Genomic DNA, 115,343 nt, shown 5'->3' with positions numbered 1-115,343 from the left:
TGTTCCCAGTCGCGGCATATGTTTTCAGCTTCTGGTAGCCATCTTGAACAGCCTCATCCAGTACAATCTCCACCTCCGGCATTTCCTTTTTCAATTCTTCTACGGCATAATCAAATGGCTTTGAAGTATCTTCGTCAAAATGCTGTGCATAAATTTTTATTTGAATTTTCTTATCGGTGTTCCCAGCGGTCGTATTGGAATCTTCAGAGGTTGAACCACCGTTTCCGGCATTGTTACCACCACAGGCTGTAAGTGAGAAAGCTAAGGATAAAACGGTTGCAACCCCCAGTGTTCTGAATAGCTTGTTGCTCATAATGAATCCCCTTTCTGATGCTCTATTTAGTGGAGCTAGTTGAAACCGCTATTTGTTAGCGTTTTCATCGTCCTGTTTCTATTATATTTGAGCCTTGAAGACCCAAAAAGAGCCATATCGGGCACAATCGGTAATAAACAGGACAAAATGAAAGCGGCCTCACCAGAGAGCCGCCACCAAATTTGTTTATTAAATTTCATTATTAACGCCAATATGGCGGGAACGGGCAGCCAGCTGCTCAAATTCAGACGGCGGCATGCCATAGTGTTTTTTAAAGCATTTACTGAAATAATTCGGATCATTATAGCCCACTTTACCGGCGATTTCAGACAGTCTCACATTTCCTCCAGCAAGCAGTTCCTTGGCCTGCTTCATACGAGTATAGGTAATGAAATCAAGTACAGAGATTCCACCTTCTTTTCGAAAAACCTTCCGTAAATAGCTGGTATCTACATACACGCCATTCGCCACCTGGTCAACTGTCAGCTCACAATCGGAATAATGCTCCCGGATGTACTCTTTGGCGGCAATGAATAAATTGTACGACTTAGAGGGACGGTGCTCACGACCTTGATCAATGACTTTACTGTACAAGTCTTTTATCCAGCTTTCAGTCTCATCCCAGTTATCCATCTCCCGTAGCCGCTGCTCTGATGAACCTGCTGGTTTCCAGAAACTTTCCGGATTGATCCCTCTTTCTCCAGCATAGGCAAGGCAAAGGGATACTATACTCATTAAAAGAGTAAAGGAATAGCTGCCTCCCCCTCTCTGGCGTCGTAGAATCTCAATTAATTTGCTTATGTCCTTCGCCGCTGCATCGAAATCCCCCATCTTTAACGCCATCAGCATGGCATCCTGAATTCCAAGATGAGTGATTTCTTTGGATGGAAAGGAGAACTCCTCTATCCCTTCAGAGGAATTCTGCTCGTCCATTTGGAGTGGAAAGAGCTTACTAGAAGCCGTCCCTTCTGCAATTATTTCCGGCTTACCAGCTTTGCGTGCACCTATTTTATGTGACTGAAGGCGCTGCTTCACCTTGATCATCATCTCGTTAAACTCTTGCTGGTTAAACGGTTTCAATAAATAATCTTGTACACCTAAGCGAATCGCTTTTTGCGCATAATCAAATTCATTGTGCCCTGTTACAAAAACAATCAGCATATCAGGAGCATTGGCCTGTAACCGGGTAACCAGCTCCATACCGTCCATATAGGGCATGCTAATGTCCACTAAAGCCAAATCAGGTTTCGTCCGTTCCGCTTCTTCCAGCGCTTCTCTGCCATTTGACGCTTCACCACAGACACTGAAATCATATTTACTCCAATCCAGCTTGGTCCGCATATAATAACGAAACAGCGGCTCGTCATCTACAACCATCACTTTATACATCTATGCTGCCCCCCTGCACTTCCGTTCCGGGAATCGCCATTTTCATAACAGTACCCTTTCCCAGTCTACTTTCCACCGATAGGCCATATGGTTCTCCAAAATACAGCTTAATCCGTTCATGAACGCTGTAAATGCCAATGGATGCCGGTTTTCCTTCTCGTGAGCGGTATTCTACAATCCGGGACACCTGCTCCTCGGACATGCCAACACCGTTATCCTCCACGGTAATGATAACTTCTCTTCCGTGTGTATAAGCCTCTATTGAGATAAGCCCCTGACTACCCTTTGTTTTTAATCCATGGTAGATTGCATTCTCTATGAGTGGCTGTAGGGACAATTTGGGTACCTTAACTTCTTCGAGAGATTTCGGGATATTAATCTCGTAACGTAATACGTCGGGGTTGCGAACCTGCATAATAGCCAAATAATCAGCTGCATTTGATACTTCCTCGGACAGTGGAATAACCTCGTTTCCTTTGCTAAGAACAACCCGATAGAAGTCTGCCAGTGCCTTGGTCGTATCCCGAGCTGCTTCATTAAGCTCCAAATCGTTGAGTACATAAATCGTATCCAGTGTGTTGTACAGAAAATGTGGTTTAATCTGGGCATGAATCAGAGCTAGTTCATATTCACGTTTCCGGACTTGTTCGTTCGTAATCGTCCGCATCAGCTCCTGGATACGACCAACCATGGAATTGAATACGGTGGAGATCAACCCCGTCTCATCCTCTGTAGTCACTGGTGAGGTGACATTCAGATCGCCTTCCCTTACTTTACGCATCGCCTTCGTCACCTGAAGAAGCGGATTTACGATAATCTGTGACAGCTTTCCTGCAAGCAGCAGAGACAGTAACAGGCATCCAATTCCCACGAATATAGTTAACGTTATATTACGGTGAATATCAGCGGTTAACTTTTGCAGCGAAATGGTATTCACAAGCTTCCAATTCAGCTTATCATAATACGTCACAGTGACCAGCTCTCGCCCGCTCCCCCTGCCGATAATTTCCGAGACAGAGCTTCCCGTCTTCCTAAGACTATCGTTCAGTCTGTCCTCAGGCTTCAGTAAGAGCTTTGATTTATCAGGTGTAGACACGGTCCTTTGCGTTCCGTCTACTACAAAATATTTCTTGTCCGAAGAGGTTTCTCTAGCGGTTTCCAGAAAAGCAGAGAGAGCATCTTCTTTTACGTTCACAAATAATGTACCTATTAGGTTGCCCGTTTTAAGATTGTACACGACTTTACTTAGTGTGAGCACCGGAACTGCCGGATCACTAACCAGATAATCTCTCTGTTCCATGGGAAGCCAACGGTTAACCCCGTAGCTGCCTTTTTCTTTAGCCTTCTCCAGCATATCGCTGGTGAATACCTTCTGTTCGTTAGGATTACCGTAGGCGTAAGAGGAATATATCTGCCCTTCCGTATCCACAAATACAGCAGAGTCGACATCCGGAAAAATAATCAGATCGATAGAAAGCTGGCTCTGCATTAAATTGCGAAACCGCGTCTGCTCCACTGTCGAGGATAACAACGGACGTTCAGCATACATCCGATGGATGTCGGTAGTTATAATGTTAGCACTACTCTCCGTATTTTTTACAATCGTATCTATTTGCTGCATGATGAGCTTGGATTCATCTTTAAAATTGTACTTAGCCTTTTCGATCATCGAACGGCTGAACATCTGTCCTGAGAGCAAGCCTAAAGCAAGCAATGGAAAAATGATCAACGGTATAAAAATAAGGATAATTTTATTACGAATCTGCAATCTTCCAAACCACTTCACTAAGGAATCCCCCCGCATAACAGCCGCCTCCTGTGTGTTCTAGCGGTAATTCATTATGTGCTTCATATCCGTAAATCTCAAGGAGAAAGTATAAATACATATACAACTAGGGCTAGTGTCAGCAGGATAAAAACATTCTCTACAGCTCCACCTTTTTTCGTGCCTGTACTCATTAGCTTTAGACGCAGCTTAAATGGAATGGGCGGCAGGGGCGTAATTCCCCTTTGGGTGAGAGAGTCGGCCAATAGATGAAGCGCATAAGACATGCCGCCTGCTATCCATAGACTGCCACCATCCTGTATACCCGATGAAGCAAAATACAATAAAGTGCTCCAGCCTGCAACAGCATATAAGGTATGAGTCAATCCACGATGCGGGACAAGTGATGTAACTACGAGTATACAAGCTACTATGTAGTTCCAAGGATCATATGCCCCTCCGTATGCAAATACCGCAGTAGCGATTAGTACCATCACCAGATGCCGCAGCTTTCTTCCCGGCAGGAAAGTCACACTCCCCACAAGTAGGGCCAGTACAATATTCCAAGGGCTTTCAACGATTCCTGCAAAATAAAGATAAATCGCTGCTCCTATCAAAGCAACCTGTAGTACCCTGAGCAGAAAGTCAGGAATCGCCTTGCGTACCAGTAACGAATTCGGTTCATCAATGTCTGGCAGGAGCGAGCTTAATGCGGCGACGGCAATAACCGGGATTGTAATCTCATGGGCCATCAAACTCATAACAGATAGGGTAACCCCGGTGCTGATAATTAAATGGGATCTGCCCATCATAGTGAAACCGCTCCTTTCTAAGATGCAAAAACAAGAACAAATGTGCGGTTATCGAAGTATATCAAGACCCGGTTTTTTTGTCTACATAAAACGCTGAAATCGCTTAGTATATAAGCCTTTGCGCGATTTCTATCTTGTCCTCCCCATGAATATACGATACAATTTGGACAACTTGTCCTTGTCGTCTACATAGAGACGGCAGCTGCTGAAGAAAGGATGACCTAAGTAGTGAAGCGTTCCCGTATAGCCGATTCCAGCCTGCTATTGGTGGCGATGATGTGGGGATGTACCTTTCTGATTGTACAAAATGCTGTCAAGGTGCTGCCACCGCTCGCGTTTAATAGTATCCGCTTTATGGGCGCTGCCCTGTTGCTGGCTCTAATCACAGTTATTTTTTACCGCAAGGATTGGAAACAGCTAAGTTTCCGCATGGTACGCGATTCTCTGCTGCTTGGCCTTTTTTTGTTTATGGGCTATGGCTTTCAGACGATGGGACTTCTATATACAACAACCTCTAATACCGGCTTTATTACCGGGCTATCGGTTGTCCTAGTTCCCTTTCTGTCTCTTGCCCTATTGAAGCATGCGATTTCACGATACACTTGGTTCAGTGCGGCACTCGCCGCAATCGGGCTTTATCTGTTGACCTTCACGGGCTCTGCATTATCCTTGAATAAAGGCGATGCCTTGATTCTTCTGTGTGCCATAGCTTTTGCGTTACAGGTAGCCTATACTGGCGTTTATGCACCTCATTATCCGGCGTTGCCGCTAGCTACTCTGCAGCTTGCTTTTGTTGGGCTGTTCAGTATTGCTGCCTCGCTTATTTTTGAAGGGGCAACACCGCTCGCCCACAGCGGGGAGCTGATTAAGGACCCAGATGTGCTTTGGGCTCTGCTGATCTCCATCGGGCCAACCAGCGCTTTTGCCTTCTGGATTCAAACCGCCTGTCAGAAATATACTACCCCATCACGGGTAGCCATTATTTATGCCACAGAACCGGTATTTGCCGTTCTGACGGGTTTAGCCTTTGGCGGGGAAACACTCGGGTTGTCCGCTCTGCTCGGTTGTGGTTGTATTCTGGGGGCTATGCTTATGGCAGAGCTGAGCCCGGAACCGGGTCAGAATCAACATAAGAAGAGTTATTTTTCCAAATTACATCTATTTAGAAAGAGATAAGGAGAGAGACAAATGTACAAATTGATCGCGATTGATATTGATGACACTCTGATTAATGATGACAAGGAAGTAACACCTGCTACCCAAACTGCGCTTGAAGAGGCTGTTGCCGCAGGTGTTGTTGTAACCCTTGCTACAGGCCGTGCTTACGCTTCCGCTCAAGCCATTGCCCGTCAAACTGGACTAAACGTACCTATCATTACTTACCAGGGTGCACTCGTTAAGAACTTGCTCGATGAAAAAGTACTGTATGAGCGTTACGTCCCGCAAGATGCAGTCCGCAAGCTGTTCACTTACTGCGTGGAGCATAATCTGCATCTGCAAACTTACATTGACGACAAGCTATATGCCCGTGAAGACAACCAAAAGATCAAAGACTATACGGACTTGAATAAAACGCAATATTTTATTGAGCCTGACTGGGAAAAGCTTGTCCCGCAAAAAACACCAAAAATGCTAATTATCGATGATCCTGATTTCTTGGATGAACTGGCTCCAATCCTGCATGAATTGCTTGGTGATTCCGTGCATATTACCAAATCCAAACCACACTTCCTGGAAATCATGCATCATGAAGGAACCAAGGGCATTGCACTTGAATTCCTAGCCAAACATTACGGCTGTGAGCTTTCCGAGACTATCGCTGTAGGTGATTCTTGGAACGACCATGAGATGCTGGAAGCTGCCGGACTTGGCGTCGCTATGGAGAATGCTATTCCTGCTCTGAAAGAAATTGCTGATTTTGTGACCTTAAGCAACAATGACGATGGCGTGAAATATGCGATTGATAAATTCATTCTTAATAAAGTGAACTAAACTTCCTTAAGCAAAAGGGTGCAGCAACGCCATATTTCATGACGTTGCTGCACCCTTTTTTATTCCAACACTCAAACACCTGTAGAAGCTAATTCCACTTTCTCGGGTCCCATTCCACTCTCTTCTTCCTGCTCTAGCTGAGAATAGTACAGATCATTATATCTTCCTTCAGCAGCAAGCAGTACATCATGCGTTCCACTCTCCACAATTTCACCATTCTCCATCACGAGAATGATATCAGCGTTCTGAATCGTAGATAAACGGTGCGCGATAACGAGTGTAGTTTTGTCTCCCATTAGTTTACGAATGGCCTGCTGCACCAGTTTTTCTGATTCATTGTCAAGTGCAGCAGTAGCTTCATCCAACAGCAGAATAGGAGCGTTTCTCAGAATTGCTCTTGCAATGGAAAGCCGCTGACGTTGTCCCCCGGACAGTCGTGAGCCTTCCTCACCAATATCAGTATCCAGTCCCTCAGGCAATTCCATTACAAAATCATAGGCATTCGCTTTTCGCAAAGCTTCCAGAATTTCTTGCTCATCCGCCTCTGGATTTCCATTCCGGATATTATCACGAATGCTTCCCGTATAAAGACCTGCCTCTTGCGGCACATAGGAAAAATAACTTCTAAGCTTAGCCAGACTCATCTCGTTGATCCGATGCCCATTGATTATTACTTCGCCTTCATCGGGTTCATACAATCCCAGCAATAGTTTGAAAAGCGTAGATTTACCTCCACCACTCGGTCCCACAACCGCCATCTGTGTTCCTTTTTGAAGCTCTAAGCTGATCTTGTTTATACTTTGTCTCTCTGCTCCCGGATACGAGAAAGAGATCGACGACATTACCATACTCTCAAATTCTGGTTGCTTTGTCTCCACTTCTGGAAGGGTCTCAACCTCCACCGGGCTATCCAACACCTCAAAGATCCGTCCCGCCGCCCCAAGTGATTGCTGCATCGAATTGATCAGTCCCGGCAATGACGAGAACGGCATCACTAAATAATTCATGAGCTGGATGAAAGCAATCATCGCACCGACCTCAAGTGATCCTTTTGCCACAAAATAACCAGCCACGACCAGCGCCAGAAGAAACGTAAAGTTTCCCAGAAAAGAAGAGAATGAGCCAGTAGCTCCCTCAATTCTTCCCCGCTTTAATTCTTCAGAAGTAATATTCTCACTATGCTCCTGATACTGCTTCATTAGTCTGCGTTCAATGCTAAAGGATTTAAACACCATACTACTGCCTAGAATGTCATGTAAAAAGGAAGTAATCTTACTCATATTAGTCTGAATCTTCACACTGTTCTCACGCATCGCTGAACCGAAGATTTTTCCCGTAAGGAACATCAAAGGCCCCATTGCAAAACAGATCAATGCCAGTAACCAGTTAATATAGAGCAAATAACCAAAAGCCGCGAGGGCTAGTAAAGGGTTACGGATTAGATCAATCATTACCTCGCCTGCAGCATTACCAACAGATTGATTATCATTAGTAAAGCGGGACAATAAATCCCCGGAATGATTACGGTCAAAATAAGACTGAGGAAGAGCTAAGGCATGCCGCATCATATCCAACCGCAGCTCATTTCTGATCTTGACAGAGATTTTATTTTTGAAATATCGATCGATGAAACCGTTAATTGCACTCACTAATAAGTAGATTAATCCAAAAATAACCAGCCCTTTAAAAGCTTTCACATCGAGTCTAACCGCAGCATCCGTAATTACTGAGAGCAGCCAAGCAATCGTTAAATCCAGAACAATCCCAAATAAAGTCGTAAATAATAAAATCGTATATAAGAGCTTGTGCCTTAACATATATGTACTTAATCTTGAAAATACGCCTTTCTGCTTCAAAGAACCAGCCCTCTCACTTAAAATTCTATACCTCTAACCTTAGCGAACACCTTACTGTCATGCCGTTCCCCGTCATACCCAAGACTCGCACTGCGCAGGATCCCTTCCAGTGTAAAACCCGCACGTTCGGCTACCGCGGCACTTTTGGTATTTCGTGCACTACAAAAGATTTCGAGACGATTCGCCTCTAGTTCCCGTATGGCAAAATTGGTGATTCCATTTACGGCTTCTGTCATATATCCTTTGCCTGCACAGGCGCTCCGGATCCAATAACCAATCTCAAAATTGCGGAGTTCCCAGTTTAGATGATGCAGGCTAATGCAGCCGATAAAACCCTCCGTATCCCTTCTAAAAATACGCATATGTAGCTTATCCCTTTTTAGAAACTCCAGTCTGCCTTCTCTAGTAACTTTCTCTGATTCTTCTAATGTGGGTATTACTTGAGCAAAAGCGATCCAAGGTCTCAATTCATCTATACTTTCACGGATAGCCTCATTCATGCTAACTCCATCTCCCCATAAAGGGGCACGAATGAGCAGCCTCTCTGTTTCAAAACTCTCGGGAAAATCAAGCAGGATTGGATCCTTGGAGTCAGCCACTTCGTACTCCTCCTTTGGAGATGATAATTATTCTAAATATGTAAAAATAATACGATATGCTTTTTGATTATATAGTATATATCGGGATCTGAATACTGAATGCAATAGAAATCACAAAAGGAACATCAACAGGCTGAAGTTGCCCGAATGATGTCCCTTTTTGATTTAGTGAATATCTCAACTAAAGCGGACCACTCCATTTATTGGCTTGAAGAGTTCATTAAACGGATTCAACAAGGCGGAATATAACAGGTTAAATAGGATCAAGAAAACTCCCTTCCAGCAAAAGGGAGTTTTCTTTTTATCTAAATTTCAGCTGATCTCCGAAGATCCTAAGGGTATTCTCATCCCCGTCTCGGCCAGCGTAACATTTTCCGGTAAAATATATGATTTTCTCATATCCACATCATGCGACATATGGGTATAGATTGCCTTTTGAGGCTTCACAGTTTGCAGCAGCTCCGCTGCTTCCGTCATATCGTATACAGAACGACTCGATAACTCCGCTGCTTCGTAATAGAAGCTTGTACCTAATACCAGCAAGTCAGCTCCATGCATCAGGCGTGTCTCTTCAGCTCCAAGAGAAATGGAATCTGGACAATACACCCATACATAGCCCTCCTTCTCCAGACGAAAAGCATACGAGTATCCATTCTTGCCATGGTTCACTTTCCAGGTATCAATTGTCCAGCCGTCTAGCTCTATGCCTTCATCACAAGGAATCATCTCGATCTGATTGCGCAGCCATGGATATTGCCGCTCTATTATCGGGATCACTTCTGCTGGGGCATAGAGCTGGCCCTTATATCCCATCCAGCGGCAAGAATCCGCCCATTCCGGCAGCCCACCAATATGATCAAAATGAGCGTGTGTCACCAGCAGTCTGCGCATATTCCGTACTCCCTGCGCCTCCATCTGACGCCGCCAGTCAGGCCCACAATCGATCACTAAAAAGTCACTGCCATTATCTATAAGTACAGAAGAGCGCAGGCGAATATTTTCACCCTGTTCCCTTGCCTCTGTACAGGTCTCACAACTGCAATATACCCGAGGAACCCCCATGGCATCCCCTGTACCCAAAAACACCAACGTATCCATCTGCTATCTCTCCTTCAGGTTCTCTTCAACGAAGTAATAAATCTAAATTACCCTCTCTCTATCTTAAAGAGACCCACCAAAAAAAGCCATCCCCACCACAGATGAACTGCTGGGATGACTCTTTTGTTATACCTCTACCTTATATTCCGGCAAGTACCTGATACCAAATTCCACGCTTGGAATAAAGTGAGCTTCGCACCTCATCCCAGCCTCCTAAATAGTTAATATCAAAGAGGCCCGCCGGATCAGGGTAATCGCTTTTGTGCTCAGCATAGACTTGTTTATCCACGGGACGAAAGCCATATTTTGCAAAGATCTCTTGTGCCTGTGGAGTTATCAAAAAATCAACCAGTGCTTCTGATGCTATGCGTGTCCCATGCTCATCCGCATATTTCTCTACAACAGCCGCCGGATTCTCAATCAGAATTGTATTTTTAGGAATAATGACTTCGTATTTGACTCCCTGAGCAATCCGAGCCAGCAGTTCATTCTCATAGGTGACAATTACATCCCCCACTCCATACTCGAAGGCTGCCATAGAAGCGCGGCCACTCTTATCCAGAGACTCTACATTGGCATGGATGCTTTCTAAAAAAGCTTTGGCTGCTGCTGGATCCTTTGCCCCCTCCTGCTCCTCTGACAGCTTCAGACCAGCCCCATAGATCGCGTTGATATCCCATTGCGCACCACCAGAGGTCTTCGGGTTTGGATATAACACTTTAATCCCTGGCTTGGCTAAGTCCGCAAAATCGCGAATGCCTTTGGGATTTCCTTCGCGGGTACCAAGAGCTACTACTGAACGTGTTACCATGCCTTGTTCACCCTGCTCTTTCCATGTTGGCGCTACGAGTCCAGCCTTAACTAGCTTCTCGACATCACCTTCCATGGCTAGCAGCGTCACATCCGCTTCAAATCCACCTACAATCGCTCTCGCCTGTGTCCCTGAAGCCTCATAAGACTCCTGAAAATTAATATCCTGACCCGTATCTGCCTTCCACTTGGCAGCAAATAACGGCAAAATATCCTGCATCGCATCCTTAGCCACACTGTATGCGCCAATTACCAGCGTAACATCCCCTTGCTTCGAAGGCTCTGCCATCGTCGTAGCTGCCTTCTCATTCCCGCAACCGACTGCTGTCAGCGTGAGAATGGCCAGCATTAGGGCAGCAAAACATCCGTGCAGTTGTCTGCTCCTTTTGACATTCATTGCGGCCCACATCCTTCGAGGTAATGATTTTTAATATTTCCTTGAAAGTAGCTCTATGGCTGAAACTTAAAATTCAAGTATCCAACGTTCGGTATTTGCCGTAATTACGCGGAATGTTTGGACTTTCGGCCGCTGTTGTTCCCAGATTTATTAATTTTATATCCTCAGCGGATTAAATCCGGAAACAAAGGCGGTCGCTCCGCTCCTACAGTTCCAAACTTCCACTTCATTACTTCTGGCCTTCACATCAGTTCCTCTAATCCTAGCGAATCACATTCGCTACTATCAAAAGAAATTGAAAATAATTTTATTTATTTTTAAATAAAAATCGGCATTGGATCTTCTTTCAGGTTGTTCTCCTGGATCCAGCTGCGCTCATCATTAAACAGATAAGCCCGATGTACCAGTACTGAGATTTCCTGACCCGGCTGCAAGGTTTCTTTCTCCAACGAACGGTAGGTGACCAGCTTGTGGCCATTTACTTCAACCTCAACGAGCCATTCGCTGCCGCGGAAATGCAGATGTTTCACAACACCTTTTTCCGTGGCAGAAGCCATCTTGAACTCATGCAGGTTACCCACTTCAATATATTCAGGACGAATCAGCGCTTTGGTAGGCTTGCCGTCCCCCGCACCTGTAAAGCCCTTAACCTCAGAAGCGTTCTCAATCAGCGTAGATTCGCCGATAAATGTTGCCACGAACGGTGTTTTGGGTTCCTTGTAAATATCCCACGGGGTACCCTTTTGTTCCAAACGTCCTTGATTAATGATCATAATTTCATCCGCTACTTCAATCGCTTCATCTTGATCATGGGTTACGAAAATAGAGGTGATACCTACACGCTCAATCAGTTCACGCAGCCAAGCGCGCAGCTCCTGGCGGATCTTCGCATCAATAGCGGCAAAAGGTTCATCTAAAAGCAGCAGCTGTGGTTCAGGCGCAAGCGCACGTGCAAAAGCCACACGCTGACGTTGTCCCCCTGATAGCTGATGCGGATAACGTTTCTCGAACCCTTTTAACCCTGTAAGCTCTACAAGTTCCATAACACGATCGCGGATAGCTGTTTTGTTAGCCTTTTTAACCTTTAAGCCAAAAGCGATATTATCAAATACAGTCATATGTTTGAAGAGTGCATAGTTCTGGAAAACGAAGCCGATCCCACGTTCTTGAGGAGGAAGATTGTTCACCGTCTGACCATGAAAAATAATCTCTCCGGTATCCGGTGACTCCAGTCCCGCCAGCATACGTAGAATTGAGGTTTTCCCGCCTCCACTTGGGCCGAGCAATCCAATCAGGTGACCTTTTGTAATGGTGAAATTGACGTCCTTGACCGCATGAAAATCTCCAAAATGCTTGTTTAACCCCCGCACTTCTACATGCATATTACTGCACTTCCTTTCTTCTCTTGGTCCATTCCATCAACAGCAGCAGACCTGCGGAAAATGCAGCCAGAACTAGCGCTATTCCTCCAGCAGCCGTCACATTAAAATTCTCAACATCCTGATAGACTAAAGTTGTCGCCGTCTGGGTTTTGTTCATAATATTCCCCGAAACCACGAGCACCGCGCCGAACTCTCCAAGTGAACGTGCCACCGTAAGAATGACACCATACACAACCGCCCAACGAATCGAAGGCCAGGTTACCTTCCAAAAAATAGTCCAGCTACGAGCGCCCAATGTCGAAGCCGCTTCCTCCTGCTGTGAACCAATCTCCTGAAGCACCGGCATAACCTCACGCACCATTAAAGGAAAGGTAACAAATAAAGTGGCAATGATCATCCCGGGAATCGCATAAACGATCTTTAGTCCAATCCCCTCAAAAATCGCTCCCAAGGTACTATCGGGACCCAGCAACAGGACAATCATCAATCCTCCGATTACAGGGGATACCGCGTAAGGCAAATCCACAATACTGTTCAATAATCCTTTTAGACGCTTGCCGATCCAGTTCGCCCGAACAAGATACAGAGCCATCATAATACCGAACAATGTATTTAATAACGTAACTACTATCACAACAAGCCCAGTCATCATGAGCGCATGCAGCGCTTCGGGCCTAGTCAGAGCATTCCAGAAACCACCAAATCCTTCACTAAAAGCACCGATAGCCATTTTTCCTAATGGAGCAGCAATGAGCAGAAAAAACACTAAATAAGTAAGAGCAATCCATAATTTCCTCATGAGCGTCTCCCCCGCATCTGCAGCATATTAATCAGCCAAAGAATGAGAAAGGATAAGGTCAAGAGAATAACAGAAACCGCAGCGGCGGAGACCGGATTATCACTTTCAACTTCACCAAAAATAAAAACAGAAGATACAAGCGTACGGCCCGGAATATTACCTGCGACGAGTACCACTGCACCAAATTCCGCAAGTGCTCTTGAAAATGCGAGCATCCCACCACTGATCATCCCAGGCGCCATTGATGGAAGAATAACTTGCCAGAATACCCTTGCCCCCTTGGCACCCATTGTATATGCTGCTTCCTCTTCGGATGGATCCAACTCCTCCAGCAAGGGCTGAACCGCTCGAATCACGAATGGAAACGTCACGAACACCATAGCAATTACGATAGCCGGTTGATGAAAAACAATTTCAAATCCAAGTGCCTCAGCTGCTTTGCCGATAAGGCTCCCTGGTCCAAGCAGCAGTAGAATCATCAAACCTCCGACAGCTGTTGGCAGTGCAAAAGGTAAATCGACCAGACTGTTTAGCAGCGCTTTACCAGCAAATTGATAACGAATAAGGACCCAAGCAATCATAGTTCCTAACAAGACATTAATTAAAGTAGCGATAATCGCCAGCTTTAAGGTTAACAGCACCGACTTCCAAGCAATTGGATCGCTGACGCTTTCCACAAAATTGCCAAAACCAAGAGAAAAAGAGTTGTAATAGACCCCGAGTATGGGCAACACGATCAATACTACAAAATAGAGCAAAATTGTAGTTCGGAAACCCCAAGTCCAGCCTTTGTGTTTAAGCAGCGAATTCAATGATTTTTGCCCTCCCACCTCCGGATAACCGGTCGGTATACTAACCAAAATCCTCATTAATTATTCCTATTTATATACTTGGTTTTATATTATTACTACTTTACCAAATCCTTCTCACCGCCGTCAATTACTTTCAAGTGAATTTGGGTTAAAATATATGTATCAAAGGTACACTAAAAAATGGCACCTCACAGGAAGGGGATTGATTATGTTGCATACTCTGGAGATCACTACTACAAAGCGGGATGAATTACGTGATATTACTCGGGAAGTCATTTCTTATGTGAAAAAAAGTGGAGTTCAAGACGGATTGATTGTAGTTTATTGTCCTCATACCACTGCTGGTATTGCTATTAATGAAAATGCGGATCCTGATGTGAAGCATGATGTTCTGATGCGTTTGGATGAGGTCTACCCTTGGGAGCATCCGAAGTATCGGCATGAGGAAGGCAATACTGCCTCTCATCTTAAATCTATTACTACCGGGCCTTCCCAGACCCTGATCATCCACGAAGGTGAATTAATTCTCGGTCGTTGGCAAGGTATTTATTTCTGTGAGTTCGATGGACCTAGACGCCGTCAATGTTTCTTAAAAATAGTAGAGGGATAATAAACATACAAATGGCCGCTTCCATTATCGCTGCGGAGCGGCCATTTAGACAATAACTAGAGTCTAGTAATACTTTCATCAAGCAGAGAAGCAGTGTTATACCAATGCACAGCTTTAAAGTGAAGATCTATAAAAAAAACAGCATGTTAAAGGCTGCGACATAAAACCTTTATATGAGCTAACGCTGCCTCTTTCACATCGTCAAATGATACTTTATCCTGGATATAATAAGAAATAAATCCGTGTGCAGACAAGAACATTGTTAACGGCACATTCTGCCAGTCCTCAGACACATATCCCTCTTCCTTCATATGACGGCGCACAATACTTGAGAATAAATCAAAACATCGTCCCTGTTCTGCTCTACAATAAGCTAGCAATTCCTCATCGCGAATCATGAACATAATTTCATATTGATAGGGATGATCTATTCCAAATCTAATAAATTCCATAATCAGCTGTTCTACCCTTGTCATTCCTTCTTCAGGCGGTTTATTCATCACTTGACTGAGTAAAGCAGCCACATGATTAAAATCCTCTACAACAATAGCGTAGAACAACTCCGCCTTTTCCTTGAAATGATAATAGAGAGAGCCGTGGCTATATCCCAAATGCTGACCAATACTTCGCATTGAAATTGCTCGATACCCTTTGGTTATAAACAGATGCCTAGCGGCCTCTAAAATCCTTTCCCTCGACAACTCCTGCTCCACTGCTCTCCTTGCCATATACTAATCCCCTTCGCTGTAGTAAATCCGCCGCCCTTCTGTTATCAGGGCTTGCCCTTGGGTTAGATCTGTTATCCATGCCATAAAAGTGTCACCCTCATCATTTCGCGGCAAACATAACAACGTTACTTTGTCGGTGAACAAAGTCTCGCCAGTCTGAATCCCTCTTCCTCGAAGTTCGTTCTCAACCTTGCCCAGCCAAGTGTACTCGATCTCTACGAATACCTCTCGTCTCAGTACACGGGTGATTACTTCTCCTGCTTCAAGCGCAAGCACTGCTCCATCCGTATAAGCTCTAATCAGCCCACCGGCACCCAGCATAATGCCTCCGAAATAACGGGTCACTACGATTGCGACATTTTTAACTCCCTGATTGCGGATTACTTCCAAAATCGGTTTGCCGGCTGTACCACTCGGCTCCCCGTCGTCCGATTGCCTCTGGATTTCGTCTCTCTCCCCAATCACATAAGCAGAACAGTTATGCGTTGCGTTCCAATGTTTCTTCTTGATGTCCTCGATAAACAACAAAGCTTCTTCTTCATTCTCCACTGGCATAACATGACCAATGAAACGGGATTTACGGATCACAACTTCCTTTGAGCCGGAAGAGCGGACCGTTTGATATTGTTCTAACATAATTATTCCAGTCCTTATTTACATATGATGTCTTCATATAATGTCAGGAGCAGTCCCGGTATTGGATTACCTATGGACTGCTCCTGGTGACTTACATTAGTATGAATGTTCTGTGATTAATAGCTATTGTAAAACCTACTGCAATACTATTCAGTAAGTCTTGCTTCCAGCTCTGCTTTTTCTTTTTCGTAACCTGGTTTGCCAAGTAATGCGAACATGTTTTTCTTGTATGCTTCTACGCCTGGTTGGTCAAATGGGTTAACACCGAGCAAGTATCCGCTGATACCGCAGGCTTTTTCAAAGAAGTACACCAAATATCCAAAGGTGTATGGTGTTTGATCAGGAATAGTAACGATAAGGTTAGGTACTTGACCATCTGTATGTGCAAGCATTGTACCTTGGAAAGCTTTCTTATTCACGAAATCCATAGTCTTTCCTGTTAAGAAGTTCAAGCCGTCCAGATCATCCGGATCATTCTCAATCGTAACATGATGAGCTACTTGATCTACTTGGATAACCGTTTCAAAAATGTTGCGGTTACCTTCTTGGATAAATTGACCCATGGAGTGTAGATCTGTGGAGAAATCAACGGAAGAAGGATAAATTCCTTTGAAGTCCTTACCTTCACTTTCGCCAAACAATTGTTTCCACCACTCAGATACAAAGTGTAAGGAAGGCTCATAGTTGACGAGGATTTCAGTTGTTTTACCTTTACGGTATAGAGCGTTACGAACTGCAGCATATTGATAAGCTTGGTTAGTAGCTACATCTGGATTGTTGAACTCATCCGCAGCGGCAGCAGCACCTTGCATCATTTCTTCAATGTTAATGCCAGCTACAGCAATTGGCAGCAAGCCTACAGGTGTCAATACGGAGTAACGTCCGCCAACATCGTCTGGAATGATGAAGGATTCATAACCTTCTTCAGTTGCCAATTTCTTAAGGGCACCTTTTTCCTTGTCTGTAGTAGCGTAAATGCGTTTACGAGCTTCTTCCTTGCCGTATTTCTTCTCCAGAGCAGCGCGGAAAATGCGGAAAGCAATCGCTGGCTCAGTAGTAGTTCCAGATTTGGAGATTACGTTCACGGAGAAGTCTTTACCTTCTACTAGATCAAGCAGATGCGTGATGTATGTAGAGCTAATGTTATTACCAGCGAAATAAACTTCTGGAGTTTTGCGTTTATCTTTAGAAAGGTTATTGTAGAAAGAATGCGATAGCGCCTCAATAGCTGCGCGTGCTCCCAGATAAGAACCTCCGATACCAATTACAATCAGTACCTCGGAATCGCTTTGGATCTTCTTAGCAGCTTGTTGAATGCGAGCAAATTCTTCCTTATCATAAGCTGTCGGCAGATCGATCCATCCAAGGTAGTCAGAGCCTACACCAGTTTTGTTATGCAACTGTTCGTGTGCTAGCTTAACTGGGGCGGCAAGGTTGTCGATTTCTTGTTGGTTAAAAAACGAAAGAGCTTTTGTGTAGTCAAAATTAATCTTCTTAGACATCGGTAATGGTAACCTCCTGTTTTATCTCTTTAAATTTAAAACCGTTTGTTACAACTTTATAATTAGGATACTTTAATTTGCCTTGACTGGCAAGGTCTTAGGGCACATAGAGGGCATTAGAACCAAGTTTTCCAAAGTTCCTTGGAAGCGTTTCCTGTATCAAAAGACATAGGTGTGCTGTGGTGCTGGACTAAGTGCCGTGATAGAATAAAGAAAACGGAAGGTGGCTATATAAATGAAACAAATCGGTTTTATCGGACTCGGAACAATGGGTGCGCCTATGGTCTCCAATTTACTACGTGGCGGCTTTCAGGTTACGGTATACAACCGTACGGCAGCCAAGTGTAAACCTCTTGAAGCAGAAGGTGCCCAGACTGCTCTCACGCCCCGCGAAGCGGCTGAGGGTAAGGATGTTATTATTACCATGATCAGCAATGATGATTCGGTTCGTGAAGTGTTTTATGGTCAAGATGGTATACTTGATGCTGTGAAGCCTGGTGGACTAATTATTGATTCCAGCACAATTTCACCAGGACTAGTTCGTGAGATTGCCGCTGCTGTAGAAGCGCGCGGTGGACATTTCCTAGACGCGCCAGTAACTGGAAGCAAACCGGCAGCGATTGAAGGAACCTTAGTGTTCATGGTCGGCGGTAGTGCTGAGGTCATAGAACAACATCGTGATATCTTTGATACTTTGGGTAAGAAGCTGCTACATATGGGTGAGAACGGCAGCGGCGCTGTGGCCAAGCTGGCTCACAATGCTATGGTTGGTATTCATAATGTTGCCCTAGCCGAAGGATTCGCCATTGCTGTTAAATCAGGCGTACCAGCAGACAAGTTCCTGGAACTGGTACAACTTGGTTCTGCGGGCAGCAAACAAGCTGAGCTTAAAGGCCGTAAAATCATAGAAGATGATTTCAGCAATCAATTCTCCCTCGCTCTAATGCTTAAGGATTTGAAGCTTGCCTCTGCCCATAGCGATTCCACAGGCGTTCCTTCTCCTATGCTGGGCTTGGCTAAAAGCATGTTCCAAGCTGGATTCACCCAAGGTTATGGTGAAGAAGATCTCTCTGCCGTAGTGAAATGTTACGAAGAGTGGATCGGCCAAAAGATGGGTGCAAATGTATCCAATAAATAAATCCAAGAGCTCAAAACCTACTTCATAAGAACATTTACGACCGCCTCGCACATGATATTGCGATGCGGTCTTTTCTTTATGGACAATCCCATTGTCAAACCAATTATACGAACGTTTGTTTGTGTATTTATAATACCAAATTAACAGTTGTAGTGCAAGAAAATATTGGTTGCTATGGAGTTACTCAGAACGTTGTGGTGGTGTTGGTGGGATAGTTACTAAGAAGGTCGCGAAGTACTGGTTTGTCGCAAAAGTTACTGTATTATTGATGAAACGGTGGATTGGTGCTGGTGGAGTTACTGATGAGTTGCTAAATAGTCGCTTAAAAGTTACTGAGGGAGTGCTGAATTGTTGGGTAAGTGCTGGAGAAGTTACTGGATGAGTTGTTAGATAATTTCAGAAAAGTTACTGAAGGAGCGCTGAATTGTTGGATAGATACTGGAGAAATTGTTGGATAGTCACTGGGTGAGCTGCTGTTTAGTTGCTGTTTAGTTACTGGAGGAGTCACTGGGTGAGCTGCTGTTTAGTAGCAAATTGGTACCAAGTTGATTGCTTGATGACTACGGTATATCCCGTATTTTCTGGAACCTCTCCCTCGCTCCAAACCTCAAGCTCCTTTAACTAAGTAACCTCTGCGGTACACAGCTATCTCTATCGGACTCAGCTGACCTTATTCGCAGTATAATCTCACATTTGGCATGCTATCGGACTCCATAGTCACTATTGGCATGAAAAACGCCAATTATGAGGCTATTTCCATGGAATAGTTGCACTGGTGTCCGAAAACTTGCTCAAAAGACTATAAATTTGCTAATAGCGTCATCTGGCTCCTTAGCGGTAGGATTGGTGGTGACCGGGTACTACATTGGTGTTGATCTAGTGTTAACGCCATCTGGGTCCGTACGCAGTGGGTTGGCGCTAACCGTGTGCCAAAGTTGGTGATGACACAGCGCCATCGGACTCAGCTGACCTTATTTGCAGCATAATCTCATATTTCGCATGCTATCGGACTCCATAGTCGCTATTGGCATAAAAAGCGCCAATTATGAGGCTATTTCCATGGAATAGTTGCACTGGTGTCCGAAAACCTGCTCAAAAGACTATAAATTTGCTAATAGCGTCATCTGGGTCCTTAAGCGGTAGGATTGGTGTTGACCGGGTCCTTAGCGGTAGGATTGGTGTTGACCCGGTACTACATTGGTGTTGATCTAGTGTTAACGCCATCTGGGTCCGTACGCAGTGGGTTGGCGCTAACCAGGTGCCCAAGTTGGTGATGACACAGCGCCATCGGACTCAGCTGACCTTATTTGCAGCATAATCTCATATTTCGCATGCTATCGGACTCCATAGTCGCTATTGGCATAAAAAGCGCCAATTATGAGGCTATTTCTATGGAATAGCTGCACTGGTGTCCGAAAACCTGCTCAAAAGGCTATAAATTTGCTAATAGCGTCATCTGGGTCCTTTATGACTCAGTGCTAATTTGGTGATGATCCGATTCAGCCCTAACGTCATTTGAGTCCTTAAGCCTCAAAATAGAATGATGAATACATAATTGAACATCAAGCAATATCACCAACCAACAACACAAAAAGCAGCGATCCTCCAATAACAGGAGAACCGCTGCCATGCTGACTTTTACGATTTTTAAATTGAATCCGGGTCGTCTCACTCATAGAAAAAAGCTACTTATAGGACAGCCCTTAGAAAAGTCTGTTTTCTATAGAACCGGGTAAGAACAGCAATAATCAGTTACTTCAAATACTTCCAACGCAAATTTAGAGTTGCCAGGAACTTTGAACGTTGATGCTCCCTTAATCTCCTGCCATACCTCAGTGCCGGGAAGCAGCACTTTAAGATCGCCGGACAGAATCTCCATAATTTCAGGACCATCTGTACCAAATTCATACACACCCGGCAACATGATGCCCAGTGTCACCTTAGATCCATCTTGCAAAATTACCGTACGGCTGGTTACTTGTCCGCCATAATATACATTGGCTGCTTTTTCGATCGTTGCGTTGTTAAACTGACTCATTACTTGTTCTCCCCCTAATGATTATTCAGTTAATTACAGAAGTGCTTTCACACGGCTAACTACATTCTCTACAGTAAAGCCGTATTCTTTCATAACTCTATCGCCAGGCGCGGAAGCTCCGAAAGTAGTGATGCCTAGGATATCGCCTTGGTCACCAGTGTAACGTTCCCATCCGAAGGTTTGTGCCATTTCGATAGCAAGACGGGCTTTGACTCCTGGAAGAATTACGGAATCACGATATTCTTTGTCTTGTTTTTCGAACAGATCCCAGCTTGGCAAGCTGATTACACGAACATCGATGCCTTCTTCTGCCAAAGCAGCTTGCGCTTTAACTGCCAACTGTACTTCAGAACCAGTTGCGATAAGTTGTGCTTGTGGAGTGCCATTTTTGGAATCAGAGACAACATAACCACCACGTTTGATGTTTTCACGAACGCCATCTACGGTTCCAGCAAGAATTGGCAAGTTTTGACGAGTCAGAACCAAAGCAACCGGATTCTCTTTGTTTTCCATAGCATAAGCCCATGCTGCAGAAGTTTCGTTAGCATCAGCCGGACGAATAACAGTCAGACCTGGGATGATACGCAGGGAAGCCAATTGTTCGATTGGTTCATGCGTAGGACCATCTTCACCAACTGCAATACTGTCATGTGTCAATACATAGGTTACTGGCAATTTCATGATCGAAGCCAAACGAATTGCTGGACGCAGGTAGTCTGTGAATACGAAGAATGTTCCTCCGAATACTTTAAGACCAGTGTGTAGAGCAATACCGTTCATTGCAGCAGCCATACCAAACTCACGTACGCCGAAATAAATGTTGCGGCCATCATAAGATTCTGGTGTGAAAGATGTCAAACCATTCAAATGTGTCATAGTAGAGCTTTCCAAGTCAGCGGAACCACCCACTAGCTGAGGAACGCCAGCAGTCAGACCGTTAAGCGCACTACCGGAAGCGACACGAGTCGATACTGCTTTATCTTCAGTAGTGTAAGTTGGAAGGTTAGCATCCCAGCCTTCTGGAAGATCGCCATTGATTACAGTTTCGAATTGTGCAGCCAGCTCTGGATATGCTTTTTTGTAAGCCGCAAATTTGTCGTCCCAAGCTTTGTTAGCTGCGATTCCGTTTTTCTTCACTTCTGCAAAATGTGCACGAACTTCATCAGGTACATAGAAATCTTCTTCGTATACCCATTTGTAGAAATCTTTGGTCAGCTTAGCTTCTTCTGCTCCAAGTGGGGAGCCGTGAGTACCGCCATGGCCGCCTTTACCTTGTTTGTTAGGGCTACCATAACCAATAACTGTTTTTACTTCGATCAAAGTCGGTTTGCTAGTCTCAGCTTGCGCCTCAGCAATAGCTTTTTCAATAGCCGGAAGGTCATTTCCGTCTTCTACGCGCAGAACTTGCCAACCATAAGCATCAAAACGTTGAGCTACATTTTCGGAGAAAGAAAGATTCAATTTACCATCAAGGGAAATATCATTTGAATCATACAATACAACCAATTTTCCGAGTTTCAAATGACCAGCAAGAGAAGCGGACTCAGAAGAGATCCCTTCCATAAGGTCACCATCACCACAAATAGCATAAGTATAGTGGTCAACTATGTTATGTCCTTCTTTGTTGTAGGTTGCGCCCAATTGAGCTTCGGCCATAGCCATACCAACGGCCATACCAATACCTTGTCCAAGCGGACCTGTAGTTGCATCAACACCAGCTGTGTGACCAACTTCCGGGTGACCAGGAGTCAAGCTACCCCATTGACGGAATTGTTTCAATTCTTCCATAGGAAGATCATAGCCGCTAAGGTGCAGCAAGCTGTACAGAAGCATGGAACCATGTCCAGCGGACAATACAAAACGATCGCGGTTTACCCATGTTGGATGATCAGGGTTATGATTCATTGTTTTTGCAAACAGTTGGTAGCCCATTGGTGCAGAACCCATTGGCATACCTGGATGGCCGGAATTCGCTTTTTCGATAGCATCAATAGCCAAAGTACGAATTGTTGTGATCGACAGGTTATCTACTGTTGAGTTTTCTTCCTTCTGGATCGCTTGTTCTTGTTCACTCATTTAATAGTTCCTCCTCTGAAATCTCAAGAATGTCATTTTGACTCTTATTGTATCACTAGTGTGGAAGCAATTCCAATTGTTTTTAAAAACTCTTTGTTTGACAGCTTATGTTTTGCAATATCTACGCATTTATATACGCAAAAGTAACTATGTCATGAGACGGGTTTTTACTTAGCCTATGGTCTAGTTTTCTATTGCGACTAAAGTTTGTTTTACAATGCTCGAATATAAAGTAAGATGGAGTTACACAAGTAAAATTTTCATTCATTATCCAATATCTCCAAGTGGAAAGGAATTCTGAACATGACTTCGAAAAAGGATGTTTATATTGTGCTTACCGGTACAGGTACAGCCTTCAGTGGTTTCATTAAGTGGTTTACAAAAGCTGATCTGAACCATGCTTCGATCGCCTTTGATAGTGAACTACGTGAGGTGTACAGCTTCGGAAGAAAAAAAATGCACAATCCATTCGTCGCGGGTCTGATTCAAGAAAATTTCATTCACCCTTTCTATAGCAGCGCAAATTGCTCTATTTATCAGTTACGTGTCAGTGCCACGGAATACGATGCCATGTACAATCATGTCCAAGGGATGATGAAAAATCAGGAACGTTATAAATACCATCTTTTAGGCCTGATCGGCGTACTTCTAAATGTTAAAATAGATCGAGAGAACGCTTATTTCTGCTCTCATTTTGTTGCTTCCTTATTTGAAAATACCGCAGTTCAGCCTGTGAATAAGCCTTCATGCTTTGTTACCCCGGAGGATTTCGCTCTTTCACTCTGTTCCCATAAAATATTCAGCGGCAAGTTATCCTATTATGTGCGTAGAGCTCAAAGAGCCTCTGCACGTTCGACGAATATACCTTTACATACCCCTTCCGTTGCGACAAGAATGATGAGAATGAATGAAGAACGGACTGAAGGAGTTATATAAGTTGTTGCTCGTAAAAAAGGGCTATGCGGGTCGTATTTCCGCGTAGCCCTTTTTAGATGGAAAAAGGATAAAGTCGTAGATGTATCATTACTTCACACGATGGTTCCGAAAATATTCGGACCAATCGCCAGCGATCACAACAGTAACTGTATCTATTTTGGTATTGTACTCATTCTTAGCTGTGAAGGTAAATTTCACTGGACCATCGGGAAGTTTCACAAATGCTGGATCATATAATTCGCCTGTCCACAAGGTTTTGTCACTGTTCGTTGGATTTAGTTGCGTAGAATAACCTCCCGTCATCGTTACCTCAACAGTATCAGGTAGACCGGTTGCTATCCCTTGCAAAATAAATCGCTCACCTGCCCAAAACACATTATAGCCTCTTGGACTCTCCTCATTACCGCTCTTGTTCAAATTGTAGCCTTTACGGTTGTTATTCCATTCCTCTGTGTGCTGGACCCCACCTTTAATACTCAGTAGATTAACCATGAAATATTTACGCGCTGAGATATTACTCCAGTTATAACCATCAAAAGCTTCCACTTCCACGGCATATTTTTCGTTCTCAACCAATATTCCCGCGGGCACTTGCCACTGTTTGGCACTTGAATTTTGTTCGCCAGATTGAACCTTAACCATCCCTGTCGCCAAGTTGATAATTTGTACCTTATACCGCTGTTGTTCATCTCCATCCTCATCTTGATAATCCCACTTGATGATTGGTGTAAGCGTACTTGCGATCATAGGCTTACTTGAGTCAGTACTTGTTGGGTACGTTATCGTTACGGTAGGTTTACGGTTGGCTACGGTGATACTCAGAGATAGCTCTCGATACAGTCCTAGAGAATCCATAACGGTTTGTTTCAAGGTAAAGACGCCATTTGAGGTGAATTTCTTCGTAAATTCAGCTTGAGTACTAGCCAATCCTTCCGTCCCGTTAGATGATTTCAAATCATACTTATGGCTGATTGTATCTCCTTTTGGAAGGTCTGGATCCGTCGCTTTGCTCTTGATATTTAGAAGATCCGTGCGATAAATCGGCTCTTTGGCAGCATCTCTGCCTGTATCCGTGATAAGTGTGAATCCGGGCTGCGGCGGATTGTCGATGATAAACGTTTTTTCGTTAGATATTTCTGACCAGCTTAATTTGGAATAAGCCCGCCCATATACGGTGAAGTATTCAAATCGATTAAATGTATGGTTAGGGAGTTGATACTGCCGCAGCTGTCCTGTGGTGTCAAGGTTTTCAACTGTCTTAACTAAGAGTCCGTCTTTTGAAAAAAATTCTAAACGGTACTTCTCCTGCGGATCACTCTCTGGGTCTGTATAATTCCATTTAATTAATGGATCTCCTTGTATTTCGGCATCTATAACGGATGGATTGGTTACGGTTCCCGCCGGGGTTATCAACGTCATTGAGGGCGCTAGATTTTTAGTAACACTCACCTTCAACGTAGCTATATTAGACTTATCACCGATCTGATCGATAACCCAGTGTTCCAATGTATAGATACCGGACTCAGGAAAATTAACATCAATACTAGGAGTTCGAAACCATTGCGTAAGGCCATCACTATCTGTTACTTTCCAGAAGTATTGCAGACTAGCGACGTCGGAGGGATCTCCATCCTCATCAAAAGATGTATATTGTCGGGTATCATATTGGAATACTGCCGATGGACCATTAATAGCAGCTGTTGGAACATGATTTTTAACAGTAAATACACGTGTTGCATTGGAACTTAAAGCTCCAATACTTGAGGGATTAGGTACATCTGTTGCCTTAAGGCGCATTTCCCATCCTTCTGATATAGCCTGCTGCGGTGAAATTCCGTTTCCAGCAATAAGATCTCGTATCGTCAAAGATTGGTTGCGGTTACTGCCAGCATAATAATAAGGACTATTGTTGAGTTTGGCGTACCATAAATAAGCAAGCGAATCTCCATCTTCATCAGGATCTGGTGTTAGATTATCCATTGTAATTACAGTGTCTCGATATACTTCAGCTGGCATGTTAAATGCTGCTGCGGGTGGGTGATTAATCACCTGAACATTTTGACGATACCAATCTGACCATAATCCTCGGTTGTCATGTACTTGTAAACTAATTTGATAATTACCAATTCCAAAAGCTGCGATATTAGGTGGCGTTGTAGCTCCACCCCAATGCTCCCAAACTTTGTTCCAACCGTCTTTGATAACCGTCCAGTAATACACATCTAATGGATCATTATCCGGATCAAACGATTTGTCTGTTATGGTAGTAGCTTTACGATAGGAAACAATATTAGGATCAACACTAAATAACGCTACCGGAGGTAGATTACCTGCAGTCCCCACCGTCCTTACACACCAGTCGCTCCAGACCCCCAACCCATTTTCGCCATCGACATCACGTACTCTAAGGCGTATGTCATATTGTCCAGAACTAGGCAATTGAGCTGGCGGTTGACCATCTGTCCATATTTCAGAATCAGTTTTTTTATACTGCCATTGCCAAGCTATAAGTCCCTTATTAACAGCCGTGATGTGGTCCAAATCGTAGGAACAATCTGTTAGCAGAAGAGATCCCCACGCCAGTTTGGCAGCAAACAATGCAATTGGCTTCCGATGAACATGATAGGTCATTGAAGATAAATTATCTCGGCTCCATAAACGATAGACATCGAATCTGTCATCGTTTTTAGGATTATCTCGTGCTTGAAAGGTTGCGTTATAGAGTCCGCTATATGGAAAGGAGGTATACCTTTCTGAACGCCATAACCCACTATCCGAAATGATACCCATCGAATTATCGAAGAAATACGGGTTATGATCGTATCTATAGCGTTCTTGATATTTAGAATCTCCTTCATAGTCCTTGTATGTGGTTGATACGTCTATAGGAGTGTTAATCAATATAAAGGATTTATTCCTAAGCCTATAGGATACATTAACGACCAACGATTTCTCATCCTTATAATTATAGGGATCCACAACCTTGATAATGATATTGTGTCGTCCGGGAGGAATTCCGTCTGCCAAAACATCTATTGGGATGGAAAACCATTTATTATTTAGTGCCTGTTGGACATTGACTTGTTTATAGAACACATTAGGAATTTCAGCACTAACGACTAGATCATTATTGTCCACATCTCGAACATATCCTTCGATATTCATACCACTGAATCCTGGCTCATTCAGTAGCTGCTGCTCGCTTGGTGTAGTCACTGTGAGCGTAGGTGCTGAATTTATTACTAGAGGTATGTTAACCCAATCATAATATACGTTGTTATGCCAACCATTCATCCATTCGTTAGGTTGGTGTTGCGCATCACTTGCTCTTAGTGCGACTTTAAGGGCTTTTGGAATGCCATACTTCGCTGGATAGGCATAACTTTCATAAAAAGCGGTTGTATTTCTGTCAAGGTTAAACTGAAGACTATCCGAACTTTTCACAGGTGGCATTTCTTCAATTCTCCATGAGGCATCAGTAGCATAATCAGTATTACCACTTCCATCTGTCCTGTACATATAACTGTAAATATTAAGAAATCTAGTACGCTGCGTATCATAGTACCAATTAATGTCCCCTGATGTTAAAACTACAGGCGCATCAGGTACATAATCGTAGCGTAATATTCTTGTTGTTAGATTAAAAGTAATATTGGTTAGGGTCATAGCAGGCATATTCAAATTCAAAGATCCTATATTCCCCATAGTTGGGTCCCAAGAAGATGTTTTGTTAAACCCTTCAAGACGAACATCCATAAAATTGACGATATTTGGGTCACCTGCTGCCTCTACCTTGACACTCCCCGAATAAAATTCAGGGAATGAAAGAAGTAGTAATACAAGGGCCATAAACGTTGAAATTGTTTTTTTTAATTTCTGCATCTCTATTCCTCTCTACCATGACCAGTCGACATCAGGTGCCTGATTTTTAACCGTGAAGATCCGTTCGATCACATTTTGTGTAGCTTCTGAATCTATGGATTGCCGATCAGCCTGCGTCACAAACTCCTCGATGGTCGGCTGGCCAAACTCTTCGAATACAGTCAGTCGCACTTCGTATTTTCCAACTTCCCTTACCTTAAGATTCAAACGATCTAAATTCTCATTGCTAAAAATAACCCATTGCTCACCTGCAAAACTACCGTTGTTATCTGAATCGTAACGGTATTCCCAAAGCCTACGAGCCACCATATCTTGATCTGGAGAGTAAGACATATCATCTATTGATAGGATCGCTTGTTTACCATCTGAAGGATTGCGATACACTGTTCCAGCCATCGTAAAGTATGCAAAAGGCTTCTGGTCTGGTGCTATATCAAAAGTTGTTTCGTTTCTGGCAGTTAGCCCTAATGTATTCTCCACATAAATGGTTGCTTTATATTTCCCTGGCTTCTTGAATAGCACATCTTTGCTATATACTCCGTTCAGCGATCCGCTATATTTAATATCAGAATTCGTTCCACCTGATACGGCTGTGATCGTGAATTTAGTCTTAGCATCTACTAATGGGTAGTGGGTCGGGCTACTAACGTAACTTTGTATGATAACCTTTCGATTTTGCTTTAATGTACCATCTACCCTGATAGATGCATCTGGTTTTGGCTCAATGACATTAACCTCAGTACTAGTACTTCCAGTCATTTTGTCGTCGTCCATTACAGTCAAAGCAAGTGTTTGTTCCCCCAAATGGTCTTTATCATACCAAAGCGTTCCCCTTGGCAAAGTGCTCAATTCTCCCTTAGCATTAGGCGTATCCCAAAAGTAATCCGTAATATAACCATCGGGGTCATACGACCCTGCTGCACTGGCTACAAACTCTTGTCCTGCTTTTACAGTTTTCGGTGCATTTATAAGAGCTACTGGAGGTTTTAACTCTCTCGGTAGTTCTGACGGTGATGTAGGACCTGGAAACCCTCCTCCCGGAGGATCTGAGGTTGTATACACTCCTGCTTTGACTGTAAAAGATTCTTTTAACGAGTCGAACTTACTTCTTTTGGTCACGACTTCATTCTTAAATCTCACTACTATACTTAGTTCGTACTCTTGACTGTAGTTACTTTTACCTGCCACTTTCTCCTTCGGAATTTCAAACTTGAAAGTTTCGTTTGCCGTTAGAGTTTTGGTATACACTTTTTTTGTCTGGAGTGAGCCTTCATTACCTTTCTCTTTGGCATAAAAAATCCATTCTGAAATATTCGAAATATCTTTATAGGATAGCAGTTCACCCTTCAAAGCGATTTTAACTGGCACATTCTTATTATCAAACTTAATTGGGTTTGGATTAGGTTGTTCTAGAATTGCAGAACCTGTGAGTGTAGCTTCATCTGGGAGACCATATTCAAAGCTGACTGTTCCCCCGTAGCTGTAGGTGGTGACTTTAGCGTCTGCAGTGTAATAATAGGATGCGAATGCTTTATACTTTCGTCCTTCCGCTTTACCAGATAATCCGTCATTACTTTCTTTATCCCAAGGAACACCGTCAGGGATCATATAATTCAATATAATTCTCCCATTTTTAAATTTAGGATCGTCTGCATATGATGATTTTTCAAAAGGCACAACTTTTATAGTAGATTGAATGATATCTTGATCATTAATAACATCATTTACCGATCCGTTATACCATTTTAGATATTCTTTATCTTGATAAGGTCCTGCCGTTACCTTTGTTCTAGGTGGATTTTTTGAGGGATACCCATCAGTGGCAATTTTATCATCTGTCACCATCCGATCATTTCTTTCATCGTATTGATTTATTTGCCATCTTCTTCCGTCTGAATACAACCAAATCGAGTTGTATATGTCTGTTCTATACATTGCTTTCCAAGAAGCTTTATATCCTACTACATTACTAATATATTTTTGATTAGGCACTCCTTTAAGTGCAACTTTGATTTTCCCATTTTCCAACGAGATGCTTATTTTTCCATTAGATCCAGTATATTTTAAAGTGTCTGTTTTGATAGAAGAGCCAGTTATACCATTAGGTAGCTCCAAATAAAAATCTTTAGCTGAATTGTTAGATCCAAGCAAACCAGTCGTAATAGGAACAGAAATTGAAGTTAATTTTGTTTCAGCAGCTTGCACAGATGTGGAGAATGCAAAAGGAACAAGTAACAAAAAGCACAGACATATTAAAATATCTTTTTTCATATTGATTGTCCTTTTAATAGTTGACTATTAATTTTTCATCAAATCCACCAGCATGATACATACGAATTGCAAAATAGTCAAAATCTTTTTCATATAAAAATGCTTGATAAGTGGATAGTTGTTCCCCTGGCTTGAGCGTGTAGTAATAGAATGCACTTTTATTGTTGATTTTCTCTTCATTTACCTTCGGCCAAATTGGGTCTAATTCCCCCCCATATTTTAGTGATAAAACCCATTTTTCTTTTTGATCATTTAAGGATCTTTTAACAATTTTATTGCTGTTATTCTTAATCGTAATCTTAGTCCATATGAAATGTTTAGGTTTGCTAACCATTACTCCAAATGAGTCATATTTAAATTGTCTCACTAAATTTTGTGCATCTTTTGACTTGAAATCATAAATCATAAACTTCTCCAGCGTATAACTAAGCCCACCCGCCGTAACCGTAACCGGCAACTCTAAATCCTTTTTCAAACCATATTTACTTAAGTTATCCCTCATAATGGGTGCTGGTGTAGCAGCAGGTTTTGCTGTAACTGATGGTGTAGCTGCGGCTATTGGTGTAACCGCTGCTGCGTTAGTAATCACGTTTTGCCCCGATACCATGCTAAGTAACATTGTTGTAGTCAAAGCTGCTCTTAAAATGTTCTTCTTCATCACTGAATCTCTCCCTTTTCTTTAATTGGCTTTTCTTACTTATTGAACTTATACTCCTGAACTGCTGGCACCCTGATGGGCTGTTGTGTTTTGGATCTGAAGATCAGAACCGGGTGTTCCGTCTCTATGACGGCAATAACCGAAGGACCTGCGATGTATTTGGTTATGCCATATTCGCTATCCTCGTATAAAAGTGGAAAATTCACGCCATCGGAATCGTCAATAATATCGAACTTCACAATCTTTACTTGTGTCTTAAAACGACTGCCCCCTTGGGGGGAAAGGCCGCTATCAAGGCCTAGATTGTTCTGTAGGGTTTGCTGAAAAGTATCGTACGCATCTTCGGGATCTATAATCAGACGACCACGAGTCAATTCGGTCTCATCTAATTCCTGTGCGGCATCGTGAACAGCGATATTATTTGCGTCTTTTAACATGCTGCGCAGCTGGTCCCACTCCTGATTCTGGATCTGAAAGAACCAGGAGTAGATAAAGATCAGTAGGACAAATGCCAGCTTAATAATGTAATCCATAAATTACGCTCATCCCTTAGTCAATCGAGATACTCACTCATAATTGATCCATGCCCATAATATCGAGTCGGCTGCGAAACCGTAGAAAAATTATAAGGAAACAGATTTATCCGCGGCGCGGTTACATACACATCAATTCGTTGCTTTCGCTCTTGAACGGTGTCTGTACTGCTAGTAATTTCTATCGAAGCTTCAGAAAATCCAATCGCTTTCAGATTTGAAATTACTTCATTCCGCATAGAAGCTGTAACCATCCCCTCTGTTGCTGCTTTTTGTGTGATATAGGACGTATTAGCTTTGACCTGTAAATCTAGCAGATAATCTATGTAGGTAAAGATAGGCTGCAGGATAATAAACAGGACTAGCCACATGAACAATGCCCGGAGGACGGTCTCCTTCATTAGACACGCCTCCTTCTAATACTGTTCCACTTGCTTAGTATGTGAGATGATATCGTCCTGACTGCTGCCGATCATATGCGTAGCTACCGTGACAAACATCCCCGCAATTACAAAGCCAATGGCCAAAAACATAGCGACGGAAATAGAGTCTTTTTTCATCTGACTTATACCAAAACGTGAGTCATGGACATAGTTAGTGCAGTCTGGCTGGAATCCAGCGGTTGAGTTAGAGATACCCCCGGGATCGTCGGTCTATTATCATCGGCAGCATTAATCACGTCACGCACCAGAGGAATCAAAATGGCAATTACGATGGCCACACACAAAAAACCGATAGCGATAAACAAACCTGTAGAAATAGCGTCTTTTTTCATTGTTAATTTCTCCCTTTTTATTTTAGGTTTTAAAAATAAGGTTGAATATACAATTTTTCACTGGAACATGCCGACTCCATTAAAATTTCCTTTGATTAGCAAAATGTACTGCATCGCCATGGCAACGATCATCAAAAAAGTAGCAATCGATGGAATAACATTAATAATCGTCGATAGATCACCGATGAAAGACCATTTTTTCAAATACTGATCGCTGGAGATTTTGGAGATAATCTTGCCTTGTTCACGCAAATAGTTTGCAGCTTCCGTGTCATCATCCATGCCTTCTGTCGCCAGTAAAATGGACCGGATGTCATTAATAAAGTGATGGTTATCCGGAAATTTGGCACAAAACCATTCAATCGCCCCCTCCACACCCTCATCTACTGCCCGTTCTGACAGCTCATACAAATCCTGACGTATATATTGAAAATGTCCCGCTGTACTCCCACAAAAAGCACCAAACTGCACATATCCGCGCTTACGTAGGCGATTATTCTCATAGAGACGAATGAAGGAGATCAACTCGCCATCTTTTTGAATATTCGTCTTTTGGTGAAGCCACGCCAACACCCAACCAAGCGGAAGATAACGCATCGGACTGCTGATTACGAGAATAAGTAGAGCAATTAGAGGGTCATAGAATGAAAAAGGAACAGATCGGATGAAATCGCTGACGACTTGGCTAAATAAATAGATGATTGCCGCTGAATAACGAAATAGCGTAACTTTTCGAGCCGAAATTGATAAATTGCATTCATTCAACAATTGCTGAAATCTATCACTCTGCACGTGTTCACCCAGCGAATTCCACCGGATGCCCAGTCGGACAAGATATCGTTCCTGCTTACTGCTGCTGCTCACAAACACAAGTAATGCGACATACACGATTCCGATCACTGTAATTAGTAGCAATAATCTATCCATAGTTCATCACCTTAGTGGTAGTCCAGTTTGGGCCTGGCAAGAATAGTACTGATCACAAAAGAGATAAAAAGACCGGAGACGATCACCATCAAAAAGGAAAGGCCTACCGTAGTTTCGAACTGCAGTTGAAAATAGACATCGGGCTTCAGCATATACATAAAGGTTCCAACCGTAGATACCAGCACCAGAAGATTCCCATATAAGCCAAGGCTGATCGCATCTCTGCTTCCTGCTTTTACAGTTAAAATCGTCTCTCTCTGCTGCTCCATAGAACGATTCAACAGCATTAGCGAGCTTTTTAAATAACGGGTTCCCTCCTTCTCGGCATAGAGCAGATCTGATATAAACTCTAAAGCGAAGGTGGTGCCAATCGCGCTGGAGAATCTCCCTGCCTCCTCAACAAGCTCCTTCTCATTACTGTAATTAGAAAATGCGGCACCTAGCAGCTTCAGAGGGCTTTTTAGTACATTTTTATCTGTAAGAAAATCCGCTGTCCGATCAAGGATCGAATCTACCGACAAATGTGTGAATTTAGTGGATATTTTGACTACATCGAGGAGATCGTAGCTTCCATGTACCTTCCGCTGTGCATAGATGTATCTCATACGAAAATAAGGAATCGTCGCAGATATTACAGCTATAAAAAGCGGAAATCTCCACGCCCCCTGAATCGGCTGTCCTTCATTAAAAGTAATCCCCTCCAAAAAAGGATTGTTAAAACTCAACCTTCCAGGGAGCTCACTAAGTGTCAGTAGTCCTGATAAGAAAACCGCAATAAACAAAATGGCTGTACGCATAACAAAACGCATAACGCTAATACCCGGTTCATACTTCCGGTGTACGAAATACAGAAGCTTGTCCAGATGGCGGTAGAGCCACAGCCTTTTTTTAACCGAGCTAACTCTTTTGCCAAAAATACTCATCTTATGTTTAATTCGAAAATCGAATTTCTGGACTACCTGCCGTAAATGCCTTTCGATGAGCAGTTTGGTGAGTAACCACAGTCCCCACACAATCCATAAATGAAGGACAAAACGAAAAATATAAAATAGTAAATCCATAGCTGTACCTCCTTCACTCATTAAGTACTATCTTAGATTTCAAGCTTTCTTTAAGCGGCTGATCCATCGGCTTTGTTGATGCAAGTCGCCCCAGCTCTTTCTGGACAATCTGTGTAGCCTCCGCATTTTTCTTAGTCATTTTCAGCATCAGATTTTTCGTCAGCTTGTCATTATAAGACCAACACATTTCCTCCGGCTCCCAGCGCATAAGATCATTAGCAAACACTGAATTTCTATCCTCTTCGTAAAAGATTTCTGATATTCGCGCCAGCCGCTTCTTCCCGTTCGGGACACTCTCCAAAATAAACACCAGCTCGCATGATTTCAGCGCAGAAATCAAATGCCCCTTTAGACTCCCGCCAATTCTTGTCGACACAGCAAACGCACCTTGATAAGGAATGTCCTCCGAATCCACGGTGTGGAAGGTTCCGGTGATCCCGTCGTATCCTTTTTCCCCACTCCACAAATAAAATTCCCACTCGTTATAACGCATCTCCGTCATATACAAAATATTTGGGTCATGCCGCAGCGACTCTACTCCCACCTCCATCAGTTCCTCATTCGCAGCTTGAATTGGAATAATCCGATGCCCTTTAATTTGATACGGTAAAATGGATTCCGGATGTTTCTCTATCATCACTACTCCCATGCAGGAGGAAGAGCCAAGCAGTTGCTCACCAACGATCGTATTGGCAAAGGTTGTTTTTCCTGACCCTACAGCACCCGCAATAATGGTATTGCGAAACGTGGACGATAACGCCCGAATGAACTCAACCGCCTCGGCAGGAATACATTCCGTACCCGCTTGATCCTCCAAATCCAGAAATTCCACAACCTGTCGCCGCAGTGATATCGTAGTAAAACCCTCCCAGACCCTAGGTGATACCCAAATCGCAAGCCGAATAAATCTACCTGGCCAAAGCGGATCATCCATTTTGAACTCCACCGAAGGATTATCCTTGTTCAGCTTTTTATTGGGATCACTTTTTAGCAAGGAACGCTTCAGCTGCTCCACCCGATCCAGTGAAGGCATCTCATACGGGTAAGCTATAAACTCACCTTTATGGTTATAAAAAATTTGCTTCCCAATCATTTGTAATCCGGTTGACTCGCTGTATGCACGATCAGTAAACCAACGATACGCTGGTCCAAAACCCTTCCACTCGTGATACAGGGCCTCTGCCGCCGTTCGGTACGCTTCTGGAACCTTTCCAGTAAAAGGTGTTTTTCGTAAGTACTTCTCAATCTCATTCATAAAAAAGCTAACTGCCTGCGGATCGCCAATTAATGCCTTTGCATTTAGCTCGAAGTAAGCGTCATCCTCACGTTCTAGCCCTTCGTTCATCTCGGTTTTCATTTTTTGTAAAAAAGCATAAAAATCTTCCTTGCCCGGTTTGCTAGTGCGCAACACGCTTTGTTTTAGAGAAAAGAGTGGACGACTCGCGAGAGTTTCAATCATAGAAATATCCCTTTCTTTTTGGCCTCTGGCGCTAATCCCATCGACACCAATAGAGAATGTACCTTATCATCCACATGCTGTAGCTCTTTTTTGCCTAGAGGCAAGCTTTCCTGCAAGGGCTGGTAATACGGTAGCTCCAGCAAGATTTCAGTGCCAAATCTAAGGGCCATATTTTTGGACGAAGATATTTCCTCCACATTACTGCGGTTAATGATCAGCTGGAAATCATGCGGACGCAGATCTATATGCCCCGCAAGCTCGAATAGAGGTTCTAATCTATGTTCATGTTTAGGATGAGTGACAATCATGCGTAACGACGACTTTTGCATACCGACATACCACGCAGCACTCTCGGGAATTGAACCGAAATCAGCAATAACCACATCCGCATTTGCTCCAGCTCTAGCCAAGAAATATTCGATCTCTTCCTCCAGATAATCCTGGACACTCAAGTAGTCGTAATTCCCCGGTAGATACAAATAGCCATCCTGCCTAATCAATTGCTCGAAATCTTCATCATGAATCATCTTCCCTGTAAGCTTGGGGTGCAATTTGTCTAGACTTATCGTCGCTTTGCGGTCATACCCGGGGTCATATAAATCCAAACCAAGTACAAGAACACGTAGACCTGCCGCAGCAATTCGTCTTGCGAACAGCTTCGCCACACTCGTGCAGCCAATGCCTGGACCTGAGCCAAAAAAGCCAACCAAATTGCTCCGTTCCTCGCCATCCTCTTCCAGGATAAAACGAATCTTCTCTATCACTGCTGACGAGGTAGAACGAGGAGGAATAAAATATAGACCTAAGCTTTCACATAACATATGCACAGCTTGATAGCCGCGAATTCCCTTTTGCAGATATAAATACAGGATCATAGAGCTTGGATATTTGTATCGCAGCTCGCTAAGCGCTTGAACAGATACCTGGTCACTAGTAACCATTAACATATGACCTTCGGTATGCGCCGGATCGGGATACACGTTTTGTGTAACTACATTAAATCCCGCGTTTTTGATATCATTAATCGTTAACTGATCTATGCCCAGACTAAATATTTTCAAGGCAATCTCCCCCTACTCTACCCGTACGATCCACAGTTTTTTGCCCTGCTCCAAAAATTGCCCTAGCCGTTGACCCTCACTTTTCTTCAGCTTCAATTCTGGTGTCGCCACCTTGCCAGTAGAAGTGAATCGGTTATTGTTGTTGCCTTTCTCAGAATCCTGCACATCATTATTGTCTTCTGTTCGCACATAGTTCACGGTAACTCCAGATAAAAAGATCTCTTTAGCAGGATCGCTAAGCAAGCTTTGTTTTTTCACCTGTTCCTCGTTTTCTTTTTTAACTGTATTTGAACCAAGCGCCTCTCGCTGCTTCTCTCGCTCACCTTCTACAAGATAAATGTCTACCTTATCCCGGCTTCGCAACGAACCATTGATGGCATAAATAGCCTCCTTCGGAATAGGAAATATACCTTCATCCTGCAAAGGCTCTAAATCACTAACATCCACCAGTGATGCTGTCAAAATACTACCGTTAGTCAGATTCACATTCGTAATTTTGTACTCCACTTGTGCGATTTCCGTAATTACACCAGAAGGTATATCCTTGGTCTGAACAGAATCCAGATACAAATCACTTGCTTTCAGCTCATAATTTTTAGGTAGAGATTCCCCAGCTCCCACCTTAACTTTGACCACGGTTTGGGAAAGCACGTAGGGCTTGAAATAGAGATCATAACCTAGCAAACCCCCGAATCCAGTAATCAAAATGAGACTTGCGAAAAAATAATTACGTTTTAACAAACGTCCCCGCTGTAACGCCAAACCTTCCACCTCCTTAACTACATGATTTTTGAGAACGACAAAAAGCACCTTGGCATAAATAGCCAAGCTGCTGGTAAAATGCTTTTTTACCTGATAGAGATTTAGTGAACTATTAAATTAAAGGGTTCCGGTGAAAGCCCTCGGGCATAACCGTTGCTTTCACCGGAGAATACCTTTATTTAAATACTACAGTTTTGTTCTGATGGACGAGAATCCGGTCCTCGATATGCCATTTCACCGCACGAGCCAGAACAACACGTTCAATGGTACGCCCAATCCGTTTCAGCTCAATAACATCATCACTGTGGCTTACCCGCTGCACATCCTGTTCAATAATCGGTCCACCATCTAGTTCTTCAGTAACATAGTGAGCGGTTGCCCCGATAATTTTCACCCCACGTTGGTACGCTTGGGCGTATGGATTGCCGCCAATAAAGGCAGGCAGGAAAGAGTGGTGAATATTAATAATCTGATGGCGATAATGCTCAATAAAGGACGGCGAGATAATCTGCATATACCGTGCCAATATAATCACATCGATATCGTCTCCGATGACCTCTAACTGGCGTTTTTCTGCTTCAGCCTTAGTATCCGCTGTGACTGGAATATAATGAAATGGAATGCCAAACGACTCGACATAAGATTTCATATCCAAATGGTTACTAACGACGAGGGCAATATCGGCATCGAGATCGCCCGCTTGCCACTGCCAGAGCAGTTCAACAAGACAATGGTCTTCTTTAGAGACGAATATGGCAAGTTTCTTCTTATGACGAACATTAAAGATCTTCCAGTCCATCTTAAAACGCTCCGCCACTCCGCCAAATTGAGAGCGAATCTCTTCCAGACGATCGCCTAATTCAGGTAGGTCAAACTCGACTCTCATAAAGAACATTCCACCATCTGGATCCATCGTATACTGATCCGACTGCACAATATTTGCGCCATGCTGATACAGAAAGTGTGATACAGCCGCCACAATTCCCGGTCCGTCAGGGCAGGAAATAAGCATACGTGCCCGGTTGGAATAATGCTCGACACCCGACGAATTGTTTCTTTTTACGTGTAATTCCATGACCCTCTTCCCATCCTCTCATCTACATACGCAATCTGAAGTATAGCTTAAGCGTTCACGAGCACTTAATTGCCTGCTAACCAAGCAATTAAACGATGATTAATAGCTTCCTCGCTTAGTTGCGGGAACAGCTGGGCAGCGACAACTTCATCGTATAAACGCTCCAGTGGTTCACGTGGATCAGCTTTTTTAGCTTTGGCATCGTTCTTCAGCAGCTCCCAGACATTAAGTACATATTGACGGGAATCAATCTCCTGCTTGGCAAAAAATTCACGTAATGTTTCAACATCCTGCACGAATTCCGGTCCAAAGCGTTCAGCTACGTTACCACGCAGCAAAGCGATCTCCACCTCATACATCGGACGTTGTGTCTTAGCATCTTTACCAATCCATGGGGTCTCCAGAATGAAAGGCAGACCTTCCAGCTTTTCATGGTGTACGATTTTGTTAATCGTATCAAACCCAATCCAACCCGAGCCAATTGGCGTGTGACGGTCTTTGCGAGCGCCACATGGATTTTTACTGTCATTAATGTGGATTACACCAAGACGATTCAACCCGATAGTCTCATCAAATTTGTTGAGAACACCGTCCAAATCATTAACGATATCATAACCAGCATCATGAATGTGGCAAGTATCAAGACAGACCGATAGACGTTCGTTATGTTCGACCTTAGCAATGATAGAAGCGATTTCTTCAAAACTGCGGCCGATCTCTGTTCCTTTGCCAGCCATAGTTTCTAGAGCGATATGCACTTCCGTTTCATTCGTGCCTCCAAGCACCTCATTCAGGCCATCTGCAATCCGCTGAATACCATATTCAGCATCTTTATCAGTGAACGCACCAGGATGTAATACAATATGCTTGACCTCAAGTGCATGGGTACGGCGTATTTCCTCTTGCAGGAAATCAACAGCCAGTTGGTACGTATTCTCTTTATAGGAAGCGAGATTAATAATGTAAGGTGCATGGACAACAATCTCCTCTACACCATTCTCTTTCATAACTTGCTTCCCTTCGTTGGGATACATGGCATCAATCGGCTTGCGGCGCGTATTCTGCGGCGCTCCTGTATATATCATAAACGAGCTGGAACCATACTCATTTGCTTCATTTGCTGCGGTCAAAAGACCCTTGTCCGAGCAAGACACATGTGAACCTATTTTCAGCATACTTCTTCCCTCTTTCCTTCACGAATTAACCCCTATTCTACCGTGATCGGAAAAATAAATCTAGACGAGGCCAATATGCCGGGTTCTGCTTCGCAAAACTTTGGAAATAAGCTATACTTTAATATGAGAATAATTCGTGTGAGAATCCTCATTGCCAAAAGGTGGTGTATGCATGTTTATCCAATCAGGACTTGGTTTATTATCCACACCGAGCAATTGGTTTATGAACTCTATCGCTTTCTGGACATTTATGCTGCTTGGTTCCATGTGTATCGGCGGTTTTTTTATGTTCCGCAAATTCCTAAAGGTCCTGCCCAAAGCTGATGGAAAGTCAAAGCTAGACTGGCAAAATTACTGGGTGGAACGTAGCCGCCCGCTCTGGAGTGACGAAACAAAAGCCTTTTTGGACCAGCTTGTTCAACCTGTACCTGGGCCATTTCGTGATATTGCGAAGCATTCTATTGCTGCCGAGATCGGAAAGATCGCCGTCGAGAGCAATGCAAAAGAAGTTACTCGCGATCACTGCATTAAAGGTTACATAGTTGCCACACCGCGGCGCGATAACCGTTTTCTTATCAATTTTCTCGAGAAGAATAAAATCGATTACTCTGCTTACCAGCATTTGTTTAAGTAATTTTTAATGAATTGTACGATTTAGAACGGAGGCCCTCCTTTGAAATATGTGATATGTGGCGGCACCGGTTTTATAGGTAGCGAACTAGCAAAATACTGGCTGCAAGCAGGTAATGAAGTTGCTATTGTAGGTCGGAATTTACCAAAAGACGCAACAACAATTCATCCTAAACTGAGTTACCACACCTGGGACAGTCTAAGTTCTAATCCCGATCCAGTGGAAAATGCAGCTGCCCTAATTAATCTCGCCGGAGCTTCCCTTAGCCAGCGCTGGAGTCCAAGTGGCAAAAAAGCGATTATGCAGTCCCGACTTGCAACCGTTTCCGCAGCAGCTAAGTTAGTAGATCAAATGAAGCAAAAGCCTTCCGTAATCATTCAGGCTTCCGCCGTAGCGATTTACGGTACCTCTTTAGAGGATACTTTTAGTGAATCCTCACCAGCCCAGGTCATGGATTTCCCTTCAGAAGTAGTTAAGACATGGGAAGAGGCTTCAGATGAAACCTACCATGATATCCGCGTGGTCAAGCTGCGTACCGGAGTTGTGCTCGGCAATGAGAGCGGAGCATTCCCCAAAATGAAGCTGCCTTATTTATTAGGTTTTGGCGGCAACATTGGCTCTGGAAAGCAGTGGCTCTCTTGGATCCATCTGACGGATATTGTGCGTCTAATTGATTTCTGTACGCAAAATCCAACGATTAACGGACCTGTTAATGCGACTGCTCCACATCCGGTAACGAACGAAGAGTTCGGCAGAACGATTGGCAAAGTCTACAAACGGCCGCACTGGTTCCCTTTGCCAGCCTTCCTGTTAAAAACAGCAGTCGGGGAATTATCCGAAATCTTACTCAAAGGTCAGCGCGTCCTGCCCGCAGCGGCATTAAATCATGGCTTTGACTTTACCTTCCCTACACTTCAAGTCTCTTTAGAAAATTTGAAAAAACAAAAATTGTAGAGCCACATTCATCGTTGGAACTCACCTTCATGCTGTATGAAATGTGTAGCTTCCTTTTATAATTTTAAATGTGGTTCCCTCTGTAAGTGGATACTCTTTATACGGAACCATGGCTTCACCTTGAAAAAGCGTTCCATTTCTGGAGTCAAGATCCTTCAGAATATATCCGCTGGTGCTTCTAGATATTTCAGCGTGTACTCTAGAGGCTCCTTCTGATCTTTCCACATATTGAGCCACCTCTGCCGATCGGCCGATAATGAAGCTAGTTCGATTTAACTCGATCATTTCCACCTCTTCACCCTCCTCACCGCTTCTTTGGAGATAAGGAATACTCCGATCCAGCTTTTCGATTTGTCGTCCTTGCTTAGGCGGTTTCTCCTGTGATAATAAAGTTGTTGGTGCTATGGCTTCTGGTGCTTTAATAGAACAATGTTCCTCTGTTAGTGATTCATGACGGGTTACCGGAACGTTAGCTGCTGAATCTGAGAATTGCGGAGTTACCTTTGGGATTGTTGCTGGAGGACGTGTAGAAGCCACAGGGTTCCTGCCAAAATTCCACTCCAATTCTTTCCGACTCGGATTACAGTTAGTATCTTCAGAATCCTCACTCAGACAATCCTCATCTTCTTTACCAACCTTTAGCCTTCCGCTCCAAACCATCCAGCTTAAAACAGCCAATACAATCGTCACAACTCCACAGACGGCAAGCCATAACGGCTTTGGTCTATCCAAATATAGAAACTTCCACAGGAGTGCATCGCCTAATAGACACCCTAGCACTATATAGGTTCTTGAGCTTGAGGCTTGCGGATTCGTTACCTGTTCATCCTCCAAGCTTAGAGACAGGCTCTCCTCCTCTTTTATCTTAAGATTAGGATAGCTGCTGATCCAAGGAGTAGCAGTCGGCTGCTCCAATCCCTTATCTTCGCGATGCTCATATATTTTTCTTAATGGTGGAGCTGCTGCCTCTTTCACTAGATATTCTTTTACGCCTTCATGAAGCTGTCTTTCAGGTGTAACGGGCTCTCTTTCTGTCAGCAACTCTGATAAAAGAATCTTTAAGCCAGCTGGAGTAAATCCCTCTTCACTGCAATATTGCAATAGTCTTTGCACACCACTGCCAGTAAGCTCTGTGATAGATGCCATTAACACCATGATTAGTGACTTGAGTGACTCTCCAAGCTTTGAACCAGACTTATTCTCCTGAATGGGTATGTAGGTCAGGTATACTTTACCGCTCTGTAACGACCCTTCAATAAAAATGTAATCTGCATGCAAAGCATACTGTTCCGCCCGCAGCATATATAACCTGCCATCTTCCATGCCTTGGGCAATTTGCAGCAATAACCCGAAAAATGAGCTCATACTTAGCTTCTCTCCTTTGAGTAGATGACTAAGCATTTTTTTGCGTAAAACAGCGTATTCCATAGTAACCTTCATATCTATTTCTCTAAGTAATAGCCTCAAATGATGAGGAATGTCGGTGTTCATCAGCATGCGCGCCTGAATCAAATTAAGCTTCTCCGCAGGTATTCCTTCGGGTTCACCAAGGATCATATATATACCATCCTGTTGTATAAAATCACGAGTTAATCCGAACAACAAAACATCACCTCCCGAACTAAAAGTATAGATAAGCGCATATGGAACCAGGGATAACAGCCAGCATGAAAGGGAATTTCAACAGTTCACTATCGTTATTTTTTAATAGAAACGGGCTCTTCCATAAAATAAATCCAGAAATTCTGCTGATGATCTTACGCGAACGACTGACCGCCTCCCGTCTCTTTAAAACAATTAACCAGCCTATTAAAGCACCAAATAGTACGGAGTACATGACGACTTGCAGCGTAAACAACATCCCTGTCCACGCTCCGATTCCAGCAAAAAGCTTAACATCCCCCGCGCCAACCGCCCCTATTAAATGCATGATCAGAAGGACTGTAAATCCTACAGCAGCTCCCCCGAAAGCCCTCAGCAGTCCATGCCAGCTATTGATCACCCCTTGTGCAAGCAGACCGGTGAGCAAGCCTGACAAGGTGATCCAGTTTGGTATTCTCATCGACTTCAAATCTGTAATCAGTGCCGCTGCTAAAAACGGTAGACATCCCCAAAATGTCCACTCTGCCATTTATTACACTCCTTTTTCCACCCTTTCACTTCACTACTGTGAACATAACCTCAACAGATCTACCATCATCCAGTTGTATAACAAACGGCCACGAGCCCGGTGTGGTATTTACACCAATTTTCCATTCCCACTCGATATATCCATCTTCATCCGCTTGTTTCCAGCCTAAATATTTGGCAGTACTGCCCCCGCTCTTATAAAAGACTGACAAGCTGGCAGAAGCATTCGGCGGTATTCTGGCACGAACCTTGCCTTGCTTATTCGCTACAGCCGGGTTCGGCTTTTCTAAGATTTCAATGAATTCATCTGGTTGGCCAGTACCGTTCCCCTCCTTGGCTGCGCCTTCTCCCGTATCCCCGATCCAGAGGCGTTCAACAGCACTTGCTTCTAAAACAATACTTTGGTTTAGAAAGGGGACCTTCATCGGCAACTTATAACTAACCACTAGCCCAAGGTAGGGACGAGTACCCTCTTTTAGCTCCGGCACCATAACATTAGATACATGAATTCGCTCATAATCCAGTAAATCTGATGTCAGGTATGGTTTCAATAAAGGTTTGATCGCAAGATCAAGTACACTTTCACTAGTCTCTGCCTGAAGCTTCTGCAACGGTCCCTCACCACTTTCTAAAGCCGACATAACCCACTCATTTAACGGCTTGGGTAAAGACTCAGCATAACTATCGCCCCAATCAGTAAGTGACAAGCGAGGAATAGTCCAATTCAGGCCAGCAGAATGATCACTGTCATCCCCTCCCGAATCATCACTTACTTCGCTGGATATTCCCCATTTCTGCACCGCCAAAGCCGCAGGATACATATGAGTTGAAATAGACTTTACAGTGTCTGATGCTGTACTTTGCAAAGCTGTCGAATACAAGGTCATCTGTACGATAGAAATCAGGAACAGGACGAATAGCAGGAAGAACGGAAGAACCATCGCCGCTTCTACTACCATGCTACCTTCTTCCTTGTCCTCCCCTCTGATTCCATACCCATCCCCCATCTCCTTACCAACCTCCCGCTAATAAGAATAATCAGCTTTTACTGCCCTCAGATACTTATTCCCTTGTACCTCTCCCGGAAAACCAGCAGTGTAATTCAACATTTTAACTACACCTGGCAGAAACCATAACTGCATTTGGAGCTTAATGTCCGATGATACATAGGTGTTTCTTTCCTCAGGATTTATTCCTGTGTTCAGTTGAATTAGAGCCAGCATCCGCGATAGCTGCACTTCCCCGCCTCCATGCATTATCATGAACAGTCGCAGATGATCACGGTAAGTCAGCTGCGCCGGCATATATTTGGATAAAGGAATCGCATCCTTCTCACAAAGCTGCAACATATCCTGAATGGCATGCTGGATTCCATACAACAGTGCCGCCGCTAGAACAGCCAGTGGATTTCCCAAGGTTGCCTTTTCTATAAATCCTTCCATTGTGCGAATGGACAACCTCATCGCGAATATTTCGGCATAGGCTGCGGCCACATTCCCTGCGGGATTATGAAATCCGTATAAAATGTATTCCAGCTCCTGAGCGCGAGGATCAAGCTGATCTGTGAGCTCACTAGTGTCTTCCAGAGAATTCAGTGCCAGACTAGCTAACTTTGAAACATCAAAATGCTGAAAATAAAGCGCGGAATACTCCGTTTGAAAAAGCCTGTCTCTAGCGCCCCCCATAATGCCACTCATTGCTGCATAAATCCCGTCAATATCCTTCATCGCCGAGCTTCCAGCAGCATAGGGATCTGAGGACACTTCAGATTTATCAGAGGATTGAGACTCCAATCCGTTGTTAAATGAAACATTGTCCTCATAAAATTGATGAAGGATTTGATAACGTTCCATCGAAGCTGCCGCTCCGCTACCTAGCATTCTAATTTTGTCCAGCAGTGCTCTAACCTCGCCCAGCTTGGATTTGGCTTCCCACTCTACTTGCTTACGTGCTTTATCCGAGCTGCGATGCTCTTCAAGAAAAGCCAAATCACTAGCGATAACACTTCCCTTCTTACCGTATTTTTTATAATAGTTGTCCACTACATGCGAAGCCCCTAGAACAGAGGAAATCATTTGGTAGGAATCGCCGTTGACTCCCAAAGCTTCATGCAACACTCCTGATAATCCTGTTACCGTCGGTTCAATGGACTCGTACGCACCTTGCTGCATAAATAAACCATTCTCCATACTACTAATGTCAGCCGAAGAGAGGATCAAGGCATCTTCCTGTTCATGCAGCTTTTTAAGTGGCTCAGCGCTTATTTCCCCCGAGTTTCCCGGAATATCCCAGTCCTTAGCAGGATCGTCTGCCAGATTTACGCCACTTATTCGGGAAGCTGCCAAAACATCTCTCATCCGGTCATTCAATTGCTGCGCTTTGTCTAACGCATCCTTCGCTTCCTCCATTGATTGTCCATGTTCTTCATGAAAGGTTGTTAATAAGGATGGGAGCCGCGACAACATCTCTGAAGTTCGGCTCTGATAAAGTGCCAACTGATAAGTGTACTTTGCAGGCTTTTTACTATCACGATATAGATCTTCGTAATATTTGCCAAGATAGTCACTATACTGTGCTGGTATATCCGCGGCTGCTTGCATGCTTCCGAGCGAATGGGCCGAGATAGAATCTCCGGGCGGATTCATAATCCATAGCAGTACTCTTCTTCCACTCTCCGCCGCTTGGCTTCTCCGCTCTAACATTAGATCCAAATTCTCTTCACGTTCATCATATAAAGGTTGCAGCTTACTAAGTAATTCAGTAGCTCTTGAGGCCTCTGCCATTACGCCCGACAGCGGCTTGAATTTACCTGCCAGCTCCAAGGCGAAATCAACCGGAGCCTTATATTTCATCTCTTCCAGTATTTGATGACGAAAAACATCATAACTTCCCAGCGGTCGGCTCCATTCCAAAGAGGAGGATTCCAGTGCAAAGGGTAAGAGATTGAACGTATCCCCCCGCCCACTTTTATGCAAATTTTCATTGAGCACTTTGGACAGTAGCATATCACCATCACTATCACCGAATGCAAATAAACCGTATCTCTCACGCAATTCAACATGATATGAAGACATAACAGAGCGGATACTGGCTCTCGCCAATCGTTCCTCCTGAACGTTGAACGCAGCGATTCGCGCATAATCAATCAGCACAGCAGTAAATAGAAAGACGAAAGCCAGCACCATGATTAGAAAAATTGTAACTGAGCCTTCTGTTTTGCCCTTAGCAGGACAACCCGTAATTATACTTTTCATTAAAACCCCCTCCCTTGAACAGAGATTTTACTTATCCTGAAGCTTGGTCAGCATAGCAGAAGCATCCTTCTTATCCATGTAAACTGCAGATCCACTACCCTCAGAGCCCCCTTTAAATTTAGCTCCAAAATAACGCATCAGGTCGACCGTACGAATAAACTCAACAGGCTCGACAATGATAGACTGGGCTTCAACAGTTGGGTTAGCCTCATCCGATAGAACGCTATCAAGCACAGGCAAGCTCAGTAGACGATTTAACTCGGCCTTTACTCTCCGTCCTGTAAGGCTGTGAGCATAACGCATAGTTCCTGGCATATTGTCCGGAATCATAGTAGACGATTGGCCCAGTTTAAGCACTGGCAATTCATTCTTCTCTGATAATTCACCGGGCAACTCTATTGTCACGCCAGCACTGCCAGCTTCTCCACCAAATAATGAGGCTAACAAGGCATCATCCCCAATTCTCCAATAAAGGGAGTCATACTTACCAGCCATGTAAGAACCAGAGACCTCCTTGTGACTGTTGTCCCAGTTGTAAGCCGCCCGCTCAGTAGCTCCTGAGGCCACTTGCAACAGCATGGACTTCTGATAGCTATACAAGCAAAAAAACAAAAGAAGCATCGTAATAAACATGACGATCGGCAACAGAAGTGACGCTTCAATAGTAAAACTGCCTTGATCACCCTTAAGCTTGTTCAATCGAATACTTCCTGACTCTTTTCACCCGCCGTTTTAATTAAGGCTTCTACTACTTCTTGAATTTTGTCCTTAAACAAAAGAACAACTGCAATCAAGACAGCAATAATCAAAATCATCTCCAAAGTTCCTAAACCTTCCTCGTCTTCCCAAAAGTTCTTCATACTGTCCAACATTGTTGATACCATCAGCTTCAGCCTCCTACATTTTTAACATCAAAAATGCTGGCGTTCCCACCAGTACAATTACTATTAAAAAGATAACTACCATTGGAAAAACTAATTTAGAGGATGCTTGCTCTCCGCGCGTCCGGCTAAGTGCCTTTCGTTTATCCCACAACATCCGCGACAGATCACGTAGCGATAGCACAAAATCCGCTCCACCTCTGCGATAATTCAGCAAAACTGTCGTTGTGAATACCGATACCTCCTGTACAGCGCATCTCTTGCTAAAATTTTCAAAAGCCTGCTGGAAAGAATATCCGCCCTCCCATTCACTAGTCATAGTCATTAGCTCCTTATACAGAGGATGATTCGTATCCCCCCGGTGGCTTTCCACACAGCGAATAATAGCTCGTTGCACGGTCTCTCCTGCGCCAACCAACAACACAATACTGTTCAGCAGCTCTGGCAATTCGAGCATAATATTCTGCTCCCTAACTCTCACCTTTTTGTGCAGATCACTGACCATAGCGGTTGGTAGAGCAATTGCCAAAAACACACCCAATATCATACCTGCCTGTTCGCCACTAAATGCTGTAATCAAGCTTCCACCTACAAGCAACAGCCAGCTGTAACTTAGCATCTCACCCATGAACAGCAGGGTCCGCTCTGCGCTATAACGCATCCCATAACTGCGCTGTAGAGAACGCTGAATTCTGAACAACAGTGAGGGAAACCGACTGGCGATACCACTCTTCTCAATAAGCAGTAATAACGGTTCGCCTAACTTCCGAAGCCGTAATCCTTCCATAGGAAGAATGCGTAACGCGACATATCTGTTGCCGCATTGAATTCGCAGTAGAACCCAGACTATCAGCAAAATAACAGTAACCACCGCACATAGCCAGCGCATGGTTCACCCCCTTCACAGTGGAATGTCCATTATTTTAGTAGTCCAGAGATAACATAGGAATAAAGCAACAAGCGCTAATGTCGATATGGCTATACCCGCTCCTGTATACATTGGCTCCATATATTCTCCAGCCGTCAAACTCATAAACATCACCATGATCAGCGGAGATATCAGCAGTGCCTTAGCCTCAAATTTCTTCTGAGCAATACTTACAGCAATATCCTGCTGAATATCCAGCTTCTCACCGATAATCGTTGATGTACGGCGCACCACTTCTACAAGATCACCACCAGTACGTTTACAGACCGAGAACACATCCGCGAATCGCTCGATGTCCTCCATTCCCGCTCTTTCACTAAAGTTCCGCAGCGCTTCTTCCACAGGCTGTCCATATTCCATGCGTGCACAGATAATGTTTAACTCGGAGATCATATCACTGCTTCCCTCCGGGTCGAGCATACGTAAATCCTGAACCGCCTCTCGGAATGCATTCTCCACCGAACGCCCAGCTGAAAGGGAGGAAGACAGCGAAAATAACGTCTGCTTAAATTGTAAATTCAGTGCATTTCGACGTCTTTTCAGTAGATAGTTACGCAGCATATGCGGGGCATAAGCTCCGCCAGGCATAAGCAGCAACGACAGCAGCCAATGATGATAAAAAAGATATCCAATTCCATACATCAGCAGTCCACCTGCAGTAAGGGTCAGAATCCTCTGCAGCAAGGTCAATTCGTATACCTTATAATCTGGTAATAACGAAGGACCGTCAGGATCCGCTTCTACAGGCTTTGCAGCAACAAATTTAAACTTAAGCATGTCCTCCCCCCCTTCTGGAATTTTGAATCTCTATTGAGCCAATGGATAGGAGTTTACACCAGCCATCCTAAGTTTCGTTGTATGCAACAATGGGTTACCACAGGGAAGCAGCCCCCCTTGCACCCTTCCCTCTCGTTCACCAGCTTCTTGAAATTCATATAAGGGATTCAAGATCACTTCCCCGTCTTTCAACCCCGCAACCTCACTGATCTCCATCACCCGCCTGGAACGATCACGGAGACGTGATAAGTGTACGAAGATATCAATTGCCGATGAAATTTGCTGGCGAACAATAGCTACCGGAAGCTCCGCAGCACTTAGCACCATCGTCTCCAGTCGACTGACCATATCGTGTGCGCTGTTACTATGGCCGGAAGACAAGCTTCCATCGTGTCCGGTGTTCATAGCCTGCAGCATATCGAGACATTCCGCTCCCCGTACCTCCCCCACAACAATCCGGTTAGGGCGCATTCGCAGAGAAGAACGAATCAAATCTCGGATGGAAATCTCCCCTCTACCTTCCGTGTTAGCATTCCTAGTCTCCAGTGAAACAAGGTTCGGCACGGTTACAATCTGCAGTTCAGCGGAATCCTCTATCGTAATGACCCTCTCCTGTGGGGGGATATACTGAGATAATGCATTAAGAAAAGTAGTCTTTCCAGAGCCTGTCCCGCCACTAATAAAAATATTGTATTTAGCAGCCACTAAAATTTGCAGCAACTCTGCGGCTTCCAAGCTTAAAGCTTCACGACGGACTAAATCCTGCATCGTCATCGGTGTTTCAGGAAATTTCCGAATGGTCATCGCCGGGCCTTTCAGAGCTACTGGCGGAAGCACGATATTTACACGCGATCCGTCTTTTAGCCGAGCGTCAACGATAGGAGAAGAATCATTTACAACCCGGTTCACACCGGATACAACCGTTTGGATAATATCCTCCAACCTGCTACTGGACTCAAATTCCAAATGGAGACGACGAATCTGCCCCTCCTCTTCTACAAAAATCTCAGTATGGCTGTTAATCATAATCTCAGTGATCGCCGGATTATCCACTAAGGGCTGGAGTACATCCAATCCTCGAAAAGAATCGAACAATCTCTTCACGAGCTCATGTTTCTCCTGTGCTGTTAAATAACGCAGATTTTCGCTGTCCAAAATTGTCCTTTCAATATATTGGGTGAGTTCACGATTTCCAACTGCAGAAGTAACATCTAATCCTGCCCGGATGTCACTGCGAAGTGCCTTAAACATTTCCTCATTCATGTAAACCCTTACCAGTGAATACTTGCGGAAGCGACGGTTCTATAATCTGCTTGCACAGCTGTAAGATCTCCTTTTGGAATTGTGGTGAGTTCAGAAAAAGCTCCTCACGGTGCTGCAGCGTCCAAGATGGGATATACGGAAGTACACCTTCAACGGTAATTCCTTCCGGAGGTGTCCACACCTCTAAACCCTCTGCGGCAAAATTCACGGCAAATCTACTTTTGTCCATCACTTGGCTGGGCATACCAGAATTAGGAGCATTGCAATGGGATAGCCATCTCATGGTCTTATGAATGCTTACCTCGTCATTTCTAACTACCCACAATAGAATTCCGCATTTATGTAACACAGCTTTGGCACGTTCTTCTTCAATACTGCCGGTATCTATTATAACTACGTCAAAATTTCTTTCCGCAACCAACAGCGCCAACAAATCTAGCGTATCCTGCGTAGTCATCTGCAGCATTTCTTTTACATTAATAATTGGCCTAAAAGCAGCACTTCGAAGGTGATCATACCTAATCACGTATTGCCCCAAATCAATCGTATCGGCTCCGCCCTTATCCCGGCTGGCTTTGATTTCATAAAGGAGCCGCTCTAGTCCAGGCGTATTTCCTGCAGGGGGCCGTAAAAATAATCCACTGCTGTCCACACTTTCAAGATTCAAATAAAAGACCGAAAGCCCCAATTCACCTAGCTGCTTAGCCATATTCATAGCTACTGTGGTTTTGCCCGTGTTCCCGCTTGAGGAGACGATACCGAGCAGCAGCGTTTCATCTAATACAGAGGAACCTCTAGCTCGTTTCACTTCACATAGTTGAATAAATGCTCCCAGCAGAGAAGGCAGTGCCTGATATTTCGCAATCATGATGCCTCCAGCCAGGCTTTTAGAACTCCTGCTAAGATAAGCTCCCTCCTCACTCAAAACTGCCCAAGGCACCTTAGTTCTTCCCTCCACAAGCCAAGCCTCGATAAAAGTAACGTCACCTACAACAGCATCCGGCATATCCTCTCCCCTCATAAAATCGATAAAAGCATCCAGCCGACTAAAAGCCGTGATTCGCAGCATTTCTCCATACTCACTATGATGAAGATAGTGTAGCAATGGTTCGATATATTGGCTTTCACGCACTGCGAGTACAATCCTTGCCGCCATAAAACCTCTCTCCTTTCGCAAGAAATTTATAAATATTGTCAAAAAAAAGACAGCAAAAAAGCACCGACAATAACCGTGGATACGGTACATTGAACGGTGCTTCCGTTACTATCCCTTTAATTTACAGCTATAGTAGCATATATATAAGAAGGCAGCAATAAGTTTTTTCGCACATCAAGTGGTTTTTAGACTCTCATCGTATCTTCACGCCAATTCTTGATGGCAGACCGGATATCGGCAGGACTAAGCTTTTCCTTCACCGCCCGCTGACATAGTGCCGGAAACTCTTCATCTCCTGCATACCGAAGCGCAATAATCTGAGCTAATTCAAGCTCTGAATTTAATACTTCACCTGTCAATCGGAAATACCGGAACTGCTCCTCTACCCTCACTACTCGATCCTGATTTTTTGTGGCATAAATTCGAATTCGAGTAATCGCAAATAACAGGCATAGAGATAAACCAAATAATAGCAAGGGCACTGTTAAAGCACCATCATCACGTAACACCTGAACGACATAAATTCCCGACCACACAAATATAATCAGCGCTAGCGGCATAGTTACAAAATGATAAGGCCAATCAAAACGCATAAAACCTTTAGGCTTCCCCTTGTTCATAATTCATCTCCATATTTATATGACTTGTATATTGCTTAAAGCTTAGTCTCTCCGGGAATAGCTACGACAAAAGGTTCATTATTCCCCCAGTACAGAGACTGTCCTGAAACTTTAGTAGTTCCATCCGCATTAACCATTCCATAAATAATCTGACTTCCCCAAACACTCGTATAAAAAGAGGCATAGGATGGAGCTAGAACAGGTGCTTTACCATATTCCTTCGCAACTGGGTAACCGAATATCGCGGTAAAATCTTTATTTGTAGCCTCCTTGGACATATCCAGATCAGCTTCCCAAACTACTTTTACAATATTATCCTTGATCTCATAATACTTTACGAAATGTCCATACAATATAAAATAACCATCAGATCTGCCTTCAGGAAAATAATACGTCATAGACAATGCTTCATTATCACCCGTCAATTTGGAGGGTTCTCTTTCTTCAACCGGGAATTGCAGAGCAGCTATGCGGGAAACAACTAAGTCATTACTATTATAATTCTGCACAAGTTTAGCATTGGCCCGTTCCTGAACCCAGACTGTATTCGTAGCAGCATCTACTGTTACTCTCGCTCCAAGAGCCTCCGCGATAAACCGCAGGGGTACCGCTACTCTTCCATCCACTATTTTGGCCGATACATCCAGTTGTACAGCATCCGAGTTCTTCCAAGCCGTCCGTGAGCCAACCGCAAGCTTAATCTTCATAGAATCTCTAGCAATCGTAGCTTGCTTGGTATTGGCATCCCATTGAATAGAAGTATTCTTGAATCTTTCAAAAGCCTTCAGCGGAACCAGCGTCTTCCCCGACACGATTTGCACACCAACATCCACACTTGAATTGTTCACCATAATGCGAAGCTTGGGGGCAGCTGAGACCGTACCGATCATACTTAAAGATAACAACATGACTATAAAAAACAGAAGCCCTTTCCGTTTCACTATTCGTTCACCCCTAGTCATAATATGAAAAAACTATACCCATTTATAGTTTCATTATAACATTCTCCCAAATTATGGATTACAAAAATCTCCGTTTGATCTCTGGGGTAGGGAGCATACACTGCTCATCACGTCCGAACCAACGATAGCGGTTCTTGGCTACATACCGATAAAGGGCATTGCGCAATGGGCGTGGTACTAAGATGAACACGTATGCGGCAGGCCAAGGAAATCTCAATTTACGGGCAATTCTTAGCACAGCGGCCGACTCTGTATAATACACTCCGTTCTCCAGTAAAATCACTGTGTTTAATTGTCCAGGCTGAAGTCCGGACTCTTTCATTAGCTTTGCCGCAATCTCATTCTGTAATGGTGCGAATAGAAATTTAGCGTCGGGGTCACGCGGGATAATGAAACGAACTACCCCCTGGCAAAGATGACACACTCCGTCTATCAACACGATAGACTTATCTTTCATAAGGTTCAGTTCCTCGTTCATGGCTCCCCCTCCGTCTTAAAGGCGTAAATTTCTGCTTTTTTGGGTAAACAAAAACGCGGGATAACCTCCCGCGCCATCAAGTGCCGTTCTTTAATTATTCTGCGATTGCTTTCTCAATCCATTGATCCCCGATCATTTGCCCTTCGAAATCAGCAGTGAATGCCTCCATGCATTTGCAGATGAAATCTTTGCGGCAAATTGGACATGGAGTTTTAAGCAGGCGGCTGATGTTCGTCATTTTCCATTCCGGAAACCGATGATAAAACGCGCGGCACTCCGTTCCATCAGCAAGCTTGATAATGAACTCGTACAATCCTTCCTTATCGTTGCTGCTGGCTTTGGTCACATTCGTAATATTCGGTCTGTAAGACATCTTCATCACCCATTATTTAAATTTTTGGTTGTAAATTGCACACGCAGGCACATTCTCAGATACTTAGACATATTAAAGAATTTTAAGGGTGATGTCAACCAAAGACGCCTAACACGGCAGCTATTTATTACTCTTTTATGATTTACGTCTCTATTTAGCCATTATTTCCATAAAATATATACAGATACATTTAATCGACAATCTTTAATTCAACCTCGATATTACCTCTGGTTGCTTTGGAGTAAGGACAGAATTCGTGAGCCTTCTTCGCCAGTTCCTCTGCTTTGTCGTGTTCAATCCCTGGCAGCTTCACATCCATTCTCACAGCAAGTCTAAAGCCTCCATCGCTGTCATCCTTCCCAATGGACACATTACAAGTTACCTCCACGTCATGGAGTTTCACGCCCTCTTTACGGGCGATATTCGCTAGTGCACTCTCGTAACACGCTCCATAACCAGCCGAGAATAGTTGCTCTGGATTGGTACCGGAACCTCCCGGCCCTCCAAGCTCTTTAGGCATGCTTAGATTATGCTTTAACACGCCATCCGAGGATTCAATGGAGCCTTCACGACCGCCATGGACTGTTGTAGTTGCTGTGTATAATGCTTTCATGAGTCATCTTCTCCTTCATCAAGCTGTATTGGTCATGCTCATACTTTATACTTTAAACAACAGGTATGATTTGAAACGATGATGAGGAATGATTCATAATACTTTCTTATTTGGCTCCAGACCATAAATAGTGTACAATTAAATTGTTAAAAACTTAAATTAGCTATGGAGGTGTCATCCATGAGTATTTATGATTTTGAGGTCAACACTCTTAAGGGTGAAGAGGAATCATTGTCAAAGTACAAGGGTAAAGTACTCCTGGTTGTGAATACTGCCAGCAAATGTGGATTTACTCCCCAGTATAAAGGTCTTCAGGAAGTGTACGAGAAATTCAAGGACCGCGGGTTTGAAGTTTTAGGATTTCCAAGCAATCAATTTGCTGGACAAGAGCCTGGCGAAAGTGATGAAATTGCGGAATACTGCGAGATTAATTATGGGGTAACCTTCCCTATGTTCGAGAAGATTGACGTAAAAGGCGATGAAGCACATCCATTATTCAAATACTTATCCAAGGAAGCCCCTGGTGTCTTAGGCTCAAAAAGTGTGAAATGGAACTTTACGAAGTTTCTGGTTGACCAAGATGGCCGTGTTCTAAAACGGTTTGCTCCTAAAACCACTCCACAGCAGATCGAATCCGATATCTCCAAGCTTTTAAAATAATTCATTAGAAAAAGGATACTCACCACATCACACAGCCCCCTGTTGTTATGCGGTAAAGTATCCTTTTTAACTAGAAAGAACGTCATAATATCGCTATATATCAGCACCCTTTAATCTCTTGGAATATTTTATAATATTGTTGAAATATTTTTGCTGGGAGGGACAATCGGTGACTGTTCAACTGCTTGATATACCCGAACTAAATGTTATTGGCTGGGCAAATGTAAACTCATCCGGGGAGCCATACGCGAATCTTTGGGAATATGTTTTTGGCGAGCTGGATATTGATACAAAATTTGATACTATACCCACAAAAGTTCAAAGCAGCGGTTGTTATCTCGGTCTATTTCAGAACCGTACATCCGTGCCTAGACTGTGGGAGCATACCGCATGGGATATTGATTTTTTCCTTTGTGTTGAAGTCGAGCAGTTAGATTGTATCCCTGAAGGCCTTGTTCATAAGAAACTTCCTGCGTCTACCTATGCTATATTTACTGCTAACGGATTCCCTCAGTTGGCTTTTCAACATACCTGGAATTATATATATAATGAATGGCTGCCGGATTCCGGTTATAAGTTCAACCCTGATGGAGTCTTTTACATCCAATACACGGAAAAGTCCGGTCCAGATGATGAAGGATTCGAAGCCAATCTATGCGTGCCGCTTGTAAAGAAGTAGGTTGTGTGATTGAGGATTGAACAAAAAAAGAAGCCTTGCATCGCAAGGCCTCTTTCTTCATTCTGTATGCGGTAGAGAGGACTCGAACCTCCACGGGTATACACCCACTACCCCCTCAAGATAGCGTGTCTGCCATTCCACCACTACCGCGCGGTGTGTTAAACATAGAACATAAATTTGTTTGAGGTCAACATTCATTATTATAAATGTACTTTTCTCAAAAGTAAAGATGCAGATTTTAAGATTCTTCGTCGACCATTTTCTGTTTACGATATTCAGCAAAAGCTATATATTCCTTGATAAAATTCTTTTCTGCTGGAAGTAATTCATCTACTCGGCTTTCCGATAGCTGAACATCACTCAAATCATAGTCTACGCCGCTCTCTCGTACAGTATCCGGTGTATCTTTGCCGAGAATGAGCCAGTCCAGACTAACATGAAAAAAATCACCGATCTCAATCAGCTTATGTGTTCCTGGAGTAGTCTTCCCCCGCTTCCAATCTCCCATATTACCTGTGCTGATATTTAACTGCTCACAGAATGATTTTTTGGTCAAACCTTTCTGCTTAATCAGGTATTCTATACGTTCGTATATGGTCTGCATCGGTGAATCGCCCTCCATCTAAAAATAAATTACTTATTTACGTAATTACCTATTGCAAAATAACGTAAAAAAGTATATAATTAGTATTGTTATGTATTATCCGATTATATCATATGGCTGGAGTGACGATAAGAGGCGACTCAGGTGACAAGTATCTGTAGAATACCGTCTGGCCCCCTTTGTTAACTTATCATCCTGAATGATCTCTAGGAGGGAGCGGTGACTTTTGTCAAAATGCTTATCATCTTCCATTATCCATTCACTTGAAGCTTTACCGCACAATGCGGTGGTAATCAACAGTCATGGGATTATCCAGTTCACCAACAGTAGGTGGAAGACCTTTAGTCATGAATATGGTCTTTCTACTAATAAGAAATGGATTGGCGCGTATTACTCAGAGCTCATGCAAGATGTGATTGTCGATCCCGATCAATGGGCCAAGCTTTATGAATCAGTGAAATATATACTCCGCAGAGAGCATCAGGTTTATACTTCCGAATTCTCCATACAAACCGCTAATAAAGGGAAACGAATCTTCCGTTTGGAGATCTACCCATTTCTCTCAGATCCGCACCCAGAAGCCACTTTTATAATTTCACTATATGATGTGGGCCCCTATAAAGAAGAACCTCTTCATCCGGAGATCATAAACCTCCGTTCAACCTTACCATCATCTTTTGAGCTAATCCCAATCTGTGCTTCCTGTAAATGTATTCGTAATCCCAAGGATGAATGGATCACCATTGAACATTTCTTAAAGCATCAGCTTTCTTTGCAATTCACTCATGATATCTGCCCAGACTGCATAAGACAGCTCTATCCCCAGTATGCTGGGGCTTTTAAGAGATGACCTGACGTCACTGAATTTCACTTCTAATCTTATAAAAAAAAGTAAGAAATCCTCTGCGAACAAAGGGTTTCTTACTTTTTATTTGTATGCGGTAGAGAGGACTCGAACCTCCACGGGTATACACCCACTACCCCCTCAAGATAGCGTGTCTGCCATTCCACCACTACCGCATAATATGACCCGTATGGGATTCGAACCCATGTTACCTCCGTGAAAGGGAGGTGTCTTAACCCCTTGACCAACGGGCCATGCTTTACAAGTTATTTTCTTGTCACAACAAAAATGAGTATATCAAACCATAAGAATTTTGACAAGCCTTTTTTTAAAAAAAGTTTAAACTAAAAGAAACGCGCACCAATAAAGGTACGCGCGTCTAATCACAACACTTATGGATTTACTTTTGCCTCAAAGGTTTGTACCCCATCTACAAACTTTAGCACCACAGCTGCTTTTACCGGGTCATGCGTTTCATTCATTGTGATTTTACCCGTGGCCAGTTGTAAATCCTTTGTCCCCGCCAGTGCATCCTTCAGCTTCTCAGGTTCTGTGGAATCCGCACGTGTAATCGCGTCTGCCACTAGTTTCACAGCATCATATCCAAGCGCAGCCATCCCATCTGGAACAAGATCACCGTTAGCTGCCTTGAAGGCATCTACGAACGATTTTACTTCTGGCGAGCTATCTTCAGGTGAATAGTGATTGGACATAAACGTATTGTTTAGGGCATCCGCTCCGGCAATCTCAGCCAGCTGAGGTGAATCCCAGCCATCCCCGCCCATAAACGGAACGGTGATCCCCATTTCGCGAGCTTGCTTTACGATTTTGCCGACCTCCTCATAATAGCCTGGAAGATAAATAACATCGGGATTAGCTTCTTTAATACGAGTTAATACGGCTTTAAAATCAGAATCTTTTTGTTGATAGGATTCTTCGCTTAAGATTGAGCCACCGTTCTTAGTAAACGTTGCTTTAAAGAAGGTCTGCAGCCCTTTGGAATAATCGCTTGAAGCATCCGTATAAATAACAGCCGTCTTCGCTTTAAGTGTATCCTTAGCAAAGTTAGCCATTACTTCGCCTTGGAAAGGATCAATAAATGAGGCCCGGAATACCCATTCGTTCAAATCTCCAGTACGTTCATCAACTGTTACTTTGGGATTGGTGGCTGAGGAGCTAACCAGCGGGATGCCTTTTTCTTGAGCAACGGGAACAATCCCGAGTGTATTCGTAGATGTAGTTGCACCTATAATAGCTACAACTTTATTGGTAGTAATCAGCTTTTGCGCTGCGCGTGTCGCCTCTTCCGACTTGGAGGCATTATCCGCTTCAATCAGTTCAAGTTTTTTGCCGAGTATTCCACCTGCGTCATTAATTTCTTTTACCGCCAGCTTTGCCCCTTTGAGTGCAGAATCACCGAAGGAAGCCTGGCCGCCTGTAAGCTCAAGGTCTGCTCCAATCTTGATGGTCCCTCCACCAGCATTCCCACCTTCAGCAGAAGTGTTGTCTGTCTTGTTCCCACAGCCTGCCAGCAATCCACCAGCCAGCAATGCAGTCAGCAATATGGCCCCGATTTTCTTCATCCTCTTCCAGCCTCCCAAAATAAATATTTTATAGGTTCTTTCTGTGATACTGTTGTGAACTAGCCGATGAATTAATGTCCCAGATAAGCCATTCTGATCTCTTCCGAATCTGCCAATTCCTTGGCATCTCCCTCAAGCACCACTCTGCCCGTCTCAAGAACGTAAGCCCGATGAGCAATTTTAAGCGCCTGATGGGCATTTTGTTCTACAAGAAGCACTGTTGTTCCAGAGGCATTTACTTCCTGGATGATCCGAAAAATATCCTGAACGAGCAATGGAGCAAGCCCCATCGAGGGTTCATCTAATAATAAAAGCTTGGGATGCCCCATCATCGCGCGCCCCATAGCAAGCATCTGCTGCTCCCCGCCGGATAATGTGCCGGCAAGCTGTTTTTTTCTTTCTAAAAGACGCGGGAAGGTGGAGTAAACCTTGGCAAAATCAGCAGCTAAGCTGCCTGAATCCTGTAAAAAAGCTCCTAGCTCCAGATTTTCTTCCACAGACATATTAGCAAATACACGCCTGCCTTCCGGACAATGAATAAGCCCCTGTTTTACGATGGACTGAACACTCTGATTCGTAATAGATTTATCCATGAAATCTATACTGCCTGTTTTGGGTTTCAGCAGTCCCGAAAGCGTCTTAAGCAACGTGGACTTGCCTGCTCCATTTGCGCCGATTAGAGTTACAATCTCGCCTTCTTTTACATTCATACTTAAATCCTTCAAGGCATGAATAGCCCCATAATATACATTGATCCCCTGTACGCTAAGCATGGTCCACTACGCCTCCTGTCCCAAATAGGCTTCTATGACTTTGGGATGATTCCGTATTTCAACGGGCGTACCTTCAGCAATCAACATTCCGCGATCCAGCACATAAATCCGGTCACACACCCCCATAACCAGGGACATATCGTGCTCGATAAGCAGGATCGTCAGCTCAAACTCTTCACGGATCCAGGCAATAAGATTCATTAGATCCCGAGTTTCATTCGGGTTCATCCCTGCGGCTGGTTCATCCAATAGCAAAAGCTTAGGTCCTGCTGCAAGCGCGCGCGCAATTTCCAAACGCCTTTGATTTCCATAGCTAAGATTCCCGGCACATTCATCACATTGATCGGCAAGATTAAATATTTTGAGAATATCCATAGCCTTTTGCGTAATTTCGTTTTCTTCTGCAAAATGCTTAGGCAGACGAAGCATGGAAGTGAACATCGAATGTCTGGCATGCTGGTGAAATGCGATCTTAACGTTATCCAGCACCGTCATAGAAGTAAATAGACGGATATTCTGAAATGTCCGCGCTGCCCCTTTTCGGTTAATCCGATAAGGCTTCATCCCGCCTACTGCCTGATTGCTGAGGATAATATCGCCACTGGAAGGCGGGTATACACCTGTCAGCAAGTTAAAAAGGGTTGTTTTTCCCGCGCCATTAGGTCCGATGAGCCCAATCAACTCGCCTTTATTAATATGGAGAGATACCTCGTTAAGCGCCTTAAGCCCGCCAAATGCACGACTTGCTTGTTGAACATCAAGAAGCACTTCCACTGTTGATGCTGTCACTTGGCTTGACCTCCTTTTTAGACCATTTCAAGAAAGAAAAACCCGTGCTGCCAAGCAGCCCTTTAGGCCGAAAAATCATCATCAGAATTAGAATCGCCGAGTAAATAATCATCCGCAGCTCCGGATATTCCTGAAGCACCGTGAAGAGCACCGTCAGTACAATCGCACCCACGATGGCCCCGCTTGTACTTCCTAGCCCACCTAACACTACCATGACTAGAATTTCGAATGATTTCAGAAAATTAAAGCTGCCAGGATTGATGACGTAGAACTTATGAGCAGAGAGACCACCAGCTATTCCCGCAAATAATGCTCCAAGTGAAAAAGCAATGACTTTGTACAAAGTTGTATTAATCCCCATCGCTTCAGCAGCAATTTCATTCTCCCGAATCGCTATACAAGCCCGGCCGTGAGTGGAACGTATAAAGTTATTGATCACAACAATCGTGACCAGTGTGAACAGAAACATAATCGTCCAAGTCGTTTGATTGGGGATGCCGCTAAGACCTGAAGCTCCGCCCACATATTCTGTATTGAGCAGGACAATCCGGATAATCTCACCAAATCCCAGCGTAGCAATCGCCAGATAGTCTCCATTCAGCCGCAAGGTCGGAATCCCGATAAGTACACCGAAAAATGCAGCAACCAGTCCAGAGATCACTAGCGCCAGCACGAATGGCATCTCAAAGTTCAAAGTTAAAATGGAAGAAACATAAGCACCAATAGACATAAATCCAGCATGCCCGATTGAGAATTGCCCCGTTATCCCATTAATCAGATTCAAAGACACCGCCAGCATGACATTTATACAAATTAGAATTAGCGTAGACTCCATGACATCATCAAATATTCCCGTTGTTAGAAGAACTTGAATGACGATATATAGCATGATAGAAAAGACAATGCCTATCCAAAATGACTTGTTTATCTTCTTCATAGGCATCTCCCTACACTTTCTCGCGGACATTTTTACCAAATAGCCCGGATGGTTTAAAGATAAGGATTAGGATGAGTACAGCAAATGCCACACCATCACGCCAAGAAGAGTATCCCAGAGAAGAAACCTCTGTCTCGACTGTGCCCAGCAGAAGTCCCCCTACCAGAGCACCAGGAATACTGCCAATGCCACCTAGAACCGCAGCCACAAAAGCTTTAAGCCCCGGAAGCACCCCCATCATCGGATCCACTGAATTATAAGTCATTCCGAAAATAACGCCTGCTGCTGCCGCAAGTGCAGATCCTATCGCGAAGGTGGCTGAAATGGTCCGATCTACATTAATCCCCATCAACCGTGCTGCTTCCATATCAAAAGAAACGGCCCGCATCGCTTTACCAATCTTTGTTCGGTGCACAATATACTGAAGGATGATCATCAAAATAACCGTCGTCCCCAAGATCATGATTTGATTGGAGTCCACCTGAATCGAGGAACCAAACAAGTTGTATTGCTGCTTATTAAGAATCTCCGGAAATCCTTTAGCCTGAGGACCAAGCACAAACACACCGCTGTATTCCAGCAAAAAAGAAACGCCAATTGCAGTAATCAACACAGCGATTCGCGAAGCTTTTCGTAGAGGTTTGTATGCTAGCCGTTCGATTGACATCCCCAGCAACGCACTGATTGTCATAGAAATCACCAATGAGATAAGTAAGACCAGTATCGGAGGAAGCCCTGCTGAAGCCAAGTACCTGGCACTGAACAATCCAATAAACGACCCAACCATAAACACATCCCCATGGGCGAAATTGATCAATTTAATAATCCCGTAAACCATGGTGTACCCAAGTGCGATCAGAGCATAGATGCTCCCTACAGAAATCCCGTTAATTAACTGTTGAATGAAATACTCCATCGCCGTCCCCCAATCCCCATATTTATTTTTAAAAACACCTTTCTTTAGCTTAAATTCATTTTCATCGTTTTATGTCACTTATATTAACACAGCACTATACATTCGTCAGTAAAATTTGTGGTTTTTACTATAATATTCAATATTTTATGTTATATTACATAACATTTTGAGTTAATCCTTTGGGATGTATATAGATAGAAAGTGGGTAAAGAGAAGAAAACAGGAGAATTATGGAGATTTTTAAAGTTTGATTTTCAGAGGGGGAGTCTTTGATTTTACCTACAGATTGCATTTAATGATAAATAATATAACATTTGTCTCTTTGGATATGTGTTTTTCGAGTTTATTATGAGTTACTGGTCAAGTTGTATCTCTATTTTTGCGCAAAAAAAAGCTCTGTCCCACACAATAATCGAGTGAGAGAAAGCTAATTAGGGTGGTCAGTTCCATTCTTTGCACTTCCGTCACGAGTCAATTACTCATCATTTTCTTTTTTAATTCTTTAATCTGCATCATATGATGTAGGTCATGCGATATAAAATCCTTTAAATAGAACTCAAAGGAAAACCTTCCGTCCACATATTTGCCTGAGTATTTTCCCTCCTCAAGACTACTTATACAATCTAATATTAAGTTACGATACTTCACAGTCAATTCTATTAATTCGTCTTTGGTTTTTGTTTTACCATATGTAACAGCATCATTATTGAATTGATCGAAATCAATAAGTTGAAGTGTTATCGCTTTATCGTATGCTATCGGTTCGATCATCGATTCATAGAAGTATTTATCCCATAACAAAATATGACTAACAACATCATGAATGGTCCATTTTCCTTCAGCGATGGGTGTTTTCCAATCTAAATCAATAATTTCTAGAACAAATCCATTCCATTCCTTAAACTGATTTAGCAAATCTGATCTGTTATTCATTGGCACATCTCCTTTTTTGGTAAACATCAAAATTCTAACAAAGTCTCTTTAATTCATTCCTATATAGTTCATAGTTCGCTTCATCGAAACATATAAAAACAATCTTATTTATTTCCGACTTATTATTTATAATATATTTTGAAACTTCATCTATAGCTATGCTACAAGCAAGATCTTTCGGAAAATTATATATTCCTGTACTTATATTAGGTATCGCAATACTTGTTACTTCATTAGATTCAGCTAATATTAATAAATTTTTATAGCAATTCCTTAACTTCTCTTCTTCGTTATTCTTTCCACTATTCCAAACAGGACCAACGGTATGAATAACAAATTTACATTTCAGATTTCCTCCTGTTGTTATTACCGCTTCTCCAACCTCACAACCTCCCCTTTGATTACGAATTTTCATGCAATCCTCTAATATCACTTTTCCACCAGCTCTATGGATAGCCCCATCTACTCCGCCTCCACCCATCAAGCTTGTGTTTGCTGCATTGACGATAGCATCAACATCTAATTTAGTTATATCTCCTTGAATCAACTGAATCATTGAGTTATTTATAATTACATCCATCTGAAATCCCCCCCGAAGTACAATGGTTGCGAACAAGCATCAAGTGCTGATTGACATTCAAGCGGCTTAAATCACCCTAGGAAACAGTCGTTTGCACTAGACTCGTGGGGTTGTCCACCTGGCTAACTCTTCTTCAAATCTTTACCTTCTATCGAACCAACACCTCGTGGTCCACAGCGTGAACGTATTGTTCGCAGATATCTAGTTTTTTCGGAGCTACTAATATGTTCTTCAGCATCCAGCTATTTTTTATATATGTAATCGATAAATCCTTGTCGTATCCTTTCGCCTTCAAACTTTCTTTCCAGTACTCGATCTTCTTTGTATAATAACTGCAAATCATCAAACATAGAATCCGCCTCATGATAATCATAATATGAGTGTATTACGAATTCATCGTCTTCCATTTGTTCAAACTGATTATCCCCCAAATCAACTCCATCGCCGACTCTAAAATCCTTTAGGGTTAAAAAATTCACAAATAATAATCCATTAGGTTTTAGAACGCGTTTCATTTCATTTATCGCTTTTTCCACATCTTGTTTTCTCATATGAAAAATAGAGTTATATGAATACACAAAACTCATCGACTCATCACTTAGTACCAACTGTCTCATGTCGCCTTGTTGTATATTTAGATTCTGTCCTCTTTCAGTTGCGAACTGACTAGCTCTTTTAATTTGTTCGTCATTCATCTCAATACCGTATGTACTGTATCCATAGTTTGCAAACAAACTTAGTGGAGGTGAATCCCCTCCCGCTCCGCAGTCTAATATGTTTTTTTCCATACCACTTTCATTGCATAATGCCAAAAATCTGTACAAGGGGATCTGCTTAAACAGTTCCATGTTGATTCCACTCCTTTGATCATGTGTAGTTATTGGATTCACTCATAGATCTTTCCCATATAAATTATTTGAGCACATCTCTTCCATGGGTTTTCAGGTTTACTTTATTGAATCCCCGCAGTTCCAAATGTCTCTTTAATAACTTTTTCGTATTCATCCCATTTAAAGCAAAAAGGGCCTATATCAATAGTCTTATTACCGGATTCTAATTTGAAATCTCTCCATATGATAAGATCCTCTTCTTTCTCAATAAATACGGATATAAAGCCACACTCTTCATCGCCACACCAGGGACAGACTAATATTGGGTACCTGTAGTACAAATATTCATGCATTTCGTTTAACAAAAAATAATTAATCATTTTCCTTTGATGCTCTTCACTACCCCACCCGAGGGAAGGAACCCTATCATATTTTTTTAACATTTGGTAAAGAGATCTACCATCAATTATTACGTCGGCAAAAATAGTATTTTTATTCCCCTCTTGATCCGGATCAAAACTATCATATCGGCTTGACGGTTTTGTTTGTATTTGATTTATTGTTTTCATGCTCCCTCCTTTAAACTCTTCACACTTATCAATTAAACATTCGATCCCTCCACACCATTCCCCTTCCAAAATATTGAATACACCGTTTCTCAGAATCGCATATAGCAACCGAAAAATAAATTCACACACAACAAAAAAGAGCTCCCAGAATGGAAGCTCTTCTTATGTAATTCAGAACGGAGAGAGTGGGATTCGAACCCACGCACCGCTTACGCAGTCTAACCCCTTAGCAGAGGGTCCCCTTATAGCCACTTGGGTATCTCTCCATGAAAATGGCTCCCCGAACAGGACTCGAACCTGTGACAACTCGATTAACAGTCGAGTGCTCTACCAACTGAGCTATCAGGGAACATTACAAGTGAACATGAATTAATTTATCATGATTTCAAGGTCTAGTCAAGCGGGCAAAATAATTTTTGTGATCGTTTTCAAATTTATGCTATTATTCGGCCGCTTGCTAGATTTTTTAAAGAGATTTCCATCCCTCTCCGTCTATAGATTACACCATTCTCCATCCTGCGGAAGCTGTACCCGATCCCCCAACGATTCCTTCTCTAAATGAGCTTTTAGCTTATCTCGGGTAACCAAACAATGGTTAATGGCGTCCATGTGCACAGCAATCACTTTAGTAGAAGGAGCATATTCACATAGGTCTACGACATCCTGCTCATTCATTGTAATATGGCATCCGCTTAAAAACTGCGCACCACCAGCATTCACAACGGTCACCTCAGGTTTAAAAACCTCCAATGCCATTCTCACCTTATCACACCAAATCGTATCCCCAGCCACATATAGAACAGGTTCGCCTTCCGCCTGAAACACAAACCCGGATACCTTACCCATAAGTTTACCAGTCACTCCAGTGCCATGCCGTCCATCAGTACGTGTTATAGTTATTCCATTAAACGTCAGTGAACCGCTAATTTCCGTGGTATGCTCAAACCCCTGCTTCGCTAATTTATCTCCATCTCCTTCCTGACATAATAGTGGTAGATCATGCGGCAACAAAGAAATGGCAGCAGCATCCCAATGATCCTGATGAAGATGTGTGACAAGAATTGCATTAGGACTCAGCCATTGTTCTACGGCTCCCGGCAAAGGAACGAGCGGATTGCGGCGATCATTTTCAGTATTAAAAATAGGCGGATTAGCACCCTGTTCACTCAACATAGGATCAATTAAAAATGTACTGCCACCATACTCTAGCCATAGGGTCGCGTTGCGGATATGCTGTATTTTCATCGGAAGCCCTTCTTTCTTTCAGTTATCTTCTGCTACAATTAATTATAGTTGGACCTTAAAACAGAATACATTGAGATTGGAAAAAGATTGGCCTGTTCTACTTTCACGCAGAAAGGATTTTAGATAATAATGAGTTCTTATTTTATAGATGATGTGGATTTTCGCATCCTGCAGCTTCTAATTGAAGATTCCACGATCAGTCACAAAGATATTGGGCAGCAAGTGCATATGACCGGTCAGGCTGTGGGCGCACGAATTCGCAAAATGCAGGACACCGGAGTGATTGAAGGCTACACGCTCCGCTGGAATCCGGATAAGGTTGGGGAGACTATTCATGCCTTTATTACTGTTTTTTTGGGTTCGAATACGGTTCACCCAGCCTTTCAGACATTCGCAAAGCAGCATGATAGTGTAAAAGAAATACATAGGGTCAGCGGAGAAGGCTGCTACTGGATACGTGTTCGTACCGGAAGCCAAAAGGAGTTGAATAGCTTTCTCGACGAACTGCTGAAGTTCGGAAATTACAGAGTCAATCTATCGATGGGAAAACTGAAATAAGTCTGTATCGGAATCGGATATGAAGCTACTATCGGACCCAGTTGACCTTATACTCAGCATAATCGCATATTTGGCATACTATCGGACCCCATTGCCTCTATTGGCACGAAAAACACCAAATATGAGCCTCTTTCGAACGAATAGCATCACTTGAGTCCGAAACCCTGCCCAAAAGGCTAAAAACTTGCCAATAGCGTCATTGGGGTCCGCAAGCCTCAGCCAATGATAGCTCGGCGATGTTGGTGTTGGTGTTTATGCAAGTGATTGGGTTACTCAAAGTCAATGAGCTTTCGCTTGCCCATAAGCTTTTATAGCAGGCCAGCCATCGTCAAAAACGCAGAGCAGCGATTCTCCAATAACCGGAGGATCGCTGCTCTGCTGTCTTTTTACTTATGCCATATTGTAGCTTCTACCGCGGTAGCTAATTCAATAATTCAGCTGCTCTAAGCAACCGTACAAGAATTACGGCGGCTTCTGCACGGCTAGTATCACTGCTAGGTGCAAAGCTGCCTGATGGTTGACCTTTCATAATGCCTTTTGCAACCAGGTCAGACACTGCTTCTTTAGCCCATGAGGAAATAGTTGAAGCGTCTGTGAAAACATCTGTAGCAACGATTGCTCTAGATCCTTCAGCTTTTAGATTCAGCAGCTTCATTGCTCTGGCTGCCATAACAGCCATTTGCTCCCGTGTAATAGGGGCGTTCGGACGGAAGGTTCCATCCTCATAGCCTTGAACCAGTCCTAAGGCTGCAGCAGCTCTGGCGTCCGCTGCATACCAAGATAAATCGGACACATCACTGAAGGTCTTCGTCGTGTTCGCAGCTACAAGACCTAACGATCGAATCAGCATAGCTGCGAACTCGGCACGACTGACAGATTTCTGAGGTGCAAAGGAATCTGTGGATTGTCCGGTCAAGATCAGTCGGCTGGCAAGTCCCTCAATCTCGTTTCTCGCCCAATGTGTAGCAATATCCCCAAAAGTCACAGGGTGCAGCGCAGCAACAAATACACCGCTCGCAATACTGCTCTTAACAGTAACCTTGGTCATCCCATTAACGGGCTCAAACAATGCAGGTACATAACGGAAGGAACCCGTCTGTTCATCGTAAATAAGGACTACACCTGTCTTCGCATCCAGTGCCTCCTTAAGCATAAATGTACGATCTACATAAGTGGTGCCGAACCCGCTTGCTGCTACAGAGGTTTTTCCATCCGTTACCTTTAGAGTGAAATTAGCTGGTATTCCTTGCACAGTAAAGCCTTGCTGCTTAGCTTTGGCAAACAGTTGTTCCAATCCTTTTCCGCTTAGCGAATTTACATTGAACTCCAGTGTGCCTGTCGACATTTGTGCGGCTTTGAGCACACTCTCCACAAGCTCTAACGGGAAGAGGTAGCTCATCCCTTCACTTTCAATAACAAGCACAGCTTTCGGGCTAAGTGCCGCCGCCTTACGTAAAGCATCTGCACTAAACCGGGCTGTGCCGTCACCGTTAGCTGATATCTCGATAACAGCTTGCCCAGCAGTCGCCTTAGCTTTTAGCAGCGCATCATGATTAGCTGCTGGCGTAGGTGCTGGTGTAGCGGTCGGTGTGCCGGTTTGAATAGGGTTCACTGACCCTGTAGGGTCTGTTGGACCAGGAGTACTTGTTGGTTCTGGAGTATTCGTTGGACTAGGAGTACTCGTCGGACCGGGAGTACTTGTTGGATCCACAGGATCGATCGGGTCTACAGGATCTGTCCCGCCAGGTGATAGCACCTCAATTGTATATCCCCTCTTATCGCTGCCCACAGTTACCGTGAAGTCTGTGATACCCGCTTTAATTCCATTAAGACTGTCGTTGGTAAATGTAGCAATCTCATTGCTCATAATATTTAGAGTAGCTTGTGCGGTAATATCTCTGCCTTCTTTATCTAGTACCTTAAGCGTAGCTGACTTACCCTGCTCTAATACCACAGGCCCGCTCTGTCCATCTGCTAGTTTGATAGAGAACGGTTTAATAGCTGAGGCTATTCCTTGATTTTGTTCTTTAATGCTTAAGTCAGGAGAGGCATTGGTCAGTAGGTTCATCCGTTCGCCACGAATAATCATGTTGTCGACCAGCAGACTCCCTTTCAGATTTTTCGTAACTTCTATACCGCTTGTACCTGCACCATCAAATACATTATTCGTCAGCACAACTCCATCAATGGAAGTGAGAGTATCTCCCTCTAGATCACCTTGAGCAATCAGCCCCGAATAAGTGCTGTCCAGTGCTGTATTGTTGCGAATGAGTACTTTTCCTTTCAGATCACTCTCACCAGCATAAAGCCATAACGCACCCAGATTCACGCCGTAACCGGAATCGTAACTGCCAGTTCTAAGCAAGGTATTTCGCTCCACAATCGTTGTTCCTTGGAATGGCTCGGCGGTGAAACGGGTGGACACTGCAATCCCGGCTCCATTAGTCACAGTGTCTTTTACCACGTTGTCCTGGACTTTGTTATCTTTCCCCCCAAAGACTACAATGTTATCCGCTAACCAAGGCAAGGATACCGTATTAAAACGTGCCGTGTTGTTATAGCTCGGTGTACGTTCCGTACCATTCACATCCGTCAACTTGCCGTCAGTAAACGACCACATTGCGATTCCATCATCCCCTGGATAGCGGATGTCACTTTGTTCCATCATGCTGTTGCCAGTCCCTACGGCAAAGTTAATTCCGTCTGCCATAAGATTGCGGATCCGCAGACCTGCCATGTACAGACCCTTCGTACGCGCCTTTTCACCCATCGGCTGAGTTAACCACAAGCCTGCTTTGGTATGTTCTATCCAAACGTTCTGTATAATCGAACCTTGGCCAAAAGCACCATGAAAAGCGTTGGTGATCGCTTCATCATCCCGTTCGTTAATGCCGCCTTCAATCATCAGATCGTAAACACCAACCTTACCGCCGTGACCATAAAACTTAGCTCCATTCAGAACCGTATACCACATGCCGGCACCACGTATTTCAGCGGTATCCAGATCCAGCAGACCCTCACCGACATTAAAGGTACCCGCCGGGAACCACACACCTTTACCTGTCGCATTCGCTTCGGCAAGGGCTGCCTTGAAGGCTGCGGTATCATCTCCCTCATCATTCGCTCCCGCTCCAAAATCCGTTACGGAAATAAATCCGTCCGGGCGAGCCAACTCAGGGGCAACCTGCTCCATATCCACCAGGTCAATGACGTAAGAAGCTGCGTTGTCTCCTGTTCCCTTCTCTAAGCGAATAGTTGCTCCGGCAGGAGCATCGCCGATCAGAGCATGGATTTCGTCAAAGAAGCGGTGTCCACTGCCTTGGCGAGGGTCATTTGACCATGGGTAGCTGCCATATTCCCAAGCATATTTGGATGTCAGCTTAAGCTGCTTCTTAACTCCATCCACATATAGAGTCAAGGTTTCTTCCGCACCAGCCCCATCTGGACTATCAGGAATAGAATATCGAAGAACGATGGAGTTAGCTGATTCTGCAAGCTTGAACTCTAGATAATCTCCCGTATTCTTTAAGGCCACCGCTTGTCGTCCAGAAGCCTCGGAAGCCATGCTGAGATATTTCCGCGACGAACCAATCAACGTTCCGTTTGTTGCCGCATCCTCAGCTTCATAGCTGATATATGGAACCGTTGCTCCACGGTATGTTTTGTTTACGCTGTTTTTTACGGTCAGGCTATCAAGGGTTACTTTACTCCAATCCACGTTGTCACTGCTTAGAGAAACCGTGTTGATGCCTGCACGAAGCTGCAGTTTTACCGCTACAGTCTTCCAAGAGGCAGACTTGCCAAGACTAACCTTGCCCCCTTCGTTTAATCCATTCACCTCTAGTGCCAGATCCGTTGCGGCAGCAGCGGTATTTTTGTATCGAATAACAGCATCGTATTCCCCAGCCTGCTGGGCGTTGACTGCAAACCGTATAACACGTTCCCCTTTGAATGCTTCTCCTCCTGCATAAATTGCATCAGCAGGGATAGGTAAGAAGCTCCAGAGCTCACTATCAGTTCCATTTGCAGCAGAACCAAGCTGAACAGCCGATGCGCTGTGAGAAAGAAGACCTGTTCCATTCGCACTTAGCAGAACAGCATAACCTAACTTCTCTTCCAGCTTCCATTGGGATCTTTCTGTATCTCCAGCAGCTAACAAGACCACTTGGCCCGATTCATTGAGTGAAAGATAATGTTGTGTCTGAACATTCATAATTCGTTTGCGTCCGTTTATCTCCTGCACCAGCCACTGGGATTGAGCCGCCACATCGGAAGCATCTGCATATAGGACAGCCCCCTCTTTTTCGGCCAATACTTTACCAGCCATGCCTTTCGGTACAATGGTTATGATGTTGGTATCATTTTGAACTGGAGTTGTTGTATTGTTATTGCGCAGTTCTCCAGATGGAGTAGTAAACTCCTGTGGAGCCGCCTCAAGTGTCCATAGTGCCGTACCCTCACTTTCTAGCAAAAGCGCACGTTCAGCATATCCTGTCTTATTGGCAATGTTTATTAATTCATCGTCGTATTCTCCAAAGAGACTACGAATGGTGTAATGTGTATAATCGGAAGCCAAGCTTACTTCCCAGGCGGATGCTCCGTCTACAGCAGGATCTGTACTACTGCTCTCCAAATATGAATAATCACCATTCAGCGTTAAAAAATGACCTGTTGCCCGGTTGGTGATCGTCTGTTTACCCTCCTGCACAGATACATTCCAGTGCGAAAATCCATTGTCTGCTGACGGCTGCCCGTACAGAACAACCCCATGCTCATTTTCGTATAAATACTCTCCACTGCTTGCATTCTTGAATCTTACAGGGTAATCAGGCAATGGCGGAGCAATCGCTTCAACCGCTTCAGCAGTAAAATGTGCACTGCTTTTTTCCGCTGTATCTGCAGCTTTACTGATTCGGAGAATTGGGTTGCCGTTATCATCCGGCGCACCATAGATATAGTGACCAGCCCATGAGCTCATAATGGTAGTCACACCGGACGCCTGCATATCAACCTTCCACTTAATGCTGGCCCATACATCGTACACTGTTTGCAAAGTCTGAACGCTAACTTTAGGATCAATCTCATCTACAGCCCCACCTATATGCTCAAGGGAGAGATAGCGTCCAGTGCCTTTATTTTTTATCTTCACCGATCCATTGCTGCCGGTTATTTCTTGCAGCTGCCAGACAAAGGAATCGTCATTCAAATCAAGTGGACCATAAGTAGCCTGGCCTACTGTTACATCCTCGTTCTCAGCAGCTAGAGGTGCAAGATTTTCGTTAGAGTGTGCAGATTCCAGGTCAGCATAGACAGCTTCAGTAACCGTCTTGGATTCTGGCAATTCCTCTAGTGCGGCTGAAGAAGTCAGCAAAGGACCATCCTTAAGATATTGATCTTCTCCATTTACAGCATCTAGCTGAAAACGGAACAAATCTTGTTTTTTCTCGGTGACCGGAACAAATCTCCACTGCGGACTGCCCCAACCTGGATTGATCACTCCGTACTCAGCATATTTAGTGAGGTTTTGAAGTGAAATATACTTCTCTGGGATTTTATTAGGTTCCTTGTCGAGAACGCTACTGATTACGTAGGTGTTGTTCCCAACATTTTTGCCTGTCCAGATGTATTCTCGTTCCACATGATTTCTGTCTGGAAGCTCTGTGACCTGAAGATGGCCATTTGGCATATTCATCGTGTTCATGTAATGGCCTGTTTTCTTGTTTTTGAACAGCTTGCGGCCGTTATATTTCTCCACGAGCCACTGATCGGAGCCGTCCTTCTGCATATTTCCATATTTTAAAAGACCATCAACACTCTCATACCAATAAAATGACTTCCAGCCATTCTGAATCCGGTAATAGGGCACTGTGCCGTCAGTCGGTGTGTTAGGATCTAAAAGCTGCCACTGAGCGCTCAAAGAAGTCGCATCCCCAATCGCACCCGCATGTTCTCCACCCAATGTAGACAAATAAATGCCTGTGCTTTCGAGATTCTGAAGCGTCTGGTAATCATCATAATCATCGGAATCATTAAAAATCCATTGATCCGACGGCTGACTTCCGCTAATCTGCAAGGCCTTTGCAGTACCTTCACTATAAGAAACATAATGATCGGTTGCCCCATTACGAATACGCTTATTGCCGTCATAATCTTCTATATACCATAGATAGTCAGAGGTGTTAGCGGCATCTGGTGTAATAATTCCATGCTTAAGCTCGCCGTTTGCGGATTCATATAAGAAATCTGTAGCCACTTGTGCATCCGTATAAGTTGCCAGACGTACAGGCTGTAATTCGGAAATAGGCACGATTCTCCACTGCGCGCTTGGATTAGAGGCTGAGCCCGGCCAGCTGTTAGATCGCACATTATTGTCATCGCTGAATTGTGGATTTAGCCATAATGGACTCCCCTCTTCAGTTAAAGCACTGTTACGAAGGGTAATGAAGCCCGTCCCATCAGGGCCTGGTGCATGCTCTTGGACCCATTCACTTAGCTTCACATGATCCATATCGACTTCCTGCGAAAAAACCCCAGCCCAGGTCACTTCATTTTGCTTAATATAATGACCTGTCGCACGGTTGCGAATCATTACTGTTCCGTCATCCGTCCCTGATTCAAGATACCACTGGGCCGCTTCATTGCTGACAGGCTGTTTACCGTAAAGAACATTCCCTTCACTTTCATACATTACCTGACCGGGGCGGAGACGACTCTCTAGCCGTACAGGTGCTGCATTTGGATCTATAAAAGCCCACTGCGGACTCTCAAACGTAACATTGATATCCGAGCTTACTTGCGCATAACCAAGCTGATTCTCCTCGTGGATAACCAATTTCCCCTCTGGCACAGTCGCACTTCGGATGATCATGTATCCATTGCGATTGGAAGTATCGATTAGCCACTGATCCGCAACACTTCCTGAACCTTGGCGTTCTGCCGCCTTAAGTGAATCCTCTTTGCCGTTGTTACCAGCCATTGTAATGTAATGGCCTGTCTTCACATTCTTGATTCGTGACAGCCCGTTCACCGTCTCAACCGTCCAATGCGCTGAAGCATCGGCTGGATTGGTCATGCCATAACGCACGATTCCTGCGGATGTCTCATATAAAAAGTTGTTTTTCCACTTATTCTTGATGAGTACCGTACCTGATGGAATTTGCTCAGCGCCTGTTCCTCCAACCCCTTCTGCTCCCACGGAACCACTACCGGTTCCCATTACAGGCAAGCTTGAAAAAATCAGCAGCAGCGCGAGCAGACCCGCCATTGCGGACCTGATTCGTTTCATACATGTGCCCCCTCTAATTAATATGGACTTCCTTTTCATATTAGTTTGGGAACGTTTACAAAACGATGTGCGATTTTATCCAGAAAAAGGTGTATTTGTACGGATATCCAATCCCTACAACCTTCATGAAGATTGACAAATCGGTTTAACGCGATGATAGTTAGTTTTAGCTACCCGCAAGGAGTAAACAAACGGAGGTACATATGAATTTCAAAATTGATTCGCCAAAAATAGCAGATCCAGACTCTCTTCTTCCTGAGCAAATATATTCGCTGCAAACCAAGGACGAATTCAGCTGTTGCAGCATCAGCGATACGGTTATTGATAATCAAGAGGCTAATAAGGTCAGCTTTGATCGCGTGATTTTTAAAAATGTAACGATTACGGAGTGCTCCCTAACTGGGATCGAGCTTATGGACGTGATATTTGATCGCTGTGATCTATCTAATGTGGATTTTACGAATGGCATTATTCATCGAACTGAATTTAGAAACTGCAAGCTCATTGGCACAGACTTTACAAGAGGCAGATTCCAGAATGTTCGTGTAGTAGATTGTATCGGGGATTTTGCTACGTTTCGATTCGCTAATCTGAAGCAGGTTTCTTTTGAGAACAGCTCATTAATGAGTTCCGACTACTATCAGTCAAATTTCCAAAAAATCAGCTTCAGCGAGTGTAATATGGATCAAGCCACATTGTCAGGATCAAAGCTTAATGGGATCGACCTTAGTGACTGCGAGTTCAGTGGCTTGATCGTGGATATCAAAGATTTAGAAGGATGCATCATTTCGCCTCAGCAAGCTGTTTCTTTTGTCGGATTATTAGGTTTGGTTATAAAATAAATAACTTCAACTTGCCCGAACATTTACCGCAGCGATAACGCTTAGGGTCTACTTTTCGCTTACGCGGATACTCCATGGCACAGGCACTGCATACAAGCTTATATCGATAGGGCAGCGGCTTCCGAGCTTTTGCACCCGGCAGTGTCTGACAGTAGCGGCTTCCGCCGACTTGCGCCAGCAGGCTTTTGAAATCAGCGTCACGATGCATATACCCTCGCTTAGCCAAATGCAAATGATAATGGCAGAGCTCATGCTTTATAATCCGCTCCGTCTCTTCTCTGCCAAACATGGCAAGCTGATGGGGATTAATCTCTATATTATGGCTTTTGGTAAAATATCGGCCACCCGTTGAGGACAACCGGCTGTTAAAGCTGGCCTTATGCCTAAACGGCACGCCAAAGCTGTCCCGTGATACCTGCTCAATCCACAGCTGTAGCTCTTCGTTGCTCATAGTTTCCATAGCGTTCTATCACAAGTCCTTTCCACGGGAAATAAGATCTCTACTTGAATTGTAACTTGTGCATAGGCTAAACTGTCAAGAAGGAAGACAAGTACGGAGGGAGAATGAACAATGCCGAAAATGCGGTATGTAATTTTGCAGCAAAATCAAGAATTACAATTCGTGGAAATGCCTGAGGAATATGCGTACCAACTAAGTGCGCTCAATTTACGCCTGAACAAAGAAATCGACAAGCTGACAGCCGATAATGTTCCGGATCTGCCCTTAGCCATCGCCGAGTGCGATTCGCTGGATCTGTTACGTGAGGATTACTCCCTGGAGTCCGGTCTGGATTATATCAATAGATTGGAACAAGCCTTCGCCTCTGTTCAAGAGCAGAAGAACTACCCACTGATCTCCCTGCTTACTGAGATACGAGCACTACAGGCTCAATTGGAGCAGTGGTACGAAGAGGAAGCAGAAAGCCTACTGTAATCCGCACCTTTAGGCTTATTTCTCCATATTCTAACTTACGTAAGTTGTTAGAGGAGGGATTCGCTTGCCACAGTGGCTCTGCCATCAGCTAATGAAAGCTTATTACAAAAAAGACCGCCGTCAGATCAAGCTGCTGAATGAGTGCTGGTTCTTTTATCGTAATTCTGCGGAATCGAGTAATGAGATGAAGTTATAGCCTCGGATGATTAAGATCTAGGTCATATTTAAAGCAGCGGATATCGTCTTTTAAAAAGACGGTATCCGCTTTTGTTAAGAAAGGGGACTTATAATCATGATCAGTAGAACAAGACATATACAGCTGTCTCCGGAAAGTGAGACTGAGGAAGAGGATAATTATAATCTCTATGTCATAGTCACATTCCCTGACCGCTCCCGCTGGGCATCGGATTTCTACACCTTCAAGAACATCGAAGCGATCCGACAAGACTACATCCAAAGTGGTGCTTGTCTAAATGGGGCCTACTGGAGTGCACCTAATTATCTAACTGTCGTGGATCATATTGATCGCAAGCGAATTGAAGAAATCGTCGATTTATATATTTCGGAAGGTACATTCGAATACGCCTTTGAATACATAGGACAGGTCACGGAGCGGGATCTGAAGATTATCGATTATCCAGAAGGCTTTTTCAACCCTTTAGAAAAGCTTGAGCACAGATACGTTATGCGGCAGTTCGCTGCAATTGAGTTTATGCTGGAGAATGCTGCACCAGAAACTATAGCAGTAATAAAAAAGATCATCGCAGAGAAACAATAAGACTCCGCCTTAAGAATCAATCCTTATTAAAACTTAGGAAATACATATTTAACCAAAAAGAACAGAAAACCAAAAAATATAATAATGTAAGCAGCATATTTAATAAAGGTAGATGCGACAACGCTGGAATCCGATTTCCGTTGTACCTCCCTATGCTCCACTTCAACACTTCTATCCTTATAGCCCGGTTCCATCAGCAATCTCTCCTTTCGAATGTTCATCTTTGATAGCCTCCATTAACCCGAGGCTTTCAAGATTGAATCAAAATTCTAGATTGGATTAAAAAAAAGACCGGAATTCTCTTCAGCTTTTCGAGCTGAGAAATTCAGGTCTTCTTTCTACTTACCCTTTAACCGAACCCGCCGCAATTCCCTCAACGATACGGTTACTGAGGAACAGGAATGTAATCAGGATAGGCAAAATACTGATCATAAGCGTTGCCCCGATCGCACCCCAATCCGTCGTATATTGACCAATGAAGTTTTGCACCCCCACGGTCAGCGTCTTGTAAGAATCAGAACTAATAAATGTGTTTACAAAAATAAATTCGTTCCAGTTATAGATCATATTAATAATGGCTGTAGTCGCGATCACCGAGCTTGTCATAGGAAGTATAATTCTAAAAAACATTCTGTTCACGGAACAACCATCAATTACTGCAGCCTCTTCCACTTCGCGTGGCAGTGCGTAATAGAAACCCAGCAAAATCATAATCGTTATCGGCATGTTAAAAGCGACATAAGACAAAATAAGTGACAAAGGGTGATCCGTTAAGCCAATCTTATTGAATATACTAAATAACGGAATAAGCGTGGAGTGAACAGGAATCATCATCGCTACCATAAACAATCCCAGTACGAACGAGCTTCCCTTCCATTTCATCCTGGTAACTGCATACGTAACCAAGCTCCCGAAGATAACCGTTAACACCGTAGCCACGATGGTAATCCATACGCTATTGAAGAAATACACGTTGATGTTCCCTACATTCCAGACCTTCGCGTAATTCTCCCAATGAGGATTCATCGGCAACGATAGAGCAGGAAGGTTGAACACTTCCTGATTATTTTTTAATGAGAAAAACAGCAGCCATACAAGCGGAAACAATTGCAGAACAGCAACGGCAATCAACACGATATATAGCAATGAGTAGCCTAATTTACGTGTGATCTCCGCACCTGCGCCGCCTGGCTTTGGCCCGATTTCTAGCCTTCCTGCAGTTCCAGACATCATGAAGCGCCCCTCCTTATGAGTATTGGATCGAATCTTTCGTAGCAGTTAATTTGCGAATGACCCAAGTAATGACGAGACAGATGACGAGCAGGAAGAAACCAATTGCGCTCCCGTAGCCAAAATCATAAGCCCGAAAAGCCTGATGATACATATAAGACGCCATCACTTCACTAGAGCCATTAGGACCTCCATCCGTCATAACAAAGATTAAGTCAAAATACTTCAGAGAACCTACAACGGCCAGAACAATCGTAACTTTAATGACTTCCATTGCGAGTGGAAGCTTTATTTTCCAAGCGATTTGTAAGGCAGAGGCTCCGTCAATCTTTGCTGCCTCTTCCAGAGAGGTCGGGATATTCTTGAGTGCTGCGTAATAGATCAGAATATAGAAACCAGCATATTGCCACAGAATGGGAATAAATAAAGCAAACAAAACTAATGTAGGCTCTGCAAGCCATGCAGGAGGATTAGCAAAACCAATGGATACTAATAAGCTGTTCACAATTCCGTTCGTCGGATGATAAATTCTTAGCCAAAGCTGCGCAATCGCAACGGACGATAGCAGCATCGGAATCAGATATATTTTGCGAAACAAGTTAGCTCCCTTGATCCGGGCGGCTAATACCATAGCAATTGCCAAATAAATAATGAGACTTAGGGTAGAAAACAACGCTAACTGCAGAGAATGCCAAGCACTATTCCAGAAGGTTTGGTCTGTTAGCAAAGCTTTATAGTTATCAAATCCGATAAAAGTCAGAGCACCTATGCCATTCCATTTATTCAGTCCATAATAACCCGTTAGAACAATCGGAATATATACAATAGCCAGAATTAGAAGCAAGGCGGGAAATACATATAACGCGATTATTTTTTTGTTAGACATCACTTTATCCAAAGTGTCCGACTCCTTTCCTTCATAAACCGTTTGAGGAAAGGCTTATCCGGCATCACGCTGCCGGATAAGCTAATTGTCCCCTTCGCCTAGTTGTCGAAGCTTTAGTTGCCTTTGGAGATGGCCGCGTCATGCTCCTCGGAATACTTCTCTGGCGTCACCGCTTTGCCAAAAAGAGCCTGGATCATATTCAGATGCGTTTCTGCTGCATTGGCACGCATTTGAACATCTGCGAATAAAGTGATGCTGCTAGCTTTGTTCATTTCGTTAAACAAATCGATGTAGAGCTGTGGTAGATCCAGTGTGGCGGTGTCCACCTTCGTAGCTGGAATAACGCCTGCTCCAGTTACGGATTGCTCTCCCCATTTGGATACGAAATACTCGACGAATAATTTTGCTTCTTCTTTTACCTCAGAATTCTCAGCAACAAATAATCCTACACCTGGTCCACCTACCCAGCTGTTAATGTCTCCCTTCCCGCCTTCCACTGTCGGGAATTTGAAGAAACCAACACTATTACGGAATTCCAGTGGAATTTCTTCATTCGTTGTGAAGTTTGGCAGATCCCATGATCCCATCATGTACATTGCCGCCTTGCCATTTACGAACTCTGATTTTGCCTCTTCATTTGATAAACCGTTGAATCCCTTAACAAATGCATTGCTGTCTACAAGTGATTGGACCTCTGATGCCGCCTTTACTAATCCTTCATCCATAAATGAGCCTGATCCACTGATCGCACCTGCAAGTGCCTGTTGGCCTGCGATCCGATCAGCCAGATACATATACCAAAGCGATCCTGTCCAGCGATCCTTATTGCCGAGAGCAATCGGTGCAATGCCCCCATCAGATAGTGTTTTTACAACTTGCTTAAACTGATCGTAGGTTTGTGGAACCTCAAGATTATACTTTTCAAAAATAGCTTTATTGTAGTAGATAGGTGCGATGTTAAACTCAAGTGGAAGCGCATACGTTTTATCGTTAATAGCATAAGCCTCTGTAGTTCCTGCGACGAACTTGTCTTTTAATTCACCATTCAACAAGTCATCTACAGGTGCGAACAGATTTCCTTCAACGTAAGGCTGCAAAAAGCCAGCGGCCCAAGTTACCCCAACGTCTGGCAATTCGTTAGAAGCAGATAATACCTTCAACTTATTTTTGTATTGCTCGTTGTCCAGAACCTCTTGCTTGATTACAACATTGGGATGCTCTGTTTGATATTCTTTAATGATTTGATTAACAATTTTATTTTGTCCGGCAGAAACACCTTCTGGCCATAAATGCATGAAGTTAACGGTGACTTTGTCGCTTCCCCCATTTGCACTACCTTTAGATTCACCTGCATTGTTATCTTTTTGACCACAACCAGCTGTGACAAGAACGAGGCACATCGTTAAGAACAATTTTGTCCATTTTTTATTGCGCACGCTTACAACCCCTTTTCTATTGTTGTCTAGCGGCCTTGTAACCGCTTAACTAGATTGTAGCTTGGATCCCATGATGTCGTAAGGTCATAAGGATTGGGACTAATACCACTATTATTGGATTCTTTCCTCCGTGGTCATGACGTTCTGCCGGTATTGCCCTGGACTAACATTTTCGAGTGCACGAAATACCTTCACAAAATATTTGGCTGTTTGATAGCCTACTTGTTCCGCGATTTCAGCAATAGACAACCGTGTGCTCACCAGTAGTTCTTTGGCTCGTTGTACTCTCCTTCTCGTTACATATTCACTGTAAGTCAGTCCCGTCTGCTCTTTGAAAAGGACGCTGAAATAGCTGGCATTCATGTGTAATTGATCCGCTATATCACGCATGGATATCGATTCGTGAAGATGTTCGTCTAAGTATTGGAGTGCCTCACGCACTTGAGTGCTATACACTTTCTCCTGCTGTACCGTTTCCATAAGCTTGGGATCGATCAGCTTCTCCATTCGTTCGATTCGATAAATATCATCCTTGCGTTTCAATGCCAGTTCCACTGCTCGGACCAGCTTCGTTTTGTCGAGTGGCTTCAGTAAATATTCAACTACACCAAACTGCAAGGCTTTCTGTGCATAGTCAAATTCAGGATGGCCGGAGATCACAATAACCACTGGAGGATGAGGCATTTCGTTCAGCTTTTCAACTAATTCTAGCCCTCCAATCTCAGGCATGCGCACATCGGTAATAAGCAGATTAACTTCGTTATTTTGCAGCCATGCCAGTGCCTCAACACCGCTTGCTGCGGTTTCGATGCGATATTGACCGGATGACCAGGCTTCTAATGTTTTACGAACCCCTTCTCTTGTTCTCGGTTCATCATCTACGATGAGTATAGTTTTCACGTGTTTTTCCCCTCTCCAGGTTCATTCGGTATTTCAAAAGAGATGCTAGTTCCATAACCTTCTTCACTTCGTATTTCAAGCCCGTCCGTATTGTCTACGTAACTGAGTTTCAGTCTCCGCTCTATATTAGCAATACCAATCCCAGTCCCTTTGGAAGACCTCATGCTCCCCTTCTCCATGGTGTGATAGATAGACGATATCTTTGCTGCATCCATCCCTGGACCATCGTCAGTTACCGTAACCAATGTATATCCCGGACGACTTGAAGGTCTGACAATTAGCATGACTGTCCCCGGTCCAACCCTTTGCTCTACGCCATGAAGAATCGCATTTTCGACCAGAGGCTGGATTAACAGCTTCGGTAGCGGGACACTTCGGCAAGCTTCATCTGACTCAATCCGCCAGGATAACCTGTCGAGCATACGCATCTCCATAATCTTCAAATATCTTTCGGCATGGTCGAGCTCATCGCCGATAGTCACCCATTCATCATCATCAGTTCGATTGATGACATAACGAAAAAGCCCCGACATATCAACCACAATTTGAGCTAATTCCTCCTCACCTTTTTCATCGAGGGCCCAGTAGAATGCTTCTAATGTGTTAAATAGAAAGTGCGGATTGATTTGAGCCTGAAGTGCCTTTAATTCTGTGCGACTCTGGACGATCTCCTTCTGATAGACGACTTCAATTAGTTCATTCAGAGAGTGAACCATCTGGTTGTAAGTATTATTGAGCTCATTGATCTCCATAGTGGTAGAAGTGACTGAAATCGGTTTCAAGGTTCCAAATCGTGAACCGCGCATCACTTTTATCAAATTCAGTATGGGCCGTGTAATCATCGTGGATAAAATAAAAGTAAAGATGAGAAACAATAAACTGCCAACAACACCGGATACGATGATCGCTGTACGAAGGACAGATATCCCCTCTGTCGTATAGTCAACTGGAGTAAGGATTACTAGCCTCCAACCTGTTGCCTTGGACTGCTTCTGAATTACAATGTAGTCTTCTCCGCCAACCTCAACCTTTTCTCCTCCATGATCCAGTATCTTATTTGCATTGACATTTACGGAAAAATCGGAAGAAATTTGCCGTCCCGCTTCATCAAATAATCTCATTAATTCACGCGTTTCCGCCTGTGAGCTGTCCACCTCATCCGTAAGCTGGAAGTAACTTTTCTCAATTTGAACCATAATATAGCCAGCTTTCGTGAATGAATGATCAATCAGCCTAATATTACGAATCGCAATGACGATATCCGAATTCCGCGGGTCAAGTCCAAACCATACGAGACGTCCTTTGCCCTCGTCCACCCGGCTGATCCATTCTTCGGATACTCGATTGTTCAGGCTGGCGTCATCAACCGAAAGTAATTTCTGATAATCACCTGCATACAGCTCAATGGAACGAATCCCTGTCGCATACGCCTCATATTTACGTACTTCCTGCTGGATGGTTTGACGTTCGGCGAAGCTGATCGGCTTTCCTTCAGCCTCTTGAGCGAGCAATCGCTGAATGGAGGCGTTGGTTGCCACTTGCGCCGTCAACGTATTAATCTGCCGGATCAGTACATCCAATTTGCCCGTTGCCTGAACTGCAGTCTGTTCAATGTGCTTCTCCGCACTATTGCGTAATAGAACCGAAACTTGCCCGTACATAAAAAAACCAACCGTGGCTAGTACGATCACCATGACAAACATAAAACCCAGGAAAATTTGATTACGCAATGTGTTTAACTGTCCAAACCTCGTCAATCTTTACACTCCCTTCCGCCTGATAAACTTGATTCCTCATCAAAAAAGATGACCCTTAAATCTTCAGGAATCATCTGCAGCTCTAGTTATTTGTTAATTCAGCCTTTGGATTATATGATATCAGTGATTAGTTTCTGAGCCCATATCCATATCGCGTTTTAATTTATCCAAATCAACCAAAAAAAACAATATAGAATATATACTCGTGCCTACCAGAGTTGCACAAAAAAAAACCGTACCTCCGCTGACCCGGGTATACCGGAATAGCAGTGTACGGCTTGTATTTTTAAATGTGGAGGTTCTAATTAAAACTACGGTTGGACACCCAAGAACCCTGCAATTTACGCAGCATAATAATTTGTCCAGTATGGTAAGAATCGTGTAGGATAAGGCTCATTACTTCTTCCCCTGGCGCATGACCCGAACCGCCCCAATCATACGCGCCTTCTTCCAACGCTTCAATGATTTCTCTAAGAGCAGCATGCACGTCCTTCAGGTCTGCAACGGCTTTCGCCCATGCTTCTTCTCCTTCAGCTGTTACAGTAAAGGTATCATCGTTGCTTTCAGCATCGGGTTGTTTGGGCAACCCCTTTAGCTTTCGCAGCAAACGCACCTTATAATAAGTTAGATGGTTAACCGTTTCCCAGATAGAATTGGCCGCCCCACCCTCTGGCTTCCAGAGAGCCTGTTTGCTATCCACACCTTCCAGCGCATCGCTAAGCGGCGGAGCCCAATCCTCGATATCCATGCAATAATCCCAATTTTGGAGCAAGACCTCACTGATTTTATTTTGCATGTTCAACCTCCTAAAAATTTGTGTAAGCATAAACTTCATGGTGTAGCTTCAAAAAGAACTACTTCAAAGCGAACTAATATGTAACTACTTAAACCATAATATAGTGGTTACAAAAGAAATGTAGCATATTTCCAGATTGTATTCAAGTAACTAGCTAAACTTATTTTTAACTGTTACAATGATTTGTAATGAGCGTTGAATCGGAAAGGATGAACAGACCGTGTTGTGGGAGGATTTCATTAACAGCTACTGGCGGGATTGGCGAACAGGAGATAAGAATAAAGATCGGGACAGGCTCGATGAAGAAGAATGGGTTTTTAAATGGCTGAAGGAGTATTCTCTTTTAGAAACACAGATGCCGAACACGATAGAAATGGCGCAGCTTAAAAAGCTTCGCTCACTACTATGGAACTGGGTACAGGCTATTGTGCAAGGAAACTCGGTGTATGGAGAAATGCTTGAACAGCTCAATATCTATTTGGACAAGGGTCCTGTTACACGGCGAATTGTATGGAAAAGCGAGGAGCAAGCGGAAATAAAGCTGTTGCCACTCCATAGCGGTTGGGAACAGGTGATGGCGGAGATTGCGGCGTCTTTTGCCGAGGCATTGCTTGAAAAAGAACCCACCAGATTCCGCATCTGCGAGAATCCCGATTGCCTCTGGGTCTATTACGATGATACACGCAACCGTTCCAAGCGATACTGCGATGACAAAGCTTGTGGCAACCTTATGAAGGTGCGGCGCTTCCGGGCGCGGAAGAAGGCTGAGTCTGAGGGGGAATAGAGTCTATAGGCTAATAGTTTATATTAAAACTCTTATACTTAATGTAAGCTTGTTCCGTGTAGGAAGAATAAACTTGAGGTTATTAGCGCAGTGTGAATTACGTACATTTTTCACTCTCTATGAATCCATTAGAGCCTATGGTTAAGCTGGTAGTGAGGGAGGCGTGATCCAACCCACTGTCAGATCCCCCTCGTGATAGCTTTCAATGATAATTCCTTTATCCATATTTATAATCCATGTATCAAATCCAACAGCAATAACATCATTGAAGTTGTTTATAATATTATTTAAATTAGTTTCCACTACCGGAAGATTGATCTCATTCCACACAATAAAATAGTTATCACGCAATAAAATAGATTCTATGTCTTTCAATTCTTCCGGCGTCTTAAAGGATTTCTTTTGATCAATAGATTCCCAGTCAATCCGCGCCCACTGTGTGAAATTAACTATACTCTCCATCATAGATACAATCTCGGACGACTTTTCTAAACTATATATTCTTGTGTTGGGACCTAAAGCTTCGATACACTCACTGTAAAGAGAACCTAGTGGGTTTTCTATTTTCACTCTTTTTTTCAGTTGCTCCATACGTAATAGCCGTGCTTGTTTATCACTCACTTTCTCACAACCTTTAACTCATCCTATTTTTTAGCGAAAAAAACCTGGCCTTCTCTAGATAGTTTTGTGCACGGAGCTTTATGAACTCGTAAAATAACTGCATTTCATACACTTATTCCGCATCCAAAGGGGATCATCAGGACTTTAATTGTATTCTGTACACTTAAAAACTATAAAATGTGCCCATAGAGTAATAAATCACAAAAATAGATGTACGAAATACAGTTATATCCTTTGGCGGGTTATTTGCAGGATTATAGTTGTACAAAATACAGTTAAAAGCTTCTGCACATCGCTCTCCTTGGCTCTTAATCCCCAACAACCCCAATATCCCTCCACCCGATCATGATCTCTTCAGCAATCTCATTCCCAATCTTCACTTCTTTTGTCGCAACAGATTGCCCACCCACTTTGTGGTAGAAATGAATCGCGGGATTTCCTGTTACCACCCAAGTCATGAACGAGCTATAATTTTTCTCCAATAAATTCTGTGCTACGCTTCTTATGAGTTGCCTTCCAAGACCCCTTCCTTGCTGTTCCTTAAGCAAATAGAGTGCATATAGCTCCGCATCATAGAGATCAGAGAGATCTGACCCTCTTCGCGCTCCTCCATTTGCAAAACCAATAATCGTCCCAGCCCCATCTTCAGCCACATACATAACCTCGTCTTTATTGGGGTTTTCAAAATTCCGAATCCAGAGCTTTCTTCTTGCTTCCACGGTGATTTTATCGAGAAACTCGTCCGAAATTAGCCCTCTGTACGTGGTTTTCCAACTCGCAGCGTGGACAAAAGCGATCCCGTCTATTTCACTAGCTGTTGCTTCTCTAATCTTCAATTTATTTCCCCCTCAGATTTCCGATAAAAGCTTCAGCTAGTCCAAGATTGACAGTACTTGCTTATGAATAGTAACTATTTAAGGATTCTCTAAAGACATTAATGGGCTCTTTATAATCAATAGGTTTATATATAATAGTGTTCAACCACTTATTCCTCTCAAGCAAGCTGAAATCACTTTGAGCTACCGAATTGTATAGTGTTATTTCATTCATTGTTCCAAGTACACTTTTATTATTTGTACGGGATATAGTGATTTCTCCGGCCTCTAGTAAATACTGATTTATGAGCTGCTTCTTAAAACCCTCCTGCAATAAATACTCCTTAAGTTCTATTCTGAACTTTTCAACCAATTTATCAGCTTGACCACTTCTTATTCCATCCAATAATATACATAACCGGCTTGCATCATGTACAAATAAAATATGTTTTTTTCTGAGTTGCATAATATTCACATGCCAACTAAAAAAGGAGGAGATGTCTTCTACTTCTACTGGAGCTACTTTCATATCTTTTAATAATTTCTGAGTATATCTTAGTACTAACATCGCTGACACGCTCCTTTGTCTTCACCCTGCCTATTAGTCTCAATAGTCCTTCTACCTCAATTTACCCTTGCAGTGCCTTTCGCACGCTTAATATATATTTCGCCTGATCAAGTGGGTTCACGCCCCGGCGGGTGCGCTCAGCAGATACGTCTGGTGGACATTCTTCATAGCCGGCAAAAAAAGAAGTAAACGTGCTGCGCCCCTTCGTGTAGGAGCTTAAGCTGACAGGATAATCGAGTGACGTTGCCAGCGGCAGACGTCCTTCGATTATCATCCGTTCGCCTTGCAGCACGGGAGGCTCGAACGTGCCGCGCATCTGCACGAGGTCGTTCATCACCCGGCCGCCATTCTCCTCAGGGACCACGATGCGAACCTGCAGAATCGGCTCCAGAAGCTTAGTGCCTACCCGAGCGAGTCCGTCCATAATTCCCATCGGAGTCGCCACAGCAAAATCCAGCGGATGGGTATGCCATACATGATGCTGTCCCTCGGTCAAGGTCACTTTAAGGTCGGTAACCTCCCAGCCATACAAACCCTGCTGCAAGGCTTCCGGTACACGGCGTGCGGTTTCGCTCTGGTATTGCGGCAGCAGATCGGAACTCCGCACTATCGAATCATAGACTAAACCACTGCCCGGAGGTCCAGGCTCAATCTGAAAGCGTAGAATCGCCCAGCACGGTTTCGGCATCGTGTAAGCGATAAAACCTTCGCCGGCACGGGCTGGCGTTTCTTTATAAATGACAGAAGGCTGACCGAAGGTCACCTTCAGCGCATATCGCTCCTCCAGAACACTGTTCAGAATCTCCAGCTGAATCGGTCCCATTACTTTGATATGCAGCTCCCGCTCATCCTGCAGCCACTGTGCATCCAAAAGCGGATCTTCATCCGCCAGCTCCTGCAGCGCCCCGATAACCTTATGGTCATCCATATCTGGCTCCCAGAATACACGCACCGTTAGCAGCGGTACAGCCAGCTTCGCCTCCTCCGGAATGGCCCCCGGATGGCCGAGCACATCTCCGATGCGCACCCCGGAAAGACCATAGATAACAGCAATATCTCCCGCTTCAAGCGCTCCAACATCCTCGGTCCGACCACCTTCGACCTTGCGGATCTGGGTCACTTTCCCCTGAATATCCTGCGTATAATTCAACAGCGTATCGCGGTTACGGATCGTCCCTTCATAAAGGCGGACAAACGCCATCCGTCCCATACTTTTATCACGTTGAATATTGTATACGATGCCTGACACCGGACCCTCCACATTCCCACCAGCGCGCGGATAATACTCAACCATCGCATCCAGCAAGGCAGTAATCCCAAGCCCCTTGGCGGCGACGCCATAAACCATCGGAAAAAAGCGACCTGATGAGGAGGCTGTTTTCATATATTTTTTCCATTCAGCCAAATCAATCGGACTACCAGACATATACTTCTCCAACAGCTCTTCGTCCCGTTCAGCTAAAGCCTCTAATAATTCTGTTCGCTTGTTAGCATCAGCTTCATTCTCCCATAAATCTCTTGCTCCTATGTACTCCTTCTCTTTGCCGATGGGTTGCTGAACTGGAATAATATCACTAGACAAATAATTTCGCGCCTCTGCCAGCACAGCTTCAGGGTCAGCACCTACACGATCCATTTTGTTCACAAAAATAAGTGTGGGGATTCCCAGCTTGCGCAGCGCGTTCCAGATCATCTCGCTTTGGGCCTGCACACCCTCCACGGCTGAAAGAACAAGCACCGCACAATCCATCACCCGCAAAGACCGCTCAACTTCGGACAGAAAATCGACGTGCCCCGGGGTATCGACCAGATTAATCTGCACACCTTTCCAAGCAAAAGAAGCCAATGCCGCCCGTACGGAGATCCCCCGCTGCCGCTCCACATCCATAGAATCCGTCAATGCCGTCCCCGTATCTACGCTGCCAAGCGCTCGAATGCGACCGCTTTCATACAAAATATGCTCCGTTGTTGTTGTCTTCCCGGCGTCCACATGGGCAAATATCCCCACATTAATCCGTTCTGCTCCCTGCTGCTGAATCATCTATAGTTCCCCTATCATGAGCTAGATTTATCTAAATTTATCTGAATTTATATTATTTACATCCTTATGTTCCATAGTAATATATCCATCCACGTTGTTCCACCCTCCAGTTCAAATGGTTAGATTCAGCTATGCCGGGTATGTAATTACTAATATAAGAAATTTAACGCCGAGGAGGAAATTCATCATGACAGATAAACGTTTACAGGATAAAGTTGCAGTGGTTACAGGTGCTGGTTCCGGTATTGGAAAAGCTACAGCGATACGGTTTGCCCAACAGGGAGCTAAGGTATATATGCTTGACCGCACTCCCGAGGATTCCTATGAAACTAAACGTGAGATTGAATCTATTGGCGGTACAGCAACAGTAATTGAATGCGATGTCTCCAATCCAGGTCTGGTCGAAGAAAGTATTCGTAAGGTTGGGGAGGCGGCCCAGAAGATTGATATTATTTTTGCCAATGCTGGCATTAATGGTACATGGTCTCCCATCGAAACACTAGAAATCGAAGATTGGGACCAGACACTGAATACCAACCTACGCAGCACCTTTGCCACAGTAAAATACGCCATCCCCCACATGAAAGAAAATGGCGGCAGCATCATTATCACCAGCTCCATTAACGGCAACCGAGTATTCTCGAACATTGGCGCTTCCGCTTACTCATCTTCCAAGGCAGGACAAGTTGCTTTTATGAAAATGGCTGCCCTAGAGCTGGCGCAATACGGCATCCGTGTAAATGCCATCTGTCCTGGATCAATCGATACACAAATTGGAGATAATACGTATAAAAGCGATGATCTTCAAGAAGTGAAGATTCCTGTGGAATTTCCGGAAGGTAATCATCCGCTGGAAAATGCACCGGGTAAGCCTGAGCAGGTTGCCAATCTGGTATTATTTCTCGCATCGGATGAATCTTTTCATGTGACGGGAACTGAAATTTATGTAGATGGTGCCGAATCGCTACTGCGTGGATAATATTTTACTTGAACCGTTATAATATTTTAAATTCTATGCAACATTTTGGTCTAATCTACCATCTAAGAGTATGGAGGTGACGCAAATGAAAAAACCATTATTCATAAATAACGCTAAAAAAATGACTATAGCCTGCGGCATTTTGGCAGCGAGTGTGTCTTTTGGGGCATCCGCTTTTGCTTTTTCAGATTTGAAAGGTGATCCTGCGGAAGCAAAAATCAACTCTTTGCATAAAGAGGGGATTATAAACGGAGTAGACAAAGATAAGTTTGCTCCTAAATCTAAAGTAAGCTTTGCGCAAGGGATACAATTCATCGTTGGGGGTCTGAATCTGACTCCGCAACCAGCGGCAGGTAGTAGTTCTTCCAAAGCCAGTGATTATTTTGATAAAGTGAACGACAAGGCCTGGTATGCTTCGGCTTTCCTGACTGCCAAGCAAAATGGCCTTTCACTCGACCGGACAGTGGATCCTAATGGAACTATCACCCGTGCTCAGTTCGCGCACTTATTGACGCAAGCGTTGCAAAGTAAAGGTAACTTCCCTGTTACGCTGATGTATGTAGACATTAAGGATGGCGATAAACTCTCTACGGAGGTTATAAATAGTCTCCAGATCCTGCTGAATACACATATTGCCACACTCGATAAGAACGGTAGTTTCCGGCCGAATGATGCTATTACCCGCTCTGAAGCAGCCGCTCTGATCTATGATGCAGCCGCTTTTGCTAAACGTGTAATTGTATCTAATGGCAGTCCCACTACTCCAACCTACGAAACAGAGGTTACGTTGACCAAAGCGGGTGAAGGCGTAAATAAAGCCACCCTTACCGTTAATAATCTACCTAACCCCGGGTATGGGCTGGTGATTGAGCGAATCGAATTTGGTAAAGACAATACAGCTGTGATTTACTTTAACGTGACTGCTCCTGAACCAGGGAAAATGTACGCGCAGGTGATCACAAAAGCATCTGTTGCCACTTATCTGCCAGATGGATACAAAGCTATCGCTCAACCTGTAACTGGCTCCGCCTCTTATTCGTCTAGCGCGGCACAATAATATAAATCGAACTTGAGGGTTTTAGAGTTAAGGGTCAGTCGCAGATGCGGTGAATATTTGGACTTCAGCTGCCGTTTATGACGGCTGAGATACGGAGAAGCTTATGCTTACGAAGATGGCTTTCCTGTGGAAAGCTATAGGGAGGGCATTATCACTCTTACAGTTCTAGAGTTCCCCTTCGCCTCTCTTCCTTTCCTCAGGTATCTAAGTTCATTTTTATAAGCTAATAAGGGATGCCTCAAAAGCCATCATATGGCTGCTGAAGCATCCCTTGTTTGTTGTTCCTTCGCCCTTTATCCCAACTCCAAACTCCAAACTCCGAATGATAAGGTAACGGATGCAGCCGCTATCGAACTACATAATTGCTATTGTATTAAAAAAACATCCAATATGGGCCTATTTCTAACGAATAGCTGCACTGGGCCCGAACTGTACTCCGATGGCAATAAATTTGCAAATAACGTCGCTGGGTTCGCAAACTAACTCAGGCAGAAATGCTGATTACTTGGCAGTGATGAACATCAGACTTCGAGCGATTAAGTCATATTCGTGTGCAAAGCTACTTGACGGGGATGAACATCAAACTTCGAGCGATTAGATCATATTTGCACGGACGTAGCTTCTATCGGACCCAGATGACCTTATTCGCAGAAAAATGCCAATTTCACGATACTATCGGACTCCACCGTCGCTATTGGCACAAAAAGCACCATAGATATGCCTTTTTCTAATAAATAGCTGCACTGGAGTCCGAAACTATGCCCTAATCGCTAAAAACACGCGAATAGCGTCATCTGGGTCCGTAATACTCAGCGTATATCAATGGATATGAAAATCCGCTGAAGCAGGTAGCCAAAAACAAAATACAAGTCAGCGATGCTCCAATGTTTGCGGTATGCGAACGTAGCAGATGGTGTGCAACCGCTAGGTGCAACAGTTAGGTGTGCAACAGTTAGGTGTGCAACAGTTAGGTGTGCAACAGTTAGGTGTGCAACAGTTAGGTGTGTAGCAGTTAGGTGTGCAGTAACTAGGTGTGCAACAGATGGATTTGCAGCGGATGGGGTTGCAGTAGCTATCGGACCCAGATGAACTTATTCGCAGTATAATCGCACATTTGGACTACTAAAGGACTCCATCGTCGCTATCGACACAAAAAGCACCATAGATATGCCTTTTTCTAATGAATAGCTGCACTGGAGTCCGAAACTATGCCCTAATCGCTAAAAACACGCGAATAGCGTCATCTGGGTCCGTAAGGATCAGCGTGTATCAACGGATATGAAAATCCACTGAAGCAGGTAGCCAAAAACAAAATACAAGTCAGCGATGCTCCAATGTTTGCGGTATGCGAACGTAGCAGATGGGTGTGTAGCAGTTAGGTATGCAGTAACTAGGTGTTCAGTAACTAGGTGTGCAACAGATGGATTTGCAGCGGATGGGATTGCAGTAGCTATCGGACCCAGATGACCTTATTCGCAGTATAATCGCACATTTGGACTACTAAAGGACTCCATCGTCGCTATCGGCACAAAAAGCACCATAAATGTGCCTTTTTGTAATGAATAGCTGCACTTGAGTCCGAAACTGTGCTCTTATCGCTAAAAACACGCGAATAGCGTCATCTGGGTCCGTAATACTCAGCGTATATCAATGGATATGAAAATCCGCTGAAGCAGGTAGCCAAAAACAAAATACAAGTCAGCGATGCTCCAATGTTTGCGGTATGCGAACGTAGCAGATGGGTGTGTAGCAGTTAGGTATGCAGTAACTAGGTGTTCAGCAGTTAGGTGTGCAGCAACTAGGTGTGCAGCAGTTAGGTGTGCAGCAACTAGGTGTGCAACAGATGGATTTGCAGCGGATGGGGTTGCAGTAGCTATCGGACCCAGATGAACTTATTCGCAGTATAATCGCACATTTGGACTACTAAAGGACTCCATCGTCGCTATCGGCACAAAAAGCACCATAAATGTGCCTTTTTGTAATGAATAGCTGCACTGGAGTCCGAAACTGTGCTCTAATCGCTAAAAACACGCGAATAGCGTCATTTGGGTCCGTAAGGATCAGCGTATACCAACGGACGTGAATAATAAGTTGAAGCAGGCAAACAGCGTCCATAATAGCGCCATCTGAGTCCGTAAGCTAAGGCGTCCATAATAGCATCATCTGGGTCCGTAAGCTAAGGCGTCCATAATAGCGTCATCTGGGTCCGTAAGCTAAGGCGTCCATTGATCATGAATAATGCCGACTAATGCATGGTCTTCTCCGATCTTTTCGAAGACTAGGCGCAGGCTGCGCCAATCCATACCCTCGACAGAAGGATCGATACCAGCAATATGATATTCAACGAAATCATATTGCTCCTTAGGATACACTTCGTTTAAGTTATTGATCGTCGTCCCTTGCCCAAGCCCCTTGTTCACAGCAATTTCGGCCTTCTGAATGAAGTCCGCATCATAAACAAACCGCTTGTAGTAATCTGCGAATGTCAGCTCGATTAAATCACCGGAGCCAGCAAATGTTCGCCAGACTCTTTTGGTAGAGTCATTCATTAATCCTTCTACTTCCTCCCGGGTGAATACAAGATCATTTTTTGTATCCACGTATGCATATGGAGAGAAACGTAGCCCTTTATCCCGATGTACCCATGCCGCTAATTGCTTCATATCCTTGTTTTTAATTGACCTTATAACCGTCGTCGCTGCTTCCTCAACTGATGGCGGTAATCCCTCTAGATCCTGCGGCTGCCCCGTACTTGATGTCTCAGTCTCCTGTGGTGATTCCGTAGTAGCCGCTGACTGTGCAGTTGATGTCTGCTCTGGCGTCTGCTTTTCCGTCTGCTCTGGTGCCTGCTCGGGTATCGGCTTTTGCGTCTGCACTGGCGTCTGCTCTTGTGAATGCTCTGGCGTCTGCTTCGGCTCCGTCCCTGCTTCTGGCGTTCCGCTACATGCTGTAAGCCATAACATTGCTGCTATCAGCGCCAGCCCACCGATTTTTTTTGCGAAGTACATAAGATCCCTCCTTAGCTTCGATCCTTCACTCTTTAGACTGATTTGAACAAATGAAGGTTGCAAGCTTATACTAAAACTATCAATCATACAACTCTTATGAGAGGGCGGGGTTACCATTCATTTAACAGAAAAACTTAAAAGCCTTCCCCTAACTCCCGGCGTTTATCTCATGAAGGATAATCTCGGTCATATTATATATGTTGGCAAGGCAAAACAGTTAAAACGGAGAGTCCAATCCTATTTTCAAAACTCAAAATCTCATTCCCCAAAGGTTAAGCAGCTTGTAAGAAATATTAAAGATCTGGAAATCATCCTTACGGATACCGAATTCGAAGCCTTTATGCTGGAATGCAAATTAATTAAAGAGATCAAACCCATGTACAATAAAAAAATGAAAAATCCGCAGGCTTATACCTATATCGTAATAGGAGCGAATGAAAAAATACGTTCGTTAGAGATTACGTATGATCCTGCGGTCAAAGAAGGCACTCAGGTTTTGGGTCCCTATACAAGCAGAAGCACGGTTGAACGGGCAGTACAAGGCATTAAAGAAAGCTCAAAAATCCTTTGCAGCAACCCTAGCTTTAAAAATTCCCTATGCCTAAACCATTCGCTTGGCCTATGCATAGGGATGTGTACAGGCGGAGATGCCGCTGTTCAATATAATAAAATTATTGATCGGGTCATTGACTTACTAAACGGCTCAGATTCCAGCATCCTCGAGGAAATGGAGCAGCGGATGGCAGTGGCCGCGGAGCACTATGACTTCGAAACCGCCGCCAAATACAGGGATTATATTGGAGCTGTCAGCTTCCTGATTCACAAAGAGAAGGTCATCGAATTCGCTCAAGAGAATCAGAATATTGCAGTTCTTGAGGCCATGAATGAACAGACGCTTAAACTCATTCTGCTCAAGGGCAACCGTATCCTGTCCCATACCAAGCTACAATATGATCAACCGGATATCACCCACCTGCAAGCGGCAATAAAGTCAGCGATTATGACCTCTTTTCACAGTGAACCCAATCAGACCCCGGCAGCGATCGGCCGCCATGAAATTGACGAAGCACAAATAATATACAGCTATTTAAAAAGCAGCTCCTGCAGCTACATCATCATTCAAGAGGATTGGCTTGCAGCTGAGCAACGTTCCAATATGGAGACTTCGGTAAATGAGCTGTTGCAGATTTTTTTAAATGCGCTTCCCTCTCATTCCTATAATTAAAAGGTACGGGTTGTAACTGCGGTGAATGTTTGGACTTCCGGCTGATTATATTAAACGGCGGCCTGCCTTTGCAGGCTGCATTTTTCGGTTTTGCTTCTTCAACAATCTTTTATAGCGTTTTTGAGTGTAAAGCACCTCACCCGCCTCCATTACCGTTTCCTTCGCCTCATTAACAACCAGCTTAGTTTCCTCCACACATTCCTTCATACGATTGATCTCCGATTTGAATCCCTCAGATCTGTCCTTCGCCTGCTCCAACGTGATCTGAATGTTTCCCTTCATCTCATCTATAGGTTCTTTCAACCCCTCTACTGATTGCTTAACTCCGTCAAGGGATTGCTTCAGGCCATTCACACTATTTTTTAATTCTTTCAATGGATTTCCCACATCTATCTCCTCCTAGTAATAAGCCATTAGTTCAACTGTTACTCTAAACTTACCCAAAGAGTGCACGTCCTTCACTTCTATAATGACAAAAAGGGTTCCAGCTGAAAATAATCAACAAGAAGCCAGTCCCCAATAATGGAGACTGGCTTCTTGTTGTCGTTCTTTGAGGATCACTGCGATCTGTCTACTTTACGCTTCCCGCCTCAACACGCGGCGGACGCATCGTCAAGCTGACCCGGCCCTTCTTCAGGTCAACCCCCATCACCCAGACGGTGACATTGTCTCCTACGGAGACAACGTCCATCGGGTGCTTCACAAAGCTGCCGCTGAGCTGGGAAATATGCACCAGCCCATCGTTTTTGATGCCGATATCGACGAATGCGCCGAAATCGATAACGTTGCGGACGGTTCCCTGCATTTCCATGCCAGGAACCAGGTCCTCGATCTTCAGCACATCGGTGCGGAAGATCGGCAGCGGCAGCTCCTCGCGCGGATCGCGGCCCGGACGCTGCAAGCTCTCCAGGATGTCGCGCAGCGTAGGCACGCCGACATCCAGCTTCACAGCCAGCTCCTCGGCATTTTGCACCTCAAGCTGTGAGGCTACTTCTTTGCTGCCAAGCTTATTCACATCGAGGCTTAGCTCACGGAACAAACGATCCACCACCGGATAGGACTCGGGGTGAATAGGCGTGCGGTCCAAGGTGTTGCCTCCACCTGGAATCCGCAGGAAGCCGATACATTGCTCATAGGACTTGGCACCTAGACGAGGTACCTTTTGCAGCTGCTTCCGAGTCGTGAACTTGCCGTTCTCTTCCCGGAATTTAACGATATTCTTAGCAATTGTTCCATTAACTCCTGCCACATAAGAAAGCAAGGCAGGAGATGCCGTGTTCACATCCACGCCAACATGGTTTACCGCTGATTCCACGACGGCTTTAAGACTCTCCTCCAGATGCTTTTGGGAGACGTCATGCTGGTACTGTCCCACACCAATAGCTTTCGGATCGATTTTCACCAGCTCCGCCAGCGGGTCTTGCACACGACGGGCGATAGAAGCCGCGCTGCGCTCCGCTACATCCAGATCCGGGAATTCCTCCTGCGCCAGCTTGGAAGCCGAATAGACACTCGCTCCCGCTTCATTAACGATCAGGTACGCCAGCTCTGGATTGCCAATCTCGGCAATCACTTCTGCTGTAAACTGCTCCGTTTCACGCGAGCCTGTACCATTGCCGATTACGATGAGCTGAATGCCGTACTTAGCAATCAACTCTTTGAACTTAGCAGCAGCTTCGAGCTTCTTGTTGTTCGGCGGCGTCGGATAGGTCACAGCTACCTCTAGCAGCTTACCTGTATCGTCTACAACAGCCAGCTTACAGCCAGTACGGTATGCAGGGTCAACACCCAGCACACAACGTCCCTTCACTGGCGGTTGCAGCAGAAGGCTACGTAGATTGCCAGAGAAGATCGAAATCGCCTGGTTCTCCCCACGTTCGGTCATCTCTCCACGAACTTCACGCTCTACAGAAGGAGCAATCAAACGTTTGTAGGCATCCTCAGTCACTGCTTCCAGCAGTTCCTTCACCGGGGATGGCCCTTTAATGATCTTCCGTGCGATATAGGCATGAATTTTATCAGTGACGACCTCAATGCCTACCTTTAATATATTTTCACGCTCACCACGGTTAATTGCTAGGATGCGGTGAGGTGGCATTTTGTGTACAGGTTCACGGTAACTATAGTAATTTTCGTATACAGATTCTTGTTCTGCATCCTTTGCTTCAGACACAAGAATACCTTGACTTGCTGTATACTGGCGAACCCAAGAGCGGATCGCAGGATCATCTGCTATGTTCTCGGCAATGATATCCAGTGCGCCTTGCAGCGCTTGGTCTGCGCTCTCTACTCCCTTTTCCACATCAATATATTTCGATGCTTCAGTCTGTGGATCCCCTTGTCTTTGCTGCTCCAAGATCCAGTTAGCAAGCGGCTCAAGTCCTTTTTCCTTCGCAACACTAGCCCGCGTCTTACGCTTTTGCTTGAAGGGACGATACAAGTCCTCTACTTCCTGAAGCTTGACCGCATTGATAATTTGCTCATGAAGCTCTTTGGTCAGCTTACCCTGCTCTTCAATATTGCGTATAACGTCTTTTTTACGTTCGCCTAGATTGCGAAGATAACCCAGCCGTTCTTCAATATCACGAAGCGCATTCTCGTCCAGCTCACCCGTCATTTCCTTCCGATATCTGGCGATGAACGGAATGGTATTTCCCTCATCCAGCAGTCCTACCGTAGTGCGTACCTGTTTCAGACTAATGTTCAATTCCTTGGCAATCGCTACGGTTATCAATTCCTGCTCCCGCTGTGCGTTTGCCTCATCCGTAATGACTTCCGTATTGCTGTTATCTACCGCCATTAGTATCCCTCTTCCCGTACACAATCTGCTTATACATATCTTGATCTCATAATTAAAATAGTATCACAGATTCGGCTCTGCACCAAAGACCAGCCCGAATAGCGCGCTTTGTACTGAACCGCTGTGCGATAAAGCGAGGCATGGTAGAGTGGTCAGAGCCCGGATTCGGCGATTACGCCCGCTGTCCCATTCCCCGTTTTCCGGAACTCAGTGACAATACAAAACACAAAGCCAGAACGAGCGCGGCTGCCCCATATGGGAAGTTAATACTAAGATCAAACAAATACCCTGCGACGATAGGCCCAGCAATATTTCCGAGACTTGTATAAGCTGAGTTCATTCCCGCTACGAAACCTTGCTGCGATTCTCCGGCCATCTTGGAAAGCTGTGTGCCTACTGCTGGACGCAGAATATCCATTGCAAAGAACACAATAAAGGTAACCGTAATAATCGCCCAAAAGCCGCTTACAAACAAGGTCAGCAGAATAAACAATGATGAGACTATAAGACAAGTGGAGATCACCTTGTTCTCCCCGAATTTATTCAAGATCCAGCCAAACGCGGACACCTGCACCACCGCACCTGCAATAGAACCAAAGGTAATTACAAAAGCGATATCCTTAGGTGTAAAGCCAAATTTATGGTCCACGAACAATCCGAACACCGTTTCATAATTAGCCAGCCCAAAAGCCATAACAAATACAATAATTAAGCCGAAAAAATACGGTTCGCGATAAGAACGCATCAGCTGCGTCAAGAAGCTTTCCTGATTATTTTTTGATAACGTCGCTTCCTTACGTTTCTCTTCAGATAGAGACTCAGGCAAAATTAAAACTGTAATTAGAGCTGCAACTCCAGCTGCACCCGCTGCACAGAAAAAGGGTACCCGCATTCCAAGCTCAGCAAGATAACCTCCAATCCCAGGACCAATAATAAAGCCGGTGGTAATGGCTGCATTAATTAGCCCCATTCCTTTAGCTCTCTCTTCAAAAGAAGTCGTGTCCGCTACATAAGCCATAACTGCCGGCATAATTAAAGCAGCTCCTGCACCACCAAGCAATCTCGAAACGAACAAGAGCCAGGGTACATTGGCCAGACCAAAAATCAGCTCCGATATCGCAAACACGATCAAACCTGCTACAATCACCTTTTTTCTACCGATTCTGTCGGATAATCTGCCGGCAAATGGCGATATTAATAATTGGGCAAGCGAGAAGGAGGCGACCAAGAGCCCGACAGTACTTCCGCTGATCCCAAGCTCATTCATGTAGGTTGGCATTATTGGGACTACTAGCCCAATTCCAGTAAAAGCCAGAAAAATATTAAGCATAACAAGCAGCATAGCGCCTCTGTTTCTAAGTAACAATGACATTGTATTAACCCTCCGTGTGTTTAAAGCCAAAACTTCGAATATTATGCATGTTAAGACCGACCATCCGGTCTAAATAATATTAAAAAAATAACCCTTCCTATTCCGGTGCCTTTGAGAAGCTTCAGCCTTCATGTTCCTGAATGTAAAGCTTCTTTTCATGCCCCTCGTTATCTTACCCCGTACGGATCCCTTGTAATAATAAATTTACTGCTTCCCGGTAATATTTTTTTATATCCTCCTGGGTCTTCTCATGAATCGAGAATTCAGAAACTCTTCCAATCCCTTCAAGCATGCCACTCACGATGATTACATAGTTCTCTAAGTCGCCCTTTACCAAATATCCCGTTTCAATACCTTCCTTCAAAAGATCACGACAAGCATGTGAGGCTGCTTCATAAAGAAGTGAAAGCCGCTTGCTAATCTCTTCCGGGTGGCATCTGCTTCTGGAGAATTCCTCGAGCGCATGAATCAATGGATTCTGAAAATCATTTGCGTAGTGTTCGGCTAACGCATAAAATCGTTCTTCGATCCCTACAATTTCCTGTTTCTTATCATCCCACGCTTGCAGCCATTCTAACGTATCCACTTCCACTACAAATAGAAAAAGCTCATCCTTGCTCGGAAAATGGTGATACAGACTGCCTTTACTGACATTCGAGGCTACACAAACTTCATTCATAGTTACGGCAGCATAACCCTTCTGTACAAACAGCTGCGTGGCCTTGCGCACAATTCTTTTTTTAGTTTCTTCTCCGTCTGAGCGTCCTTTGATTCTAAGCACCTCCTAAACCGACCGTACGGTCTAATAATATCAGATCATTTTCAAAAAGTGAAGACCTAACGATTCTTTATTTACTATACGCAAAAACGCATATTAAAAGACGCCCGGATTCGTACCCGAGCGCCAATCTCATGAGTTATCTATAACCTAGGGTGATTAAAAATCAATCAGACCAAGGCTGATTTGCAGCGATTCATCCACCTTTTTCATCGTTTCATCATCAAGGTGGGTGATCTTGTCAGTTAAGCGTTGTTTGTCAATCGTCCTAACCTGTTCCAGCAAAATAACAGAATCTCTGTCAAAGCCATGAGCAGCTGCGTCAATTTCCACATGTGTAGGTAACTTAGCCTTCTGGATTTGGGCTGTGATTGCAGCCACAATTACCGTCGGGCTAAAGCGATTGCCAATATCGTTCTGGATGACCAGAACTGGCCTTACTCCGCCTTGTTCAGAACCTACAACCGGCGAAAGATCAGCAAAAAAAACATCGCCACGTTTAACGATCAATGTCTACACCCCGCTTACTAAGCGGCCAAGAGTGCTGTCTGCATCTTCCTCCGCGAGGAAAGCCTCGCATGCCATGGTCAAGTTGATCTTAGCCATTTCCATGTAGCCGCGCTGCATGGACTCCCGGATGGAACGTTTCCTCCGTTCGCTCAAGTACAGCTTCATGGCCTGCCTAATCAATTCACTCCGGTTGGAATTCTCCAATTGAACAATTCCGTCCACTTCCTGCAAGAGATGATCGGGCAAGCTGATCATGATTCTTTTGGTGTTCTGCAAATTAGCCACCTTCTCTTCCACCCCCACAAACCTTCTGCCCTTGTGTTCCAGTGTTACAATATACAAGGAATTTTATACAAGGAATATATGCCGCCAGTATATCAAGTATGCTGCATCCCATTATAAACTAGAAATGGTGGTTCGTATAGGCTTTTAGTCACATCTCCTAATACGATACAATTCCTTCTATTTTCTCCCTTGTATAACATCACTGTCAAGAACTTTCAGTTTGTGAGCAGAGCATTTACTAATTTAGGAAGTGTGCCTTCACTTATATAAACGCGGGGCACCCGATGAGCCAACATGCAGATAACCTCGTAGTGAATTGTTCCAAGCTGGAGAGCCAACTCGTCTGCCGTGATCATCACGTCAGCTTGACGGCCGATGAGAACAACTTCTTCGCCTGCTTTAATTTGTTCCGCTTCTGCAGCGAAAGATTTGAGTGATACCATACACTGATCCATGCAGATTGTTCCGACGACAGGAACGCGGCTTCCACGTATTAGCACCTCCGCTTTGCCAGTTAGCATGCGGGAATATCCATCTGCGTACCCCACAGGTAGCGTTGCAATAATCTCCTCACTCTCTGTGATGTACCTAGTGCCGTAACTGACGCCCCAATCGGCAGGCAGGCTTTTGACATATACAACCTGCGTCTTCAGCGTCAATACCGGACGTAGTTCTACCAGTTGACGGTTCACCTCTGTGGAGGGATAAAATCCGTACAAGCTGATGCCTACACGCACCATGTTGCTGGATAAATAAGGTGAATCAATGGCCGTAGCGCTATTGCCCGTATGTATGATCGGGATCTGAATGTTCTGCTCCCGCAGCGTTTCCGCCACGCTCATGAACCGTCGATGCTGTTCCAGTGTATAGCTTTTGTCTTGTTCGTCTGCCTTGGCAAAATGGGTAAACATACCCTCCAGCTCCGCCTGCGCAACAGACTGCACTTCAGAGATAAATGCAGGTGCGTCAGCTGGTAAAAGACCCAGTCGTCCCATCCCGCTATCAATCTTGATATGCACCTTCAGCCGATGTTCCGGATCTATAGGAAGCTGTCTTATAGCTTCCAGTACCTCCGGTGTGAACAGTGTTACAGTTACATGGTTCTCCCAGGCAACGGCTATTCCTTCTGGGGAAGTGTAGCCAAGCACCAGTATAGGAATCAGTATTCCCGCCTGACGCAGCTCCAATGCTTCATCCAAAAAAGCCACACTAACATAATCTGCTCCGAGTCTTTCCAGCTCCCGTGTCACTTCCACTGCTCCATGGCCGTACGCATTTCCTTTGACGCATCCCATAAACTTTGTCTCTGCCGGCAAGTAGCGGCGAAAGGCTTCGTAATTGGCACGCAAATCATCCAGATTAATTTCGGCTACTGTCGGTCGATAGCTTGCTTGCACTTCAAGTCACCTTCTTACGTTGTAGTAAAACGTCATTGCTGCATTGCATTAATCATTGTCTTAGTACCAATGGTAATGCTACAGAAGGTGGCTGTCAATGTGTGCTGGAGCCCCGGCAAATAAAGAAAAGCGGATACTACGTTGTAGAGGAAAGAATCCCACAAAACGCAGTATCCGCCTACTTTTTATTATTTACCCGATTGTGCCTCCATAGAAGCGGCAATTTGCATCATTTCATTAGCAGGAAGATTGGCACTTGTAATTCGGTACTCTACTCCCTCAGACATCCAAGTCAATGTCTGCTGCTCATCCCCACTCAGAACTCCCCATGTAAAACCAAGGTCTTTCAGGGTTCCAGGCGCCAGTGCTACCGCACGGTCCAGTGGACGGGATTCCATAATAGTGTACTGATAAATCCCATCATATCGGATGAGAACAGCATGGTCTTTGTTCCCCTCCAATTTATGCGAGTCCTTAAACTCTACACCAGCTGGAATATAATCAGGTTCAATGATCCCAAAGTCTCCAAGCTCTGCAGCCACTGGTTGCTCAGCCGGTTCTTGGCCTTCAGGAGCTGTAATTGGATTACCATTCTCATCAACCTCAGCTACTGTGCTCTCTGCGGACTTACCCGAGGCCATGTTCTTTTCCATATCAAAAGAATCCTTGGTGAAATCCGTATCGAATTTGAAGGTGTCAAACTTCACGTTTACAACTACCTTCGCTTCAGAATCCGAGACTTGAACCTGTTTAGGTTCATAAGTCTTTTTATCAAGCCAAATCTTTTGCCGTACAAGGGCATTGCTTTGATAATTCGCGGCTACCTCGAACACATAGTTATCCCCATCTTCCACAAATTGGCGATTATTATCCGAAACTATGCCACGAACCAACGTCTGATACAGATAGACCTGCCCTTGATCATCCGGCCAATCGCTTTGGAAGCGGAAGCTCTTATTCATACTTGGTGTGAGTACGAATACTCCCTCATCATTACGAAGTACGATCTGCGTAATATCCTTCTGAACATTTGCCAAGCTGATCCGGTAGTAGGAAGGATTCTTGTACCATACCTCTACCTTATACTCCTGCGGCTGTTCCCCGGTATACAGGGTCATTGTGCCAGAACCTTGGTACGTTCCCTGCTTACTTTCCAACTTATCAGCTACATTGTTCAAATCCTTGACTACGGAAGCGGCATCCTTCTTCCCGCACCCCGTCATCACCAGGGCCACGCTCATAATGATCGCGAGTACCCATGTTATCCGGCGCATGACATCATCCCCTTAACCTGTTTTGAATGCATTGATTAGTACATGTCTATGAGGGACTTGGCCGCAATATGCAGACGGGCATGACAAGCGTGGGTCTTGGAGTATGGAATAGTTGCTTAATAGAAAAAGAATCCGCATCGGATGCGAATTCTTTTTAAAAAAATAAAAATTCTAATCGTTTAAAGTCGTATCTTTCCCTTCAACTTTTCACATAGGATTAAAATTCTCTTGTATTATTTCGGTATCAGGAGTTTTGGTCTCTCCCTTTGATTTTTCCCAGCAAAAGTTTGAATGAAATAAAAAACGTACTCGTTGTGTAAAAGTTAATAATTGAGGATATCCGAATTGTGTGTACTTTTCTTTTAATAAATTCTCTTTAGTGATTCTACAAAAATAAAACCCGGTTTCTGGAACATAGTCTAGTGAGGTATACTTATTCGTTATCCTTCCTAGTTTATTATTAATTTTCTCTAATACTTTCAAAATGATCCACGACAATCCAAATATACTTGTCAACATTACAATAATAATATAAATAAAATAAATACCATCTTTATAAGGATTTCCTGAAATTTTATAATTTCTCTGAATCCATTCTAAATAAAAAAAAATTGCAGCTCGTAACCAAGTAGGTACACTAAGAAAAATAAATGTGATAATACTTTTTTCTTTTATATCTTGGATCAATGTCTTACTCATTTTATTTTTATATTTCTTGAAGCTTGATTCATTGTATGACTTGAGTTCTCTAAATTCTTGATCTAAATCCCTAATTATTTTCTGTCTTAAATTAATCTGCTCATTAGTTAAATCTATATTTCGGGAATTTTCTAGAGTAGAAACTATCGATAATTTATTTATAACTTCCTTCCTTATATCAAAAATATTCTCTGAACTTCTGTGATATTGTTCAATTTCTAGTAATATCATAAAATCCTCAAATAAAGAAGAGGATAATAAATAACCATACTTCTCTATTATTGTTTCAGTTTCACTATCTATTAAATAACGCTGAAGTTCTTTACTTCTAGTTTTTTTTATCAAAGGATTATATACTTTTTCTAACTTATCAGTCACAGTTTTATGATAATTATTAGTCTCTTCATATTTACTTCTAGACAAGGTCAATAATAGATTTGTAATAAGTGTCAGTAGCCCTACCCCAGCAGCTATAGAAGCAGATAATAACGCAGTGTTTTTTATAAAAAAATCCATATCTCATCTCCTAAAAAACAAGTTACTTATTATTGTAGCAGCCTGTAATAAAATAAAATATGACTGAATAAGTTTTGCAATATTAATTATTCGTACAAAAAAAATCAATAAGAAGCCTTCAACCGACTTAGAATCAAATTTAGAACTTAATTTAGTCGCCGCCTGTAGTTCAAGCCAAAAAGCCCGCGCACAGCGCTGGCTCTATACTTCATCAGAAGTTGCAATATCATTATGTAGGGTGTTTTAACCATTCTCTTCAATTCTCGTTATCACTATGTACTGCTTTATTGTACTGATTAATTAATTCATCTAATCTCATGGACTGTCTGATCACATTTGGATGCGAAAGCCCTCCATGTTGCCTCTCCATCAAATAAAGTTTGTTTCTAGCACCCTCTATTCTCTTTTGGATAATTTCCTGATCATTCATTAACACTACCTCCCTAATGAAATATTCTAGAGGTATATGTCAAATTCTTAATTTTACATTGAAGTGCATTACTAGAATTCAAAAAAAGCGATTCCAGATTTAATCAGGGAACTCTCTTGATTGATATCTTCTATGAAACTATCACTACTAAGCACTGTCAATAACAAAGCAATTTTTCTTTTCATTGATTCTAAGCAGATTCTGGTACTCTTTCTGCGTTTCTAAAGATGCAATATGCCGAAGCTGCTCAAACATTCCGACACACTTAATTATACATGATTCGTTATTAATCCTTACAGAATTCTCTAAACTATCCATTATATATTTTATACTAAGCTCATATTTTCCTCTTCTTATATAATACAATGCTATTTCAGCCATAAAAAAAGTGTATCTGTCTTCGATAATTTGTCGATTATAACATTTAAGATTTCTCTGCTGATCTCTAAAATCTGATATTTCTGGCTCAAACCGCTGAAGAATATCATCCACATTAAAATCATAGTGATTGGCTGCCTGAAGGATTTTGAACAGGCCTGGAAGAGATTCTTCTTTTCTATCTTCAATATAGGTCACATATTCCGGAAGCATTGCTGCATCACCTTTTAAAATTTTCAGCAAAAAAATATTAGCCTGCGCCCAACCCATACATTGATTCATAAGTTGCAAAGCTTCCTCCGTATCCTCACGAATCCAGCTCATGTCCATGTAAAGGTTGATATAATACAATGCTCTATCATAATCTCCAAGCTCTCTGTAAACTACTGAACGTAACACATAAGAATATAAAATATATGAAAATAAGGGCATTGCAGGTTCCTTTTGTACCCCGTTTTTTCTGGCTCGCTCATTATTATAATTATATTGAATGGATGCTTTTTTGCCCAATTCCTTAGTCATTACCATTACCTTATCCCAATGCCTCAAAGCGCTATATGTATTCGCCAGAACCTTCAGTGCGTCAAGCTGATCAACTTCATCAAGCCGATTTACAAAGCCCTCAAACTGCACCGCTGCCCGCAAATTCACATCCTGATCGCCCCCTAGAGCAATCGTAAACAATCTGTATTGGCAAAAAGCCAGCCGCTCTGAATGCTGATACTTCTCACTCTCCGCCACACTCCGGTATAACAACGCTGCAGCTTCATATTTCCCTTGTGCAAAGAAATCTTCTGCTGTATCAAACAACGGGTGTGTATAAGATAGGCTGTCCATCATGATTCCAATCACCCGGCTTATACATTCCAGCTTATCTAGTTCAGCACAGCGATATAGAAAAGGTCGAAGACGTCTCCAATTGGGATTGGAATGTATAAAACACTCCTCCACATACATATCGTAAAAGCAGCCTTCCTCTAATCCCATACCTTTTGTAATCCGATCTAATTGCTGCATGGCTATAGGACGATTCCCATTCATAATGTTGCTAATCGTGCCTGAATTTACTTTAGATACCTCTGCGAATTGATTAATTGTTATTCCATTCTTCTTGAGGTAGTCCGCCAGTTCTGCACGAATGGTCATCTGCTTCATGATCAAAGCCACCTTTCGCCATCATGATTCATATATAGATCAATAGTATTTAAATAATAATATGTCTAATTATTCCAGTGGTCAAATACTTTTTTTGACTCAATTGATTATACATTTATTCAATTAGTGATGTATAAAATACAAATTAGCCGAATGTAAAAAACCACCAGAACACAAGGTGTATTAGACCTTTTCTGGTGGCTTTTCTAATGTTACTTCTATCCATCGTTATTCAATACATGCATTTAAATTCAACTAAGAACTAGGTTTAATCATCATGTCCAGCTTATTTATATAAGGGCCGAGCGCTTCAATTAACTTCTCTTGGTTTTGTATCTCCTCTTTCGAAAGCCGATCCATATGAACACTTCCATCTGCATCAAATACCTTGGCATCATAGCTTTGCAACTCATTTATTAATTGTTCGATCTCCGCAAACTCTTCTTTAGTAAGCCTCTGTTCTGCTTTTTCCAGCAAGCCATCCCAGAAAGTATCACGATCAACGACAGCCGACTTTGCCTTAGGGATTTCCGTTTCATTCATTTTCTCAAAATAAGGTTTAAGCTCAACCTGTAAATCGTTATATGCCTTTTGATCCTTCGCACTTAACTGTTCCAGATGAAAGACTCCTTCAGCATCGGCCATTTGCAGATTGTAAGCTCCCAATTCCTCTAGTAATGACATCAATTTTGTGAATTCCTCTTCGTTAAAACTTTGCTTTGCGCTCTGCAGTTTGGCTTCAAGCCTGTCATATTGTTGCTGGGTTACTCCAATCGTAGCAGCAGTTGCTTGTGAGCCATACAGGGTATCCGCCAAATAATTATATCCGGCATATGCTCCAGTAGGAATTAATAATGCAGCCGCCAAAATGCTTGCTACAAGCCATTTTTTCATTCTTCTTCCCCCTAACCTAGTCTCGGTCTGATTTAGTATTTGCTCCTTCAGTTCCGGTGGGGCACTTAGATTTCTCGCCTCTTCCTGCAGAACTGTCCGTAACTCTTCATTGAAATTCATGCAGGTCCTCCACCTTTCCCTTAAAAAGAGTATGATTTTCTGGCTTCTGACGAAGCTTATGCAGTGCAGCATGAATACGGGATTTCACCGTACCCAGAGGGATACCCAGTATCGCGGCACTTTCTTCCTGTGAATATTCATTTAAATAGTGCAGAATAATCACCTGCTTCAGCTTAAATGGAAGACGATCAACACTTGCTAGTAGACGGCGGTTAGCTAACCTGTCCACAACATCACTAGTGAAATCAGGTTCCATCCTTAGATCAGTCTGCTCTACTTTTTTGACCATTCGGAGATGCGTCCATCTCTTTCTTCGATAGGCATGAATTTGCCGCATAACCAGCCCCATAAGCCAAGGCCTAAAAGGACGATTGACGTCAAATTGCTCAAGCGACCGGTGCATCTGAATATAAATCTCCTGAACAACATCATCCATATCGGAGGTTTCGCGAACGAGAAAATGAACGGTCTGATACACATCCCGAATCGTTGCTTCATATAGTTCACTGTACGCTTCACGGCTGCCGGCTAGCGTAAGCGCAATGAGCTGAGAATATTCATTTGGATGTTTCATCCCTCTCAATCCCTCCTTCGGTCTTACACTATGTATTGGTAAATAGAGAATAAATCGTTCGATTTATTTTAAAAAAACAACCAGGCAGCGATTTTCCGGTTATTGGAGAATCGCTGCCTGGTGTTCTTACTCTGCAGCGGCTTATTGGAGTAGATGAAGTCGGCGGATGACCGCCGGCTTTGCTTGAACAGATTATGGGCGGTGGAAGCTGATCTTCAACTTTTCACACCCGCTTTGGCCGGACCCTGCCGAAATCTATGGGATAACTGCATTCTGTACACTTATTCCGTATGTAAAAGGGGTTACTCTGATTTTAAGTGTATTCTATACAATTAAAAAGCAGAGAAACTTCCTATAGTGGTGTAAATCGTGAAAATAAGTGTACGAAATACAATTATATCCATCGAAGCGTTGTTTCGCAGAAATATAGTTGTACGAAGTACAGCTATATCCTCCCAATCGTTGTTTGCATGTGCCCTCAATAAAACGAAAAAGGGGAGATCCATATGGATCATCCCCTTACCCGTATATACTGGAATAGTAACCGCCTATCTTTTCTAAAAAATCAGTCAGCGGATAGACTCAGCAACTTTGATCAAATCATTCTTGTCCAAGCTAGCTGATGTTACACCGTATAACACTTCATTGGCTTCCCAGTCCAACCCTTTTCCATTAACCAATACAGCATCAACTCCGTTAATCTTCACTTTTTCGATGGTGCCATCCGTCGACATCTCATAAGCCGTTTCGGAATCCGCGTGCCGCTGCTGCATCGAGATGATCTCATCGGTAGCTTCATTAACAAAATATAAATTAATATATTTGCTATGGATCACATCACCATTACTATCCTTATAAAACTCTGCACGATCAAAGGTATAACCCTCTGGTAAATACGCCGGTAAGCCCACATCAAAAATCGTATATTCGTTTAGCTTGCTAGAATCCCTCTCGATCAGCAATTCCGCTTTCTCTTGATCCCTCTCAGATTGCGTAACCAGTCTGCCGTCTTCCACTCCGACGATTTTTTCCCCATCAGCATTGTAGATATCACCTGCCTTTTGAGCAGCGTCGAGGGTCACAAGCGCATTTCCTTTGCTATCAAAAATCTTCCCCTTAAAGTCATCCGGAATCACGTTGGAATCCGCAGAAAATTCTACTTCATGGGCTACAATATGGCCTAAGTTTATCGTTTGCAATACTTTCATTAACAGCTCCTGCGCAAATGACGGCTGCACAAAAGTTACACTTAATACGCTAACCACTAGCAAAGTTGCCAGCATAACAGCAGGACGTCTTAATCTATGTTTTGTATGCAATCCTTTCTCCTCCTTTTGGCCGGCATACTTTCTCCGTGCCTTATTCAGAATGGCTGTTTTGTCAGAGCCCTCGCTGAGATCTTTATGGGCCAGAACCCTGCCTAGCTCCAGCAGCTCCTTGTACTCCCCAGCACCCTTTAAATCATTTGCCGCTCCATATATACTTTCATCTAAATCTGCTGAGAACTTCTGCTGTATGTCTTTACTGTTCATAGCTGCTCCACGCTCCCTATTTCAGTCTTCAGCTTTTTCATAGTCCGGTAGAGTATCACACCGATATTGCTCTCCGAAATTCCCGTAACCTGGGCAATCTCTCTATTTCTCAGATTAGCACCAAATTTTAGAGCCACAATATTCCGCTCCTTTGAGCTCAATGTATTCAAGGCTTCGTTAAGCCTTCCACTACGTTCTCCCTGGAGGATCAAGTTTTCCGGATCTTTCCTGCTAGAAACCAGTTCCTTGACGGCATCCAGCGAAAAGAAAATTTTCCTTTTAAAACTCCGGTAATGATCATTGACCACGTTTCTGGCAATGGCGAATAACCATACCTCTAAAGGAGCTTTTTCCTGAGAATAGGTCGATAGTTTCGCCAACGTTTTCTCAAAAACGAGGCTTGTCAGATCCTCAGCCGTATAGAGAGAACTAACCCGGTAAGCGATGTAGTTAAATATTCTTTTATAGTAGGTTTCAAAAATCGTTGTGAACAAAACATCTATGTCAGCATTTTCCTGTATATTCTCTTTTACAAAAGGATGAAGCAATGCGCGCTCATGCATCAATCGAACTCTCCTTTCCCACCACATTTTCACTTAGCTAAGTAAATTCATCAGTTAATACGATACATTTCCAATTTCATTACAAGATATAAAAAAAGAAGAGTTCCAGCGCTAATTTCAGTCTTTCTAACCAAGCTACAGTAACCCGGCAACTTGACAAGCTTATTATAGCTTCTATATATTTTAGTAACTAAAGTAAATTGGAGCGAGGCAATGTTATGAGCACAAAGGAAGAGAAACAAAATGCTATCCATAAGGTCATGGAATCTATGGCAAATGTGCAGCAGAAATCCCAGTTTTTCATTGATATGATCACTAAAAAGGAAACCCTGACTCACAATCAGATCATGCTGCTGTTTCAACTCCGGCTTACCGGAAGCTTGAACATTACTGACATCTCTGAACGCTTCGTGGTTACACCCGGAGCTGCTTCTTCCATGTGCGATAAGCTTGAGGAAGCTGGACTTATTGAACGGGTGCGGACTAAAGAAGACCGCAGAGTTGTCAATATTGTCCTTACAGAACAAGGTGATCAGCGTATCCATACAATATTTGAAGCATTTCCTACCCCTGATCTGAATAAAATCTCCGGAACTTTAGAACAAATAAATAAATTGATGGAACAAATGATGCACTAACAGCCTTCATTTTGCTCCTTATCAGCTATACTCTTTTCTATAAACACTGTCTGTCAGGAAACTGACGGCAGTGTTTTTTTAGCTTTAACTCCCAAATTATTATATTGACTATATATTATAATGAATATATATTTTAATCATTAAAATATACTTCGAAGGACGGTACTGTAAATGTCCAATAATAACAATACTTATGAACGTACTGACATGATCGATCCACCCTTGAAGGTAAGAGGTTCGCAGTTTGTTCGAGAGAATATTAATGCGGTCACGGTTGATGTGTTTGGCCACTTAAGTACCAAAGGGAGCGTCTCGACTTCTAAACTCAAAGTATCTGGTGACTGTACAATTGGGGGCAATTGTAAGGCCAATCAGGTAAACAATCTAGGGAGTCTGCGCGTTCAAAATATCCAAGCAGATAATCTCCGCTCTTCTGGATACATGTCCGTAGCAGAAAATGCTGCAGCGGGGACTTTTTATGCTGAAGGTGCTGTGAAGATAAACAGACTAACTGCAGATTCATCGATTGAGATCCGTTTAGGCAATAGAAGCACTGTCGAGGTTATGAGAGCTGACGGTAACATTATCGTTAAACCCTCTTCCAAGTTGATTAATGCGCTGATGCACCCTTTTCGAAAACTTACCTGCACAACAATTGAAGGAACTAACATAACGTTATACCGGACGACAGCTGACCTTGTGTGCGGTGAAGAAATCATCGTCGGACCGGGTTGTACCATTGGGGAAATCCGCTATAGCAAAAGTCTGACGGTGGATCTTAAGTCGCAAGTTGACCGAACTGTATTTTTAAACCCATAAAGGAGAGTTTACATGGAAAAAAGCACTCATTTGTCAGGAGCCACTGTGCTCAAAAACATCGCCAAAGGAGCCATCATCTTATTCTGTGTACCAATCCTTAGTGTCTGGGCCGTGGGGAGTGTTGTCTGTGCAATCATTGCACCTATCGGTGGTGTACTAGGTATTGTTGGCATCCAAGGAATAGGACTAAATGCCTTTCCAGATTATGATTTACCGAACATTCTCAGCCTTCCAATCGGTCTCTGCCTCTCCTTACTTTTGTTCATTTCTTTCTATTACACTCGTCGTTTATTGCGTGGATGCCTGCATTTTATTAAAAACTAGCGAACTGTAACAAGCTTGTATTCTCTTTGTTAATAGAAAGTGACCTACAACGCGCTGTTTTATTCTATACTTAAGGGGACTGGACTTTATCCTGGAGGTAATTATGAATAAAATCATCGCTATCGGAGCTATCACGCTCTTTTTGGCCGGATGCGGAGCATCGGCAACCATAGATATGGATACAACAATGGCTATTAACCAAACACAAGCTACTTCAGCACCACTGAAACTAATCGTCGACGGTGAAGCCGTTCTTCCTACCCTCTCCCCTTTTTTCCTAGATGATAAGGTCTATGTACCTGCAAAAGTATTAATGGAATACTACACCTCAGAACAAAAATGGGATAATAACTTAAAGACCTTAACCATCTCTGACGGAAGCAGCAGTTATGTTCTGACGCCGGACAATGAGTATATGCAAGCTGACGGTTATCAAACCTCACTTGAAGGACCAGCTATTTTACGAAACGGTATTTTATATATTCCAGCCGATTCCTTAAACTCTCTGTCTGGTGCCACTGCGCAGCTGAATGCAGCTGGAACTGAAGTATTAATAACATCAGGGGATGTTAGTAATACCGTCAGAACACCCAGCGAACCTCTTGCTATTGCTACAGAAAATGACCAAGTGAAGCTGTATGCTGCCCTTAAAGATGGCGGTACCTATGAGGGATTTGTTGTAGAGGTGAACGGTAACAAGCATACATTTGATTGGGAAGCACCCAGACTCCTAAGTTACCCTCCTGAGATTCATTATGCCGACGTCGATCAGGATGGGCAGGAAGAAGTCATTGTCATTCTGTGGCTCGGAACAGGTACGGGCATGTCCATGCAAGAGCTTCACGTGATTAAGCCTAACCAGTGGGAAGAAGTCACTGTCCCTTCTGCAGATAAAGCTGCCTCCGTATTGGTTACGTCAAAAATTTCTAATGAAAAAGGGGACGCCCTGATTCAAATTCAAGTTAAAGGTTCAACTCCATCCATGGTGACTTTGCGATATCCAGATCGTGCTGAGGATGGCAATCTAGGCGAACAAGCCGGCATTGGTGCTGTTACTCACTACATAGTGGAAGAGGGCAAGCTGAAGGCGGAAACAAATGTTTATATTGGATTTCTCGAGAGTATTGGCACACTAACTTTTGCCTACAAACCGGGAAAAGATGGAATGGAACCCGACTCTATTCGCTTTGAGGTTCATGAGGAATTAGCTTCTTACGTGGAGGGCGAACAGTTATGATTGATGCCCATATACATTTAGAGCAATATGAACCTGAAGTTGCCGAACAAATACTGAGTGAACTGCCTGACATGGGAATTAAAGCCCTTATCGCTGTCTCTATGAACTTGAACTCTTGTATACGCACCCAAAGACTTGCAGCCATAAATCCCGGCGTGGTCCGTCCAGCTTATGGCTTTCATCCAGAGCAACCCTTGCCGCAGGATGCTGAGCTGGCTGCTCTACTGAAATGGATCGAAAGTCAATCTAGTGAGGATTATATTGCTGTGGGGGAAATCGGGCTACCTTACTATTCGCGTGCTGAAGCCTTAGAACGGGGCGAAACCTTTGATATGGAGCCCTATATTGAGCTGCTGGATCAGTTGCTTGGGTTAGCTTCCCATCTCAATAAACCTGTGGTGCTGCATGCTGTCTATGAAGATGCGCTTATTGCTTGTGATCTCCTGGAGAAACATAACATACAGCATGCCCACTTCCACTGGTTCAAAGGTCCGGAAGAAGCCATTGCCCGCATGATGAAGAACGGCTACTATATCTCCTTCACCCCGGATATCCTGTATGAGCCGGAGATACAGGCGCTTGCCCGCCTTTATCCCCCAGAGCTAGTCATGGCTGAAACCGATGGTCCTTGGCCGTTCGAAGGACCTTTTGCAGGGAAAATCACCCATCCGTCTATGATTCGGGAAGTCGCCGCTGCTTGGGGAGCGCTCCATGGTTACACTCCCGGTGAAGCGGAAGAGTTACTGACTGAGAATACTAAGCATTTCTATAACTTGTAAATGCTTTATGCTTGTTGATAGGTCTATAGATTATAGATAGAACTATAGATTATAGATAGATCTATAGCTTCATAGATAGATATATAGCTTATAGATAGATCTATTCTAGGAGTAGATGAAAGTCAGGGCCTTAGCTAGCCTAGCCTAACGCCAGACCAACATTATGAATAAACACAACTTAGCTTGTGAATCCGTATTTTTCATAGTGGAAGTACTGGTCACAAGTCGACCTTACTTAATCCAGATCCCCTTACCCATTTTCGTTTGATTCGGTAATATTTTCGCGTACATATTTTTGCGTATGTATTTACGTGTACGTAGTTACGCGTATGTAGTTACGCGTATGTAGTTACGTGTACTTATACATGCACGTATTTCCACAAACGTATTTACACGTACTTATACCTGTACGCATTTACACAAACGTATTTACACGTACTTATACCTGCACGTATTTCCACAAACGTATTTACACGTACTTATACCTGCACGTATTTACACGTACTTATACCTATACATAGTTACGTGTACGTAGTTTACGCGTACTTATTTATCTGTACGTATTTACGTGTACGTAGTTTACGCGCTTATTTACCTATACGTAGTTACACGTACCCATTTACATGTATGTATTTCACGTACGTATTTACGCGTGTGAAGCTGCTATCGGACACAGCTGACCTTATATGCAGCAATTCCCCACTTTTGGGATGAGAACGGACCCCAGAGTCGCTATTGGTATAAAAAATACCCAATAAGGTGTTATTTTTAAGGTATAACGACGCTGGAGTCCGAAACCTTGCTCCAAAGGCTAATAATCTGCGAATAATGTCATCTGGGTCCGTAAGTCTCAGGTTGATGATGCTCGAGGTGCCTGTAGGCAGCCCCCAATAATCATAACCGCTCCACACCCACTAACGTTCCGCCTGTGAACTCCATTTTATAAATATCCGGCTTTGTGGTTTGAAGTAAAAAATTCAGATCATATTTGGCATCAAAATAGTTCATCATAAGCGTCATGACTGCACCGTGAGTTCCAATAGCAACCTTTTGACCGCTGTGATTACTAAGAATTTCTGCCAGTACACTAACTGAACGCATCTGACACGCATGAATGGATTCCCCACCAACTGGGACAAAATCCGGCTCTTCAAACATTTTTGCAAGTAATGGATACAGCTCCTGATCAGACATAATCTTATTTCCGTCCGAGAAATGGATTTCCCTCAGATCTTCAACACTTTGAATCTCTGCTCCTAACTCCTGCGCCAATCCGGAAATCGTATGTATAGCCCGAAGGTATGGACTTGAATAGAAGACTTGAATTCCTTCCAGACGTAATTTTTCCGTTATCTTGCGGGCATCTGCCTCCCCTTTCGCGGTTAGTCCGCGAGTCCTTTCAGTTCCTCCGGGCAGTTTGGGCGACTCACCGTGCCTCACCATATAAATAAAAGTAGCCATCCTTTCCCTCCTTTACCTC

At 43.7% G+C, this 115,343-nt stretch carries 111 protein-coding genes and 5 tRNA genes (1 of these 116 cut by a window edge); 25 read left to right on the top strand and 91 right to left on the bottom strand.

The features are described 5' to 3' along the window. The 4 genes from NST25_RS05985 to NST25_RS05970 form a co-directional block, all read right to left on the bottom strand. Window positions 1-313, bottom strand: partial view of an extracellular solute-binding protein gene (locus NST25_RS05985; protein ID WP_076128153.1) — the start only. 1,019 nt of this gene lie to the left of the window's left edge; only the first 313 of its 1,332 coding nucleotides appear in the window; its start codon is at window positions 311-313; the stop codon falls past the left edge of the window. Window positions 314-502: 189 nt separating this feature from the next. Next, window positions 503-1,702: a response regulator gene (locus NST25_RS05980; RefSeq protein ID WP_340393476.1), complete on the bottom strand. Its 1,200-nt coding sequence runs from the start codon at window positions 1,700-1,702 to the stop codon at window positions 503-505. Further along, window positions 1,695-3,506: a sensor histidine kinase gene (locus tag NST25_RS05975; RefSeq protein ID WP_340393475.1), complete on the bottom strand. Its 1,812-nt coding sequence runs from the start codon at window positions 3,504-3,506 to the stop codon at window positions 1,695-1,697. Before NST25_RS05975 ends, NST25_RS05980 begins: the two co-directional genes overlap by 8 nt. A gap of 59 nt (window positions 3,507-3,565) precedes the next feature. Next, window positions 3,566-4,279 (bottom strand): metal-dependent hydrolase, encoded by a 714-nt coding sequence (locus tag NST25_RS05970; RefSeq protein WP_076128159.1) that lies wholly within the window; start codon window positions 4,277-4,279, stop codon window positions 3,566-3,568. Between the two features lie 228 nt (window positions 4,280-4,507). Here NST25_RS05970 and NST25_RS05965 point away from each other — a divergent pair, with 228 nt between their 5' ends. Further along, window positions 4,508-5,455, top strand: a complete 948-nt coding sequence (locus tag NST25_RS05965; protein WP_248547848.1) for a DMT family transporter — start codon at window positions 4,508-4,510, stop codon at window positions 5,453-5,455. A gap of 12 nt (window positions 5,456-5,467) precedes the next feature. Beyond that, entirely contained in the window at window positions 5,468-6,271 is an 804-nt protein-coding gene (locus tag NST25_RS05960) for a Cof-type HAD-IIB family hydrolase (protein WP_038569149.1), read from the top strand. A 71-nt stretch (window positions 6,272-6,342) separates the two neighbouring features. Here the strand turns inward: NST25_RS05960 and NST25_RS05955 are convergent, their stop codons facing one another. The 7 genes from NST25_RS05955 to cysT all read right to left on the bottom strand — a co-directional run bounded on the left by NST25_RS05955 (window position 6,343) and on the right by cysT (window position 14,024). Next, window positions 6,343-8,127: an ABC transporter ATP-binding protein gene (locus NST25_RS05955; protein ID WP_339811689.1), complete on the bottom strand. Its 1,785-nt coding sequence runs from the start codon at window positions 8,125-8,127 to the stop codon at window positions 6,343-6,345. A 17-nt stretch (window positions 8,128-8,144) separates the two neighbouring features. Continuing rightward, window positions 8,145-8,726, bottom strand: coding sequence for a GNAT family N-acetyltransferase (locus NST25_RS05950; RefSeq protein WP_340393474.1), 582 nt, complete (start codon window positions 8,724-8,726; stop codon window positions 8,145-8,147). Between the two features lie 312 nt (window positions 8,727-9,038). Further along, entirely contained in the window at window positions 9,039-9,824 is a 786-nt protein-coding gene (locus tag NST25_RS05945) for an MBL fold metallo-hydrolase (protein ID WP_340393473.1), read from the bottom strand. A gap of 139 nt (window positions 9,825-9,963) precedes the next feature. After that, complete coding sequence (locus tag NST25_RS05940) at window positions 9,964-11,031, bottom strand: sulfate ABC transporter substrate-binding protein (protein WP_076185774.1); 1,068 nt, start codon at window positions 11,029-11,031, stop codon at window positions 9,964-9,966. A 317-nt stretch (window positions 11,032-11,348) separates the two neighbouring features. Continuing rightward, the gene (gene cysA / locus NST25_RS05935; RefSeq protein WP_076104838.1) at window positions 11,349-12,413 is read right to left on the bottom strand and encodes a sulfate ABC transporter ATP-binding protein; all 1,065 of its coding nucleotides are present in this window, start codon (window positions 12,411-12,413) and stop codon (window positions 11,349-11,351) included. 1 nt (window position 12,414) lies between these two features. Further along, the gene (locus tag NST25_RS05930) at window positions 12,415-13,212 is read right to left on the bottom strand and encodes a sulfate ABC transporter permease subunit (protein WP_076104839.1); all 798 of its coding nucleotides are present in this window, start codon (window positions 13,210-13,212) and stop codon (window positions 12,415-12,417) included. Beyond that, a complete protein-coding gene (cysT, locus tag NST25_RS05925; protein WP_340393472.1) occupies window positions 13,209-14,024 on the bottom strand; it encodes a sulfate ABC transporter permease subunit CysT in 816 nt (271 codons plus the stop codon). Before cysT ends, NST25_RS05930 begins: the two co-directional genes overlap by 4 nt. Before the next feature lie 208 nt (window positions 14,025-14,232). On the opposite strand from cysT, the gene NST25_RS05920 reads away from it, so the two are divergent. Continuing rightward, window positions 14,233-14,634 carry a secondary thiamine-phosphate synthase enzyme YjbQ gene (locus NST25_RS05920; protein WP_076128168.1) on the top strand — a complete coding sequence of 134 codons (402 nt, stop codon included), beginning with the start codon at window positions 14,233-14,235 and terminating at the stop codon, window positions 14,632-14,634. Window positions 14,635-14,780: 146 nt separating this feature from the next. Here the strand turns inward: NST25_RS05920 and NST25_RS05915 are convergent, their stop codons facing one another. The 3 genes from NST25_RS05915 to NST25_RS05905 form a co-directional block, all read right to left on the bottom strand. Further along, window positions 14,781-15,362: a TetR/AcrR family transcriptional regulator gene (locus NST25_RS05915; RefSeq protein ID WP_036681739.1), complete on the bottom strand. Its 582-nt coding sequence runs from the start codon at window positions 15,360-15,362 to the stop codon at window positions 14,781-14,783. Between the two features lie 3 nt (window positions 15,363-15,365). Beyond that, on the bottom strand, window positions 15,366-15,998 hold the full coding sequence (locus NST25_RS05910; protein ID WP_076099036.1) for a YigZ family protein: 633 nt from the start codon (window positions 15,996-15,998) through the stop codon (window positions 15,366-15,368). A gap of 146 nt (window positions 15,999-16,144) precedes the next feature. Further along, complete coding sequence (locus NST25_RS05905) at window positions 16,145-17,500, bottom strand: glucose-6-phosphate isomerase (protein WP_036681734.1); 1,356 nt, start codon at window positions 17,498-17,500, stop codon at window positions 16,145-16,147. A 235-nt stretch (window positions 17,501-17,735) separates the two neighbouring features. Between NST25_RS05905 and NST25_RS05900 the strand changes: the two genes are divergently transcribed. Continuing rightward, window positions 17,736-18,638, top strand: a complete 903-nt coding sequence (locus NST25_RS05900; RefSeq protein ID WP_340393471.1) for an NAD(P)-dependent oxidoreductase — start codon at window positions 17,736-17,738, stop codon at window positions 18,636-18,638. 169 nt (window positions 18,639-18,807) lie between these two features. Next, complete coding sequence (locus NST25_RS05895) at window positions 18,808-19,020, top strand: hypothetical protein (protein ID WP_340393470.1); 213 nt, start codon at window positions 18,808-18,810, stop codon at window positions 19,018-19,020. A 1,338-nt stretch (window positions 19,021-20,358) separates the two neighbouring features. Here the strand turns inward: NST25_RS05895 and NST25_RS05890 are convergent. Further along, window positions 20,359-20,676: a pyrimidine/purine nucleoside phosphorylase gene (locus tag NST25_RS05890; RefSeq protein WP_340393469.1), complete on the bottom strand. Its 318-nt coding sequence runs from the start codon at window positions 20,674-20,676 to the stop codon at window positions 20,359-20,361. A 33-nt stretch (window positions 20,677-20,709) separates the two neighbouring features. Next, window positions 20,710-22,752, bottom strand: coding sequence for a transketolase (gene tkt, locus NST25_RS05885; protein WP_076128175.1), 2,043 nt, complete (start codon window positions 22,750-22,752; stop codon window positions 20,710-20,712). Window positions 22,753-23,055: 303 nt separating this feature from the next. On the opposite strand from tkt, the gene NST25_RS05880 reads away from it, so the two are divergent. Beyond that, entirely contained in the window at window positions 23,056-23,688 is a 633-nt protein-coding gene (locus NST25_RS05880; RefSeq protein WP_036681725.1) for a hypothetical protein, read from the top strand. A gap of 87 nt (window positions 23,689-23,775) precedes the next feature. Here the strand turns inward: NST25_RS05880 and NST25_RS05875 are convergent, their stop codons facing one another. From NST25_RS05875 to NST25_RS05810, 14 genes are all read right to left on the bottom strand, one after another. Continuing rightward, window positions 23,776-27,570 (bottom strand): hypothetical protein, encoded by a 3,795-nt coding sequence (locus NST25_RS05875; protein ID WP_076304503.1) that lies wholly within the window; start codon window positions 27,568-27,570, stop codon window positions 23,776-23,778. A gap of 12 nt (window positions 27,571-27,582) precedes the next feature. Continuing rightward, the gene (locus NST25_RS05870) at window positions 27,583-29,841 is read right to left on the bottom strand and encodes a PKD domain-containing protein (protein ID WP_076304502.1); all 2,259 of its coding nucleotides are present in this window, start codon (window positions 29,839-29,841) and stop codon (window positions 27,583-27,585) included. 13 nt (window positions 29,842-29,854) lie between these two features. Next, entirely contained in the window at window positions 29,855-30,499 is a 645-nt protein-coding gene (locus tag NST25_RS05865; protein ID WP_340393468.1) for a hypothetical protein, read from the bottom strand. Between the two features lie 35 nt (window positions 30,500-30,534). Next, a complete protein-coding gene (locus NST25_RS05860) occupies window positions 30,535-31,032 on the bottom strand; it encodes a hypothetical protein (RefSeq protein ID WP_076128182.1) in 498 nt (165 codons plus the stop codon). Window positions 31,033-31,052: 20 nt separating this feature from the next. Continuing rightward, a complete protein-coding gene (locus tag NST25_RS05855; protein ID WP_036681716.1) occupies window positions 31,053-31,433 on the bottom strand; it encodes a hypothetical protein in 381 nt (126 codons plus the stop codon). A gap of 15 nt (window positions 31,434-31,448) precedes the next feature. Then, window positions 31,449-31,592 carry a hypothetical protein gene (locus NST25_RS05850; RefSeq protein ID WP_162636675.1) on the bottom strand — a complete coding sequence of 48 codons (144 nt, stop codon included), beginning with the start codon at window positions 31,590-31,592 and terminating at the stop codon, window positions 31,449-31,451. A gap of 5 nt (window positions 31,593-31,597) precedes the next feature. Next, the gene (locus tag NST25_RS05845) at window positions 31,598-31,807 is read right to left on the bottom strand and encodes a hypothetical protein (RefSeq protein ID WP_076128184.1); all 210 of its coding nucleotides are present in this window, start codon (window positions 31,805-31,807) and stop codon (window positions 31,598-31,600) included. Between the two features lie 57 nt (window positions 31,808-31,864). Then, a complete protein-coding gene (locus NST25_RS05840; RefSeq protein ID WP_076194733.1) occupies window positions 31,865-32,734 on the bottom strand; it encodes a hypothetical protein in 870 nt (289 codons plus the stop codon). An 11-nt stretch (window positions 32,735-32,745) separates the two neighbouring features. Beyond that, the gene (locus tag NST25_RS05835) at window positions 32,746-33,795 is read right to left on the bottom strand and encodes a hypothetical protein (RefSeq protein ID WP_076128188.1); all 1,050 of its coding nucleotides are present in this window, start codon (window positions 33,793-33,795) and stop codon (window positions 32,746-32,748) included. A 13-nt stretch (window positions 33,796-33,808) separates the two neighbouring features. Beyond that, entirely contained in the window at window positions 33,809-35,254 is a 1,446-nt protein-coding gene (locus NST25_RS05830) for an ATPase, T2SS/T4P/T4SS family (RefSeq protein WP_076128190.1), read from the bottom strand. Continuing rightward, window positions 35,251-36,315 (bottom strand): hypothetical protein, encoded by a 1,065-nt coding sequence (locus NST25_RS05825; protein ID WP_340393467.1) that lies wholly within the window; start codon window positions 36,313-36,315, stop codon window positions 35,251-35,253. Before NST25_RS05825 ends, NST25_RS05830 begins: the two co-directional genes overlap by 4 nt. A 12-nt stretch (window positions 36,316-36,327) precedes the next feature. Continuing rightward, window positions 36,328-37,077, bottom strand: coding sequence for an SAF domain-containing protein (locus NST25_RS05820; RefSeq protein WP_076128193.1), 750 nt, complete (start codon window positions 37,075-37,077; stop codon window positions 36,328-36,330). A 175-nt stretch (window positions 37,078-37,252) separates the two neighbouring features. After that, entirely contained in the window at window positions 37,253-38,152 is a 900-nt protein-coding gene (purU, locus tag NST25_RS05815) for a formyltetrahydrofolate deformylase (RefSeq protein WP_076128195.1), read from the bottom strand. A 65-nt stretch (window positions 38,153-38,217) separates the two neighbouring features. Further along, on the bottom strand, window positions 38,218-39,327 hold the full coding sequence (locus tag NST25_RS05810; protein WP_036681702.1) for a deoxyribonuclease IV: 1,110 nt from the start codon (window positions 39,325-39,327) through the stop codon (window positions 38,218-38,220). Window positions 39,328-39,499: 172 nt separating this feature from the next. On the opposite strand from NST25_RS05810, the gene NST25_RS05805 reads away from it, so the two are divergent. Then, window positions 39,500-39,961, top strand: coding sequence for a DUF2621 domain-containing protein (locus NST25_RS05805; protein WP_076128197.1), 462 nt, complete (start codon window positions 39,500-39,502; stop codon window positions 39,959-39,961). A 48-nt stretch (window positions 39,962-40,009) separates the two neighbouring features. Further along, complete coding sequence (locus NST25_RS05800; protein ID WP_305953557.1) at window positions 40,010-40,912, top strand: TIGR01777 family oxidoreductase; 903 nt, start codon at window positions 40,010-40,012, stop codon at window positions 40,910-40,912. Window positions 40,913-40,939: 27 nt separating this feature from the next. On the opposite strand, the gene NST25_RS05795 is transcribed toward NST25_RS05800, so the two are convergent. From NST25_RS05795 to NST25_RS05725, 15 genes are all read right to left on the bottom strand, one after another. Then, complete coding sequence (locus NST25_RS05795) at window positions 40,940-42,517, bottom strand: DUF6382 domain-containing protein (protein WP_076128201.1); 1,578 nt, start codon at window positions 42,515-42,517, stop codon at window positions 40,940-40,942. Window positions 42,518-42,533: 16 nt separating this feature from the next. Further along, window positions 42,534-43,043, bottom strand: a complete 510-nt coding sequence (locus NST25_RS05790) for a prepilin peptidase (protein WP_312149731.1) — start codon at window positions 43,041-43,043, stop codon at window positions 42,534-42,536. Window positions 43,044-43,068: 25 nt separating this feature from the next. Then, window positions 43,069-44,049 carry a TadE/TadG family type IV pilus assembly protein gene (locus NST25_RS05785; RefSeq protein ID WP_340393465.1) on the bottom strand — a complete coding sequence of 327 codons (981 nt, stop codon included), beginning with the start codon at window positions 44,047-44,049 and terminating at the stop codon, window positions 43,069-43,071. 18 nt (window positions 44,050-44,067) lie between these two features. Next, window positions 44,068-46,296 (bottom strand): hypothetical protein, encoded by a 2,229-nt coding sequence (locus NST25_RS05780; RefSeq protein WP_340034086.1) that lies wholly within the window; start codon window positions 46,294-46,296, stop codon window positions 44,068-44,070. A 27-nt stretch (window positions 46,297-46,323) separates the two neighbouring features. Next, entirely contained in the window at window positions 46,324-46,995 is a 672-nt protein-coding gene (locus NST25_RS05775; RefSeq protein ID WP_340393464.1) for a TadE family protein, read from the bottom strand. Beyond that, complete coding sequence (locus NST25_RS05770; RefSeq protein ID WP_036681690.1) at window positions 46,992-47,180, bottom strand: Flp1 family type IVb pilin; 189 nt, start codon at window positions 47,178-47,180, stop codon at window positions 46,992-46,994. Before NST25_RS05770 ends, NST25_RS05775 begins: the two co-directional genes overlap by 4 nt. A gap of 13 nt (window positions 47,181-47,193) precedes the next feature. Beyond that, the gene (locus NST25_RS05765) at window positions 47,194-48,066 is read right to left on the bottom strand and encodes a type II secretion system F family protein (RefSeq protein ID WP_340393463.1); all 873 of its coding nucleotides are present in this window, start codon (window positions 48,064-48,066) and stop codon (window positions 47,194-47,196) included. Window positions 48,067-48,078: 12 nt separating this feature from the next. Then, complete coding sequence (locus tag NST25_RS05760) at window positions 48,079-48,882, bottom strand: type II secretion system F family protein (RefSeq protein ID WP_340393461.1); 804 nt, start codon at window positions 48,880-48,882, stop codon at window positions 48,079-48,081. Window positions 48,883-48,912: 30 nt separating this feature from the next. Then, window positions 48,913-50,145, bottom strand: a complete 1,233-nt coding sequence (locus NST25_RS05755; RefSeq protein ID WP_340393460.1) for a CpaF family protein — start codon at window positions 50,143-50,145, stop codon at window positions 48,913-48,915. Beyond that, window positions 50,138-51,301, bottom strand: coding sequence for a hypothetical protein (locus tag NST25_RS05750; RefSeq protein WP_339189933.1), 1,164 nt, complete (start codon window positions 51,299-51,301; stop codon window positions 50,138-50,140). The genes NST25_RS05755 and NST25_RS05750 overlap by 8 nt, the downstream gene beginning before the upstream one ends. 185 nt (window positions 51,302-51,486) lie before the next feature. Continuing rightward, complete coding sequence (locus NST25_RS05745) at window positions 51,487-51,921, bottom strand: DUF6526 family protein (RefSeq protein ID WP_339189931.1); 435 nt, start codon at window positions 51,919-51,921, stop codon at window positions 51,487-51,489. A 35-nt stretch (window positions 51,922-51,956) separates the two neighbouring features. Next, window positions 51,957-52,862, bottom strand: coding sequence for a copper amine oxidase N-terminal domain-containing protein (locus NST25_RS05740; protein ID WP_340393459.1), 906 nt, complete (start codon window positions 52,860-52,862; stop codon window positions 51,957-51,959). 79 nt (window positions 52,863-52,941) lie between these two features. Beyond that, window positions 52,942-53,361: a thiol-disulfide oxidoreductase DCC family protein gene (locus NST25_RS05735; protein WP_076099055.1), complete on the bottom strand. Its 420-nt coding sequence runs from the start codon at window positions 53,359-53,361 to the stop codon at window positions 52,942-52,944. 94 nt (window positions 53,362-53,455) lie between these two features. Next, window positions 53,456-53,734 (bottom strand): hypothetical protein, encoded by a 279-nt coding sequence (locus NST25_RS05730; RefSeq protein ID WP_036681678.1) that lies wholly within the window; start codon window positions 53,732-53,734, stop codon window positions 53,456-53,458. Between the two features lie 190 nt (window positions 53,735-53,924). Next, window positions 53,925-54,347: an organic hydroperoxide resistance protein gene (locus NST25_RS05725; RefSeq protein WP_036681676.1), complete on the bottom strand. Its 423-nt coding sequence runs from the start codon at window positions 54,345-54,347 to the stop codon at window positions 53,925-53,927. A gap of 180 nt (window positions 54,348-54,527) precedes the next feature. Here NST25_RS05725 and NST25_RS05720 point away from each other — a divergent pair, with 180 nt between their 5' ends. After that, window positions 54,528-55,007 (top strand): glutathione peroxidase, encoded by a 480-nt coding sequence (locus NST25_RS05720; protein ID WP_038569095.1) that lies wholly within the window; start codon window positions 54,528-54,530, stop codon window positions 55,005-55,007. Between the two features lie 169 nt (window positions 55,008-55,176). Then, window positions 55,177-55,686 (top strand): GyrI-like domain-containing protein, encoded by a 510-nt coding sequence (locus tag NST25_RS05715; RefSeq protein WP_248547864.1) that lies wholly within the window; start codon window positions 55,177-55,179, stop codon window positions 55,684-55,686. A 67-nt stretch (window positions 55,687-55,753) separates the two neighbouring features. Here NST25_RS05715 and NST25_RS05710 read toward each other — a convergent pair. Next, window positions 55,754-55,836, bottom strand: a tRNA-Leu gene (locus NST25_RS05710). An 88-nt stretch (window positions 55,837-55,924) separates the two neighbouring features. Continuing rightward, window positions 55,925-56,290: a helix-turn-helix domain-containing protein gene (locus tag NST25_RS05705; protein ID WP_036681672.1), complete on the bottom strand. Its 366-nt coding sequence runs from the start codon at window positions 56,288-56,290 to the stop codon at window positions 55,925-55,927. 226 nt (window positions 56,291-56,516) lie between these two features. Between NST25_RS05705 and NST25_RS05700 the strand changes: the two genes are divergently transcribed. After that, window positions 56,517-57,140 (top strand): hypothetical protein, encoded by a 624-nt coding sequence (locus NST25_RS05700; protein WP_076185837.1) that lies wholly within the window; start codon window positions 56,517-56,519, stop codon window positions 57,138-57,140. Window positions 57,141-57,227: 87 nt separating this feature from the next. Here the strand turns inward: NST25_RS05700 and NST25_RS05695 are convergent. From NST25_RS05695 to NST25_RS05630, 14 genes are all read right to left on the bottom strand, one after another. Continuing rightward, window positions 57,228-57,310 (bottom strand) — tRNA-Leu (locus NST25_RS05695). A gap of 6 nt (window positions 57,311-57,316) precedes the next feature. Continuing rightward, window positions 57,317-57,388, bottom strand: a tRNA-Glu gene (locus tag NST25_RS05690). A gap of 138 nt (window positions 57,389-57,526) precedes the next feature. Next, window positions 57,527-58,717: an ABC transporter substrate-binding protein gene (locus NST25_RS05685; protein WP_076185840.1), complete on the bottom strand. Its 1,191-nt coding sequence runs from the start codon at window positions 58,715-58,717 to the stop codon at window positions 57,527-57,529. 71 nt (window positions 58,718-58,788) lie between these two features. Continuing rightward, on the bottom strand, window positions 58,789-59,490 hold the full coding sequence (locus tag NST25_RS05680; RefSeq protein WP_076106949.1) for an ABC transporter ATP-binding protein: 702 nt from the start codon (window positions 59,488-59,490) through the stop codon (window positions 58,789-58,791). A 6-nt stretch (window positions 59,491-59,496) separates the two neighbouring features. Then, on the bottom strand, window positions 59,497-60,279 hold the full coding sequence (locus NST25_RS05675; RefSeq protein WP_076106951.1) for an ABC transporter ATP-binding protein: 783 nt from the start codon (window positions 60,277-60,279) through the stop codon (window positions 59,497-59,499). Continuing rightward, on the bottom strand, window positions 60,248-61,216 hold the full coding sequence (locus NST25_RS05670; protein WP_076302274.1) for a branched-chain amino acid ABC transporter permease: 969 nt from the start codon (window positions 61,214-61,216) through the stop codon (window positions 60,248-60,250). The genes NST25_RS05675 and NST25_RS05670 overlap by 32 nt, the downstream gene beginning before the upstream one ends. Window positions 61,217-61,226: 10 nt before the next feature. Continuing rightward, the gene (locus tag NST25_RS05665; protein WP_038569087.1) at window positions 61,227-62,132 is read right to left on the bottom strand and encodes a branched-chain amino acid ABC transporter permease; all 906 of its coding nucleotides are present in this window, start codon (window positions 62,130-62,132) and stop codon (window positions 61,227-61,229) included. Window positions 62,133-62,603: 471 nt separating this feature from the next. Next, entirely contained in the window at window positions 62,604-63,065 is a 462-nt protein-coding gene (locus NST25_RS05660) for a DinB family protein (protein WP_340393458.1), read from the bottom strand. Window positions 63,066-63,099: 34 nt separating this feature from the next. Then, the gene (locus NST25_RS05655; protein ID WP_280752571.1) at window positions 63,100-63,645 is read right to left on the bottom strand and encodes an O-acetyl-ADP-ribose deacetylase; all 546 of its coding nucleotides are present in this window, start codon (window positions 63,643-63,645) and stop codon (window positions 63,100-63,102) included. Between the two features lie 242 nt (window positions 63,646-63,887). Further along, entirely contained in the window at window positions 63,888-64,493 is a 606-nt protein-coding gene (locus NST25_RS05650) for a class I SAM-dependent methyltransferase (protein ID WP_340393457.1), read from the bottom strand. 104 nt (window positions 64,494-64,597) lie between these two features. After that, complete coding sequence (locus NST25_RS05645) at window positions 64,598-65,044, bottom strand: hypothetical protein (protein WP_038574166.1); 447 nt, start codon at window positions 65,042-65,044, stop codon at window positions 64,598-64,600. Between the two features lie 177 nt (window positions 65,045-65,221). After that, window positions 65,222-65,310, bottom strand: a tRNA-Ser gene (locus NST25_RS05640). A gap of 7 nt (window positions 65,311-65,317) precedes the next feature. Further along, window positions 65,318-65,393: transfer RNA gene (locus tag NST25_RS05635), tRNA-Asn, on the bottom strand. Window positions 65,394-65,536: 143 nt separating this feature from the next. Then, window positions 65,537-66,289 carry an MBL fold metallo-hydrolase gene (locus tag NST25_RS05630; protein WP_248547870.1) on the bottom strand — a complete coding sequence of 251 codons (753 nt, stop codon included), beginning with the start codon at window positions 66,287-66,289 and terminating at the stop codon, window positions 65,537-65,539. A 129-nt stretch (window positions 66,290-66,418) separates the two neighbouring features. On the opposite strand from NST25_RS05630, the gene NST25_RS05625 reads away from it, so the two are divergent. Beyond that, window positions 66,419-66,847 (top strand): Lrp/AsnC family transcriptional regulator, encoded by a 429-nt coding sequence (locus tag NST25_RS05625; protein ID WP_340393456.1) that lies wholly within the window; start codon window positions 66,419-66,421, stop codon window positions 66,845-66,847. 421 nt (window positions 66,848-67,268) lie between these two features. Here the strand turns inward: NST25_RS05625 and NST25_RS05620 are convergent, their stop codons facing one another. Next, a complete protein-coding gene (locus NST25_RS05620; RefSeq protein ID WP_340393455.1) occupies window positions 67,269-74,132 on the bottom strand; it encodes an S-layer homology domain-containing protein in 6,864 nt (2,287 codons plus the stop codon). A 203-nt stretch (window positions 74,133-74,335) separates the two neighbouring features. On the opposite strand from NST25_RS05620, the gene NST25_RS05615 reads away from it, so the two are divergent. Then, on the top strand, window positions 74,336-74,974 hold the full coding sequence (locus NST25_RS05615; protein WP_076129517.1) for a pentapeptide repeat-containing protein: 639 nt from the start codon (window positions 74,336-74,338) through the stop codon (window positions 74,972-74,974). Here the strand turns inward: NST25_RS05615 and NST25_RS05610 are convergent. After that, a complete protein-coding gene (locus tag NST25_RS05610; RefSeq protein WP_081383508.1) occupies window positions 74,964-75,425 on the bottom strand; it encodes a SprT family protein in 462 nt (153 codons plus the stop codon). The two genes, NST25_RS05615 and NST25_RS05610, sit on opposite strands and share 11 nt — an antisense overlap. 120 nt (window positions 75,426-75,545) lie before the next feature. Here NST25_RS05610 and NST25_RS05605 point away from each other — a divergent pair, with 120 nt between their 5' ends. The 3 genes from NST25_RS05605 to NST25_RS05595 all read left to right on the top strand — a co-directional run bounded on the left by NST25_RS05605 (window position 75,546) and on the right by NST25_RS05595 (window position 76,686). Further along, complete coding sequence (locus NST25_RS05605) at window positions 75,546-75,908, top strand: hypothetical protein (RefSeq protein ID WP_036686808.1); 363 nt, start codon at window positions 75,546-75,548, stop codon at window positions 75,906-75,908. Between the two features lie 64 nt (window positions 75,909-75,972). After that, the gene (gene cmpA, locus NST25_RS05600; protein ID WP_094903512.1) at window positions 75,973-76,104 is read left to right on the top strand and encodes a cortex morphogenetic protein CmpA; all 132 of its coding nucleotides are present in this window, start codon (window positions 75,973-75,975) and stop codon (window positions 76,102-76,104) included. Window positions 76,105-76,200: 96 nt separating this feature from the next. Next, window positions 76,201-76,686 (top strand): hypothetical protein, encoded by a 486-nt coding sequence (locus NST25_RS05595; RefSeq protein WP_248547872.1) that lies wholly within the window; start codon window positions 76,201-76,203, stop codon window positions 76,684-76,686. A 26-nt stretch (window positions 76,687-76,712) separates the two neighbouring features. Here the strand turns inward: NST25_RS05595 and NST25_RS05590 are convergent, their stop codons facing one another. The 7 genes from NST25_RS05590 to NST25_RS05560 form a co-directional block, all read right to left on the bottom strand. Then, entirely contained in the window at window positions 76,713-76,907 is a 195-nt protein-coding gene (locus tag NST25_RS05590) for a hypothetical protein (protein ID WP_036686806.1), read from the bottom strand. A gap of 121 nt (window positions 76,908-77,028) precedes the next feature. Then, on the bottom strand, window positions 77,029-77,919 hold the full coding sequence (locus NST25_RS05585; RefSeq protein ID WP_076129520.1) for a carbohydrate ABC transporter permease: 891 nt from the start codon (window positions 77,917-77,919) through the stop codon (window positions 77,029-77,031). 13 nt (window positions 77,920-77,932) lie between these two features. Next, window positions 77,933-78,814 (bottom strand): sugar ABC transporter permease, encoded by an 882-nt coding sequence (locus NST25_RS05580; RefSeq protein ID WP_036686803.1) that lies wholly within the window; start codon window positions 78,812-78,814, stop codon window positions 77,933-77,935. A gap of 101 nt (window positions 78,815-78,915) precedes the next feature. Continuing rightward, window positions 78,916-80,238, bottom strand: coding sequence for an extracellular solute-binding protein (locus NST25_RS05575; protein WP_340393454.1), 1,323 nt, complete (start codon window positions 80,236-80,238; stop codon window positions 78,916-78,918). Between the two features lie 111 nt (window positions 80,239-80,349). Continuing rightward, complete coding sequence (locus NST25_RS05570) at window positions 80,350-81,138, bottom strand: response regulator (RefSeq protein WP_038569070.1); 789 nt, start codon at window positions 81,136-81,138, stop codon at window positions 80,350-80,352. Beyond that, window positions 81,135-82,895, bottom strand: coding sequence for a sensor histidine kinase (locus NST25_RS05565; protein WP_038569068.1), 1,761 nt, complete (start codon window positions 82,893-82,895; stop codon window positions 81,135-81,137). The genes NST25_RS05570 and NST25_RS05565 overlap by 4 nt, the downstream gene beginning before the upstream one ends. Before the next feature lie 301 nt (window positions 82,896-83,196). Then, the gene (locus tag NST25_RS05560; protein ID WP_036686798.1) at window positions 83,197-83,691 is read right to left on the bottom strand and encodes a DinB family protein; all 495 of its coding nucleotides are present in this window, start codon (window positions 83,689-83,691) and stop codon (window positions 83,197-83,199) included. A 220-nt stretch (window positions 83,692-83,911) separates the two neighbouring features. On the opposite strand from NST25_RS05560, the gene NST25_RS05555 reads away from it, so the two are divergent. After that, a complete protein-coding gene (locus NST25_RS05555) occupies window positions 83,912-84,475 on the top strand; it encodes a CGNR zinc finger domain-containing protein (protein WP_340393453.1) in 564 nt (187 codons plus the stop codon). A 141-nt stretch (window positions 84,476-84,616) separates the two neighbouring features. Here NST25_RS05555 and NST25_RS05550 read toward each other — a convergent pair whose 3' ends face one another. The 4 genes from NST25_RS05550 to NST25_RS05535 all read right to left on the bottom strand — a co-directional run bounded on the left by NST25_RS05550 (window position 84,617) and on the right by NST25_RS05535 (window position 88,520). Continuing rightward, window positions 84,617-85,096: a hypothetical protein gene (locus NST25_RS05550; protein WP_076303353.1), complete on the bottom strand. Its 480-nt coding sequence runs from the start codon at window positions 85,094-85,096 to the stop codon at window positions 84,617-84,619. A 308-nt stretch (window positions 85,097-85,404) separates the two neighbouring features. Continuing rightward, on the bottom strand, window positions 85,405-85,932 hold the full coding sequence (locus tag NST25_RS05545) for a GNAT family N-acetyltransferase (RefSeq protein WP_340393451.1): 528 nt from the start codon (window positions 85,930-85,932) through the stop codon (window positions 85,405-85,407). Between the two features lie 61 nt (window positions 85,933-85,993). Continuing rightward, window positions 85,994-86,479 carry a hypothetical protein gene (locus NST25_RS05540; RefSeq protein WP_076129525.1) on the bottom strand — a complete coding sequence of 162 codons (486 nt, stop codon included), beginning with the start codon at window positions 86,477-86,479 and terminating at the stop codon, window positions 85,994-85,996. A gap of 61 nt (window positions 86,480-86,540) precedes the next feature. Then, window positions 86,541-88,520: a translation factor GTPase family protein gene (locus tag NST25_RS05535; protein ID WP_340393450.1), complete on the bottom strand. Its 1,980-nt coding sequence runs from the start codon at window positions 88,518-88,520 to the stop codon at window positions 86,541-86,543. A 187-nt stretch (window positions 88,521-88,707) separates the two neighbouring features. Here NST25_RS05535 and NST25_RS05530 point away from each other — a divergent pair, with 187 nt between their 5' ends. Both NST25_RS05530 and NST25_RS05525 read left to right on the top strand, forming a co-directional pair. Next, window positions 88,708-89,499 (top strand): SDR family NAD(P)-dependent oxidoreductase, encoded by a 792-nt coding sequence (locus tag NST25_RS05530; protein ID WP_076220605.1) that lies wholly within the window; start codon window positions 88,708-88,710, stop codon window positions 89,497-89,499. An 85-nt stretch (window positions 89,500-89,584) separates the two neighbouring features. Then, entirely contained in the window at window positions 89,585-90,556 is a 972-nt protein-coding gene (locus tag NST25_RS05525) for an S-layer homology domain-containing protein (protein ID WP_076187528.1), read from the top strand. Between the two features lie 2,213 nt (window positions 90,557-92,769). Here NST25_RS05525 and NST25_RS05520 read toward each other — a convergent pair. Continuing rightward, entirely contained in the window at window positions 92,770-93,564 is a 795-nt protein-coding gene (locus NST25_RS05520; protein ID WP_339246737.1) for a hypothetical protein, read from the bottom strand. Window positions 93,565-93,733: 169 nt separating this feature from the next. Between NST25_RS05520 and NST25_RS05515 the strand changes: the two genes are divergently transcribed. After that, window positions 93,734-94,789 (top strand): GIY-YIG nuclease family protein, encoded by a 1,056-nt coding sequence (locus NST25_RS05515; protein ID WP_340393449.1) that lies wholly within the window; start codon window positions 93,734-93,736, stop codon window positions 94,787-94,789. 45 nt (window positions 94,790-94,834) lie between these two features. Here NST25_RS05515 and NST25_RS05510 read toward each other — a convergent pair whose 3' ends face one another. The 15 genes from NST25_RS05510 to NST25_RS05440 all read right to left on the bottom strand — a co-directional run bounded on the left by NST25_RS05510 (window position 94,835) and on the right by NST25_RS05440 (window position 110,066). Beyond that, window positions 94,835-95,176 carry a hypothetical protein gene (locus tag NST25_RS05510; protein ID WP_076219274.1) on the bottom strand — a complete coding sequence of 114 codons (342 nt, stop codon included), beginning with the start codon at window positions 95,174-95,176 and terminating at the stop codon, window positions 94,835-94,837. 184 nt (window positions 95,177-95,360) lie between these two features. After that, window positions 95,361-97,589, bottom strand: a complete 2,229-nt coding sequence (locus tag NST25_RS05505; RefSeq protein ID WP_340393448.1) for a Tex family protein — start codon at window positions 97,587-97,589, stop codon at window positions 95,361-95,363. 172 nt (window positions 97,590-97,761) lie between these two features. Then, window positions 97,762-98,961 (bottom strand): MFS transporter, encoded by a 1,200-nt coding sequence (locus NST25_RS05500; protein WP_076100052.1) that lies wholly within the window; start codon window positions 98,959-98,961, stop codon window positions 97,762-97,764. Between the two features lie 172 nt (window positions 98,962-99,133). Then, the gene (locus NST25_RS05495) at window positions 99,134-99,742 is read right to left on the bottom strand and encodes a TetR/AcrR family transcriptional regulator (protein ID WP_081383506.1); all 609 of its coding nucleotides are present in this window, start codon (window positions 99,740-99,742) and stop codon (window positions 99,134-99,136) included. A 156-nt stretch (window positions 99,743-99,898) separates the two neighbouring features. Beyond that, window positions 99,899-100,249, bottom strand: coding sequence for a type II toxin-antitoxin system PemK/MazF family toxin (locus NST25_RS05490; protein WP_036686777.1), 351 nt, complete (start codon window positions 100,247-100,249; stop codon window positions 99,899-99,901). Between the two features lie 3 nt (window positions 100,250-100,252). Beyond that, a complete protein-coding gene (locus tag NST25_RS05485; RefSeq protein WP_025698676.1) occupies window positions 100,253-100,534 on the bottom strand; it encodes a CopG family ribbon-helix-helix protein in 282 nt (93 codons plus the stop codon). A gap of 215 nt (window positions 100,535-100,749) precedes the next feature. Next, entirely contained in the window at window positions 100,750-101,931 is a 1,182-nt protein-coding gene (gene alr / locus NST25_RS05480; RefSeq protein WP_340393447.1) for an alanine racemase, read from the bottom strand. A gap of 188 nt (window positions 101,932-102,119) precedes the next feature. Continuing rightward, window positions 102,120-103,205 carry an outer membrane lipoprotein carrier protein LolA gene (locus tag NST25_RS05475; RefSeq protein WP_076129533.1) on the bottom strand — a complete coding sequence of 362 codons (1,086 nt, stop codon included), beginning with the start codon at window positions 103,203-103,205 and terminating at the stop codon, window positions 102,120-102,122. 207 nt (window positions 103,206-103,412) lie between these two features. Continuing rightward, entirely contained in the window at window positions 103,413-104,420 is a 1,008-nt protein-coding gene (locus NST25_RS05470; RefSeq protein ID WP_340393446.1) for a hypothetical protein, read from the bottom strand. 256 nt (window positions 104,421-104,676) lie between these two features. Then, entirely contained in the window at window positions 104,677-104,850 is a 174-nt protein-coding gene (locus NST25_RS05465; RefSeq protein ID WP_076129534.1) for an aspartyl-phosphate phosphatase Spo0E family protein, read from the bottom strand. A 147-nt stretch (window positions 104,851-104,997) separates the two neighbouring features. Further along, window positions 104,998-106,383, bottom strand: a complete 1,386-nt coding sequence (locus tag NST25_RS05460; protein ID WP_076129535.1) for a helix-turn-helix transcriptional regulator — start codon at window positions 106,381-106,383, stop codon at window positions 104,998-105,000. A 255-nt stretch (window positions 106,384-106,638) separates the two neighbouring features. After that, a complete protein-coding gene (locus NST25_RS05455; RefSeq protein ID WP_076129536.1) occupies window positions 106,639-107,397 on the bottom strand; it encodes a DUF3600 domain-containing protein in 759 nt (252 codons plus the stop codon). Beyond that, entirely contained in the window at window positions 107,384-107,971 is a 588-nt protein-coding gene (locus NST25_RS05450; RefSeq protein ID WP_340393445.1) for a sigma-70 family RNA polymerase sigma factor, read from the bottom strand. Before NST25_RS05450 ends, NST25_RS05455 begins: the two co-directional genes overlap by 14 nt. Before the next feature lie 569 nt (window positions 107,972-108,540). Then, complete coding sequence (locus NST25_RS05445) at window positions 108,541-109,503, bottom strand: DUF4367 domain-containing protein (protein ID WP_340393444.1); 963 nt, start codon at window positions 109,501-109,503, stop codon at window positions 108,541-108,543. After that, window positions 109,500-110,066: a sigma-70 family RNA polymerase sigma factor gene (locus NST25_RS05440; protein WP_340393443.1), complete on the bottom strand. Its 567-nt coding sequence runs from the start codon at window positions 110,064-110,066 to the stop codon at window positions 109,500-109,502. The genes NST25_RS05445 and NST25_RS05440 overlap by 4 nt, the downstream gene beginning before the upstream one ends. 218 nt (window positions 110,067-110,284) lie before the next feature. Here NST25_RS05440 and NST25_RS05435 point away from each other — a divergent pair, with 218 nt between their 5' ends. From NST25_RS05435 to NST25_RS05415, 5 genes are all read left to right on the top strand, one after another. Further along, window positions 110,285-110,704 (top strand): MarR family transcriptional regulator, encoded by a 420-nt coding sequence (locus NST25_RS05435; RefSeq protein WP_076129540.1) that lies wholly within the window; start codon window positions 110,285-110,287, stop codon window positions 110,702-110,704. A gap of 171 nt (window positions 110,705-110,875) precedes the next feature. Then, window positions 110,876-111,523, top strand: a complete 648-nt coding sequence (locus NST25_RS05430; protein WP_076129541.1) for a hypothetical protein — start codon at window positions 110,876-110,878, stop codon at window positions 111,521-111,523. A gap of 12 nt (window positions 111,524-111,535) precedes the next feature. Further along, complete coding sequence (locus tag NST25_RS05425) at window positions 111,536-111,847, top strand: hypothetical protein (protein WP_076129542.1); 312 nt, start codon at window positions 111,536-111,538, stop codon at window positions 111,845-111,847. 103 nt (window positions 111,848-111,950) lie between these two features. Next, on the top strand, window positions 111,951-113,084 hold the full coding sequence (locus tag NST25_RS05420; protein ID WP_340393442.1) for a copper amine oxidase N-terminal domain-containing protein: 1,134 nt from the start codon (window positions 111,951-111,953) through the stop codon (window positions 113,082-113,084). Beyond that, window positions 113,081-113,863, top strand: coding sequence for a TatD family hydrolase (locus tag NST25_RS05415; RefSeq protein ID WP_340393441.1), 783 nt, complete (start codon window positions 113,081-113,083; stop codon window positions 113,861-113,863). Before NST25_RS05420 ends, NST25_RS05415 begins: the two co-directional genes overlap by 4 nt. 894 nt (window positions 113,864-114,757) lie before the next feature. Here NST25_RS05415 and NST25_RS05410 read toward each other — a convergent pair. Further along, window positions 114,758-115,324 (bottom strand): histidine phosphatase family protein, encoded by a 567-nt coding sequence (locus tag NST25_RS05410; RefSeq protein WP_339171836.1) that lies wholly within the window; start codon window positions 115,322-115,324, stop codon window positions 114,758-114,760. Window positions 115,325-115,343: the final 19 nt, after the last annotated feature.

This window comes from Paenibacillus sp. FSL E2-0190 (assembly GCF_037992965.1).
GTDB classification, from domain to species: Bacteria; Bacillota; Bacilli; order Paenibacillales; family Paenibacillaceae; genus Paenibacillus_AQ; species Paenibacillus_AQ odorifer.
Note: the sequence above shows the minus strand (reverse complement) of the source record. Positions and strands in the feature narration are given on the sequence as shown.

Excerpts from the sequence above, each read along its gene's own strand:
- NST25_RS05980 (WP_340393476.1), bottom strand. The coding sequence starts at position 1,702 with ATGTATAAAGTGATGGTTGTAGATGACGAGCCGCTGTTTCGTTATTAT.
- NST25_RS05975 (WP_340393475.1), bottom strand. The coding sequence starts at position 3,506 with ATGCGGGGGGATTCCTTAGTGAAGTGGTTTGGAAGATTGCAGATTCGT.
- NST25_RS05970 (WP_076128159.1), bottom strand. The coding sequence starts at position 4,279 with ATGATGGGCAGATCCCATTTAATTATCAGCACCGGGGTTACCCTATCT.
- NST25_RS05960 (WP_038569149.1), top strand. The coding sequence starts at position 5,468 with ATGTACAAATTGATCGCGATTGATATTGATGACACTCTGATTAATGAT.
- NST25_RS05945 (WP_340393473.1), bottom strand. The coding sequence starts at position 9,824 with ATGGATACGTTGGTGTTTTTGGGTACAGGGGATGCCATGGGGGTTCCT.
- NST25_RS05940 (WP_076185774.1), bottom strand. The coding sequence starts at position 11,031 with ATGAATGTCAAAAGGAGCAGACAACTGCACGGATGTTTTGCTGCCCTA.
- cysA (WP_076104838.1), bottom strand. The coding sequence starts at position 12,413 with ATGCATGTAGAAGTGCGGGGGTTAAACAAGCATTTTGGAGATTTTCAT.
- NST25_RS05930 (WP_076104839.1), bottom strand. The coding sequence starts at position 13,212 with ATGAGGAAATTATGGATTGCTCTTACTTATTTAGTGTTTTTTCTGCTC.
- NST25_RS05920 (WP_076128168.1), top strand. The coding sequence starts at position 14,233 with ATGTTGCATACTCTGGAGATCACTACTACAAAGCGGGATGAATTACGT.
- NST25_RS05915 (WP_036681739.1), bottom strand. The coding sequence starts at position 15,362 with ATGGCAAGGAGAGCAGTGGAGCAGGAGTTGTCGAGGGAAAGGATTTTA.
- NST25_RS05910 (WP_076099036.1), bottom strand. The coding sequence starts at position 15,998 with ATGTTAGAACAATATCAAACGGTCCGCTCTTCCGGCTCAAAGGAAGTT.
- NST25_RS05905 (WP_036681734.1), bottom strand. The coding sequence starts at position 17,500 with ATGTCTAAGAAGATTAATTTTGACTACACAAAAGCTCTTTCGTTTTTT.
- NST25_RS05900 (WP_340393471.1), top strand. The coding sequence starts at position 17,736 with ATGAAACAAATCGGTTTTATCGGACTCGGAACAATGGGTGCGCCTATG.
- NST25_RS05890 (WP_340393469.1), bottom strand. The coding sequence starts at position 20,676 with ATGAGTCAGTTTAACAACGCAACGATCGAAAAAGCAGCCAATGTATAT.
- tkt (WP_076128175.1), bottom strand. The coding sequence starts at position 22,752 with ATGAGTGAACAAGAACAAGCGATCCAGAAGGAAGAAAACTCAACAGTA.
- NST25_RS05880 (WP_036681725.1), top strand. The coding sequence starts at position 23,056 with ATGACTTCGAAAAAGGATGTTTATATTGTGCTTACCGGTACAGGTACA.
- NST25_RS05875 (WP_076304503.1), bottom strand. The coding sequence starts at position 27,570 with ATGCAGAAATTAAAAAAAACAATTTCAACGTTTATGGCCCTTGTATTA.
- NST25_RS05870 (WP_076304502.1), bottom strand. The coding sequence starts at position 29,841 with ATGAAAAAAGATATTTTAATATGTCTGTGCTTTTTGTTACTTGTTCCT.
- NST25_RS05865 (WP_340393468.1), bottom strand. The coding sequence starts at position 30,499 with ATGAAGAAGAACATTTTAAGAGCAGCTTTGACTACAACAATGTTACTT.
- NST25_RS05860 (WP_076128182.1), bottom strand. The coding sequence starts at position 31,032 with ATGGATTACATTATTAAGCTGGCATTTGTCCTACTGATCTTTATCTAC.
- NST25_RS05855 (WP_036681716.1), bottom strand. The coding sequence starts at position 31,433 with ATGAAGGAGACCGTCCTCCGGGCATTGTTCATGTGGCTAGTCCTGTTT.
- NST25_RS05850 (WP_162636675.1), bottom strand. The coding sequence starts at position 31,592 with ATGAAAAAAGACTCTATTTCCGTCGCTATGTTTTTGGCCATTGGCTTT.
- NST25_RS05845 (WP_076128184.1), bottom strand. The coding sequence starts at position 31,807 with ATGAAAAAAGACGCTATTTCTACAGGTTTGTTTATCGCTATCGGTTTT.
- NST25_RS05840 (WP_076194733.1), bottom strand. The coding sequence starts at position 32,734 with ATGGATAGATTATTGCTACTAATTACAGTGATCGGAATCGTGTATGTC.
- NST25_RS05835 (WP_076128188.1), bottom strand. The coding sequence starts at position 33,795 with ATGGATTTACTATTTTATATTTTTCGTTTTGTCCTTCATTTATGGATT.
- NST25_RS05830 (WP_076128190.1), bottom strand. The coding sequence starts at position 35,254 with ATGATTGAAACTCTCGCGAGTCGTCCACTCTTTTCTCTAAAACAAAGC.
- purU (WP_076128195.1), bottom strand. The coding sequence starts at position 38,152 with ATGGAATTACACGTAAAAAGAAACAATTCGTCGGGTGTCGAGCATTAT.
- NST25_RS05810 (WP_036681702.1), bottom strand. The coding sequence starts at position 39,327 with ATGCTGAAAATAGGTTCACATGTGTCTTGCTCGGACAAGGGTCTTTTG.
- NST25_RS05805 (WP_076128197.1), top strand. The coding sequence starts at position 39,500 with ATGTTTATCCAATCAGGACTTGGTTTATTATCCACACCGAGCAATTGG.
- NST25_RS05790 (WP_312149731.1), bottom strand. The coding sequence starts at position 43,043 with ATGGCAGAGTGGACATTTTGGGGATGTCTACCGTTTTTAGCAGCGGCA.
- NST25_RS05785 (WP_340393465.1), bottom strand. The coding sequence starts at position 44,049 with ATGGGGGATGGGTATGGAATCAGAGGGGAGGACAAGGAAGAAGGTAGC.
- NST25_RS05780 (WP_340034086.1), bottom strand. The coding sequence starts at position 46,296 with ATGAAAAGTATAATTACGGGTTGTCCTGCTAAGGGCAAAACAGAAGGC.
- NST25_RS05770 (WP_036681690.1), bottom strand. The coding sequence starts at position 47,180 with ATGGTATCAACAATGTTGGACAGTATGAAGAACTTTTGGGAAGACGAG.
- NST25_RS05765 (WP_340393463.1), bottom strand. The coding sequence starts at position 48,066 with ATGCGCTGGCTATGTGCGGTGGTTACTGTTATTTTGCTGATAGTCTGG.
- NST25_RS05760 (WP_340393461.1), bottom strand. The coding sequence starts at position 48,882 with ATGCTTAAGTTTAAATTTGTTGCTGCAAAGCCTGTAGAAGCGGATCCT.
- NST25_RS05755 (WP_340393460.1), bottom strand. The coding sequence starts at position 50,145 with ATGAATGAGGAAATGTTTAAGGCACTTCGCAGTGACATCCGGGCAGGA.
- NST25_RS05750 (WP_339189933.1), bottom strand. The coding sequence starts at position 51,301 with ATGGCGGCAAGGATTGTACTCGCAGTGCGTGAAAGCCAATATATCGAA.
- NST25_RS05745 (WP_339189931.1), bottom strand. The coding sequence starts at position 51,921 with ATGAACAAGGGGAAGCCTAAAGGTTTTATGCGTTTTGATTGGCCTTAT.
- NST25_RS05735 (WP_076099055.1), bottom strand. The coding sequence starts at position 53,361 with ATGAACGAGGAACTGAACCTTATGAAAGATAAGTCTATCGTGTTGATA.
- NST25_RS05730 (WP_036681678.1), bottom strand. The coding sequence starts at position 53,734 with ATGTCTTACAGACCGAATATTACGAATGTGACCAAAGCCAGCAGCAAC.
- NST25_RS05725 (WP_036681676.1), bottom strand. The coding sequence starts at position 54,347 with ATGAAAGCATTATACACAGCAACTACAACAGTCCATGGCGGTCGTGAA.
- NST25_RS05720 (WP_038569095.1), top strand. The coding sequence starts at position 54,528 with ATGAGTATTTATGATTTTGAGGTCAACACTCTTAAGGGTGAAGAGGAA.
- NST25_RS05705 (WP_036681672.1), bottom strand. The coding sequence starts at position 56,290 with ATGCAGACCATATACGAACGTATAGAATACCTGATTAAGCAGAAAGGT.
- NST25_RS05685 (WP_076185840.1), bottom strand. The coding sequence starts at position 58,717 with ATGAAGAAAATCGGGGCCATATTGCTGACTGCATTGCTGGCTGGTGGA.
- NST25_RS05680 (WP_076106949.1), bottom strand. The coding sequence starts at position 59,490 with ATGCTTAGCGTACAGGGGATCAATGTATATTATGGGGCTATTCATGCC.
- NST25_RS05670 (WP_076302274.1), bottom strand. The coding sequence starts at position 61,216 with ATGAAGAAGATAAACAAGTCATTTTGGATAGGCATTGTCTTTTCTATC.
- NST25_RS05665 (WP_038569087.1), bottom strand. The coding sequence starts at position 62,132 with ATGGAGTATTTCATTCAACAGTTAATTAACGGGATTTCTGTAGGGAGC.
- NST25_RS05660 (WP_340393458.1), bottom strand. The coding sequence starts at position 63,065 with ATGAATAACAGATCAGATTTGCTAAATCAGTTTAAGGAATGGAATGGA.
- NST25_RS05655 (WP_280752571.1), bottom strand. The coding sequence starts at position 63,645 with ATGGATGTAATTATAAATAACTCAATGATTCAGTTGATTCAAGGAGAT.
- NST25_RS05650 (WP_340393457.1), bottom strand. The coding sequence starts at position 64,493 with ATGGAACTGTTTAAGCAGATCCCCTTGTACAGATTTTTGGCATTATGC.
- NST25_RS05645 (WP_038574166.1), bottom strand. The coding sequence starts at position 65,044 with ATGAAAACAATAAATCAAATACAAACAAAACCGTCAAGCCGATATGAT.
- NST25_RS05630 (WP_248547870.1), bottom strand. The coding sequence starts at position 66,289 with ATGAAAATACAGCATATCCGCAACGCGACCCTATGGCTAGAGTATGGT.
- NST25_RS05625 (WP_340393456.1), top strand. The coding sequence starts at position 66,419 with ATGAGTTCTTATTTTATAGATGATGTGGATTTTCGCATCCTGCAGCTT.
- NST25_RS05620 (WP_340393455.1), bottom strand. The coding sequence starts at position 74,132 with ATGAAACGAATCAGGTCCGCAATGGCGGGTCTGCTCGCGCTGCTGCTG.
- NST25_RS05615 (WP_076129517.1), top strand. The coding sequence starts at position 74,336 with ATGAATTTCAAAATTGATTCGCCAAAAATAGCAGATCCAGACTCTCTT.
- NST25_RS05610 (WP_081383508.1), bottom strand. The coding sequence starts at position 75,425 with ATGAGCAACGAAGAGCTACAGCTGTGGATTGAGCAGGTATCACGGGAC.
- NST25_RS05605 (WP_036686808.1), top strand. The coding sequence starts at position 75,546 with ATGCCGAAAATGCGGTATGTAATTTTGCAGCAAAATCAAGAATTACAA.
- NST25_RS05595 (WP_248547872.1), top strand. The coding sequence starts at position 76,201 with ATGATCAGTAGAACAAGACATATACAGCTGTCTCCGGAAAGTGAGACT.
- NST25_RS05590 (WP_036686806.1), bottom strand. The coding sequence starts at position 76,907 with ATGAACATTCGAAAGGAGAGATTGCTGATGGAACCGGGCTATAAGGAT.
- NST25_RS05585 (WP_076129520.1), bottom strand. The coding sequence starts at position 77,919 with ATGATGTCTGGAACTGCAGGAAGGCTAGAAATCGGGCCAAAGCCAGGC.
- NST25_RS05560 (WP_036686798.1), bottom strand. The coding sequence starts at position 83,691 with ATGCAAAATAAAATCAGTGAGGTCTTGCTCCAAAATTGGGATTATTGC.
- NST25_RS05540 (WP_076129525.1), bottom strand. The coding sequence starts at position 86,479 with ATGTTAGTACTAAGATATACTCAGAAATTATTAAAAGATATGAAAGTA.
- NST25_RS05535 (WP_340393450.1), bottom strand. The coding sequence starts at position 88,520 with ATGATTCAGCAGCAGGGAGCAGAACGGATTAATGTGGGGATATTTGCC.
- NST25_RS05530 (WP_076220605.1), top strand. The coding sequence starts at position 88,708 with ATGACAGATAAACGTTTACAGGATAAAGTTGCAGTGGTTACAGGTGCT.
- NST25_RS05525 (WP_076187528.1), top strand. The coding sequence starts at position 89,585 with ATGAAAAAACCATTATTCATAAATAACGCTAAAAAAATGACTATAGCC.
- NST25_RS05520 (WP_339246737.1), bottom strand. The coding sequence starts at position 93,564 with ATGTACTTCGCAAAAAAAATCGGTGGGCTGGCGCTGATAGCAGCAATG.
- NST25_RS05515 (WP_340393449.1), top strand. The coding sequence starts at position 93,734 with ATGAAGGATAATCTCGGTCATATTATATATGTTGGCAAGGCAAAACAG.
- NST25_RS05505 (WP_340393448.1), bottom strand. The coding sequence starts at position 97,589 with ATGGCGGTAGATAACAGCAATACGGAAGTCATTACGGATGAGGCAAAC.
- NST25_RS05500 (WP_076100052.1), bottom strand. The coding sequence starts at position 98,961 with ATGTCATTGTTACTTAGAAACAGAGGCGCTATGCTGCTTGTTATGCTT.
- NST25_RS05475 (WP_076129533.1), bottom strand. The coding sequence starts at position 103,205 with ATGCGCCGGATAACATGGGTACTCGCGATCATTATGAGCGTGGCCCTG.
- NST25_RS05470 (WP_340393446.1), bottom strand. The coding sequence starts at position 104,420 with ATGGATTTTTTTATAAAAAACACTGCGTTATTATCTGCTTCTATAGCT.
- NST25_RS05465 (WP_076129534.1), bottom strand. The coding sequence starts at position 104,850 with ATGAATGATCAGGAAATTATCCAAAAGAGAATAGAGGGTGCTAGAAAC.
- NST25_RS05460 (WP_076129535.1), bottom strand. The coding sequence starts at position 106,383 with ATGAAGCAGATGACCATTCGTGCAGAACTGGCGGACTACCTCAAGAAG.
- NST25_RS05455 (WP_076129536.1), bottom strand. The coding sequence starts at position 107,397 with ATGAATTTCAATGAAGAGTTACGGACAGTTCTGCAGGAAGAGGCGAGA.
- NST25_RS05450 (WP_340393445.1), bottom strand. The coding sequence starts at position 107,971 with ATGAAACATCCAAATGAATATTCTCAGCTCATTGCGCTTACGCTAGCC.
- NST25_RS05445 (WP_340393444.1), bottom strand. The coding sequence starts at position 109,503 with ATGAACAGTAAAGACATACAGCAGAAGTTCTCAGCAGATTTAGATGAA.
- NST25_RS05440 (WP_340393443.1), bottom strand. The coding sequence starts at position 110,066 with ATGCATGAGCGCGCATTGCTTCATCCTTTTGTAAAAGAGAATATACAG.
- NST25_RS05435 (WP_076129540.1), top strand. The coding sequence starts at position 110,285 with ATGAGCACAAAGGAAGAGAAACAAAATGCTATCCATAAGGTCATGGAA.
- NST25_RS05430 (WP_076129541.1), top strand. The coding sequence starts at position 110,876 with ATGTCCAATAATAACAATACTTATGAACGTACTGACATGATCGATCCA.
- NST25_RS05425 (WP_076129542.1), top strand. The coding sequence starts at position 111,536 with ATGGAAAAAAGCACTCATTTGTCAGGAGCCACTGTGCTCAAAAACATC.
- NST25_RS05420 (WP_340393442.1), top strand. The coding sequence starts at position 111,951 with ATGAATAAAATCATCGCTATCGGAGCTATCACGCTCTTTTTGGCCGGA.
- NST25_RS05415 (WP_340393441.1), top strand. The coding sequence starts at position 113,081 with ATGATTGATGCCCATATACATTTAGAGCAATATGAACCTGAAGTTGCC.
- NST25_RS05410 (WP_339171836.1), bottom strand. The coding sequence starts at position 115,324 with ATGGCTACTTTTATTTATATGGTGAGGCACGGTGAGTCGCCCAAACTG.